This is a genomic window from Azospirillum oryzae (assembly GCF_008364795.1).
GTDB classification, from domain to species: Bacteria; Pseudomonadota; Alphaproteobacteria; order Azospirillales; family Azospirillaceae; genus Azospirillum; species Azospirillum oryzae.
In genome coordinates, this window is sequence record NZ_VTTM01000006.1 from 1 (window position 1) to 115,343 (window position 115,343).

General features: G+C 67.7%; 85 protein-coding genes, 7 pseudogenes and 2 other annotated features (1 of these 94 running past the window's edge). Of the genes and pseudogenes, 45 read left to right on the forward strand and 47 right to left on the reverse strand.

Annotated elements, in window-relative coordinates; genetic code table 11:
• Window positions 1–78 precede the first annotated feature (78 nt).
• A complete protein-coding gene (locus FZ938_RS17230; RefSeq protein WP_149199710.1) occupies window positions 79–1,563 on the reverse strand; it encodes an aminotransferase-like domain-containing protein in 1,485 nt (494 codons plus the stop codon).
• A 306-nt stretch (window positions 1,564–1,869) separates the two neighbouring features.
• Here FZ938_RS17230 and tauA point away from each other — a divergent pair, with 306 nt between their 5' ends.
• The 7 genes from tauA (at window position 1,870) to FZ938_RS17265 (ending at window position 8,668) form a co-directional block, all read left to right on the forward strand.
• Entirely contained in the window at window positions 1,870–2,877 is a 1,008-nt protein-coding gene (tauA, locus tag FZ938_RS17235) for a taurine ABC transporter substrate-binding protein (RefSeq protein WP_149199711.1), read from the forward strand.
• Between the two features lie 46 nt (window positions 2,878–2,923).
• Window positions 2,924–3,727 (forward strand): taurine ABC transporter ATP-binding subunit, encoded by an 804-nt coding sequence (tauB, locus tag FZ938_RS17240; protein ID WP_149199712.1) that lies wholly within the window; start codon window positions 2,924–2,926, stop codon window positions 3,725–3,727.
• Entirely contained in the window at window positions 3,724–4,593 is an 870-nt protein-coding gene (locus FZ938_RS17245; RefSeq protein WP_149199713.1) for an ABC transporter permease subunit, read from the forward strand. The genes tauB and FZ938_RS17245 overlap by 4 nt, the downstream gene beginning before the upstream one ends.
• Window positions 4,594–4,619: 26 nt before the next feature.
• Window positions 4,620–5,372 carry a sulfite exporter TauE/SafE family protein gene (locus FZ938_RS17250; RefSeq protein ID WP_149199714.1) on the forward strand — a complete coding sequence of 251 codons (753 nt, stop codon included), beginning with the start codon at window positions 4,620–4,622 and terminating at the stop codon, window positions 5,370–5,372.
• 14 nt (window positions 5,373–5,386) lie between these two features.
• On the forward strand, window positions 5,387–6,160 hold the full coding sequence (locus tag FZ938_RS17255; RefSeq protein WP_149199715.1) for an SDR family NAD(P)-dependent oxidoreductase: 774 nt from the start codon (window positions 5,387–5,389) through the stop codon (window positions 6,158–6,160).
• A gap of 44 nt (window positions 6,161–6,204) precedes the next feature.
• Window positions 6,205–7,602 carry an aminotransferase family protein gene (locus FZ938_RS17260; protein WP_149199716.1) on the forward strand — a complete coding sequence of 466 codons (1,398 nt, stop codon included), beginning with the start codon at window positions 6,205–6,207 and terminating at the stop codon, window positions 7,600–7,602.
• 223 nt (window positions 7,603–7,825) lie between these two features.
• Entirely contained in the window at window positions 7,826–8,668 is an 843-nt protein-coding gene (locus FZ938_RS17265; protein WP_149199717.1) for a ParB/RepB/Spo0J family partition protein, read from the forward strand.
• 50 nt (window positions 8,669–8,718) lie between these two features.
• Here FZ938_RS17265 and speB read toward each other — a convergent pair whose 3' ends face one another.
• The 5 genes from speB to FZ938_RS17290 all read right to left on the reverse strand — a co-directional run bounded on the left by speB (window position 8,719) and on the right by FZ938_RS17290 (window position 13,713).
• Window positions 8,719–9,771, reverse strand: a complete 1,053-nt coding sequence (gene speB, locus FZ938_RS17270; RefSeq protein ID WP_149199718.1) for an agmatinase — start codon at window positions 9,769–9,771, stop codon at window positions 8,719–8,721.
• A gap of 46 nt (window positions 9,772–9,817) precedes the next feature.
• Window positions 9,818–10,615 (reverse strand): ABC transporter permease, encoded by a 798-nt coding sequence (locus tag FZ938_RS17275; protein ID WP_149199719.1) that lies wholly within the window; start codon window positions 10,613–10,615, stop codon window positions 9,818–9,820.
• Window positions 10,615–11,466, reverse strand: coding sequence for an ABC transporter permease (locus FZ938_RS17280; protein ID WP_149199720.1), 852 nt, complete (start codon window positions 11,464–11,466; stop codon window positions 10,615–10,617). Before FZ938_RS17280 ends, FZ938_RS17275 begins: the two co-directional genes overlap by 1 nt.
• Window positions 11,463–12,554 carry an ABC transporter ATP-binding protein gene (locus FZ938_RS17285; RefSeq protein ID WP_149199721.1) on the reverse strand — a complete coding sequence of 364 codons (1,092 nt, stop codon included), beginning with the start codon at window positions 12,552–12,554 and terminating at the stop codon, window positions 11,463–11,465. Before FZ938_RS17285 ends, FZ938_RS17280 begins: the two co-directional genes overlap by 4 nt.
• Before the next feature lie 70 nt (window positions 12,555–12,624).
• Entirely contained in the window at window positions 12,625–13,713 is a 1,089-nt protein-coding gene (locus FZ938_RS17290; RefSeq protein WP_149199722.1) for an ABC transporter substrate-binding protein, read from the reverse strand.
• A 164-nt stretch (window positions 13,714–13,877) separates the two neighbouring features.
• On the opposite strand from FZ938_RS17290, the gene FZ938_RS17295 reads away from it, so the two are divergent.
• The 6 genes and pseudogenes from FZ938_RS17295 to FZ938_RS17320 all read left to right on the forward strand — a co-directional run bounded on the left by FZ938_RS17295 (window position 13,878) and on the right by FZ938_RS17320 (window position 22,231).
• Window positions 13,878–14,786: a LysR family transcriptional regulator gene (locus tag FZ938_RS17295; RefSeq protein ID WP_149199723.1), complete on the forward strand. Its 909-nt coding sequence runs from the start codon at window positions 13,878–13,880 to the stop codon at window positions 14,784–14,786.
• A gap of 135 nt (window positions 14,787–14,921) precedes the next feature.
• A complete protein-coding gene (locus FZ938_RS17300; protein WP_149199724.1) occupies window positions 14,922–16,517 on the forward strand; it encodes a gamma-glutamyltransferase family protein in 1,596 nt (531 codons plus the stop codon).
• Window positions 16,518–16,607: 90 nt separating this feature from the next.
• A complete protein-coding gene (locus FZ938_RS30620) occupies window positions 16,608–16,769 on the forward strand; it encodes a hypothetical protein (protein ID WP_174757114.1) in 162 nt (53 codons plus the stop codon).
• A 234-nt stretch (window positions 16,770–17,003) separates the two neighbouring features.
• Complete coding sequence (locus tag FZ938_RS17310; protein WP_246457374.1) at window positions 17,004–20,735, forward strand: ELWxxDGT repeat protein; 3,732 nt, start codon at window positions 17,004–17,006, stop codon at window positions 20,733–20,735.
• Between the two features lie 195 nt (window positions 20,736–20,930).
• Window positions 20,931–21,940 (forward strand): annotated as a pseudogene (locus tag FZ938_RS17315) (IS3 family transposase); the annotation flags it as partial.
• Window positions 20,951–21,067 (forward strand) — a sequence feature (AL1L pseudoknot). Its footprint overlaps the pseudogene before it by 117 nt.
• Window positions 21,941–21,979: 39 nt before the next feature.
• Window positions 21,980–22,231, forward strand: a complete 252-nt coding sequence (locus tag FZ938_RS17320; protein ID WP_211101090.1) for a hypothetical protein — start codon at window positions 21,980–21,982, stop codon at window positions 22,229–22,231.
• Window positions 22,232–22,653: 422 nt separating this feature from the next.
• Here FZ938_RS17320 and FZ938_RS17325 read toward each other — a convergent pair whose 3' ends face one another.
• From FZ938_RS17325 to pyk, 3 genes are all read right to left on the reverse strand, one after another.
• The gene (locus tag FZ938_RS17325) at window positions 22,654–23,427 is read right to left on the reverse strand and encodes an SDR family NAD(P)-dependent oxidoreductase (RefSeq protein WP_149199726.1); all 774 of its coding nucleotides are present in this window, start codon (window positions 23,425–23,427) and stop codon (window positions 22,654–22,656) included.
• 97 nt (window positions 23,428–23,524) lie between these two features.
• Complete coding sequence (locus FZ938_RS17330) at window positions 23,525–25,417, reverse strand: TRAP transporter large permease (RefSeq protein WP_149199727.1); 1,893 nt, start codon at window positions 25,415–25,417, stop codon at window positions 23,525–23,527.
• Window positions 25,418–25,623: 206 nt separating this feature from the next.
• Window positions 25,624–27,039, reverse strand: coding sequence for a pyruvate kinase (gene pyk, locus FZ938_RS17335; RefSeq protein WP_149199728.1), 1,416 nt, complete (start codon window positions 27,037–27,039; stop codon window positions 25,624–25,626).
• Between the two features lie 61 nt (window positions 27,040–27,100).
• Between pyk and FZ938_RS30625 the strand changes: the two genes are divergently transcribed.
• Window positions 27,101–27,268: a hypothetical protein gene (locus FZ938_RS30625; RefSeq protein WP_174757125.1), complete on the forward strand. Its 168-nt coding sequence runs from the start codon at window positions 27,101–27,103 to the stop codon at window positions 27,266–27,268.
• On the opposite strand, the gene FZ938_RS17340 is transcribed toward FZ938_RS30625, so the two are convergent.
• From FZ938_RS17340 to FZ938_RS17350, 3 genes are all read right to left on the reverse strand, one after another.
• Window positions 27,261–28,280, reverse strand: a complete 1,020-nt coding sequence (locus FZ938_RS17340; RefSeq protein WP_149199729.1) for a TRAP transporter substrate-binding protein — start codon at window positions 28,278–28,280, stop codon at window positions 27,261–27,263. The genes FZ938_RS30625 and FZ938_RS17340 overlap by 8 nt on opposite strands.
• 178 nt (window positions 28,281–28,458) lie before the next feature.
• Window positions 28,459–29,841, reverse strand: a complete 1,383-nt coding sequence (locus FZ938_RS17345; RefSeq protein ID WP_149199730.1) for a four-carbon acid sugar kinase family protein — start codon at window positions 29,839–29,841, stop codon at window positions 28,459–28,461.
• Window positions 29,838–31,121, reverse strand: coding sequence for a ribulose-bisphosphate carboxylase large subunit family protein (locus tag FZ938_RS17350; RefSeq protein WP_246457361.1), 1,284 nt, complete (start codon window positions 31,119–31,121; stop codon window positions 29,838–29,840). The genes FZ938_RS17345 and FZ938_RS17350 overlap by 4 nt, the downstream gene beginning before the upstream one ends.
• A gap of 342 nt (window positions 31,122–31,463) precedes the next feature.
• On the opposite strand from FZ938_RS17350, the gene FZ938_RS17355 reads away from it, so the two are divergent.
• Window positions 31,464–32,339 (forward strand): LysR substrate-binding domain-containing protein, encoded by an 876-nt coding sequence (locus tag FZ938_RS17355; RefSeq protein ID WP_149199731.1) that lies wholly within the window; start codon window positions 31,464–31,466, stop codon window positions 32,337–32,339.
• Window positions 32,340–32,568: 229 nt separating this feature from the next.
• Here FZ938_RS17355 and FZ938_RS17360 read toward each other — a convergent pair whose 3' ends face one another.
• The 4 genes from FZ938_RS17360 to FZ938_RS17375 form a co-directional block, all read right to left on the reverse strand.
• Complete coding sequence (locus FZ938_RS17360) at window positions 32,569–33,192, reverse strand: TetR/AcrR family transcriptional regulator (RefSeq protein WP_246457360.1); 624 nt, start codon at window positions 33,190–33,192, stop codon at window positions 32,569–32,571.
• 47 nt (window positions 33,193–33,239) lie between these two features.
• Window positions 33,240–33,818, reverse strand: a complete 579-nt coding sequence (locus tag FZ938_RS17365) for a TetR/AcrR family transcriptional regulator (RefSeq protein ID WP_149199733.1) — start codon at window positions 33,816–33,818, stop codon at window positions 33,240–33,242.
• 73 nt (window positions 33,819–33,891) lie between these two features.
• Entirely contained in the window at window positions 33,892–35,316 is a 1,425-nt protein-coding gene (locus FZ938_RS17370) for an MATE family efflux transporter (RefSeq protein ID WP_149199734.1), read from the reverse strand.
• Window positions 35,317–35,366: 50 nt separating this feature from the next.
• Window positions 35,367–36,182 (reverse strand): oxidoreductase, encoded by an 816-nt coding sequence (locus FZ938_RS17375; protein ID WP_149199735.1) that lies wholly within the window; start codon window positions 36,180–36,182, stop codon window positions 35,367–35,369.
• 155 nt (window positions 36,183–36,337) lie between these two features.
• Here FZ938_RS17375 and FZ938_RS17380 point away from each other — a divergent pair, with 155 nt between their 5' ends.
• Both FZ938_RS17380 and FZ938_RS17385 read left to right on the forward strand, forming a co-directional pair.
• Entirely contained in the window at window positions 36,338–37,483 is a 1,146-nt protein-coding gene (locus FZ938_RS17380; protein WP_149199736.1) for an efflux RND transporter periplasmic adaptor subunit, read from the forward strand.
• Window positions 37,483–40,575 (forward strand): efflux RND transporter permease subunit, encoded by a 3,093-nt coding sequence (locus FZ938_RS17385; protein ID WP_149199737.1) that lies wholly within the window; start codon window positions 37,483–37,485, stop codon window positions 40,573–40,575. Before FZ938_RS17380 ends, FZ938_RS17385 begins: the two co-directional genes overlap by 1 nt.
• A gap of 111 nt (window positions 40,576–40,686) precedes the next feature.
• Here FZ938_RS17385 and FZ938_RS17390 read toward each other — a convergent pair whose 3' ends face one another.
• Both FZ938_RS17390 and FZ938_RS17395 read right to left on the reverse strand, forming a co-directional pair.
• The gene (locus tag FZ938_RS17390; protein ID WP_149199738.1) at window positions 40,687–41,505 is read right to left on the reverse strand and encodes an IS6 family transposase; all 819 of its coding nucleotides are present in this window, start codon (window positions 41,503–41,505) and stop codon (window positions 40,687–40,689) included.
• A gap of 121 nt (window positions 41,506–41,626) precedes the next feature.
• A complete protein-coding gene (locus FZ938_RS17395; RefSeq protein WP_149199739.1) occupies window positions 41,627–42,853 on the reverse strand; it encodes a hypothetical protein in 1,227 nt (408 codons plus the stop codon).
• Window positions 42,854–43,632: 779 nt separating this feature from the next.
• Here FZ938_RS17395 and FZ938_RS17400 point away from each other — a divergent pair.
• The 4 genes from FZ938_RS17400 to FZ938_RS17415 all read left to right on the forward strand — a co-directional run bounded on the left by FZ938_RS17400 (window position 43,633) and on the right by FZ938_RS17415 (window position 47,160).
• A complete protein-coding gene (locus tag FZ938_RS17400; protein ID WP_149199740.1) occupies window positions 43,633–44,433 on the forward strand; it encodes a helix-turn-helix domain-containing protein in 801 nt (266 codons plus the stop codon).
• 11 nt (window positions 44,434–44,444) lie between these two features.
• Entirely contained in the window at window positions 44,445–45,071 is a 627-nt protein-coding gene (locus tag FZ938_RS17405; protein WP_174757123.1) for a hypothetical protein, read from the forward strand.
• Between the two features lie 141 nt (window positions 45,072–45,212).
• Window positions 45,213–46,223: an AAA family ATPase gene (locus FZ938_RS17410; RefSeq protein WP_246457359.1), complete on the forward strand. Its 1,011-nt coding sequence runs from the start codon at window positions 45,213–45,215 to the stop codon at window positions 46,221–46,223.
• On the forward strand, window positions 46,213–47,160 hold the full coding sequence (locus tag FZ938_RS17415) for a ParB/RepB/Spo0J family partition protein (RefSeq protein WP_149199741.1): 948 nt from the start codon (window positions 46,213–46,215) through the stop codon (window positions 47,158–47,160). The genes FZ938_RS17410 and FZ938_RS17415 overlap by 11 nt, the downstream gene beginning before the upstream one ends.
• Window positions 47,161–47,619: 459 nt before the next feature.
• Here the strand turns inward: FZ938_RS17415 and FZ938_RS17420 are convergent, their stop codons facing one another.
• Window positions 47,620–47,964, reverse strand: a complete 345-nt coding sequence (locus FZ938_RS17420) for a hypothetical protein (RefSeq protein WP_149199742.1) — start codon at window positions 47,962–47,964, stop codon at window positions 47,620–47,622.
• A gap of 176 nt (window positions 47,965–48,140) precedes the next feature.
• Window positions 48,141–48,293: a hypothetical protein gene (locus FZ938_RS30630; protein WP_174757121.1), complete on the reverse strand. Its 153-nt coding sequence runs from the start codon at window positions 48,291–48,293 to the stop codon at window positions 48,141–48,143.
• Window positions 48,294–48,524: 231 nt separating this feature from the next.
• Here FZ938_RS30630 and FZ938_RS30635 point away from each other — a divergent pair, with 231 nt between their 5' ends.
• Both FZ938_RS30635 and FZ938_RS17425 read left to right on the forward strand, forming a co-directional pair.
• A complete protein-coding gene (locus FZ938_RS30635) occupies window positions 48,525–48,671 on the forward strand; it encodes a hypothetical protein (protein WP_174757120.1) in 147 nt (48 codons plus the stop codon).
• A gap of 77 nt (window positions 48,672–48,748) precedes the next feature.
• Entirely contained in the window at window positions 48,749–49,447 is a 699-nt protein-coding gene (locus FZ938_RS17425) for a DsbA family protein (RefSeq protein WP_246457358.1), read from the forward strand.
• A gap of 419 nt (window positions 49,448–49,866) precedes the next feature.
• Here FZ938_RS17425 and FZ938_RS17430 read toward each other — a convergent pair whose 3' ends face one another.
• From FZ938_RS17430 to FZ938_RS17440, 4 genes and pseudogenes are all read right to left on the reverse strand, one after another.
• Window positions 49,867–50,637: an IS110 family RNA-guided transposase gene (locus FZ938_RS17430; RefSeq protein ID WP_246799046.1), complete on the reverse strand. Its 771-nt coding sequence runs from the start codon at window positions 50,635–50,637 to the stop codon at window positions 49,867–49,869.
• 62 nt (window positions 50,638–50,699) lie between these two features.
• A pseudogene (locus FZ938_RS31070) lies at window positions 50,700–50,897 on the reverse strand (IS110 family transposase); the annotation flags it as partial.
• Window positions 50,898–51,027: 130 nt separating this feature from the next.
• Window positions 51,028–52,263 (reverse strand): AraC family transcriptional regulator, encoded by a 1,236-nt coding sequence (locus FZ938_RS17435; RefSeq protein WP_246799048.1) that lies wholly within the window; start codon window positions 52,261–52,263, stop codon window positions 51,028–51,030.
• Between the two features lie 61 nt (window positions 52,264–52,324).
• Window positions 52,325–53,605, reverse strand: coding sequence for a DEAD/DEAH box helicase (locus FZ938_RS17440; RefSeq protein WP_246457357.1), 1,281 nt, complete (start codon window positions 53,603–53,605; stop codon window positions 52,325–52,327).
• Between the two features lie 497 nt (window positions 53,606–54,102).
• Here FZ938_RS17440 and FZ938_RS17445 point away from each other — a divergent pair.
• Window positions 54,103–54,216: pseudogene (locus FZ938_RS17445) on the forward strand (IS5/IS1182 family transposase); the annotation flags it as partial.
• Between the two features lie 226 nt (window positions 54,217–54,442).
• On the opposite strand, the gene FZ938_RS17450 reads toward FZ938_RS17445, so the two are convergent.
• The 4 genes from FZ938_RS17450 to FZ938_RS17465 form a co-directional block, all read right to left on the reverse strand.
• Window positions 54,443–54,865: a site-specific integrase gene (locus FZ938_RS17450; RefSeq protein ID WP_149199743.1), complete on the reverse strand. Its 423-nt coding sequence runs from the start codon at window positions 54,863–54,865 to the stop codon at window positions 54,443–54,445.
• Window positions 54,866–54,971: 106 nt separating this feature from the next.
• A complete protein-coding gene (locus tag FZ938_RS17455) occupies window positions 54,972–55,382 on the reverse strand; it encodes a nuclear transport factor 2 family protein (RefSeq protein WP_211101091.1) in 411 nt (136 codons plus the stop codon).
• Between the two features lie 128 nt (window positions 55,383–55,510).
• Window positions 55,511–58,708, reverse strand: coding sequence for an efflux RND transporter permease subunit (locus tag FZ938_RS17460; protein WP_149199744.1), 3,198 nt, complete (start codon window positions 58,706–58,708; stop codon window positions 55,511–55,513).
• A gap of 12 nt (window positions 58,709–58,720) precedes the next feature.
• Window positions 58,721–60,100: an efflux RND transporter periplasmic adaptor subunit gene (locus FZ938_RS17465; RefSeq protein ID WP_246799050.1), complete on the reverse strand. Its 1,380-nt coding sequence runs from the start codon at window positions 60,098–60,100 to the stop codon at window positions 58,721–58,723.
• 259 nt (window positions 60,101–60,359) lie between these two features.
• Between FZ938_RS17465 and FZ938_RS31575 the strand changes: the two are divergent.
• Window positions 60,360–60,623, forward strand: a pseudogene (locus FZ938_RS31575) (helix-turn-helix transcriptional regulator); the annotation flags it as partial.
• A gap of 288 nt (window positions 60,624–60,911) precedes the next feature.
• On the opposite strand, the gene FZ938_RS17475 reads toward FZ938_RS31575, so the two are convergent.
• On the reverse strand, window positions 60,912–61,664 hold the full coding sequence (locus FZ938_RS17475; RefSeq protein WP_149199745.1) for an SDR family NAD(P)-dependent oxidoreductase: 753 nt from the start codon (window positions 61,662–61,664) through the stop codon (window positions 60,912–60,914).
• Between the two features lie 38 nt (window positions 61,665–61,702).
• Complete coding sequence (locus tag FZ938_RS17480; protein ID WP_149199746.1) at window positions 61,703–62,464, reverse strand: SDR family oxidoreductase; 762 nt, start codon at window positions 62,462–62,464, stop codon at window positions 61,703–61,705.
• Between the two features lie 120 nt (window positions 62,465–62,584).
• Here FZ938_RS17480 and FZ938_RS17485 point away from each other — a divergent pair, with 120 nt between their 5' ends.
• Both FZ938_RS17485 and FZ938_RS17490 read left to right on the forward strand, forming a co-directional pair.
• Window positions 62,585–63,088: a LysR family transcriptional regulator gene (locus FZ938_RS17485; RefSeq protein ID WP_246799052.1), complete on the forward strand. Its 504-nt coding sequence runs from the start codon at window positions 62,585–62,587 to the stop codon at window positions 63,086–63,088.
• Window positions 63,054–64,109: pseudogene (locus FZ938_RS17490) on the forward strand (IS3 family transposase); the annotation flags it as partial. The gene FZ938_RS17485 and the pseudogene FZ938_RS17490, both read left to right, overlap by 35 nt.
• Window positions 63,338–63,454, forward strand: a sequence feature (AL1L pseudoknot). (Overlaps the previous pseudogene by 117 nt.)
• Window positions 64,110–64,139: 30 nt before the next feature.
• Here FZ938_RS17490 and FZ938_RS17495 read toward each other — a convergent pair.
• On the reverse strand, window positions 64,140–66,353 hold the full coding sequence (locus FZ938_RS17495; RefSeq protein WP_149199747.1) for a recombinase family protein: 2,214 nt from the start codon (window positions 66,351–66,353) through the stop codon (window positions 64,140–64,142).
• Window positions 66,354–66,774: 421 nt separating this feature from the next.
• On the opposite strand from FZ938_RS17495, the pseudogene FZ938_RS17500 reads away from it, so the two are divergent.
• A pseudogene (locus tag FZ938_RS17500) lies at window positions 66,775–67,014 on the forward strand (integrase core domain-containing protein); the annotation flags it as partial.
• A 1-nt stretch (window position 67,015) separates the two neighbouring features.
• On the opposite strand, the gene FZ938_RS17505 reads toward FZ938_RS17500, so the two are convergent.
• Complete coding sequence (locus tag FZ938_RS17505) at window positions 67,016–67,597, reverse strand: hypothetical protein (RefSeq protein WP_149199748.1); 582 nt, start codon at window positions 67,595–67,597, stop codon at window positions 67,016–67,018.
• A gap of 663 nt (window positions 67,598–68,260) precedes the next feature.
• Window positions 68,261–69,241: pseudogene (locus FZ938_RS17515) on the reverse strand (LysR family transcriptional regulator).
• A 102-nt stretch (window positions 69,242–69,343) separates the two neighbouring features.
• Between FZ938_RS17515 and FZ938_RS17520 the strand changes: the two are divergent.
• The 7 genes from FZ938_RS17520 to FZ938_RS17550 all read left to right on the forward strand — a co-directional run bounded on the left by FZ938_RS17520 (window position 69,344) and on the right by FZ938_RS17550 (window position 76,993).
• A complete protein-coding gene (locus tag FZ938_RS17520) occupies window positions 69,344–70,009 on the forward strand; it encodes a peroxiredoxin-like family protein (RefSeq protein ID WP_246457353.1) in 666 nt (221 codons plus the stop codon).
• 71 nt (window positions 70,010–70,080) lie between these two features.
• A complete protein-coding gene (locus FZ938_RS17525; RefSeq protein WP_149199752.1) occupies window positions 70,081–70,383 on the forward strand; it encodes a BufA1 family periplasmic bufferin-type metallophore in 303 nt (100 codons plus the stop codon).
• Between the two features lie 4 nt (window positions 70,384–70,387).
• Window positions 70,388–71,281 carry an MNIO family bufferin maturase gene (gene bufB / locus FZ938_RS17530; protein ID WP_149199753.1) on the forward strand — a complete coding sequence of 298 codons (894 nt, stop codon included), beginning with the start codon at window positions 70,388–70,390 and terminating at the stop codon, window positions 71,279–71,281.
• A complete protein-coding gene (locus FZ938_RS17535) occupies window positions 71,271–72,095 on the forward strand; it encodes an HvfC/BufC family peptide modification chaperone (RefSeq protein ID WP_149199754.1) in 825 nt (274 codons plus the stop codon). The genes bufB and FZ938_RS17535 overlap by 11 nt, the downstream gene beginning before the upstream one ends.
• Window positions 72,092–72,613, forward strand: a complete 522-nt coding sequence (locus tag FZ938_RS17540) for a DoxX family protein (RefSeq protein ID WP_149199755.1) — start codon at window positions 72,092–72,094, stop codon at window positions 72,611–72,613. The genes FZ938_RS17535 and FZ938_RS17540 overlap by 4 nt, the downstream gene beginning before the upstream one ends.
• Complete coding sequence (locus FZ938_RS17545) at window positions 72,610–74,328, forward strand: methyl-accepting chemotaxis protein (RefSeq protein WP_246457351.1); 1,719 nt, start codon at window positions 72,610–72,612, stop codon at window positions 74,326–74,328. Before FZ938_RS17540 ends, FZ938_RS17545 begins: the two co-directional genes overlap by 4 nt.
• A 34-nt stretch (window positions 74,329–74,362) precedes the next feature.
• Window positions 74,363–76,993, forward strand: a complete 2,631-nt coding sequence (locus FZ938_RS17550) for a putative bifunctional diguanylate cyclase/phosphodiesterase (protein WP_149199756.1) — start codon at window positions 74,363–74,365, stop codon at window positions 76,991–76,993.
• On the opposite strand, the gene FZ938_RS17555 is transcribed toward FZ938_RS17550, so the two are convergent.
• The 8 genes from FZ938_RS17555 to FZ938_RS17590 form a co-directional block, all read right to left on the reverse strand.
• Window positions 76,971–77,378 (reverse strand): type II toxin-antitoxin system VapC family toxin, encoded by a 408-nt coding sequence (locus FZ938_RS17555; RefSeq protein WP_149199757.1) that lies wholly within the window; start codon window positions 77,376–77,378, stop codon window positions 76,971–76,973. The genes FZ938_RS17550 and FZ938_RS17555 overlap by 23 nt on opposite strands.
• A 6-nt stretch (window positions 77,379–77,384) precedes the next feature.
• Window positions 77,385–77,621, reverse strand: a complete 237-nt coding sequence (locus FZ938_RS17560) for an AbrB/MazE/SpoVT family DNA-binding domain-containing protein (protein WP_109072883.1) — start codon at window positions 77,619–77,621, stop codon at window positions 77,385–77,387.
• 153 nt (window positions 77,622–77,774) lie between these two features.
• The gene (locus FZ938_RS17565) at window positions 77,775–78,203 is read right to left on the reverse strand and encodes a type II toxin-antitoxin system death-on-curing family toxin (protein WP_149199758.1); all 429 of its coding nucleotides are present in this window, start codon (window positions 78,201–78,203) and stop codon (window positions 77,775–77,777) included.
• A 6-nt stretch (window positions 78,204–78,209) separates the two neighbouring features.
• A complete protein-coding gene (locus tag FZ938_RS17570) occupies window positions 78,210–78,434 on the reverse strand; it encodes an AbrB/MazE/SpoVT family DNA-binding domain-containing protein (protein ID WP_109072885.1) in 225 nt (74 codons plus the stop codon).
• A gap of 112 nt (window positions 78,435–78,546) precedes the next feature.
• Entirely contained in the window at window positions 78,547–84,456 is a 5,910-nt protein-coding gene (locus tag FZ938_RS17575; protein ID WP_149199759.1) for a non-ribosomal peptide synthetase, read from the reverse strand.
• Window positions 84,457–84,493: 37 nt separating this feature from the next.
• Window positions 84,494–87,445 (reverse strand): non-ribosomal peptide synthetase family protein, encoded by a 2,952-nt coding sequence (locus tag FZ938_RS17580; protein ID WP_149199760.1) that lies wholly within the window; start codon window positions 87,443–87,445, stop codon window positions 84,494–84,496.
• The gene (locus FZ938_RS17585) at window positions 87,445–96,219 is read right to left on the reverse strand and encodes a non-ribosomal peptide synthetase (protein ID WP_149199761.1); all 8,775 of its coding nucleotides are present in this window, start codon (window positions 96,217–96,219) and stop codon (window positions 87,445–87,447) included. Before FZ938_RS17585 ends, FZ938_RS17580 begins: the two co-directional genes overlap by 1 nt.
• A 10-nt stretch (window positions 96,220–96,229) precedes the next feature.
• Window positions 96,230–97,261, reverse strand: coding sequence for a TauD/TfdA family dioxygenase (locus FZ938_RS17590; protein WP_149199762.1), 1,032 nt, complete (start codon window positions 97,259–97,261; stop codon window positions 96,230–96,232).
• 351 nt (window positions 97,262–97,612) lie between these two features.
• On the opposite strand from FZ938_RS17590, the gene FZ938_RS17595 reads away from it, so the two are divergent.
• From FZ938_RS17595 to FZ938_RS17640, 10 genes are all read left to right on the forward strand, one after another.
• On the forward strand, window positions 97,613–97,822 hold the full coding sequence (locus FZ938_RS17595) for an MbtH family protein (protein ID WP_149199763.1): 210 nt from the start codon (window positions 97,613–97,615) through the stop codon (window positions 97,820–97,822).
• Between the two features lie 44 nt (window positions 97,823–97,866).
• Complete coding sequence (locus FZ938_RS17600; protein WP_149199764.1) at window positions 97,867–99,315, forward strand: diaminobutyrate--2-oxoglutarate transaminase; 1,449 nt, start codon at window positions 97,867–97,869, stop codon at window positions 99,313–99,315.
• Window positions 99,316–99,327: 12 nt separating this feature from the next.
• Window positions 99,328–102,528 (forward strand): non-ribosomal peptide synthetase, encoded by a 3,201-nt coding sequence (locus FZ938_RS17605; RefSeq protein ID WP_149199765.1) that lies wholly within the window; start codon window positions 99,328–99,330, stop codon window positions 102,526–102,528.
• Window positions 102,525–104,174, forward strand: a complete 1,650-nt coding sequence (locus tag FZ938_RS17610) for a cyclic peptide export ABC transporter (protein WP_149199766.1) — start codon at window positions 102,525–102,527, stop codon at window positions 104,172–104,174. The genes FZ938_RS17605 and FZ938_RS17610 overlap by 4 nt, the downstream gene beginning before the upstream one ends.
• An 89-nt stretch (window positions 104,175–104,263) precedes the next feature.
• Window positions 104,264–105,355, forward strand: coding sequence for a GNAT family N-acetyltransferase (locus FZ938_RS17615; RefSeq protein WP_246457349.1), 1,092 nt, complete (start codon window positions 104,264–104,266; stop codon window positions 105,353–105,355).
• A 3-nt stretch (window positions 105,356–105,358) separates the two neighbouring features.
• Complete coding sequence (locus tag FZ938_RS17620; RefSeq protein WP_149199768.1) at window positions 105,359–106,702, forward strand: lysine N(6)-hydroxylase/L-ornithine N(5)-oxygenase family protein; 1,344 nt, start codon at window positions 105,359–105,361, stop codon at window positions 106,700–106,702.
• A 19-nt stretch (window positions 106,703–106,721) separates the two neighbouring features.
• Complete coding sequence (locus FZ938_RS17625) at window positions 106,722–108,944, forward strand: TonB-dependent siderophore receptor (protein WP_149199769.1); 2,223 nt, start codon at window positions 106,722–106,724, stop codon at window positions 108,942–108,944.
• The gene (locus tag FZ938_RS17630) at window positions 108,941–109,282 is read left to right on the forward strand and encodes an iron uptake protein (RefSeq protein WP_149199770.1); all 342 of its coding nucleotides are present in this window, start codon (window positions 108,941–108,943) and stop codon (window positions 109,280–109,282) included. Before FZ938_RS17625 ends, FZ938_RS17630 begins: the two co-directional genes overlap by 4 nt.
• Entirely contained in the window at window positions 109,279–110,853 is a 1,575-nt protein-coding gene (locus FZ938_RS17635) for a PepSY-associated TM helix domain-containing protein (protein WP_149199771.1), read from the forward strand. Before FZ938_RS17630 ends, FZ938_RS17635 begins: the two co-directional genes overlap by 4 nt.
• Complete coding sequence (locus FZ938_RS17640; RefSeq protein ID WP_149199772.1) at window positions 110,846–111,154, forward strand: DUF3325 domain-containing protein; 309 nt, start codon at window positions 110,846–110,848, stop codon at window positions 111,152–111,154. The genes FZ938_RS17635 and FZ938_RS17640 overlap by 8 nt, the downstream gene beginning before the upstream one ends.
• Here the strand turns inward: FZ938_RS17640 and FZ938_RS17645 are convergent.
• The 6 genes in view from FZ938_RS17645 to FZ938_RS17670 are tightly spaced (at most 4 nt apart) and all read right to left on the reverse strand, a layout consistent with a single transcriptional unit that may run on beyond the window.
• Complete coding sequence (locus FZ938_RS17645) at window positions 111,114–111,821, reverse strand: (5-formylfuran-3-yl)methyl phosphate synthase (protein WP_149199773.1); 708 nt, start codon at window positions 111,819–111,821, stop codon at window positions 111,114–111,116. The genes FZ938_RS17640 and FZ938_RS17645 overlap by 41 nt on opposite strands.
• Window positions 111,818–112,435: a DUF447 domain-containing protein gene (locus FZ938_RS17650; protein WP_149199774.1), complete on the reverse strand. Its 618-nt coding sequence runs from the start codon at window positions 112,433–112,435 to the stop codon at window positions 111,818–111,820. Before FZ938_RS17650 ends, FZ938_RS17645 begins: the two co-directional genes overlap by 4 nt.
• The gene (locus FZ938_RS17655) at window positions 112,432–113,850 is read right to left on the reverse strand and encodes a DUF6513 domain-containing protein (protein ID WP_149199775.1); all 1,419 of its coding nucleotides are present in this window, start codon (window positions 113,848–113,850) and stop codon (window positions 112,432–112,434) included. Before FZ938_RS17655 ends, FZ938_RS17650 begins: the two co-directional genes overlap by 4 nt.
• Window positions 113,843–114,409: a flavoprotein gene (locus FZ938_RS17660; RefSeq protein WP_149199776.1), complete on the reverse strand. Its 567-nt coding sequence runs from the start codon at window positions 114,407–114,409 to the stop codon at window positions 113,843–113,845. Before FZ938_RS17660 ends, FZ938_RS17655 begins: the two co-directional genes overlap by 8 nt.
• The gene (locus FZ938_RS17665; RefSeq protein ID WP_246457347.1) at window positions 114,406–115,122 is read right to left on the reverse strand and encodes an amino acid kinase family protein; all 717 of its coding nucleotides are present in this window, start codon (window positions 115,120–115,122) and stop codon (window positions 114,406–114,408) included. The genes FZ938_RS17660 and FZ938_RS17665 overlap by 4 nt, the downstream gene beginning before the upstream one ends.
• Window positions 115,123–115,126: 4 nt before the next feature.
• Window positions 115,127–115,343 carry the final stretch of a dihydroneopterin aldolase gene (locus FZ938_RS17670; protein WP_149199777.1) on the reverse strand. It continues 281 nt past the right edge of the window, so the window shows 217 of its 498 coding nt (coding positions 282–498); its start codon lies beyond the right edge, outside the window — the gene reads right to left on this strand; the stop codon is at window positions 115,127–115,129.

A 115,343-nucleotide genomic window follows, 5' to 3' on the forward strand; every position in this document is an offset into this window, starting at 1 on the left:
GTTCGTCTGCAGAGCTTGGCACAAAGACCCCTCAAGCTTCACCGAAAACCCGCACCATCAAATGCCGGGACTAAACACCTAGACGGCCTCCTTCCGCAATAGGGCGCCGAGCCGGCGCAATCCCGGCTCGATCCTGTGAGTGGCGATGGAGGTGAAGCCGAGGCGGAAATAACGGCGGCCCTCTGCCGGATCGAGGAAGAAGATGTCGCCAGCCTCGATCAGAACGCCCTGGTCGCGCGCCCTGCGGACCAGATCGCGGCTGTCCAGGACGGGCGGACCTTCGATCCAGAAGCTCTTGGCGCCGAAATCACGGCGGAAGCGGCAGCCGGGCAAAAGCTCCGGCAGCAGGTCGGCGATCCGCGCGGCCCGCTCCTCCAGCACGGTGGCGGTCCGGCGCAGATGCTGGCGGTAATGGCCGAGCTGGATGAAGGTGGCGAGGCTGCGCTGGTTGTTGGTCGGCGGGTGGCGCAGCATCAGGCGCCGCAGGACGCGCAGTTCGTCGATCACCGGTTTCGGCGCCACGACGTAGCCGATGCGCAGACCCGGTGCCAGAATCTTGGAGAAGCTGCCAGTGTAGATCACCCGGTCCGCCCGGTCGAGGCTCTTCAGGCAGGGCAGATCGGCATCCCCCTCCACCGACAGGTCGGATTCATAATCGTCCTCGACCAGGACGACATCTTGGCGGGCGGCGGCGTCCAGCAGGGCGCGCCGCCGCCCGATCGGCATCACGGCGGTGGTCGGACATTGGTGCCCCACCGTCACAAAGGCGACCCGGCTGCTTGCGAACACCGCATCCGGCACGACGCCGAAGCCGTCGCTGGTCAGCGGCCGCATGTCCGCCGTCGCGATACCGACCATGTGGCGCACATCGGGATAGCCCGGATTTTCGATGCCGACCGGCGTGTCGCGGCCGACCAGCAGCTGGACCAGCATCGACAGCGCATGCTGTGAGCCGATGGTGATGATGATCTCCCCCGGACCGGCGAAGATGCCGCGGCGGGGCAGCACCTTGTGGCGCAGCTGGTCCAGCAGGTCGGGGTCGTCGTCGTCGATCATGTCGCGGGCCCAGCGGGTGATCTCCTGCACGCTGGACGCCGCCTTCACGCTCTCCCGCCACGGGTTGGTCGGGAACAGGCTGGGATCGAACTGCCCAAACAGGAAGGGATAGGGATAATCCATCCAGTCGCGCGGCTTGGTGATCTGCGGCAGACGCGATGGCTGGATGGCGAAGCGCGCTGCCCAGCCGCCCGCCCTGTCCGCCGCGACGCTGGCGTTCGTGGGCTCCGACGCCCGCCGGTCGTCCGACGAGGCGACGAAGCATCCGCTGCGCTCCCGCGCGATCAGCAGACCGTCGTCGATCAGATGCTGATAGGCGGCGTTGACGGTGTTGCGCGAGATGCCCAGCGCCTCGGCAAGGCTGCGGCTGGAGGGCACCCGCAAGTCGGGCGCCAGCAGTCCGGTCTCGATGGCTTCCGCGATGATGCTGCGGACACGCGCGCTCAATCCCTGCGGGTCACGCTCCATTCCGCCGAAAAGAAGCCGCCAGGCGGTGTCGATCTGCATGGTGCAACCGTCCTTCTTCCCCCGAGACCATCACGTCGGCCATCACGTCGGGCTGCGTGCCCCGGTATGCGGAAAAGCAAGAAGAGTGCCGGCCGGCGAAGGGCCGAACGGCGTCGGTTGCGGCGGTCGGCATGGTTACCGGACGGGCGTCTGCCCAAACCGGCGCCACATGGCGCGGGATGGGGCAGCGGATCGGGCGCCGGACCAGTCACTGCCGCAAACCGGGAGGATCTGGACCTTTCGGCGGGGGCGGCGGCTGGGTCCTAATGGCGGCATCGGATTACCGGCATCGACGGAGACCCCGCCATGACCTTCAGCAAGACCCTGCTCGCCACCGCCTTCGTCGCAATCGGCGCGCTGTTCGGGGCCTCCGCCCCGGCCGTGGCCGCGGAGAAGACCGTCACCTTCGCCTACCAGGACATGATGACGCCCATCCGCGTCCTGATGGAAAGCGGCGAGCTGGAGAAGAAGACCGGCTATGCCGTGAAGTGGGTAAAGTTCGGCGGTGGCGGCGACGTGATCCGCGCCATGTCGTCGGGCAACGTCGACATCGGCGAAGCCGGCTCTTCCCCCATCGCCGCGGCGGCCTCGCAGGGGCTGCCCATCACGCTGTTCTGGATCCTGGACGACATCGCCAATGCCGAACAGCTGGTCGCCCGCAACGGCAGCGGCATCAAGTCCATCGCCGACCTGAAAGGCAAGACGGTGGCGGTTCCCTTCGTTTCGACCTCCCACTACCAGCTGATGTATGCGCTGCAGGAAGCCGGGCTGTCGGGCAAGGACGTCAAGCTGCTGAACATGCGCCCGCCGGAGATCGCCGCCGCCTGGGAGCGCGGCGACATCGACGCCACCTTCATCTGGGCGCCGGTCCTGACCGCCGCGAAGAAGAACGGCACCGTCATCGCCAGCGCGGGCGACTTCGCCAAGAAGGGCAAGGCGACCTTCGACGGCATCGTCGCCACCAAGGCCTTCATGGCCGCCAACCCCGACTTCATGACGACCTTCGTCAAGCTGCTGGCCGCCGCCGACGCCGATTACGCCAAGACCGGCGACGGATGGACCGCGGCCTCGCCGCAGGCGGCGGCCATCGCGAAATGGACGGGCGCCGCCCCGGCCGACGTGCCGGACGGGCTCGCCGCCTACCGCTTCCTGCCCCTGGAGGAGCAGGCGTCCAAGGAGTGGCTGGGCGGCGGTGCCGCCGAGGCGCTGAAATCGACCGCCGAGTTCCTGAAGAGCCAGGGCCGCGTCACCGAACTGGCTCCCGACTACGGCCCCTTCGTCACCGCCGACGTGGTGAAGGCGGCGGCGAAGTAACGGTCCGGTCCGCAGCGCCATTCCCCGCACGTCAGGAGGCCCAGCCATGCTCGAAGTCCGCAATGTCAGCGTCCAGTATGGCGGCGGGGAAGGCGCGACCGTCGCCCTGTCTTGGGTCGATCTGACCATCGAACCGGGGGAATTCGTGGTGGCGCTCGGCGCGTCGGGCTGCGGCAAGACCACCCTGCTGTCCTGCATCGCCGGCTTCCTGCCGCCGACGGACGGGGACATCCTGCTGGACGGCAAACCGGTCACCGGGCCGGGGGCCGACCGCGGCGTGGTGTTCCAGCGCCACGCCCTGATGCCCTGGCTGACCGTGGCCGACAATGTCGCCTTCGGCCTGAAGATGCAGGGCATGGGCAAGGCCGAACGCGGCCGGCGCGCCCGCAGCATGCTGGAGTTGGTCGGACTGGCGTCCTTCGCCGACAAGCGGATCTACGAGCTGTCGGGTGGCATGCAGCAGCGCGTCGGCATCGCCCGCGCGCTGGCCGCCGACCCGCGCATGCTGCTGATGGACGAACCATTGGGCGCGCTCGACGCCTTCACCCGCGAACAGATCCAGGAACTGATCCTGCGGGTGTGGGCGGAGACGCGGAAGATGGCCTTCTTCATCACCCACGAGGTGGAGGAGGCGATCTTCCTGGCCACCAAGCTGATCATCATGACCCCGCGCCCCGGCCGGATCGCCGAGACGATCCCGCTGGATTTCAGCCGGCGCTTCCTGGCCGGGCAGGATGCCCGGTCGGTCAAGTCCTCCCCCGATTTCATCGCGATGCGCGAACGGGTGCTGGGCTTCATCCACGACCGCACCGGAAGCCACGGCGACGCCGCCACAGGAGAGGCCGCATGAAACCCACCGCCACGGAGCAAGCAAAGTCCGCCGACGGTCTGGCCGGCATTCCGTCCGGGATGGTGCCGCTGAGCCGGCTGCGCCGCCGGATGCAGGGCTTTCGTTCCCAGCCGGCGCTGATCAGCATGGCGGCGATCCTGGCGGCGCTGGCGCTGTGGGCGGCGCTGACCGGCCAGGGCGTGGTCAAGCCGCTGTTCCTGCCGAAAATCGGGACGGTGTTCCAGACCTTCCTCGACGCGGTGGATGGGCGGATCGACGGTGCGCCGCTGGCCGAGCACATCGCCATGAGCCTGCTGCGCGTGGTCAGCGCCTTCCTGCTGGCGGCGCTGATCGGCATCCCTGTGGGGCTGGCGACGGGGCTCAGTCCGTCCTTGCGGGCCGCACTCGACCCCTTCATCGAATTCTACCGGCCGCTGCCGCCGCTGGCCTATCTGCCGCTGGTCATCATCTGGTTCGGCATCGGCGAGACCTCGAAGATCCTGCTGATCTTCTTCGCCTGCTTCGCCCCGGTGGCGCTTGCCGCCCGGGCCGGCGTGTCGGCCGCTGCGGCCGATCAGGTCAACGCCGCCCGCGCGCTGGGCGCCAGCCGCTGGCAGGTGGTGGTGCATGTGGTGCTGCCGGCGGCCCTGCCCGACATCCTGGTCGGTCTTCGGATCGGCATGGGGGTGGGCTGGACGACGCTGGTCGCCGCAGAGATGGTCGCCGCCTCCACCGGGATCGGACAGATGGTGCTGAACGCCTCTAACTTCCTGCGCACCGACATCGTGCTGATGGGGATCTTCGTCATCGGCGCCTTCGCCGCCCTGTTCGAATTCGGCATGCGCTGGCTGGAACGCCGTCTGGTGCCCTGGAAGGGCAAGGTCTGAATCACTGAGGGAAGGTCGCGAAACCGATGTCCATGCTCCTCTTCGGGGGCGTGACCTTCCTCGCCGCCGCCTTCCGCGGGGTGACGGGGTTCGGATACGCCCTGATCGCGGCGCTGGGGTTGCTGTTCCTGCCCTCGCCCGCCGCCGGCATCCCCTTCATCCTGGTCAGCGACCTGCTGCTGACCTGCTTTCTGCTGCTGGACCGCGAACAGGGGACGGTGGATTGGGCGGTGGCGTGGCTGATGCTGGCGATGGGGTTCGCCGGCGCGCTGTGCGGCAGCCTGATCGCCGCCAGCCTCGACGACGCAACCTCACGGCTGCTGGTCGCGGTGACGGTCTTCGGGGCAGCCTGCGTTGCCCTGGTGCGGGAGCCGCCGCACTGGCTGCGGCACCGGGCAGTCGGGGCCGGCATCGCCTTCATCGTCGGCGTCCTGCTGGCCGCCTTCGCCGTCGGCGGGCCGCTGATCGCGGCGTGGCTGCTGGCCGGTGGGCGCGACCGCCGGACCATCAAGGGCACCCTGGCGGTGTTCTTCGGTGCGGTCGACGCGCTCAGCTTGGCCGGGCGTGCTTTGGTGGGGGCCATCGACCCCGGCGTGGTCGGGCTGCTGGCGGCTTTTATCGGTCCCACGCTTGCCGGTTTCGCCGCCGGCCGGCTGCTGTCCGCCCGCCTCAGCTTCGATGGCTGGCGGCGGCTGGCCTCCGGGGCTCTGTTCGCCGTGGCAGTGGCGGGCCTGATCCAGACCGCCGTCACGTTGGGCCTGAGCTACACTCCGTCGTAAGGAAAAATCACGCAATGCAGAATATCGCCCCGAAGACCGCTCTCGTCACCGGCGCCACCTCCGGGTTCGGCGACGCCATCGCCCGGCGGCTGGTCGCGGAGGGCTGGCGGATCGTCGCCACCGGCCGGCGCCGGGACCGGCTTGAGGCGCTGGTCGAGGCGCTGGGCGGGCCGGCGGTGGTCCACCCGCTGTGCTTCGACATCCGTGATGAGGAGGCGACCCGCGCCGCGCTGGAGTCGCTGCCGCAGGAGTTCGCCGACATCTCCGTCCTGGTCAACAATGCCGGGCTGGCGCTCGGCACCGCGGCGGCGCAGGACTGCGACCTGGAGCAGTGGCGGACGATGATCGACACCAACGTCACCGGGCTGGTGACGATCACCCGGCTGCTGCTGGCCCGGCTGATCGCGCAGCGCGGGCTGATCGTCAACCTCGCCTCCGTCGCCTCCAACTGGCCCTATCCCGGCGGCAACGTCTATGGCGGCACCAAGGCGTTCGTGAAGCAGTTCTCGCTCGGCCTGCGCAGCGACCTGTCGGCACAGGGGTTGCGCGTGACCTCCATAGAGCCGGGCCTGTCGGAAAGCGAATTCACCCTGGTGCGCACCGGCGGCGACAAGGCCGCCTACGATGCGCTCTATGGCGGGGCCAACCCGCTGCAGCCGGAGGACATCGCCGAGACGGTGCGCTGGGTGGTGTCGCTGCCCCCGCACGTCAACATCAACAGCGTCGAGATCATGCCGGTGAGCCAGTCCTGGGCGCCGTTCAAGATCCACCGCGACACGCTTCCCTGATCCCGCCCTAACCGGCACCGCATTCCACCCCGAGGAGATGACCGATGGATGACGTCCTTCGGACCGATCTGTCACGCACCAACGATATCCGCCACGTCATTGAGGCCGACCGCGCCCATGTCTGGCACCATCTGACCCAGCACAAGGGCTTCGAGACGGCCGACCCGCGCATCTTCGTCGAAGGCAAGGGGATGCGGGTGTGGGATGCCACGGGGCGCGAATATCTCGATGCCGTGTCGGGCGGCGTGTGGACGGTCAATGTCGGCTATGGCCGGGCCAGCATCGCCGACGCGGTGCGCGACCAGCTGGTCAAGCTGAACTACTTCGCCAACTCCGCCGGGTCGACCGCCGGCGCCCGCTTCGCCGAAAAGCTGATCGGCAAGATGCCGGGGATGAGCCGGGTCTATTATTCGAATTCCGGCTCCGAGGCGAACGAGAAGGTGTTCAAGATGGTGCGCCAGATCGCGCACCGGCACCATGGCGGCCGCAAATCCAAGATCCTCTACCGCGAGCGCGACTATCACGGCACCACGCTCGGCACGCTGGCGGCGGCGGGGCAGGCGCAGCGGCGCGCCCAGTTCGGCCCCTTCCCCGACGGCTTCGTCGAGGTGCCGCATTGCCTGGAATACCGCAGCCAGTACGGCGCCGTGGAGAATTACGGCGAGTTGGCCGCCGACGCCATCGAGGCGGTGATCCTGCGCGAGGGGGCGGACACGGTCGGTGCGCTGTGCCTGGAGCCGATCACCGCCGGCGGCGGCGTCATCACCCCGCCCAAGGGCTATTGGGAGAAGGTGCAGGACATCTGCCGCCGCCACGAGGTGCTCCTGCATATCGACGAGGTGGTGTGCGGTCTCGGGCGCACCGGCATGTGGTTCGGCTACCAGCATTACGGCGTGCAGCCGGACTTCGTCACCATGGCGAAGGGGGTGGCCTCCGGATATGCCGCGATCTCCTGTACCGTGACGACCGAGCGGATCTTCGAACTGTTCAAGGACGATCCGGCCGACCCGATGTCCTTCTTCCGTGACATCTCGACCTTCGGTGGCTGCGTCGCCGGCCCGGCGGCGGCGCTGGAGAACATGCGGATCATCGAGGACGAGAATCTCCTCGCCAACACCCAGGCGATGGGAGAGCGGCTGCTGGCCGGCCTGTGGGACCTGTCGGAACGCCACCGCGCCGTGGGCGACGTGCGCGGCAAGGGGCTGTTCTGCGGCGTCGAACTGGTCCAGGACCGGGCGACGAAGGAGCCTGCGGAGGAGAGGCTGGTGCAGGCGGTCGTCGCCGACTGCATGGCGAACGGCGTCATCATCGGCGCCACCAACCGCTCGCTGCCCGGCTTGAACAACACGCTGTGCCTCAGCCCGGCGTTGATCGCCACCGCCGACGATATCGAGCGAATCGTCGCGGCCATCGACGGCGCTCTGTCGCGCGTTTTTCAATGACGGAGGCGTAGCACACTCAGCCAGCACACCCTGAGGCACGATCTGGCGGCGCTGCACGGGTCCGGATCAGCCGTGGTTGGGACCGGACCCGATGCCTTGACAATATTCCTATAATTGGGCAGGATCGCGGCTGCCAGCGCAACAGCTGCGTCCTTCCCGCCCCATCCCCTGCCCGACCCGCCGCGTGCCTGCCCAGGCCCGCGGCTCAAGGAGTTTGTGCGCCATGAGCCTTGCCACAATGGGCGACGTCGCGTGCATCGCCGTCGCCGCCATCACCGTGCCCGACAGCCACGCCCGCCGCCGCATCGACGACGAGGAGGTGGAGTCGCTCGCCCGCTCCATCGAAGAGATCGGGCTGCTGCAGCCCGTCGTCGTTCGTCCCCTGGGCAGTGGGCGTTACGAGCTGCTGGCCGGAGCTCGGCGGCTGCGCGCAGTGCAGGCGCTGGGCCGGGTGGGGGTGCCGGCCGTGGCGGTGTCCAACGAAAGCGCCGCGGTGCTGTCGCTGGTCGAGAACACGCAACGCCAGGGGCTGGACGCGCTGGAACTGGCCGAAGCGCTCCAGCGCCTCGTGGAGCGGGACTGGGGACGGGAGGCGCTGGCCCGGCTGGTCGGGCGCAGCACCAGCTGGGTCGGGGACCTGCTGAGCCTGAACCGGCTGCCGGACTGGATCAAGGCGGAGTACCCGAAAGTGCGGCGGGTGGTGTCGCGCTCGCTGCTGGTGGAGATCGCAAGAGTACGCGACGCGGAGGCACAGGCGGCGTTGTGGCGGGAGGCGAAGGGCGGAGCGCTCACCGTGCGGCAGGCGCGGCGGATGCGGCGCGAGGCTCTGCCGGCATTGCCCCGCGCCTTGTCGGCGGTGCGGCGCTGCGCCCGCCAGTTGGACCGGATCGACGCCGCACCGGATCTGGCGGAGACGGACCGGTCGGCGCTGCTGGCGCTGCGCGACAGGATCGATGCGCTGCTCGGCGCCGGACAAGCCGGCGTGGTCCAGGACGATGCGGCGCGTGATGCGCTGGTGAGCGGGAGAGCCGCCGAGGCACTGCCGTTCGTCGGCCAGACATCGTGACCCGACCGGCGGCCCGGTCACGATCCTCCCGGTCAGCCGGCCGGCGGGGATCAGCCCCGCCGCTGCTCCAGCGCCTTAACGGCGAGGCACAGGATCTCGAACAGCATCTGCGCGCCGGCCTGGGCGGTGGTGGTGTTGGTGTCATATTGCGGGGCCACCTCGACCACGTCGCCGCCGATGACGTCGAGCCCGACCAGACCGCGCAGAAGCTCGACCGCCTCCCGCGTGGTCAGCCCGCCGACTTCCGGCGTGCCGGTTCCCGGAGCAAACGCCGGATCGAGGCAGTCCACGTCGAAAGAGACATAGACCGGCCCGTCGCCGACCACTCGGCGGGTTTGTTCGATTACGGCGGGAATGCCGCGCTGCGCCATCTCCTCGGCATGGATCACCGTCATGCCGGACTCGTAGGAGAACTCCCAAAGGAACTCGGTGCTGCCGCGGATGCCGATCTGCACCGTGCGCTCGGGGTCGAGCACGCCGTCCAGCACCGCCTGACGGAACGGACCGCCATGGTGGAACTTGGACCCTTCGTAGGGGCCACCGGTGTCGCAATGGGCGTCGAAATGGATCATGCCGACCGGACGGTCCCGTCCCAATGCCTTCAGGATCGACTGGCTGATCGAATGGTCGCCGCCGACCGACAGCGGGATCACCCCGGCATCCATTACCTTGTTGTAGAAGCTCTCGATGTCGTGATGGCAGGCTTCCAGGCTGAAACGGCTGGACAGCGGCACATCCCCGACATCGGCCATGCGGCAGGCCGCCGACGGCACCATTTTCAGCACATATTCGTAAGGACCGATCCGCTCGATCGTCCGCACCGCCCGCGGACCGAAGCGGGCGCCGGCGCGGTTGGTCACCCCCAGATCCATCGGCACGCCGATCAGCGCGATCTCAAGCCCGCCGAAATCGGGCAGTTCGGGCGCATCCGGACGGTATGGCGCGTCGAGCAGGGTAGAAACCCCGGCGAAGGGCTGGGTCCGCCGCCCCCCGGCGGAGAATTGCAGGGCGGCGACACGCTGGAACTCCGGCGAGTGGATGTCGGCGCCGCCGCTGCCGCTGTATTTCTCGCGCAGACGGTTGAGCTTGTCCGGATCGATCATTTTGATTGGTCTCCTGTCGGAAAGTCGGTCGGGCCGGTCGGGCCGCTCAGTCGGCTCTGATCCAGGCGCCCAGCAGGCGCGGCAGGTCGCCGAAGCGGGCAATCAGCCCGAAGACGGCCGCGGTCAGCAGCACGAACAGAACGGTGACGGCGGCCATGGTCGGCGTGTAGCCGTAGCGCAAGGCGTTGAAGATCTTGATCGGCAGTGTTTCCAGCGTGAAGCCGGCGACCATGTAGGCGACGATGTATTCGTTGAGCGACAGCACGAAGGCGAATGCGAATCCCGAAATCATGTAGGGCCGCACCAGCGGCATCACCACCGTCCGCAGCACGGTGTGGTCGTCGGCCCCCATGGTCGAGGCGGCCTCGACATAGCTGCGGTCCACGGCGCCGAATCCCAGCGACAGCGTGACCAGCGGCAGCGTGACGAAGAAGATGGCGTGGCTGACCACCACCGTCCACGGCTCGCCATACTGGCCGAAGGTGGACCAGAAGCTGAGGAACCCCAGCGCGGTGATGACCGGCGGCAGGATGAAGGGGGTCATTCCCAGCATCTCGAACGCCCGCGCCCAGGGCGCCCGCCAGCGCCAGATGAACCACGCCAGTGGAAAGGCGATGGCGACGGCCAGCGCCGCCGACAGCGCCGCCACCACGAGGCTGGCGATCAGCGCCCCGCGCCAGCCGGGATCGGTGAAGATTTCGGCATACCATGCCAGCGACAGGCCCCTGGGCGGGAAGTCGAGCGAGCGTTTGGCGTTCAGCGAAACCCCCGCCACCACCAGGATCGGCGCGGCCAGGACGAGGCCGATCAGGCCGGCCATCAGGCTGTTGAGCCAGCGCAGCATCACGCCTCCTCCTTGCGTCCGATCAGCAGCGACAGCCCGACCAGCGCCAGACTGACCAGCACCAGGAAGACCGCCATCGCCGCCGCGAACGGCATGTTGGACTGGTAGATCGCCTGATCGGTGATCAGCACCGACAGGGTCCAATGCTGCGGCCGGCCCAGCAGCTGCGGCAGCAGGTAGCTGCCGAGCGCGAAGACGAAGGCCATGATCAGGGTCGCCACGATGGTGTTGCGTTGGGTCGGCACCACCACGGTGAAGAAGGCCTTGAGCGGCGAGGCCCCCAGCGTCCGCGACGCCTCCACCAGGGCCGGGTCGAGCCGGGCGAGCGCCGGATAGAGCACCAGCACGGTGTAGGGAAAGGCCTGATACACCATGCCGGCCAGCAGCGCGCCGAAGCTGGGCGACAGCGACTGCGGCTCCGCCATCAGACCGACCGCCACCAGCAGGTTGGTGATGCCGGCGGTGCGCGACAGCAGGGTCGACCAGGCGAAGCCGATGATCACCTCCGACAGCGACAGGATCGACAGCAGGAAGACCAGCCAGCGCACCTGGGCCGCCCGCGGCAGCCGCGCCAGCCGGTAGGTGAAGGGAAAGCCGATGCCGACCGCCACCACGGCCACCAGCGCCGCCAGCTCCAGCGAGAAGGAGAGGACCCCGCCGAAGAAGGCGCTGAGGAACCGTTCGTAATTGGCCAGCACCAGATCGGGCTCGTAGAAGCCGCCGGGAATCCGGCGGGCGACGCTGACCGCGATCATCAGGCCGAAGGGGATGACGAAGAAGACGACCAGCATCAGCGCCGGAAACAGGATCGGCGCATGTTCGCCGAGGCTGCGGGGGGCGCGGCGGATCATGACGGCCGCTCCCCGGCAGTTCCGCCGTCCGGCGCCCTACTCTCCGGTGGCAGGACGACGCAGGCTTCGGCCGGAATCTCGACGATGACGGCGGCGCCCGGTTCGACCGCCGGGCGGTCCTGCGGCCGGGTCAGCGCCACGATCTCCCGCCCGGCGACGTCGATGCGGAATTCGACGCTGGCGCCGAGATCGCGGATGAAGGACAGGGTTCCGGTCAGCCGGTTCGCTCCATTGGGCGTGGTCGCCGGATGCAGCAGCACCTCCTCCGGCCTGACCGACAGCAGGGCGCGGCCATGCGGCGGCAGCCCGCCGAGGACCAGTTCGCCTCCCGGTACGCTGGCGCGGCCGGGGGCCGTCACCTCGCCCTCCAGCAAGTTGGTCATGCCGATGAAATCGGCGACGAAGGCGTCGGCAGGCCGGCGGTAGACCTCCATCGGCGGGGCGGCCTGACGGATCCGCCCCTCCGACATCACCACCACCAGATCGGCCATGGTCATCGCCTCCCGCTGGTCGTGGGTGACGACGATGGTGGTGATGCCCAGCCGCCGCTGCAGCTGCTTCAGTTCGATCTGCATCGCTTCGCGCAGCTTGGCGTCGAGCGCCGACAACGGTTCGTCGAGCAGGAACAGTTTCGGTTCCAGCGCCAAGGCACGGGCGATGGCGACGCGCTGGCGCTGGCCGCCCGACAGCTGCGACACCGGCCGGTCGGCCATGCCGGGCAGGCGCACCAGTTCCAGCAAGCTTTCCGCCTTGCGGCGGCGCTCGTCGGCGGGAACGCCGCGGATGCGCAGGGGATAGGCGATGTTCTCCCCGGCGCTCAGATGGGGGAACAGGGCCAGCGACTGGAACACCATGCCGAAATCCCGCTTGTGGGCGGGGGTCGTGGTGATGTCGCGATCGTCGATCAGCAGCTGGCCGCCGGAGGGCTCCTCCAGCCCGGCGATCATCCGCAGAAGCGTGGTCTTGCCGCAGCCGGATGGGCCGAGCAGGCAGACGAACCGACCATGCGGGATGCGCAGGCTCGCCCCATGCACCGCGGTGAAGCTGCCGTAACGCTTGGTGAGACCGTCGAGAACGAGGGCGGACATGGCGGGCCTTCGGATCGTTCGGAAAGGACGGAGCCCTTCCCCCGCACCAGGGGAGAAGGGCATTCGCGGGTCAGCCCACGATCATTTCCGTCCATTTCTGGTTCAGCCAGTCGGCCTTGGACAGGTAGAGGTCATAGCGCGGGACGATCGGGGTCAGATCGGAGGAGACCGCGGCGAACTCCTTGTCCGTCAGGTCGGTGGCAGACCGGTCGATCGTCGGCGAGGTGCCGACCTTGCGCGACAGCAGCGCCTGGATTTGCGGCTGGCACATGTAATCGATGAAGACATGGGCCAGATCGCCGGCCTTGGATGCCTTGGACACCGCCCAGCTGCCGGAATCGAGGATGCCGCCCTCCTTGGGGAAGGTGGAGCGCACCGGATGGCCATCGGCGGCGGCGAGGCCGGTGACGTCGTGGTAATACTGCCCCATCGGGATCTCGCCGGACTTCAGCGCCGCCTCGAACTGCGCCTCGTCGCGGTACCACAGCTTCACGTTGCTTTTCAGCTCGGCCAGCTTCTTGAAACACTCCAGCTGGCCTTGCTCGCTGTCGAGATGCTTGGACCCGCCGAAGAAGGTGGCGGCGGTCACGTCCAGCAGGAAGGAGTTGGAGACCAGCGCCAGCAGGCCCAGCTTGTCCTTGTTGGCCGGGTCCCACAGCGCTGCCCAGCTCTCCGGCGCCTGGGGATAGGTCTTGGTGTTGGTCACCAGGGTTATGTACCAGGACACCGCGCCGACGCCCGACAGCCGGCCATCGGGGTATTTGTTGATCAGCGCCGGCTTGACCTTCGCGGCGTTCGGCAGCTTGGCGGGGTCGAGCGGCGCCCACAGCTCGGCGGCCATGCCCCTCAGCATCGCCACCTGGGACATCATCGACACGTCGGCCGGAGCCTGCTTCGCGCGGGCAGCCTGTTCAAGCTGGATCAGCCATGCCTCGCCCGTCGGTTCGGCCACAGCCTCGACCGCGATGCCGGTCGCCTTGGTGAATTCGGGGAAGACGTGCTTGTCGAAGCTTTCCTTGAAATAGCCGCCATACACCCCGACCTTCAGCGACTTCGATTGAGCCCGGACGATGGAGGGAAACCCCACCGCCGCGGCGGCGACCGCCACGCCCGCCCCCGCCAGCACCGCCCGTCTGTCCAGTCCTGCGCCGATCTTCATTGCGTGTCTCCCTCTCGTCGTTGGTCAGCCCCGATGGAAGTGCATGCAGGAATTAGACGGCGACTTTGCCGTCCCACACATCCCGAATTTTTTGTATCTTACTTCGACAGGAGCCGAAGTAAGGCCGGCCCACCCCCTGTCCAGGCCGGAGGATTGCCGATCGCATGAGCCGGATGACCATTGAGACCGCCGATCTACGGCTTTTTCGCCTGTTCATGACGGTGGTGGAGGCCGGAGGGTTTACTGCGGCGCAAAGCGAACTGAACCTGTCGCTCTCCACCATCTCCACCCATTTCGCCGAACTGGAAGGGCGGCTGGGGGTACGGCTGTGCCGGCGCGGCCGGTCCGGCTTCAAGCTGACGGAAGAGGGGCAGGCGGTCTATGACGAGTTGCGGCGGGTGTTCGACACGCTGGACCGGTTCGGCGCCCGGGTGCGGGGGTTGCGCGACCGCCTGACCGGCACCCTCAGCATCGGGCTGGTGGACAACACGCTGACCGACCCGAGTTTCCCGCTGGAGCGCGTGATCACCCGCTTCGCCGACGCCGCCCCCGAGGTCAACCTCTCCATCTCCACCCGGCCGCCCAACGAGTTGCTGCGCGACGTGATCGGTGGCGGGCTGCACCTCGCCATCGCCGGCTTCCCGCGGATCGTGCCTGGGCTCTCCTATATCGACCTCTACACGGAAACCAACCTGTTCTTCTGCGGGGCCGGCCATCCGCTGTTCGACCGTCCGGACGACATGGTCGATCTGGACGAGGTGCGCCGTCACCGGCTGGTGGCCCGCAGCTATTGGGGCGCGCGTGACATCAAGGTCTTCGCGATCAGCGCCCCGCATGCGACCGTCAGCGACATGGAGGGGGCTGCCCGGCTGATCCTGTCCGGCCGTTATCTCGGCTATCTGCCCGACCACTACGCCACCCCCTACGTGCGGGCCGGACGGCTGCGCGCCCTGCTGCCGCGGGTGCTGTCCTACCACGCGCCGTTCCAGATCGCGGTTCACAGCGACCGGGCCAGGACGCCGGTGGTCGATCTGTTCATGACCCTGACGCGGGAGGAGATCACCGGCCGCTGATGGCAGTACGGCGATCCCCCATCAGATCTGCTTGCTGTGGTGGGATTTGGTATACCATCATCGTGGCGCGGTGGATATGCCCTCGCATCCGGCCCTCCACCGTGAAAGACCAACATCGGGGAGCCGACGGAGACCATGCGCAACTTCGAAGAACCGGGCCGGTCGCTCGCCATGGGGCGCAACGGCATGGCCGCCACCTCGCACCCGGCGGCAACCCTGACGGCGGTCGAGATCCTCAAGGCCGGCGGCACGGCGATCGATGCCGCGGTGGCGGCCTGCGCGGTTCAGAGCGTGGTCGAAGCGGGCTCCACCGGGATCGGCGGCGATTGTTTCGCCATGGTCGCTCCGCAGGGTGGGACCGACATCCGCGCCTATAACGGCTCCGGCCGCACCCCGGCGGCGATGACGCTGGAGCGCCTGCGGGCGGCGGGCGTCACCGTGATCGACCGCCACTCCCCCCACGCGGTCACGGTACCGGGCGCGGTGGATGCCTGGACGCGGTTGGTCGCCGACCATGGCCGCCTGCCCTTGAGCGAGATCTTCGCTCCGGCCATCGCCATGGCGCGCGAAGGTTATGTCGTCACGCCGCGCGTCTCGCACGACCTCGTCCAGCAGACCGATCTGCTCCGCCGGGATCCGACCGCCGCCACCACCTTCCTGGTGGACGGAGAAGCCCCCGCGGCCGGCACCGTCCAGACCCAGCCGCTGCTGGCCGACACGCTCGAGGCCATCGGGCGCGAGGGGCCGGACGCCTTCTACCGCGGCGCCATCGCCCAGGACATGGTGGAGTCCCTGCGGGCGGCCGGCGGCTTCCACAGCCTGGAGGATTTCGCCGAGGCCAAGGGCGAGTATGTCATGCCGATCCGAACCGACTATCGCGGCCGCACCATCCATGAATGCCCGCCGAACGGACAGGGCATCATCGCCCTGATGATTCTGAACATCCTCAAGCGCTTCCGTCCGGCCGGCGATCCGCTCGACCCCGACAGCCTGCATGTGGAGATCGAAGCGACGCGGCTCGCCTATGCCGCTCGCGACGCCTTCCTGGCCGATCCGGCGCAGACCGGGCCGTCGATGGTGGAGCATCTGCTGTCCGATGCCCTGGCCGACCAGCTGGCCGCCCGCATCGATCCCGCCTACGCGCTGGAGATCGGCGGAGTGTTTGACAGCGTCGAGCACAAGGACACGGTCTATATCGCCGTGATTGACAAGGATCGCACGGCGGTCAGCTTCATCAGCTCGATCTTCCATCCCTATGGCAGCGGGATGATGGCGCCCCGCTCCGGCGTGCTGTTCCACAACCGGGGCCAGAGCTTCTCCCTGGTCGATGGGCATCCCAACATGGTGGCGCCGCGCAAGCGGCCGATGCACACCATCATTCCGGGCATGGTCACCGAAAACGGGCGCGTCAGCCTGACCTTCGGCGTCATGGGCGGACATTACCAGGCGATGGGCCATGCCCATTTCCTGTCGAAGCTGTTCGACCACGGGCTGGACATCCAAAGCGCCATCGACCTGCCGCGCCTGTTCCCCCTGCCCGGCACCCGTACCGTGGAAGCGGAAACGGCAATCCGCGCCAAGGCGGGGGCGGAGTTGGCCCGCCGCGGCTTCACCGTGACGGCGCCCGGCTGGGCGATCGGCGGTGCCCAGGCCATCGGCATCGATTGGGAGCATGGAACCCTGCTGGGCGGCTCCGACCACCGGAAGGATGGGTGCGCGCTGGGGTATTGACGCCGGGCTATGCCCACATCGCCGACCAATTCGGGGTCAGCCGCGGTCCCTTGCGCGAAGCCATGCGGCAGCTGATCGCCGTGCTGTGCCATGGGCGCGCTGGTCGCCGGCAATTCCTCCATCAAGAGCTGGTCGGACATCGACAAGCCGGGCCTGCGCATCGCGCGTGACGCTGGGCACCTCGCTCGACAAGGACGTGACGGCGATGGTGCAGCGCTTGGCGTAATGGGAAATGAGGAAGCTAATCGCTGAAAGAAGTTCTTTATCCGTTCCGCACTGACGCTGTTAAGCTGACGCCTGTCGCGCTGTCCTCAAGTATAACGGGAGGAAAGCTGACTATGCATAGCGTCGGACACTCTTTCGAATCGTTTTATGTTCATAACAACGTATCTAATATATTCTCCAGCGTTACGGGAAGTATGTTGATAAGTGGTAGAAATGTTCCCGGCGTTCCCAGCGTCAGCGGGACTGCAAGAGGTGATCGCCATGACAACAACCGTCGTTACCGATCTCAATCTTGTAAGTTCCACTGCCGCCAACGCCGGAGGAAATTTGGACTCAGACAGTCCAGTGCTTTCTGGTGACGGCACAAAGGCAGTATTTGTCAGCTATTCAAGCAACCTCATTGAAAATGATTTGGCGCCCCATGAACCCGATCTCTACCTGAAGGACATCAAGACCGGCCAGATTGAGCTGGTCAACCGGACACAAGCCGGAAAACAGGTGATCGGATGGCTAAGCGCGGCGACCATATCGGATGACGGAACAACGGTGGCCTTTTCCAGCTATACGGATGATCTCCCACCGACAAACAACAACGGGTTCTATGATCTTTACGTGAAGAACTTGACGACCGGAGCACTGACGTTGGTTTCTCGTGCGGAGGACGGCGGCGATGCGAATGGCTCGAGCTTTGCCGCTGCATTGTCCGCCGATGGAACGAAGATTGCGTTCCTCAGTCAGGCAAGCAACCTCGTCACCGGTGACACGAACGGACAGGGGGATATCTTCGTTAAGGACCTGAACACGGGCAAGACGACCCTCGTCAGTCAGGCAGTGGACGGTTCCGTTGGGAATGGGCCCAGTTCCAATCCCGCGATTTCGGCGGACGGAACGAAGATCGCCTTTTCCAGCAGTGCCGATAATCTGGTCCCAGGTGACGACAACGGCGGCGAAGACATATTCGTAAGGGACCTGAACACAGGGAAAACCATCCTGGCCAGTCGGACCATGGATGGAAGGCAGGCATCAGGGGTCTTGGGCATACCGTCCATTTCGGATGATGGAACCAAACTTGTCTTTTCCAGCAACGACGATGATCTGGCTCCAGACGACAGCAACGGAACCGATGATGTCTTTCTAAAGGACTTGGTGACAGGCAAGCTGACGCTGATTAGCCGTAACCAGGACGGCATGCCGGGAAACGGGCAATCCATACTTCCGACCATTTCAGGGGACGGAAGAAGAGTTGTCTTCACAAGCGTCGCCGCCCTCGTTCCAAAGGATGGTCCCGCCTCCGCATATGACATCTATGTCAAGGATTTGACCACCGGAGCGATGATACTGGCCAGCGAGACCGGTGACGGCGTCCAGGCAAACGGCTCCTCATTCGGAGGCGTCATCTCGGCCGACGGATCACATGTCGGCTTTCAGAGCTATGCCGACAACCTCTCACCCGACGATGCCAACGGGGGGCTGACCGACGTCTTCGTCGCGACCCTTGGCCCACTGGCAGGCCAGCGAATCAAAGGAACCAGTGGAGCGGATACACTGACGGGCGGACGGGGGAACGACACGATTTCCGGTCGCCGGGGCGACGATCTCCTCTTCGGCAAGGGTGGGCGTGACGAGTTGGAGGGGGATCAGGGCAACGACTCCCTATGGGGCGACAGCGGCAACGACACCGTGAAGGGCGGCCCCGGTGACGACCGTCTGGACGGTGGAGCCGGAGATGATCTGGTGAGTGGTGGTCCGGGAGCCGACAGTCTGCTTGGCGGCAGCGGCCGCGACACGCTCTATGCCGGCGTCGACGGCCAGACGGACACGATGGCCGGCGGCTCTGGTGACGATGTCTATTGGATCATCGGATCCGGCAGCGACCAGCGGTCCAGCGACATCATCCGCGAGAATCCCGGGGAAGGCACCGATACGGCCTTCGTCAAGGGCTCCTATCAACTGGCGGACAATCTTGAGAATGCCGTCCTGCTGGACAACTCCTCCCAGGTCCCATCCCAAGCCCGGACGTTCCTGAGCGGAAACAGCCAGTCCAACGACCTCCGCGGCAACGCCGGCGCAAACGATATCTTCGGCGCCACGGGGAACGATACGATCCGCGGCGGCGGCGGTGACGACAGTCTGGGCGGCTATGATGGCGATGACCGCCTGTTCGGTGGCTCCGGCAACGATCGCTTGAGTGGTGAAGCGGGCGACGACGTGTTGGCGGGTGGCCCGGGAAACGACAGGCTCGGCGGCGGACTGGGCAACGACCTGCTGATCGGCGGCGATGGCAATGACAGCATTGGCGTGCATGATCCTTATCAAGGGGCCCTTGCCGGACGCGACACCCTCGTCGGGGGCAGGGGCGACGACTGGATGGACGGCGGCGGGGCGCCCGGCCGGTGGGGCGCCGTCGATTTCAGCGACGCCGCCGACCTGTTCCTCTTCGGCCGCGGCGGCCAAGGCTTCGGCCATGACACGATCTCGGGCTTCAACGACGACAATGACCGGATCGAGTTCCACGGCTACAGCCACGCGGATCTTGCCGGTCCGGTGACGGTCAAGGACATCAAGCCGTACACCTATTACCCGGACGGCTATTCCTGGGCGGCTGACATCGCTTTCAAGGACGGCTCCACCCTCCATGTCACCGGGGTGTCGCGCGGCCTACCGACCTTCACCGAAGGAAGCGATTTCACGTTTCCCGACTTCAGGCCGTCAGGAACCAAAGCCCTGTTCTCGGCCGACGACCCCGCCCACGGCCGCGAACTCTGGGGCACCGACGGCAAGGCTGCATACCTCATCAAGGACATTGCGCCCGGGCCAACCTCTTCCCAGCCCACCGGCTCGGTGGCCATCGGCGACACGCTGTTCTTCACGGCCGACGATGCAACCCATGGCGCAGAATTGTGGAAAAGCGATGGAACCGCCAAGGGAACGGTTCTGGTGAGGGACATCCGCTCAGGTGGCGGCTCGTCCAGCCCGAGCGATTTGATGGAGATGGACGGCGAACTCTATTTCACCGCCGATGACGGGGTGCATGGTCGCGTGCTCTGGAAGAGTGATGGGACCAGCAGCGGAACCCAAATGGTCTCCAACGCAATGAGCTCCATCATCGGCCTCACGGACGTGGACGGCACCCTGTTTTTCGATGCGCGGGATGCCGCACATGGTGTCGCTCTCTGGAAAAGCGACGGTACCGCCTCCGGAACCATGGTGGTGAAGGATTTCCTCCCCGGCAACATCGACCCGGGAGGGCCGTTTGCCCACGATCCACGACACCTGACGGCGGTCGGCGACCGACTTTTCCTTACATCCGGGACGGGCGAGTTCGAAACGTATCTGTGGGTGACGGACGGCACGGAAGCCGGCACGATTCCATTGAAGGGCGGCATGGTCACCGACACGCGTGAGGGCTTCGACAACGACCTGGAGGCGATGGACGGCACGCTCTACTTCAACGCCGACTTCTCGTTGTGGAGGTCGGACGGTACAGTCGAAGGCACCAGGGAGATCAAGAGCTTCGCACCGATGCCGGGATGGAATCCCAACAGCCTTACTGCGGCTGGTGACACCCTGTTCTTTGCCGCTGATGACGGTCAACATGGCATGGAGCTGTGGGCCTCCGACGGAACCACACCGGGCACCCACTTGGTCATGGATATCAATCCGGGGACCCTCGGAGCGTCGATATCCGACATGACGGCTGTTGGCGAGGAACTGTTCTTCAACGCGGACGACGGCAAGAATGGGCGCCAGCTCTGGATGAGCGATGGCACCGCCGCGGGTACGCGCATGGTCAAGGAAGTCGCTTCAGGTCCTGATTGGACAGCGGCAGACGATTTCAGCGCCGTCGGCGGCCAACTTGTCTACAGCGCACTCGATCTTCAACAGAATCGGGTATTCTTCTCGTTCGATGCTGCCTCCCTGAGCGTTAATCGGATCGGCAGTACCGACCTCATAGACGCATCCTACGACCCGAAGGGGATCGTTTCAATTTGAGGTGGGCCCACGGGGATGCGTCCAGTCGACGGTGGACGGTTGTCGGAGGGGCTTGCTCTGTCGAAAGCCTCGCGCTCTGACGATGTGATGGACGTTATTGCAGGGAGGCGGCCATTGATCTTGCCCCGGTTGGGTGGACACCACAGCTAAGCTCGGAGTGGAGCGGGAAGGTGTCCACCCAACCGGGGCAAGATCAAGTTCCTACGCAAGGCGTCGGCGTATTTCGCTCAGGCGGAGCTCGACCGCCCGTTTCGGAAATGATCGCCTTCATCGACGCGCATCGCGCCGTTCACGGGGGCGAGCCGATCTGCCGAGTGCTGCCGATCGCCCCGTCCACCTACCATGCCCATGCCGCCCGGACGTCCGATCCGGCCAAGGCGCCGGCCCGCTCGCGAAGCGACGCGGAGGTGAGCTTGGCTATCCGGCGGGTCTGGGACGCGAACTTCCAGGTTTATGGGGTACGCAAGGTGTGGCGGCAGTTGCGGCAGGAGGGCCTCGACGTGGCGCGCTGCACAGTGGCCCGACTGATGAAGCAGATGGGCCTGAAGGGCGCGACACGCGGCAAAGCGGTACGCACCACGATCAGCGACCGGGCGGCGTCATGCCCCCCTTGCGGCGGCAGCGGTTCCGGAACGGAACCGCGAGAGCCGGCTGACCGGGTGAACCGGCAGTTCCAGGCGCCCCGCCCGAATGCCTTGTGGGTGGCGGATTTCACGTACGTGGCCACGTGGCAGAGCTTCGTCTGCGTGGCCTTCGTCATCGACGCCTTCGCGCGCCGCATCGTCGGCTGGCGGGTATCGCGCACGGCACACGCCGGCTTCGTCCTCGACGCCTTGGAACAGGCGCTCCACGACCGTCGGCCGGCCAAGGGCAGCGGCCTCATCCACCACTCCGACCGCGGCTCGCAATACCTTGCCATTCGCTACACCGATCGCCTCACCGAGGCCGGCGTCGAACCCTCCGTGGGCAGCGTCGGTGATTCATACGACAACGCTTTGGCCGAGACCATCAACGGCCTCTACAAGACCGAGGTGATCCGGCGCCGGGGACCATGGCGCACCCTGGAGGCCGTCGAGCTCGCCACTCTCGAATGGGTCGACTGGTTCAACCACCGGCGCTTGCTCGAACCCATCGGCAACATTCCTCCCGCCGAGGCCGAAGCGCGTTACGATGCCCAAACCGAGGACGTCGCCATGGCGGCGTGACTCAACACAAATGGCCTCCGGGAAACCCGGCGCGGTTCAGTGCTTGGGCAAGGGCCGTATTTCAGCGGCACCGCCTTCGGCATGGTGGATGCCGTGTTCGCTCCCCTCTTCCGCTATTTCGACATCATTGATCAAACGGTCTCGAAGCTGATGTTCGAGGATCTCACCCGCGTCTCGGCGTTGCGGGCGGCGTTGGCGGCGCGGGAGAGCGTCAAGGCCGCGGTGTCGGAAGACTACGCCGAGCGGTTCAGACACCACCTCCGTCAGCAGTCGGCGATCCTTGCGGGCTGAGGACTTCTTCCCAGTTCTGAGTCTCCTGGAGCCGTCTTTCGGGCGGACTCCGAGGCAATGGTGCCGCCGTCGGCTTGAACAGGCAGTTTGATCGAGTCCGCTGCTGTCGTCGCCGGCTCGGCTTTGAGACGACGCGGTCAAACGCTCGCCAGCTAAGCCTATAGCCAGAAATGCGACGGTGAAGCTGGGGTGAACTACAGAAACCCGATCGAGATCCAGGGGACCAGGATCATCAGAAGAAATTCCATGTAAAGAGGTGCCGTCATGCGGGCTGGCCTCCGTCGCCAGCCCGCGTCTTGAACCAGAACTCGACTTCGGTGGGGATCGCCCTTCGACTCCAACCGAGTGGAATGTTCTCTGGCTGACGCCTATCGCGTTGCCCCTCCGTTCTTTCCTCTCTCTTCTTGGGTATAGAAGATATATCAAATGCCTCTGGCGCCTGAGGCCAGGAAGCCGCCATCGACCGGCAGGGTGATGCCGGTCACGTAACCAGCGTCCTCGGACACCAAGTACATCACTGCCGCCGCAATCTCCCCGGTCGTTCCATAGCGGTTCATGGGAATTGCATTCTCGTACTCGCGGCGGAACTGGGCAGTGTGCAGTTCTCGCGTCATCGGCGTGTCAACCGGTCCGGGAGCGACGGCGTTTGCGGTTACCCCATGTTCGGCCAATTCAACCGCCATTTGCCGGGTCAGCGCGATCACCGCGCCCTTCGATGTGCCATAGGCCGTGCGTCCGCTGCCGACCGCACGCATGCCGGCCACTGAGGCGATGTTGACGATTCGCCCCCATTTGCGTCGTGCCATCAACCGTGCCGCCTGCTGGCAGCACAGGAAGGCGCCGGTGACGTTGACCGCCATCGTCGCGGCGAAATTATCCAACGGGAAATCGAGGAACGGAAAGACCTTGGCGATGCCGGCCGAGTTGACGAGCACATCACAGCGGCCATGGCGCCGATCGATATCGGCAAAGGCGTCAGCCACGGAATCGGGATCGCTGACATCGATTTTCTGTGCCTCGGCCGTACCTCCCATCGCGCGCAATTCGGCGGTGGTTGCGTGAGCTGCGGCCTCATCGCGATCCGCGACGATGACCATCATTCCGGCTGCGGACAGCCGCTGGCAGACCTCGGCGCCGATGCCCATCGCGCCACCGGTGACGACCGCAACACGCTGCTCTGAAGTGGACTGCTGCATGTTCTCGCTTCCTATCAAGTAAAAGTGTCGGATGCCGCCGACGGTCAGGCCATTGACCGGTCAGACCGTCGGCGCGCTGCCGCGTAGCGCGTGTGAATTACAGAAACCCGATCGAGATCCAGGGGGCCAGGATCACCACCAGCAGGCCGAGCAACAGGGCCAGGATGTAGCCGACGATCGGGCGGATGCCGGTATCGGGATGAATCCGGCTGATCGCGCAGGCAGCATAGTAGCCGACGCCAAAGGGCGGGGCGAACAGGCCTACGCCCATCGCGAGCACCACCACCATGGCGTAGTGCACCTCGTGCACCCCGACCGCGCGGGCGATGGGGAACAGCAGCGGCCCGAAAAGCACGATTGCCGGGATGCCTTCCAGCACCGAGCCGAGCACGATGAAGGCCACTGCGGAGACGAGAAGGAAGCCGATGGTTCCGCCCGGCAGGCTCTTCATCACCACCGCGAGGCTCTCCGAGAAGCCGGATTGCGTCAGCGCCCAGGCCATGCCGGTCGCTGCCCCGATGATCAGCAGGATCGCTCCGGACAGCGCCGCGGTCGTGACGAGCATCGGGAAAAGCCGCCGCCAGTCGAACTGCCTGTAAATGAGCAGGCCCGCCAGTGCGGCATAGACGATGCCGATGGTCGAGACCTCGGTGGCGGTCGCAATCCCCTCGACCACGGCGAAACGGACGACGAAGGGGAGCGCGATGGCGGGAATGGCGATCATGAAGGTCTTGCCGATTTCACCTGCCGATGCGCGACGCACGTGGGAGAGGTCCTCGCCACGATAACGCCACCAGACCAGCCCGCAGAGCGCCACCGCCAGCACGAGGCCGGGAAGCAATCCACCGGTGAACAGGGCGGTGATCGAAACACCCGTCACCGATCCGACGGTGATCAGCACGATCGAGGGCGGAATGGTCTCGGTCTGCGCGCCGGTGGCGGCGAGCAGCGCCACGAGGTCACCCTCTTTCGCCCCCCGGGCCTTCATCTCGGGAAACAGCACGGGGGCCACCGCCGCCATGTCGGCCGCCTTCGAACCTGAAATGCCGGAGACGAGATACATCGCCCCGACCAGCACATAGTGCAGTCCGCCGCGCACATGGCCCAGCAGCGTGGCGAGGAAGCCCACCATCGCCTTGGCCATTCCCGTCATTTCGATGAGGAGGCCGAGGAAGACGAAGAGCGGCACCGCGAGCAGGATCAGGTGGCTCATCCCCTCGTCCATGCGGCCGGCCACCACCATCGACGGCGCTTGGGTGGTGAGTGTCACGTAGGCGAAGGTGGACAGGCCGAAGGCGAAGGCGATCGGCACGCCGGAGAGCACCAATGCGCCGACGCCCAGAACGAAGAACAGCAGCAGATTGAGGTTTCCCAGCCCGGCCAGCACCGGATGCAGGGCTACCAGTCCGCCTGCGATCGCCAAACCCAGAATCAGCGCGCCCACTGTCAAGCGCCAGTCGGCCGTCTCGAGCAGACGGATCACGGCGATCAGCAGCATCAGGCCCAAGCCGATCGGCAAAGCGAAGGCGCGCCACGCATTGCTGATTTCCAGCGCGGGTGTCTGAACGAAAACTTCCTCGGCGGCGAACTCGTAGGCCGGATGCAGCATGAGGGCGACAAAGATCAGGCCGGCGACCAGTGCCACCGTTTCAAGGAAGGCACGCGTTCGCGGCCCGGTCATGGAAACGATGGCAGTCATGCGCATGTGCTCGGAGCGACGGAAGGCGACCACCGCGCCGAGCATGGCGAGCCAGAGAAATAGGAACGAGGCCAGTTCGTCCGACCAGACGAGCGGCTGATGGAGGACATAGCGGCTGATCACGCCGGTGAACAGCACCACGATCTCAGCGACCACAAGGAGAGCGGCTGGAATCTCGACAAGATACCCGATCGCAACATCGATCCGCCTCAGCCAGGATCTGTCGCTCAACGGCGGCCCTTGGAATTCGGTGCCGGGCGCAGTCTCTGCGGCCGCGCTATCGATATGCATAGTAGCTCCTCCCTTGCTTGACCTTATCAGAGCGACTGACAGTCGATCCTGACCGATTGTATTGAGGTGCGGACTTGAGAATTGAACGCCTGCCTGCGCGTCTCATCAATTGGGGTTAGTCGCTCTTCTCTTGCGTGAATCACAAAAATTGGGCGCTAAATTCATTGGGTAAAGCAATTAATTTCTTGTTGGCGACACTCTTTATTTTATTGGATCTGAATTACTCTTATGTTGTTGGTATTTCCGGCCATCTGGAAGGGGATGCCGGCAGTGGTGACGATGAGGTCGCTGCTTCTGGCGAACTCCTCCTGTACGGCACAGTCCGCAGCCTTGGTCGTCATCTCCTCGTAGGAGTCGACGTCATCCGTGTGGACACTGTGAGCACCCCACATCAGGCACAGCCGCCGTGCTGTCGCCAGATGCGGGGTCAGGGCCAGGATCGGCACTGCGGGCCGTTTGCGGGCGACGCGCGCGGTCGTGGTACCGCTCGTCGTATAGGTCACGATGGCACTGGCCTGCACCGCTTCGGCGAGCGTCGCGGTTGCCGAGGCGACCGCATGCGGCGGCGTCTCCTCCTCGCCGGGATCGGAGGTGGCGATGATCGAGCGGTAGAGCTTGTGTCCTTCCACGCTGCGGATGATGCGGTCCATCATCGTCACCGCTTCGACCGGATATTGCCCGGTTGCCGATTCCGCTGAGAGCATCACGGCATCGGCCCCGTCATAGATTGCGGTCGCCACATCCGACGCCTCCGCCCGGGTCGGGGCGGGTGCCGCAACCATCGAATCAAGCATCTGGGTCGCCACCACGACGGGCTTGGCCGCGAGCCGGCAGGCGCGGATCAACTCCTTCTGGCGCCCCGGCACATCCTCGTGCGGGATCTCGACGCCGAGATCGCCGCGGGCGACCATGACGGCGTCGGACAACCGGATGATATCCCCGATCCGCTCCAGCGCCTGCGGCTTCTCGATCTTCGACAGGATGCCGGCGCGGTTGCCGATCAGCGCGCGTGCCTCCACGACGTCCGAGGGCTTCTGCACGAAGGAGAGCGCAACCCAGTCCACCCCAAGCTCCAGCCCAAAGGCGAGGTCCGCGCGATCCTTGGGCGTCAAGGGCGAGAGATCGAGCAGAGTGCCGGGCAGGTTCACGCCCTTGCGGTTGGAGACCGGGCCGCCGGTGATCACCTCGGCGGTGAGTGTATCGGCGTCGAGCCCGACGACCCGTACCCGTATCCGGCCGTCGTCGATCAGCAAATCCTGGCCCGGAGCGGCCGCCGCGAAGATCTCCGGGTGGCATAGCGGGATCGCCTGCTTGTCGCCCTCGCTGCCGTCGAGGACGAAGCGAACCGTCTCACCCGCCGTGAGGTCGAGCCGGCCATCCTTGACGGTGCCGATCCGGATTTTGGGACCCTGGAGATCCTGCAGGATGCCGATTGGACGGCCGACCTCCTGCTCCAGTGCGCGGATCGCCGCATGGACCCTGGCGTGGTCCTCCTGCAGGCCGTGACTGAAGTTCAGCCGGAAGGTATCGACGCCCGCAAGGAAAAGGGCCCGCAGCTTGTCAGGCGCGGCACTCGCGGGACCTACGGTGGCGACGATCTTGGCGCGGCGGTGGCGGCGCATGGTTCTGTCGGCCTCTCAGCCGCCTCTGGTTCGGTTGCGGGCTGGCAAGCGGGATCGTGCGTTGGCGACCGCCCAGCCGCGGACGACGCTGTCGTCAGAAATTTCCAAGGATGAACGCGATGCTGCGGAGCAGGTCGGCATGCCGACAGGCATCCTCCCGCAGCCAGCCGACAGCGCCGGTCGAGGAGATGTCACGGGCGCCGTCGGCTTCGCAGCGGACCTCAGCTGAGCTCGCCGGTCGCCTCCTCGAGGATGCTCCAGGCCTCTGCCCCGAACTTCTCCTTCCAGTCCCGATAGAAGCCGGCTTTCGTCAGCGTCTCGCGGAATGGCGCGGGTTCGACGTTGTTGAAGGTCATTCCCGCGGCGGCGAGGTCGGCTTTCAGGTTTTCGTTCTGCTGTGCCACCTCCTGGCGCTCGGCCATGGCGGCACCGTTCACCACGCGCGCGAACGTCTCCTGCAGTTCAGGCGACAGGCGGGACCAGGCGCGGCGGTTCATCAGGAACCACCAGCCATCCCACATGTGGTTCGTCAGCGAGCAGTATTTCTGCACCTCGTACAGCTTCGCCGCGGAGATGATCGCCGGCGGGTTCTCCTGGCCGTCCACGATCCGGGTTTGCAGGGCGGAATACACCTCCGCGAAATTGATGCCGGCCGGCGTGGCACCCAGCGATTTGAACAGCGAGGTCCAGAGCGCGCTGACCGGGACGCGAATCTTCATGCCTTTGAGATCGTCGGGAGTGACGACCGGCTTCGTGCTCGTCGTCACCTGCCGGAAGCCGTTGTCCCAGATCTTTTCCATGGCAACGAGGCCGGCCTTCGAGATTTGGCCGCGCAGATGCTCACCGAGACGGCCGTCGAGGGCCTTCCACAGGGTCGGGTAGTCCTTGAAGGCGAAGCCCACACCCGAGATCGCCGTGGAGGGGATCAACGTCGAAAGCACGTTGACGCCGGAGAGGGTGAAGCACTCGAGCGCGCCGGAGCGCAGCTGCGAGAACATGTCGGCATCGCCGCCGAGCTGGTTGTTGGGGAAAAGCTTCAGCTCGACCCGGCCGCCCGTGGCTTCCAGAAGTGCCGCCGCGGCCTTTCGGGCGTGCACGTTGAGCGGATGCGTCTCGGGAACATTGGTTCCGAGCTTGAAGCTGAACTCGGCCGCGCGGGCATAACGCAGGGGCAGAGCCGCACCGATCGCCACCGTCGCGCCCAAGGTCGCGAAGCGCCGCCGTGAAAGGATCAGGGTCATGGTTTCCTCCGTCGGATCGTGTTCTTTTTGCTGGATTGCGACGCCACTCAGGCCATGGGCGGAGCGGCGCGCTCGAATATCAGAAGGCGCAAGCGGTCATGAGCCCGATGCCGCGCGCGCCGCCCGTGCCCCGGTGCGACATTCGCGGCCAATCTTCGGTGCATCACAGTTTCCCTCCTCATGATGAACGTCCGCCTTGCTTGACGGCCTGGAGGAAGTCGGGACGTCCGACCTGACCGCCCTTCAGAGCGATTTCCAGCCCGTCGACCGGGCACTCCTCGCCATAGGTGCGGCAGAGCGGCGAACCGGGATCGAGCGGACCGATCGCGGTCAGCGCGTCGATGCCAAGCTGTGCGGCGGCCCGCCCCGACGTATCACCGCCGGAGATCACCGCGCGGGTCAAGCCGCCGCCGATGATCGCGGCGCGCAGAACCTGTCCGAGCCCCGCTCCAAGCCGCTCGTTCACCAGTTCGACCGAAAGCCCGGCCGCCTGGGTCGCAGTCAGGAAATCCGAAACTGCCGGGTCGTCGGGGCCGGTGGCGCTGTAGACGAGCGGGTCGCGCCCCTCGCCGAGCGCCGCCAATGCCGCCTCGCCGACGCGGCCGATCTCGCGCTCCCACGCGGCCGGATCGACCACGCGCCGGGCGTCGATCCGGATACCGGCGAAGCCATTGTCGAGCGCGTGGGCGATCTGTGCAGCCGTCACCGGCGACACCGAGCCGGACACACAGGCGATCCGCCCGACGGGCTTGGGATGGGGAAGGTTCGGCTCCGTCGGGAGCAGACCGGCCGCCTGCCAGTAGGCCACAAGCGCGGCTTCGAAGCCTTGCGAGCCGATCCCAAAGGCGGGCGCTCCGGCCCGCTCCCAGATCAGGCGCCCGGCCTCGGTCAATGTCTCGCGGTCGAGCACATCGAGGGAGATGATCTCGGCGGCATTGTCCAAGGCACGGATGAGCTGGGCTTCGGCATGCCCACGCTTCATCGCCACGAAATCAACAAGACCGATGCGTTTTTCAGTCTGGCGGGCAAGGTGGCGACCGAGGTCCGCCTCGTCCATCGGCGTGACCGGATGGCGCGCCATCGTCGGATGCCGGTCCAGGCGATAGCCGATGCCGTCGGCAAGAGCGAACAGATGGCCGAAACTCTGGTAGCGGCCCATTCCCGGGTCGCCGACCACCATCGGCATCCAGGCGGGCTCGAAGACGGCCGCGCCGATGTCGGCAGCCCGCCCGATCGAACCGACATGGGGGGCAGAATCGAAGGTCGAGCAGACCTTGTAGTGCGCCACCGGCGTGTCGAGCCCGGCCAGCAGCCGGAAGATGTCCGGCAGATGTGCGTCCATCCAGGCTGGCGACTGTGCCCGCGCGGTCCCGGCGATGCCGATTGCCCGCATCGACGCGAAGTCCGCAAGCCGTTTCCGGGAGGGCGGTTGCAGGAAGAGGACGGTGGGCAGGCCGGCGAAGGCCAGCACCTCCATTGAGGCGGAGGAGCCGGTGAAGTCGTCGCCGTAGAAGGCGATGAGCGGCCCGTCGGGCAGCGCGCGCGGAGCAGAGGGGCTCATGCGGCGGCTCCCAGAGCCTGTTCGAGTTCCCTGTGCTCGCGGGCGTGCTGGCTGAGCGGGATGCCGGCGACCGCCGCCTCCCAGGCCTGGCGCAGGGCCGCGACACCCGCGGCAGGCCCGCCCGGATGGGCCACGATGCCGCCGCCCGCCGTGACGATAAGGTCGGTCGAGCCGAGCGCCCCGTAGGTGCCGGGCGCCTGCCGCACTCCCTGCCCCGAGGAGAAGACCGGCATGGCGAGGCAGGCCTTGTCCGGGAAGAGTGGTGTCAGACAGGTGCGCGCCGAGGCGATCACGCTGTCGTCGTCTTCGGAGAACTTGTTGGCGAGCCCGTTGACATGCATGTGGTCGGCACCCGCGAGGCGCCAGATCTTCTGCCACGCGACATAGGACCAGCCGAGCAGCGGATGGCGTGAAAGATAGCCCCAGCCATTGCGGTGCGCGTGGATCGGCAGAGTGCTGAAGCGGCCGAGCTCGATCATGCCGGTGAGACCGACTGAGTTCACGCTCGCCATCAGGCAGGTCGCGCCCTCCGCCACCAAGAGGTCGTGGCGGCGGCGCATCTGGTCGAGATCGCCCGTGAGGTTGAAGGCGACCATCACCTTGCGGCCGGAGCGGTCAGCATGGGCGTTGACGACCCGCATCACGGCGCGAACGCGCGCGTCGAAGGGGCAATGCGGCCCGTCCGCCTGCAATTCGTCGTCCTTGATGAAGTCGATGCCGCCTGCGCAGAGGCTGGCGACGAGATCCGCGGTCTGCTGCGGGTCGAAACCGACACTCGGTTTGATGATCGTCCCGATGATAGGGCCATCCTTGACCCCGGCGAGGCGACGGGTGCCCTCGATGCCGAAGCGCGGACCCGGATAGGCCTGTGCGAAGGCCGCCGGCAGACGAATGTCGAGGATGCGCAGGCCCGTGATGGACTTCAGCTCGAACAGGTTGCCGGCGACGGTGGCGAGCAGGTTTGGAAGGGAGGCACCGAAATTCTCGATTGGCCAGGACAGCGTCGCCCGTGCCCGACGGATCTCGACGCCGGAGGTCACCGCGGTGGTCGGCAGCGTCGGGGTTTCGATCCGCTCTTCCAGGATTTCCAAGCGTTCGACACGGGCTGCGGAGCGCGCCTTCAACTCGGGCGTCTCTCCGGGAACGGGCACGAAGGTCCCGCTCGACTGCTCCCCTGCCATGATCTCGACGGCGCGGCGCGGATCACCGATCGTTTCGACAAGATAGTCAGCCTCAATGCGCAGTGGGGGCGCAGGCACAGATGGAGCGGTGACAGGCACGATGTCCTCCCTTGGATCATGAGGCCGAACGCGCTTTATTGCATTGATGCGGCCGCATCCGTTCTCAAAGTTCGTTGGAAAATTTCGCTATCATCATCAAGATATTTCTCACGAACTCAAAGGTTATACTGATAATTTCATCGATTACAGAATGGATGACAATCGCTTATTGCAAATGAAATCATGGGATTTATCTCTTCTATATTTTATACAATCTTGGCGATTGACTTGCGATCTGCCTTGTTGGTTGGAAACATAATGCAGGGTACAAACATTGCACAGGCGAGATCGGCGCGCTCTGATGTGATAAAAACTCACACGAATGTCTCAAGGGAGGCTGCGATGCCCATAACCCACCTGCCATTGAATGCGCTGCGGGCTTTCGAGGCGGCAGCACGCCTCGGCAGCATGAACGCCGCGGCGACGGAACTCGGTGTGACGCATGGCGCTGTGAGCCGCCATGTAAAGGCATTGGAAGAAAGGTTTGGCCTACCATTGTTCGAGCGGCATCCAAGGGCCATCGTGCCGACCCGCGAGGGTGCCCAGCTTGCGTCGGAGCTCGCCGAAGCGTTCGACCGGATGCAGATCGCAGTCTCGCGCGTTCAGCCGGGTCCGCTGACGCTTTCATGTTCATCGACGGTGATGATGCGCTGGCTGATCCCACGGCTTGAGAAATTCAAACGTGCAAACCAGACGATCGAGCTTCGTCTCAACGTCAACTATGACAATGTCGACTTCATTCGCGAGGAGATCAGCCTCGCAATCCGTACAAGCATATATCGGGCACCGGCAGGCGCTGTCGCCGAGACTCTGATCCATGAGGAGATCGGCCCGGTCTGCCATCCCGACTATGCAGACCGGCTTGGACTTTCAAAGCCGGAAGACCTTTTGCGTGCGCGGATCCTTGGCAGTGCGACACGCCCGCAGGCTTGGACCGACTGGGCCGCTGCCTTAGGCCGCCCAGAGCTTCAGATGACCCCGAATGAAGTATACGCGCATTTTTATCTCGTCATACAAGCGGCCGCTTGCGGACTGGGCCTGGCACTGGCCCCAAGGCTGTTGGTCGATGACGAAATCCGATCGGGTCACCTTGTCGCGCCTCTCGGTTTCGTTGCCGGTCCCTATGAACTCCAGTTGTGGATCGCCGATCATTTGCGGGGACGCGTTGACGTGAGGACGACCGCCAACTGGATCAGGGCCGAGATGCGCGCAATGTGAGGGCAGCGCGATAGGTGTCAGCTAAACAACGTCGCCATTATCAACCAAAGACAGCTACGGCGGAGCGGATGCTGATCCCGCTATAGGCTGGCGAGGTTGACCATCATGCTCATGGTGATGGCGCCTCCTTTTCGCGACCTCCGATCCGACCGGATCAGAGTGTCCGCCAAACCACCCATTGACGGACATACGGGAAAATCCTATCCGCTTCTTCTCTTTATTTTGAAAATCAAAGATAAGTTTGCCCCTGACAGCCTCGCAGGAAGCGGGCGACCGCCTGCTGGGCAACGGTAGCAACATCTTCCCGCGAAACCGATTCGTATACACCCCATAGGCATCCCTCATGCAGTCCGGCTTCACAGAGAGCCCTGAAATGAGCGGCAGCGCCGGGGAATGCCAGAAAGTTCCAGCCGGGTACGTCGCTCCGCTCGGCCAAACGCTGCAATATGGCTGCGATCTGACTTTCCGCGCGCCGAATTCCGCGCTCGTAGAAGATGCGGCCAATCCCCGGAAAACGACCGGTTTCAGCCATCACGAGGCGGGTCACGGCAAGCGCTGAAGGGGACAGTATCAAGTCCAGATAGGCGCGCGCCGTGTCCTCCAGGACAGCCTCGGTTCCCTTTTCCTCCACCTGCACAGCGGCAAGGGCGGCCCAGGTCAAAGTCCCGACTTCCTCGACATAGGCTGCGAACAGCGCTGCTTTGGAAGGGAAATAACGATAGAGCGTGCTTTTGGAGCCGCCCACCTCGGCGGCGATACCATCCATCGAGGCCTCGGCATAGCCCTGTCGAAGAAAGGTCCGGCCGGCAATCGTCAGGATTGTGGTCCGCCGGACGGATGTACCTGCTGGCATGGTCAAACACCCTCCGATCGACCGGTTCCCATTGTGGTCACGTCCATTCAAGCAGCTGCAATATTTCGAACTTGTGCAGCGGCCGTATCCAGAAAGGCCTGAGCAAGGCCGGGATCGTTGACGACACGCGAGAGTGTCAGCGCACCGACCATCAATGAAAGAATCGCCATCGCCTTGCTTTTGAACTCTTCGCCCTGCGTTTCCGAAATCAGGCGTTCGAGGACGTCGAGATGCGTCCTGATCCCGGCTTCGAACGATGCTTTCACCGCGACGCCGTGTCTGGCGGCATCGGAACCGAGCGCGACGATCGGGCAACCGTCGGTCTTTTCCTCGCGGTGCCCGGCGCTGAGATAGAAGCCGATCACCGGGCCAAGCGGATCCTCCGGATTTGCGGCGGCTGCCGCCGTCCATCGGCAGTAGGCGCTTTCCAGCGCCCGCGTTGATGCCTGAGCCGCCAAATCCTCCTTCGACGCGAACTGCTTGTAGAAGGCGCCCTGGGTTAGGCCTGCCGCCTCCATCAAATCCTTGAGACCGATGCCGTCGAAACCGTGCTCCCGAAAAAGACGGCTCGCCACGTTGATCACAGTCTGCCGGTTCTCCTCAGCCTGAACGCGACTCACGCGCATGATATGCCCCTTTTTAGATTTCGATCAACCTCTATAGGAGATATGGATGACCGACACAATTCTCCACCTCGACCTACTCCGCAGGACGTCTCCGAGGTAGCGGATGGGAAGCGTGATGCCGACCCCAGGCACCACCCATCATCGCGGCGGCCGTCAGAAGTCCGTAAGAAACCGCCGCCAGGGCCGTGATCTGGAACAGGGTCGACAGCCCGGCATCGAACCAGATGACCGCCGCCCAGCCGATGAAGGCGGCGATGATCATGCGGACCGTGCCGGCCAGGACGGGGAACAGGACATGCTTGGCGCCCTGGCTGGCGAAATAGAGCGCCAGCCCCAGCCCGACCGCGCCGTAAACCGGCGCCACGGTCCGCAGATAGAGGGTGCCCATCGCCATCACCTCGGGCTCGTCGCTGAACAGGCCGATCCAGGCGTGCGGGAAGATCGCGGCGGCAAGGCCGATGGCCTCGGTCATGCCGAAGGCGATGGCGGCGCCGGTCCAGGCTATGCTGCGCGCCCGCGCCACCTGCCCTGCGCCGATGTTGTGGCCGACCATGGTGACCAAGGCGGTGCCGAGCCCGAAGATCAGCGGAATCTGGATGTAATCGAGCCGCGAGGCGATGCCGTACCCGGCGATGGCATCGGCGCCGAACCGGCCGACCGCAGCTGTGACGAAGGTAACGGTGAGATTGACCTGGACGGTGCCGATCGCCGACAGGAAACCGACCCCAAGGATGTCCTTGAACAGGCCGGCGCGCAGGGGAACAATCCTCAGCGTCAGGAGGCTCTTCGAAGAGCGCAGATACAGCATCAGCGCAAGCGCCGCGACCAGATAGTAGACGACCACCGCGGCCCCGCCGCCGGCAACGCCGAGACGGGGAAAGGGGCCCCAGCCGAAGATCAGGGCCGGCGACAGGAGGATGAGGAGCACGGTGCCGGCCGAGATCACGAGCGCCGGCACCCTCACATTCCCGGCGCCGCGCAGGGCCGACGACAGCAGGGCGGTGACCCAGACCGGGATGGAGCCGGCGAACACGACCCCGGAATAGGTGAGCGCCGCCGTCAGCGCCGGTCCGGTTCCCCCCATCGCCCGATAGAGGAGCGGTCCGGCGAGGAGAGCCGCCACCGTGAAGAGGATGCCGAATGCGCCGGCCAGGACGACCGCGTGCCAGACCAGCGCTTCGGCCTCCTCGCGGCGTTTCGCACCCAAGGCCCGCGCGATGGCCGAGGAGACGCCGCCGCCGATACCACCATTCGCCATCATCTGCATGAGCATGAGCACGGGAAAGACCAGGGCGACGCCGGCGAGCGCATCGGTCCCGAGAAAGCCGACGAACCAAGTCTCGGCCACCCCGACCAGCGTCTGGACGACCAGCACCAGAGTCGTCGGCACCGCGAGGCGGAGCATCGTCGGCGCCACCGGCCCGTCCAGAACGCCGGGCGGCACTTTGTAGGCTGGCGCCGGCGTCGCAGGACCCTCCCGACGGGACAGGGCGGTCATGGGATCTCCTTCCTTGCAGCGGATGTAACGGGTTTGCTCCCGAAACGGGCTCAGACCGGCAGCCGCAGCATCTTGCGCAGGCTCTTGTCGAAGGCGGCGGCCGGGACGAATCGGCGCAGGAGGCTGACCTGCCGGGCGAGTTTCCCCGCCGGGTAGCGCAGCTTCGGTTCGGACTCCGTCGCGGCCTTGACGATGGTTTCGGCCACGGCCTCGGGCGTGTCACCCTTCCTGATCGCGTCCTCGACGGCCACGGTCACGCCGGCAAGCGCGGACGCATAGGCGCCGAGCGAGCGGTCCGGCTTGATGAGGTTCCCGTCGAACGAGGTCCGGGTATAGGCGGGCTCGACCAGCGTGACGCGGATGCCGAGCGTGCGCAGTTCATGGTCAAGCGATTGGGAGTAGCCCTCCACCGCATGTTTCGTCGCGGCGTAGAGCGCGAAATAGGGGGCCGGAATGAAGCCGTGCGCCGAGCTGAGATTGATGATCCTGCCGCCTTTCTGGCGCCGCATGATCGGCAGCACGGCGTTGGTCATGCGGATGACGCCGAACATGTTCACGTCAAACAGCGCCCGTGCCTGGGCGAGCGAGGACTCCTCCGCTCCGCCGAAAAGCCCGACGCCGGCATTGTTGACCAGCAGATCGATGCGGCCGGCGTCGTCCAGCACCTCATCAACCAGGGCGGCCACGGAGGCGTCGTCGGTGACGTCGCAGGTCAGCATGGTGACGCCCTCGGGACCCTTGGCATCCGCGTGACGGCTGGTTCCGAACACATCGAACCCTGCGGCTTGCAGGGACTTGGCCGCCGCGTAGCCGATGCCGGATGACGCACCCGTCACCAAGGCGATGCCGCGATCGATCTTTGCCATCGAACTCTCTCTTTCTTCCTTGTGTTGGGATCGGCCCCGGAAGCACCGCCGATAGCGGTGCCGCCATGTGAGAGCGCCCTGTCATTTAGATTGCGTTCAAACTCTATAATAGATATAGATGTCGTACGCAATCTAAATTGATCGGGGCGGCGGGCATGAAAAAGAAACCCATTGTCGTGGCGGGTGGCGTTCTGACGGCGGCGCTGAGCGCCGCCGCGGTCGTGACGCTGTCCATGCACACACAAGAGGCGTCGGCGGTGAGCGACCCCCGGCAGGAAGCGCCGATCGTCCGGCTTGCCGCGGCGGTTCCGGTCGCCGGATCGGAGCGCGGCTTTACCGGAGTGGTCGGGGCGCGGGTGCAGAGCAATCTCGGCTTCCGCGTCCCCGGCAAGATCATCGAGCGGCTGGCGACGGTCGGGCAGCCGGTCAAGGCCGGCCAGCCGCTGATGCGCATCGACGAGACCGACCTGCGCCTCGCCCTCACGGCAAAGCACAACGCGGTCGCCGCGGCGCGTGCAACGGCCGTGCAGACCCAGGCGGACGAGCGGCGCTACGCCAGTCTGGTCAATGACGGCTGGGCCACCCGGCAGCGTCATGAACAGGCGAAGGCCGCGCTGGACACCGCCAAGGCGCAGCTCGCCAGTGCGGAAGCTGATGCGCGGGTCGCCGAGAACGAGGCGACCTACTCGGTCCTGGTGGCCGACAGCGACGGAACGGTGGTCGAAACGCTTGGCGAGCCGGGACAGGTCGTCGCCGCCGGCCAGACCGTCGTCCGGATTGCCCAGGCCGGCCCACGCGAGGCGGTGGTGGCATTGCCGGAAACCATCCGGCCGCAGATCGGCTCTTCGGCCGAAGCCAGCCTCTATGGTGCCGCCGGGCAGCGCTACGGCGCGCATCTGCGCCAGCTGTCGGACGCCGCCGATGCCCAGACCCGCACCTACGAGGCGCGCTACGTGCTCGACGGTGACGCCGCCTCGGCACCGCTCGGCGCGACTGTCACCATCAGGCTGACCGGATGGACGGCGGGCCGGGCCGTGGATCGGGCAGTGGATCGGACGGGTCAGGCGGACATGCAGGTGCCGCTGGGAGCCGTACTGGACGACGGCCGGAAAACCGGTGTCTGGACCCTGGACCGCGCCAGTTCGACGGTGCGCTTCCAGCCGGTCCGGCTGGTCCGGGTGAGCGGCGACACCGCTGTGATCTCCGGGCTTGGCCTCGGCGACCCGGTGGTATCGCTCGGCGCCCATCTTCTCCAGGACGGGGTCCGCGTCAGGACCGCCGCCGAGAGCGGGGGCCAGTGATGAGCCTCAATCTTTCCGCCATCGCCGTCCGTGAACGGGCCGTCACCCTGTTCTTCATCCTCCTGCTGGCGGCGGGAGGCGCCTTCGCCTTCGTCATGCTCGGCCGGGCGGAGGATCCCTCCTTCACCATCAAGACCCTGACGGTCACCAGCGTGTGGCCGGGCGCCACCGCGCGCGAGATGCAGGATCTCGTCGCCGAACCGCTGGAGAAGCGCCTTCAGGAACTGAGCTGGTACGACCGGGTGGAGACGACGACGCGGCCCGGCTACGCCTATATGACCCTGACGCTGAAGGACAGCACGCCGCCGGCCAAGGTGCAGGAGGAGTTCTATCAAGCCCGGAAGAAGATGGGCGACGAGACGCGCAACCTGCCGCCCGGCGTGCTTGGCCCCTTCGTCAATGACGAGTATTCCGACGTCAGCTTCGCCCTATATGCGCTGAATGCCAAGGGCCTGCCGATGCGCGAGCTGGCACGGCAGGCGGAGACGATCCGCCAGGACCTGCTGCATGTGCCCGGCGTCAAGAAGGTCAACATCCTGGACGAACGTCCGGAACGGATCTTTGTTGAGTTCTCCTATACCAAGCTGGCGACCCTCGGCGTGTCGGCCCAGGACATCATCGCCGCCTTGCAGCGGCAGAACACCGTCACGCCGTCCGGCTCGATCGACACCCAGGGGCCGCAGGTCTTCATCCGGATCGACGGTGCCTATGACGGGGTGCAGGCGATCGCCGACACGCCAATCGTCGCCGCCGGGCGGACGCTGAAGCTGTCGGACATCGCGGAGGTCCGCCGCGGCTACGAGGATCCGCCGACCTACATCATCCGCCACCAGGGCGAATCCACCGTCATGCTGGCGACCGTCATGCAGGAGGGCTGGGACGGCCTCGCGCTCGGCAAGGCGCTGGAGGAGCGGGCGGCCGGCATCGCGCGGTCGCTGCCGCTCGGGATGACGCTCGACAAGGTGACCGATCAGGCGGTCAACATCACCTCGGCGGTCGACGAATTCATGATCAAATTCGCCATGGCGCTGGGCGTGGTGCTGCTGGTCAGCCTGCTCAGCCTCGGCTGGCGCGTTGGCATCGTCGTGGCGGCGGCCGTGCCGCTGACGCTCGCCGTCGTCTTCCTGATCATGCTGGAAACCGGCCGCTTCTTCGACCGCATCACGCTCGGCGCGCTGATCCTGTCGCTCGGCCTGCTGGTGGACGACGCCATCATCGCCATCGAGGTGATGGTGGTGAAGATGGAAGAGGGCGTCGACCGCATCAGGGCAGCGGCCTATGCCTGGAGCCACACGGCGGCGCCGATGCTGTCTGGCACGCTGGTGACCATCGCCGGCTTCCTGCCGGTGGGGTTCGCGCGCTCGACCGCCGGCGAATATGCCGGCAACATCTTCTGGGTCGTGGGGTTCTCCCTCATCGTCTCCTGGATCGTGGCGGTGATCTTCACCCCCTATCTGGGCGTCAAGATGCTGCCGGCGATCAAACCGGTCCCCGGAGGTCACGAGGCGATCTACGGCACTCCAAACTACCAGCGCCTGCGGCGGGTCATCAGCTTCGCCGTGCGCCATAAGATCGTGACCTGCGGGGTCGTCGGCCTCGCCTTCGCCGCCGCCATCGTCGGCATGGGCGGCGTGAAGCAGCAATTCTTCCCGACCTCCGACCGTCCCGAGGTGCTGGTGGAGGTCCGCCTGCCGGAAGGCACCAGCATCGAGACGACGACGGCCTCGGTCCAGAAGATCGAACGCTGGCTGGCCGAGCAGCCGGAGGCGAAGATCGTCACCAGCTATATCGGCCAGGGCGCTCCCCGCTTCTTCATCGCCCTGTCGCCCGAACTGCCCGATCCCGCCTTCGCCAAGATCGTCGTGCTGACGCCGGACGCCGAGGCGCGCGAAACCTTGAAGCACCGGCTGCGGCAGAGTGTGGCGCAGGGATTGGTACCCGAGGCCTATGTCCGCGTCACCCAGCTGGTGTTCGGCCCATACACGCCGTTCCCGGTCGAATTCCGGGTGATGGGCCCCGATCCGGCAAAGCTCTACGACATTTCGGAAAAGGCCCTCGCCATCATGCGGAGCGTGCCGGATGTCCGGCAGGCCAACCGGGATTGGGGCAACCGCACGCCGGTGCTCCGCTTCACGCCCGACCAGGATCGCCTGAACCTCATCGGCCTCTCACCGGCGGAGGTCGGGCAGCAGCTCCAATTCCTTCTGACCGGGATTGCCGTCACCCAGGTGCGCGAGAACATCCGCAACGTCCCGATCGTGGCGCGCAGCGCCGGCGGCGAACGCCTGGACCCGGCGCGTCTGGCCGATTTCTCGCTGACGAGCCGGACCGGCCAGCAGATCCCGCTCGACCAGATCGGCCATGCCGATATCCGCCTGGAGGAGCCGATGATGAAGCGCCGGGACCGGACATCCGTCATCACGATCCGTTCGGACTACAACGAGGCGACCCAGCCGCCGGAGGTCTCCAAGCAGATCATGACGGCCCTTCAGCCGCTGATTGCTTCGCTTCCGGCCGGCTATCGCATCGAAGCGGGCGGGTCGATCGAGGAGGCCAACAAGGCCAACACGGCGCTCGGCAAGGTCTTCCCGGTCATGATCGCCGCCATGCTGGTCTTCATCATGCTGCAGGTTCGGTCCTTCTCGATGATGGCCATGGTCCTGCTGACCGCACCGCTCGGCGTCGTCGGCGTCGTGCCGATGCTGCTCGCCTTCAACCAGCCCTTCGGCTTCAACGCCATCCTCGGGCTGATCGGTCTGGCCGGCATCCTGATGCGCAACACGCTGATCCTGACCGAACAGATCAAGGAGAACCAAGCGGCCGGCCTCGACGACTATCACGCCGTCATCGAAGCCACGGTGCAGCGGACGCGGCCGGTGATCCTGACCGCCCTTGCCGCGGTGCTGGCCTTCATCCCCCTCACGCATTCCGTCTTCTGGGGGTCTATGGCCTACACGCTGATCGGCGGCACGGCGGTTGGCACCGTACTGATCCTGCTGTTCCTCCCCGCTCTTTATGCGGCATGGTTCCGCATCAAGCCGGCGACCGTCAGCGACACGTCAAGCTCCCATGCCCGTCTGGGAGTAATCTGACGGGCTTGCGAGGTGGTCGCTCGACAAGAGGGGCCACCTCATGGTTTCGTCAGGTCTCGCGCTAACGTTGGAGCGTGAGCGCGGGGAGCCCACCCGCAGGGGCGGAATGTTTTACGCGACGGCGATCATATCGCGCAGAGCCGCGACTCTCTGGACATGGATCGCCCGTCGGCGCGCCGCTGGGACGTGCTGCTTGCGCCGGGTCGCCGGGCGCAAGAAGTTGCGCACCTCGTCGTGAGTCCGGCAGAAGCGGGAGGCGCTGACCGGGGACTTGAAGCTGCGCATCGGGCGCGTGCGGCCTTTGACCCCGCGGTGATCTTGCTCCAAATGGTTGTTTTTGTACTTAGATGTTCGATGCTCGACGGCGTCTCCGAACACCTCGTCGATGGCGGGCGGGTAACCGGCGTGTTTGTCGGTGGTGATGGTCTCGGGGATGATGCCAGTCACCGCCACGGCCGAGTGGAAGAACGCCTCTGCGGCGGCTTGGTCGCGGGTGGCGCTGAGGAAGACATCGACCAGATTACCGTCGCTGTCGATGGCGCGGTACAGGTACTGCCACTGGCCAGCGACCTTGAGGTAGGTCTCGTCCACATACCAACTCCGGCCGATCTTGCCACGCCGGCGCTGGCGCAGAGCCTCGGTGAGCAATGGCGCCAGCTTGGCTTCCCAGTCGCGGATCGCCTCGTGCGAGAAGACCAACCCGCGCAACAGCAGGATTTCGGCCAGATCACGCAAGCTCAGCTTGAGCCGCAGCCGCCACAGCACGACGAGAAAGACCACGTCGGAAGGCAGCTGCAGCCGGTTCAGCGCCGAGCTGGTGCGCTCATTGAAACCGCGCCCACAGTCCCGGCAGCGGAAGCGCCGATACCCGTGTGCCGTCCGGTCCGAACGCTCGCTCGTCCTCGCGGACTGGCAGTGCGGGCAACGCATCCGTCTCCTCCTCCTCGCTGGGAGAGGAGATCTGGGAAATGGCCAAGCTCTCGGCAACTTGGCGCGAGCCCTGACATAACCGTTTTATCTGCTTCTGTTAGGAGGCGGAGCCTCAAACTTGTTATCTAAACAATGGCAGTTTGTTGTCGGGCTCAGCCGTCGCCTGGGAGGCAACGGCGGTATGCATCTGCTGGCGGCGGCGGCGAATGGCGGCGGCGCCATCGTCAGTGACCGGCAAAAGCCGGTCCGGCAGCGGTTTGTCTTCCAGCATGCGCGCCATCAACTCCGCGTCCGCCTGCGCCTTGCGCCGGGCTTCTGCGATGTGCGCCAGGAAGGTGTCCGAGAGCATCATCCGGTAGTTGACGTCGACGTAGCGCAGGCCGTCCTTGATGACCTCCTCCTCGACGCCGGACAGAGCGCCCACCTCGATCAGGCCGCCGATCACCGTCGAGCGGATCCAGCGGTACATGTTGGCGGTCCGCGACCACGGCGTCGCCCCGCTGTCTCGGATGATTTCGTTGGCCGTCATCGTGATCGTCGTCGGCGTCACCTCACCGTGACGCTGCGCGGCGAAGGCGATGCGCTTATAGAGCCAGCGGGCGATGGGGCTGAGCGCCATCAGCCAGTCGTAGCGGATCGACTGACTCTCGACGCGGCGGATGGCCTGCTCCACCCAGGGCGAAAACTGCACGTAGGTGTCAGCGTCTCCGGTGCTGGTGGCGTTGGCCGCACCGCGGCGGCGCTTGCGCATGCCGAGCGCGGTGAAAATGTTCGACTCCACCCCGTCCTCGCCATCGATGGGCGATTCGATCCTGAGCGAGGTCCGGCGCAGAATGTAGAGGGCCGTCTTGACCTCCTCGATCGACAGGGTGTGTTTCACAGCCGCGAGTTCCTTCATGACCTCGTAGAGGGTGAAGGTCATGGCCGGCCGTTGATTTTCCGCGGTGTGAAGACGAGCCCGCTTCGAGGCCAGGCTGCGGATCACCTCCTCGACGATCTGCTCGCGCTCGCCCGGATAGCACTCGTACTCCTCGATCGTCGTCGAACCGTCGGGCTGCTTGCGGGATTTGGTCATGCGGGCCGGCGTCACCACCGAGACGAAGGGCTGTCCGTCGAAGAAGAACTCGCGGCGCACCAAGGGAAGCCGCGTCATCGTTCCCGCGCCCTTCGATTTGCTCTCGGGCGACGAAAAGACGTACTTCGGCGCGCAGTCGTATAGGCCGACGAGGTTGGTCGCCTTCGCCGACGGCGCCAGGAAGCCCGCCTGCTCGAACAGGACATACTGCGCGGCCGATTCCCCTGCCCGTCGCCGCGCCACCGACTTGCCGTCGCCCCGATCCGTGCTCATGCCACACCTTGCTTCAGCCGTCACTGACGGTAAGCGCCCGAGCGCCGCATGGCAATCGACCCCAGGGTCCGTCGCCATCTTGGCTGGAGGAATCCCGTGCATCTCTGTAGGTCTGAAGTGCCGGTATGGAGGTTTGCGGTGCAGGAAAGGCGGAGAATCCGACCTTGAGGCTCTGTGAGGTGCCGGGAGCCATACGACTCGCACCGGTGCGCACAGAATCGCCCGCCCGGATGGTCACGCCGTCCGTCTGCGGGCTGCGCCGGGTCAGAAAACCTGCACCGCAAACCTCCACACCGGGGTGGATGGAGGCCGTTGTGCCAGGACCTGCACCGCAAACCTCTAAGTCATCCCCCGCCGGTGTGCCTCCTCTGCATCGCAAACCTTCAAGGTTCCCCCGAGTCGGGGCGCCGGACCGCGCCTTCTGCACCGGAAACCTCCAGGCCGACGCGGCCGTTGCCGAAATAACGCAAACAAGTCAACGGATTCGTGCGCCGTCAGGTGCAGACCGGTGTTCCGGCCGGCATCATCATGAAGGTTTGCGGTGCAGGTCGGCCGATTCGCGCGAAGCACCCGAGTCGCGGTCCAGACCCAGTCCATCTGCACCACAAACCTTTTGATCTGCACAGGAAACCTCCATACCTGCATCGTCCGCCTACATACCCGCACCAGTGGCCTCCATAGAGGTTTCCGGTGCGGCTTGGAGTCCCGAAGTGCCTCGGTGAATCCTGCCCGCAAGACCCCCGGCCCATGCCGGCCCCATGCCTGTGCAGGAGCGCCCAATGACCAGCACATCGACCGACACCACCAGCCGCTGGGGCAAGATCCCCGCCTGGTGGCTCGACCACCCCGACCTCGACGCCGATGGCTTCGCCGTCCTGGCAGCGCTCGCCACCTTCGCCGACGAACAGGGCGTCTGCTGGCCGTCGCAGTCGACGCTGGCCTCGAAACTCAAGCGATCACGCCCGACGATCAACCGTATCCTACAGCGCCTGGATAACATCGGTTTGGTCGCCATTGAGCACCGCCGCGGCCGCGACGGCTCCCGGCTGTCCTGCCTGTACCGGCTGCGAGTCGAGCGGGACGGGGATGGGACCAAGGAGGGTGCGGTCCGCCCTGTTCCGGCCGAGGACAGGGATGACTCGGTGGTGAACGTCCCCTGTCCGCCAGCGAGTCAGGAACACCTCCATTCCGAACAGATTCCAGAATCGCTCGCTCCGGGCGGGCGCGGGCTGGCGCAGGACGTGCCGGCGGATTGGATGCCGACCACCGACGACCTCGCTTGGGCCCGCAGCCGCTTCGGCGCGGTCGACCTCGGCCAGCACGTCGAGGGCTTCGTCCTGCGCTGCCAGGCGCACGGCTACCGGTACCGCAACGTCTCCGCCGCCTGGCGCTCCTGGCTGGTCCAGGACATGGCGGCCGGTAAGGCTCCAGCGGTGAAGACCACAGCGACCGCCGGAACGACGGTGCCGACGTTCGGCCGTGCCCGGGAGAGCGCCGCCGAACAGCGCGTCAACGCCTGGATGACGGTCGCCTCGCGCCTCAAGGATACCGAAAAGTCCACTACCCGTTCCTGGACCTGAGGAGACCCGCCATGTCCGCCGCCGTGATGCCGTTGCCGGAGCGCTCTCTGCTGCCATTCGACCCCGCGATGCCGCCCTCAGACCGATGCCGTTTGCTCGTTGTCGCCTTTCCGGAAGCGCTGCGCGATGTACTGTCCGCCGGGTACCTGGAGCACCGCCCGCGCTTCGGCGAGAACGGATTCGAAGGGCTCGCGGAGATCTGGTCGCCGCCGGCGACCGTCACGCCCCGGCAGGCCGCCATGGCGCAGCGCGTGCTGGCCGATCTGGAAGATTCAGTCCTGGCGCCGGCGGAGCCCGACCGGCTGCTCGGCCGCGTCCTGGCGCTTCTGTCGCATTACCCAGCGAAGGGATTGACGGCAGACGTGGAACAGTTGGTCGCGATGGACTGGGTCGAGGATCTCGGCGAGTTCCCTGCCTGGGCCATCGACGAGGCGGCGCGTACCTGGCGCCGGTCAAAGAAGTTTAGGCCCAGCATCGCGGAAATGCGGGCGTTGTGCGAGGCGGCGTGCGCCAAGGAGCGCGTGCTTGTCGACCGGCTTCGGATGATCATCCGGACGGCGAATGTTGCGGCAACATCGGGCGCTCCGCAGGGTGCCGTTCAGGCTATGGGCAGGACCACTCTTCGACGGATGCCTTGATTTTGCTGGAGTTCCAGAGAGAGGTGTGACCGATTGAACAACAAGGAAGGAGGGGATCGTTGCCGCACCCCCTGGCACCTTGACCGGAGCCGCACCCCCTCATAGAGTGCGAAATGAATGTGCGCTGGAAGGGGGACATCCATGCGTGGCGAGGACATGCGCAGTTACCGAGAGGGCCGCGGGCTCAGCCAGCCCGACTTTGCGGTTTTCCTCAATGAGGGCCTTGGCCGTAGGTATGGCCGCCAGCAGATCTCCCGCTGGGAAAACGGCGCCGAGCGAATTCCGGAAGCCGTGGCCGGGCTCCTGCGGAAGGAAATGCTGGGGCCGGAGGCCGATCACGGCCCGGCGCTGGTCACCGTTCTGACCAACCAGAAGGGCGGTGTTGGCAAGACGACAACGGCCGTGAACGTCGCGACGATCATCGCGCAGAGCGGCTCGAAGACCCTGCTGATCGACGCGGACGCGCAGGCGAACGCTACTCTGCATCTCGGCGTCAACGCCATGGAACGTGAGGAGCAAGCCAGGACTCTCTATGACGCCCTGCTGGGCAAGACGAACATCCGGGACTGCGTCGTGACGATGGAGCGATCCGGCCTGGACCTGCTGCCCTCCAGCATCCGGCTGTCGCAGGGTGAGGTCGAGTTGGCGGCGAAGCCGGCTCCAAACTTCACTCTGCGCGGCTGTCTCGCAGAGATTCGGAAGCGTTACGATCACATCATCATCGACTGCCCCCCCAATCTGGGGCAGATGACCCTCAACGGGCTGACGGCCGCTGACCTCGTCCTCATCCCCTGCCAGGCTGAATTGATGGCTATATCGGGTGTCGATTACTTGCTCAAGACGATCGACGAATTGCAGCGGCTGTGCCACCCGACGCTGAACATTCTTGGCCTGCTGCCGACCATGTATACCCAGCGCAACACGCAGGACCGCGAAAGCCTTACCCTCATCCATGAACGCTACGGCAAGGCCATGCGCGTCTTCGAGCCGGTTCCGCGCTCGACCACCTATGCGCAGGCAGTTGCTGCCGGTCGCGCGACCATCGAGGTGGCTCCGGACGTTGCCGGCGCCCCCGCCTTCCAAACCATCGCAAGCGCTCTGATGACCGAGCGCACGAAGCGCTTCGGCGCGGAGGTCTCCCATGCCGCCTAAGATCCAGCGTTCCAACCCCGCCTTTTTCGGGGCGAAGACGGAAATCGTGGAGTCAGGCGAACCCGAGCGGCGCACCTCGACGGTAGGAGCCCTTGTCGGTGCTCCTGAAAACGCGACCCGGATAGTCCACCTGCCGGTGGACCTCGTCGACAATAATCCCAATCAGACGCGAACCCATTTCGACCCGTCGGAACTCGCTGCCTTACAGCAGTCCATTTCCACCCACGGCCTACAGCAGCCGATCGGGGTGAGGCAGAGAGACGACGGACGCTACCAACTGGTGTTCGGCGAACGCCGGCTGCGCTGCGTTCGGACCCTGGGCCAGCGCACCATCGCGTGCGTGCTCGTTGGCGCCGAACTCGACGATGCCGAGATCACCGTCGTCGAGAACATGCTGCGGACTGACCTCAACCCGTTCGAGCAGGCCGACGCGATGGCGCTCCTAAAGGAGCGTCGTGGCTGCACGAACGTTGATGTCGGGCGCATCGTCGGCATGGACCGGAGCGACGTCTCGCGGACGTTGTTGCTCCGCAACCTCCCGGCCCAAATCCGTGACGAGTACGAGCAACAGGTCGACAAGCCCGCCCGTTACAAGTTGTGGAAGATCGCTGCGTTGGCCTCGCCTGATGAGCAGATCGCTGCCTGGCAGGCACTGATCGGCGGTTCCGACGCCGCTACATCGGCGGCGGACAGTCTGGGAGCGGATAAAAACCTCGTGGCTGATGATGGGAGCCGGCGCGACACTCGTCGGGATTCGTCCGCCGTTACTCTCAGCGCGTTCAGCCTGCGCGTGGCGCGTCACTTCCAGCGTTCGCGGGATGCCCTCCTGGCCTTCCAAGACAAGCCGAAGCGGCTTGAGGACAGCGATCGCCAAATGCTGAATGACATGAAGGCTGCGATTGAGAGGATCCTGGCCGGGGATACCGATCCGGCGTGACAGTCGGAGGCGTGGAAATTTCCACGCGCATAATTCCCCCTGCGTGGGAGACTACGGTTTTCCAGGCCGTGGTCGGCCCTATGTGCTCCGCACCAGCCATCCCCGTCCACCCTTCACCCAGCCCCGCACCCTGGGATGGGACGCCTCGATCTAGCGCATCCTGTCCTGGACGCCGGGTGGGTGTGACGGGAAGAGCGTGGAAATTTCCACGCGCATATTTTTGCCGGCGTGGAAGAGCGCGCCGTCTCAGACAGGCCTGGCCTGGACCAGCCCCTGCATCTCCGTGCGCAACATCCCCGCTCCCCTTCTCATGCCCGCTGGACCTGACACCAGCGGCTTTGGTCGGGCAGATCCTGACCGCCGAGACGGGCAAAAGCGACGGCGGCAGCGTGGAAATTTCCACGCGCACTTCTCTCCCCGCCTGGGGGACCGGGGTGACCCTATAGAGGGCTTCGCTCCTTAGGCCGCCATCCGGAAGCCGTTGAATCGGCCGTAGACCACTGACCGCAGCACCTGCTCCACCTTTCCTCTGGTGCCAGCATCCCGCTTCCAGGCCACGGTGACTATGCCGGCGCGACCGTCGACGTGATCGACCGGCCCCGCCATGCAGACGCCGTCCAGACGCGCGAAGACCATCTTCCCCACCCGGCACTCGACGGCCCCCTCCACCTCGAAGGTGGCGTGGTCCATGCCGATACAGCGGCTGCGGGCCGGTGCACCGTTCAGGGAGCCGGCCAGCGGCGCACGGACGCAGCGGTTGTGCGGTTCAGCGGCGCCGGAGATGATGCGGATGATGCTGGCCATGGTTGGTGTCTCCCTGTGCGATCGCTCCTGGGGCCAAATGCGAAAATCCGCGGCGGTCACAAGGGCCCGCGCCGCCCGATGATCCACGACGGGCAGGGCCTTGGCCTCGGAACAGGGAGAGGCCGGGTTCTGCGGCCTGGTGCGTGCGGCACCGTTGGGCTCCGCGCCGTGGGCGGTCAGGGCGCTGGCATCGCCTTCAACGCTGCGGCCGCGACGGCTTCCCTCGCCCGCCTTTCCTGGGTCGGCGCCCCTTCGCGCACGGTGATCTCCGCCCAAGAGCACGCCTGCAGCGTAATCGTGGCCACCAAAAGGACGAACATCTTCTTCATGAGGCGGTTCTCCGGATGCGATGGTTTCTCCCGGCCAGATAGCCCCACGACCGCCCACAATGTGGCCGGCGTCGCGTCGTCCTCCACCCTCGCCTCGACCAGGCACCGTCCAGACCGAAAAACGAGATCCTTCAAGCCGCGTGTGATCCGGCGCACCTACGCCGCGGTAATGGTAAAGGCCGTGGGAACGAGGAGCTGGTCATAGACGACGAGCAGCAGGAGATCCTGGCGATGCTTGAGAGCGCGTGGGCGCACGCCGCGCGCCGGCTGCAGGAGCAGGGCATCGCACCCGAGATGGCCGATCCGTCTTACGTGCGGCTGCTCCTGGTAGAGGCTGGCGGTACGATGGGCGGCACCTTCTTCAGTGACCCCTTCTGACCGTCGCCAGAACCGGAGCAGATGCTCTGCAATTTGGGCGCGGCAGATCCTCGGCAGCGTTACCATGAAACCGGCTGTTGCTGGACAGCGTCCTCGTTCCTCAAGCGCGGGAGAAACCCATGGCTGGGCCTCACCTATTCTACATCGCCGATCCCATGTGTTCCTGGTGCTGGGGTTTCTCGCCAGTGATCCGGGCGATTCGGCAGCGATATGCCGGTACCTTGCCGATCCGCTTGATGATGGGCGGGCTGCGGCCGCAGACCACCAAGTCGATGGACGAGGCTGCGAAGCAGAAAACGCGGTCACACTGGGAGCATGTTCAAGCAGCGTCGGGCCAGCCGTTCGATTTCGCGTTCTTCGAACGCGAGGACTTCGTCTACGACACCGATCCTGCCGCTCGGGCCGTGGTCATGGTCCGTCGCAGCGGCATGGAGAGAGCACTCGATTACCTTGCGCTGACCCAGGCCGCCTTCTACGCCGATGGGCGGGATGTGACCGATGAGGCCGTCCTGGCCGATCTCGCGGTGCAGGTAGGCCTCGATCGCGGCGGCTTCATCGAGGCATTCCGCAGCGAGGATGCGAAACAAGAGACGTGGCGGGATTACGGCATCAGCCAGCAGGCCGGGATTACCGGCTTTCCGACCCTTATTGCCGGCGACGGGAAGAGCAACCAGTACGTCGCGGTGTCACAAGGCTACCAGCCGGCGGATCGCGTTCTTCCGCTCATCGGTATGTGGCTGTCGAAAATGATTGGGAGCGACGAGGCGGCGGGCTGAGACCGACACCGACTTTCGAAGGAGGATGGCTGATTACGGGACTGTCCGCGGCTTGAAGAGCGCTTCCGCAGCGGCGCGGGGGTCCGACGCATTGGCGGTCACGTTGCTCTGGCGGGCGCGGCCGCCGGTCAGAGCGGCCAAAGAGGACGTTGGTTCTTTGATTGCGGGCACGAGAGGCAAGCCCTCAAAGGAGGGATTATCGACAACGGCGTTGATGAGGTGCTCTGCCGGCTCTGTGGTTCTTTCCGGGGTCGGGACGGGCCCGCCTCACCATGGTGTGTGAAAGTTCTGGTCTTCCAAGGTGCAAAGCGAGCTCACCCGCAGGGCGGCGCCAAGCAACGTCGCGAAATGACCAGGGCTTCGTCCCGGCAGGGACACCTCTCCGCCGCTGGGGCGGATTCCGAGGAACGATCAGGTGCTCATGCTTGCGCCTCCTTGGTCGACCGGCGGAACTCGCTGCCGGTCACCCAGAGCCGATGCATCAACACCGCCAACTTCCTGGCCAGCGCGACCTTCGCCTTCTTGACGCCGACACGTTTGGCCAGGCGTTGGCCCCAGGCGCGCAACGCGCACCAGCGTGTACAGCGCATCAGCAGCGCGTTGGCCGCTTCGAACAGGTAGGTCCGCAGCAGCCGGTCGCCGCACTTGGAGATGCGTCCTGTGCTGTCCATCTCGCCGGACTGGTAGCGCCGCGGTGTCAGGCCCAGGTAGGCGCCGACACTGCGGGACTTGGCGAACCGGCTTGGCGTGTCGATGGCCGTGGTGAAGGTCACTGCCGTCAGTGCGCCCACCCCGGGGATTGTCATCAGCCGCCGGCTCACCTCGCTATGGCGAGCTTGTTCAATCAGGCGCCGCTCGATCACGCTGATCTGCTCACCGAGCGTCTTCCAGACGGTCAGCAGCGCTTCGATCAATGGCCAGAGGGTGGGCTGGTCGCCAGCCAACTCGCGCACGTTTGCCTCGAACACGCTGCCGCGCCTTTTGTCGAGGACCAGTCCGAAGGTCTTGAGCGTGCCGCGGATCAGGTTGCTGGTTTCGGTACGCATTCCGACCAGCTGCGCTCGGGCTCCGACCAGGGCGCGCGTTTCGTGGCTGGGTAGGCTCTTGACGTCAACCTGCTTGTACCAGCCGGTGCGGACCACCTGGGCAAGCCCCAGGGCATCATTGCGGTCGGCTTTGTTGAGCTGCATGGAGACGCCGCCTTGGCATGGCGGGCGTCCAGGCAGAGAACCGGCAGGCCGCGCTCGTGCAGCCCGTGCCAGAGCCAGGGCGTCAGCGGCCCCGTCTCCAAGCCGATGCGCACCGCGTGCGGCGCCTTGGCACGCCGTGTCGCGGCGATCGTCTCTGGTGTCGTGGGGCACTTGCCCTGCCAGAGCACCTTGCCCGCCCCATCGACCACACAAATGGATGTCTGGGCCTGCGACACGTCCAACCCCACGTACTGTTCCATGGCTGCCCTCGTCGGCGTTGTGGTTGCTGCTCAGCTGTAAACGCCAAGCTCCGGCTTCGAGGGCAGCCGCCCGCAATCACCCCATGTGCAGAAATCGGCTTTGTTGCAAACGCCAGGACGGACGGGAGCGCTACTTCAGCGGCAAAAATAGTTCCGCGACCGCCTCATGCTCCGGCACTTCCGGGAAGAAGCTAATTCGCTGGCAATAGATCGGGAAGTCGCGTGCTTCCTCGCCGCTGGCTGGAAGCCAGTCGCGATAAAGGTAGAGAGCGGCCGGCTCCAGATTGTCGGTGTTGCCGACGACGCGCAGCACCGCGCAACGTCCGCCAGGAATCTCACCGGCTTTGATCTGCTCGCCGTTCGCCTTGATCGGTTGGTCGGTCCCGACACAAAGGTCCACGCTATAATCGGCGGCCGACGCAGGACACCGCTCGGAACGCCAGACATTGAAGGTCGGACTTGTCTTGGGGTGTAGGCCAGCGGCCTTACGCCACGCGATGAACCGCTGGATGGTGGCCCCGAGCGTCGTCGGATCGCCCCGATGTTCCATGATCGCCACCCGCGTCGGGGGCACATCACGAATGGTCACGTCGTCAGTGGTAAAAGTCCTCTGCATGAGCTTGCTCCTCGCGGTGTCGAGAGGCCCAAAGGCCGCAAGCCACGGCTCCCAGTCGGGAGACTTCCGGAACGACGACGGTGATTGCCCGAACCGTTGTCGGAAGGCGCGGGCGAAGGCGTCTGGTGCATCGTAACCGGCATCCATCGCTATGTCCGTGATGCTTTGGGCATCCCTGTAGGCTAACCGGTATGAAGCACGCTTCATGCGCGCGAGTTGGATATAGCGATGTACGGACAGCCCGAAGGTCGCCGTAAACTGTCGGTGGAAATGATATTTCGAGTAGGCTGCGACGCTGCTTAGCGCGTCCAGGTCCAGATCGTCGTCCAAATGCCGGTCTATGTGGTCCAGCACCCGCTGCATCCGGGCATGGTAGTTTTGAAGCGCCGCCTTCATCGTTCTGTCCTCCGTGGCAGCACCAGCTAAGCGCACGTAGATTTGACGTGCTCGTTCAATCTTGCGGTTCTGTAACGGGTCGCAGAACATCGCAACGACGATCAGCAGCACCAGCAGCGCGGCCCGGCCAACTGCTTGATCCCCTTCAGGTCCTGCACTTGGCGCGCGGCGTTCGCCGCAAACCTGGGTGCCGTCGACGCCGATCAGCAGCAGCTCCAGCACGCCGGCGGCGATCAAAATTTCCGCGCATCGGATGATACGCGCGGTGAAATCCATCCGCCGAAAGGGTGTCGCGAAAAGGAGCGGCCGGCCCCATTTTTCCGTGACATTGCCCGGCGTCGGCTTCAGGCCCACAAGAATTCAGGCGCGGTCCCGGGGGACCGCGCCTGATTTGGTCATCCTGCCTGCACGGCGCTTACCAGCGTCCGGCGCGGGCCTGTGACGGCCTGCCCTGGCCGCCGTCGCGCTGCCACGGCCTCGCTCCTCCGCGGCCACCGGCCGGGCGCCCCGCCGGCCGTCCTCCACCGCCGGAGAAGGCGCGTTGCGGCTCGATGCCCGAAATCGTGTGGATCGCCAGCGTCGCGCCGGTGAAGCGTTCGATCCGGGACAGCGTTTCGCGATCGGATCGCGAAGCGAAGGACACCGCGATACCCGATGCGCCCGCCCGGCCGGTGCGGCCGATGCGGTGGACATAGTCTTCGGCCGAGCGCGGCAGGTCGAAGTTGATGACGTGGGTGATGTCGCGCACGTCGATGCCACGTGCCGCTACGTCGGTCGCCACCAGCAGACGGACCTGGCCGGTGCGCAAGCGCTGAAGCGTGCGGTTGCGCTTGGACTGGTCCATGTCGCCATGCAGGGCGGCGGCGGCATGGCCGGCGGCGCTCAGCTCCTCGGCCAGCGCGTCGGCATCGCGCTTGGTCGCGGCGAAGATGATCGCCTTGCCGACCTCTTCCTGGCCGGCGAAGTGCATCAGCAGGCGGCGCTTGTGGTCCATGTCGTCGGCATGGTGCAGGCGCTGTTCCACGTTGATCGCGGTGGCCTGGCTTTCGACGGCAACGCGCTCCGGGTTGCGCAGCAGTTTGCCGGCAAGCTGGCTCATGCGGCGGTCAAGCGTGGCCGTGAACAGCAACGTCTGGCGGTCGGCCTTGCAGGCATCGGCGATCCGCTCGACGTCGTCGAGGAAGCCCATGTCCAGCATGCGGTCCGCTTCATCGAGGATCAGCACCTCGACGGCGCTGAGATCGATCCGCTGACGGTCGATGTGGTCGATCAGACGCCCGGGGGTCGCCACCACGACATGCACCGGGCGCGACAGCATGCGAAGCTGCTCGCCATACGGCATGCCGCCGACCACATCGATGATGTTCATGCGCAGCGGCTTGGCGTATTTGCGCGCCGCCTGGGTGACCTGGCTCGCCAGTTCACGCGTCGGGGCAAGGACGAGGATACGCGGCGCGGCAATACCCGGAACGGGCAATTCGGCCACGCGGGTCAGGGCCGGCAGCATGAAGGCCGCGGTCTTGCCGGTACCGGTTTCGGCGGTGGCCAGGATGTCGCGGCCGGCCAGCGCCGGCGGGATGGCCGCCGCCTGGACCGGCGTCGGCGTGGTATAGCCATGCTCACCGAGAGCCTGGGCGATTTTGAAATGAATGCCGAGTTCGGCGAAAGTCTGGTCGGAAACAATCTGTTCGGACAAGGAGTGGAACCTTCTACAAGCATGACGGCGCAAAGCGGACCATGCCCCCGATTGGGGAACGGTCAAGCGCCGACGATCTCGCCAGGAGGGGGGTCGAACGAGGGAGTTGCGACTTGCTGAAGAGCGCAGCAGAGTGCCACGCCATGAAACCTACCGCGTCTCTCTCAAGAGACGTTCAAGCCTCCAGCGATCAATATGCGTATAGTAGGGTATCGCGTCGCAATATCAAGATTATTCGGCGTTCAGGAAGAAAACCGGATGCTTGCCAGCCATGCGCAAGATTTATCGCATGGCCTGTGGGGACTTGAAGCGGAATGGCAGAGGTTTCCCAATCTTCCGCTTCTCATCTTCTGCCGCCCAACTCAGGGCTGTCCAGCGTCCAGGTTTGGCAGCCTCCCAAGGCCTTATCGACTCCGGGCCTTGCGGGCTGCATAGCGGGCGTCGCGGGCGGTTTCCTGCGCCTCCAATGCCTCTTGCGCAGCGGCCTCACCGCAGCCACCGGCTTGCGCAAAACGCATCATTGCGGCACGGCCTGCGTCGGTTGGGTGTTCACCCTGACCACCACCGCTTACAACCTGATCCGCCTGCCCAAGCTGCTGGCGGCGGCATAATCACGCCCGGAGTCAGCCTGAACGGCGGCTCCGGGAGCCTCAGAGCGAGAAAAAGCGCCCCATCTCGACCAAAACGCACACCGCAGACCGCATTTCTAAGCCTCAGCGGACGAAAGATCGTCATACAGGTCCGTTTTCCCGCGGCCTGCTAAACTGTTTGGTTGCGGCCTTTTTCTTGACCGTGATCTTTGGCAATCTGCGCCGCAGTCGTTGAGTTCCCCTCGACCTACAGCAGGTCGGCGGCCGGGTTCTGGTGCACGGCGCCGGTCTGGAAGTAGCGGGCGGCGATGCGGTGGCTCTTGTGGCCGGAGAGCTGCATCAGCAGGTCGAGCGGGATACCGTCGCGTCCGCCGGTGGTGAGGAAACCCGAACGCAACGAATGCGCGGCGTAGGCGGCCGGAACCGGAACAGCGGACCGTCGGTGATGTTCTGGTCGGCGAGCAGCCGGAGCCAGCGGCGCAGCGCGTCGGCGGCCGCCGCTGGCGAAGGCAACGGCGAGGAGGGCGCGGTCGCGCACACCGCGAGTGTCTTCCGGCAGCGCATCGAGCATCGGCCCAAGCACGTCGTCGCGGGTGTCGGCCCGCTTGGCCCGGGGGGTGATGCGGCGGGCGGCCGGGGCGCGGCGGGCTTGGCGCAGCAGGTCGCGCACCCCGGGATGCAGGGAGGGGCTGGGCAGGCCGCGGGCGCGGTGCAGGGCGGCCAGGGTGACCAGCCGCCGTTCGGTGGTGGTCAGGCCGAGCGGTCAACCTGAGACCTCAGCGTTCCGCCGGATTGAGCAGCACCCAGAGCTTGGCGATCTTTCCGTCGACCACTTCAGCCACATCGCTCCCCGTGACGGCAACCGGACCATTTGCCGGACCGGCCTTCCATGTCAGCACCCCGAGGCCGTGATGCCCCACGGCGTCGCCCTCCGGTTGGAAACGAAACGCAGGCCCGAACTGCTCCAGGAGAGTGCCCGCGACCTCCGAGATGGCCGCACGCCCTCTTACGATATTGGTCGGTTCGTACATGATCGGCTCAGCCACGAAGAGTTCCGCAATGGCTTTCGCGCGCTTCCCGGCATCACGTTCATTGAAGACACGCTCCAGATTCGAGCGCAGAAGGTGACTGTAGTCCGGTTCTTCGGACAAATGCATGTTGTGATCCGCATTGGACATGTTGTTCATCCTCTCCTGCGCGGCATGGCAGCCACCATGACGCCGTTGTAAATTTCACCAGATTTGGCGTGGAAGGCGGCCACCAGGGCATCGGCGCCGCGGGGCCTCCCTAAGCCCTGCGGCGCCCTGATACGCTGTCATTCTCCAGGCTGATGCCGCGTTTGCAGACCGACTTCTTCCGCTGCGACGGGATGCTGGTTGACCGCCAGCGGTCCACTGAAGAGACGGCGGACGACCGTGTAGAACACCGGCGTGAAGATTAGGCCGAAGATGGTCACGCCCAACATCCCCATGAACACCGCCGTGCCCAGGGTCTGTCGCATCTCCGATCCGGCCCCCTGCGCGATCATCAGCGGCACGACGCCGAGAATGAAGGCGAGAGAGGTCATCAGGATCGGACGAAGGCGTGTGCGTGCCGCCTCCACCGCCGCCTCGAAACGGTTCTTTCCCTCGAAAAGTTCGTTCTGGCGGGCGAATTCGACGATGAGGATGGCGTTCTTGGCGGCAAGACCGACCAGGACGACGAAGCCGACCTGGGCCAGGATGTCGACGGCCATGCCGCGGATCATCAAGCCGGTCACCGCCGCCAACAGGCACATGGGGACGATCAGGATGACCGACAGCGGCATGGTCCAGCTCTCATACTGGGCCGCAAGCACCAGAAAGACGAACAGCACCGACAACCCGAAGACCATCAAACCGCTGTTTCCAGCAGCTTTTTCCTGATAGGCCAATTCCGTCCACTCGAAACCGAAGCCGTCCGGCAGCACCTCGGCAGCCGCCTTCTCCATGGCGGCCAGGGCGTAGCCGGTGGAGAAGCCGGGCAGTGTGTTGCCCTGCAGTTCCGCTGCCGGATAGAGGTTGTAGCGGGCGGCGCGGTAGGGGCCGGTGATGTCGGTCAGTGCAGCCACCGCACCAATCGGAACCATCTCGCCGCGCTCATTGCGCGTCTTCAGGTTGGCGAGGTCGTGCGGGTCCTGGCGGAATCGGCCGTCGGCCTGCGCGGTGACCCGGTAGGTGCGGCCCAGCAGGTTGAATTCGTTCACAAAGGCCGAACCGACATAGATCTGCAGCGCCTCGAACACCTGATCGGCGGTCACCCCCAGCATCTCCGCCCTCTGGCGGTCGATATCGGCGTAGATCTTGGGGGTCTTGGTGTTGAACAGCGTGAACACGCCGACCAGCCCCGGGATTTTGTTGGCCGCGGCGGACAGCTCCGTCACCGCCGCATCGAGTGCCGGCAGGCCGCGACCCCGCTTGTCCTCCACCATCATCTTGAAGCCGCCGGCATTGCCGATGCCACGAACCGGCGGTGGCGGGATGGTGATGATGAAGGCGTCCTCGATGGAGGCCAGCCGCTGCCTCAGATCGGCCAGGACCGCGTCGGCGGAATGGCCGTCCCTGATGCGATCCTCGAAGGGGGCGAGGGTCACGAAGATCGCCCCGGCGTTCGGCGCGTTGGTGAAGGTGGCGCCATCGAAGCCGGCGAAGGGAACGGCATGGATGACACCGGGCGCCTTCAGCAGCACGTCCACCGACTTGCGCACCACCTCGTCGGTTCGGGCGAGCGAAGACCCCGGCGGCAACTGCACCACGGTGATCAGGTAACCCTGGTCCTGGTTGGGAATGAAGCCGGTCGGTGCCCGGTTGAACTGCCAGCCGGTCACGCCGAGCAGCAGCAGATAGACCGGCAGGACGATGAAGGGCAGCCGCACCAGCCGCCGCGTCAGCCCGGCATAGCCGTTGGACAGCCGCTCGAACCCGGCGTTGAAACCGCGGAAGAAGGCGGCGATCGGCCGCATCGGCAGCGACGGCTTGGGCGGGTTCTCCTGGTGGGGCTTGAACAGCAGGGCGCAGAGCGCCGGGCTGAGTGTCAACGACACAAGGCAGGAGATCACCGTGGCGCTCGCAATGGTCACCGCGAACTGCCGGAAGAACTGGCCGGAAATGCCGCTGACCAGGGCGGCGGGAACGAACACGGCGGTCAGGACCAGGGCGATGGCGATCAGCGCCCCGCCAACCTCGTTCATCGTCTCGTGCGCGGCATCCTTGGGCTTCATGCCGCGGCGGATGAAGCGCTCCACATTCTCCACCACGACGATGGCGTCATCGACCACGATGCCGATCGCCAGCACCAGACCGAACAGCGACAGCGTATTCAACGAATAGCCCAGCCCCGCCAGCACCGCGAAAGTGCCGACCAGCGACACCGGAATGGCCAGAATGGGAACGATCGAGGCGCGCCAGGATTGGAGGAACAGGATGACGACGACGACGACCAACACGACGGCCTCGTAGATCGTCTTGTAAACCTCCTCGACCGACTGGGCGATGAACTCCGTGGGGTTGTAGACGACATCGTAGCGCATGCCGGCGGGGAAGCTCTTGGAGAGATCCTCCATCGTCGTCAGGATGCGGTTGGCCGTCTCCAGAGCGTTGGAGCCGGGCCGTTGAAAGACCACCAGCGGCACCGCGGACTGGCGATCAAGGTAGGCGTTCAAATTGTAGTCCTGGGCGCCAAGCTCGATGCGGGCCACATCGCGCAGGCGGGTGACGGCGGTGCCGTCGGTCTTCACGATGATGTTGCCGAAGTCGCGCGCATCGGTGAGGCGGCCCAGCGTCTCGACATTCAGCTGGAACGCGCCGGGGGTCGGAACCGGCGGCTGGTTGATGACACCGCCCGACACCTGGACGTTCTGCGCCTGGATGGCGCGGACGACGTCTCCCGCGGTGAGCCCGCGTGCCGCCACCTTGTCGGGGTCGAGCCAGACGCGCATGGCATAATCGCGGGCACCGAACACCTGTACGTCGCCGACGCCGTCCAGGCGTGCCAGCACGTCCTTGATCTGCAACAGCGCGTAATTCGACATGTAGAGCTGGTCGCGCTCCCCGCCCGGCGAATTCAGGTGGATCACCATCAGCATGTCGGGCGAGTTCTTGCGCACGGTCACGCCGATGCGCCGCACCTCTTCCGGTAACCTTGGCTCGGCGACGGAAAGACGATTCTGCACGAGCACCTGGGCGGTGTCGAGATCGGTGCCGAGCTTGAAGGTGATGGTCAATTGCAGACGGCCGTCGCTGGTCGCCTGCGAGGTCATGTAGAGCATGTTCTCGACGCCGTTGATCTCCTGCTCCATCGGAGCGGAAACGGTGTCGGCAACCACCTGCGCCGAGGCGCCGGGATATGTCGTGTTCACCACGATGGTCGGCGGTGCGATCTCGGGATACTGCGCGACGGGCAGGGTCAGGTAGGCGAAGACGCCGACGAGCGTGATGACGATGGACAGGACGGCCGCGAAGATCGGCCGGTTGATGAAGAAGTGCGAGATGTTCATGACGGTCGCCCCTCACCCGGCCGGCTGTTTCGGCGGTTCGATTTTTGGAGGCTCGATCGATCCTTCCTGCGGCGTCACCTTGGCGCCGGGGCGGGCACGGACCAGACCGTTGATGATCACCCGGTCGGTGTCCGCCAGTCCGGATCGAACGATGCGCAGACCGTTTTCCATCGGGCCGAGCCGCACCGGCTTGGGCACCACAGTGCCGTCGTCGGATACCGTCAGCACGATCTTGTTGGCCTGGTCGCTGACCACCGCCTGATCCGGGATCAGGGTCGCGGTGTAGCGGTCGGACCCCGGCAGGCGCAGCCGCCCGAACTGACCGGGCGTCAGGACATTGTTAGGGTTGCGGAAGACGGCGCGCGCCCGGATGGTGCCGGACCCGGCATTCACCTGATTGTCAACGAAATCGAGCGTGCCTTTCAGCGTCCAATCACGCTCATCGAACAGGCGGGCCTCGACCTCGATGCCGCCGTCGCGCTGCGAGCGCAGGGTACCTTTCTGGGCGGCACGGACATAGGCGAGGAAGTCGGCCTCGCTCATGTCGAAGGTGAAGTAGATCGGGTCGAGGGAAACGATGGTGGTCAGCAGTGTCGCCGCACCGCCCTCACCGCCGGCGATCAGATTGCCCACGCTGACCTCGCGGCGGCTGATGCGACCGGCAAGCGGCGCCAGGATACGCGTGAAGCTGAGATTCAGTTCGGCGGTGCGGATGGCGGCCTTCGCCACTTCGACCCCTGCAGCATCGACGCGGACCTGCTGCTGTCGCTCATCAAAGACGCTGACAGCGACATTATCGCTGCGCCGCAATTCGGCCGCACGGCCCAACTGACGGGTCGACAGGTCCAGCTTGGCTTCGGCCTGCTGCAATTCGGCCTTTACTGAGGCGAGCGTCGCCTCGAAGGGGCGTGGATCGATGACGAACAGCAGGTCGCCGGCCTTGACCATCTGGCCGTCCCGGAAGTTGACGCTGTCGAGATAGCCACTCACTCGAGCGCGGATTGCCACCGAATCCACGGCCTGGAACTGGCCGGTGAATTCATCCCACTCGACGATGTCCTTGCGCAGCGGCCGGCTGACCGTCACCGGCGGTGCGCCAGCCCCGGCCGCCTGGGCAAGGGCCAGGCTCGGCCCCCAGGCATGTGCACCGGCCAGCCACAGGCAGGCAACCGCAATGATGGTCAGAAGAAGTCTGCCGATCCCGGCCGCCCGCAGCCTTACCAGGGCGGCATCGGCAGCCATTGCTGCAATCATGGCGCTCCCCCGTCCATCGGGAGGCTGATCCTGAGGTCGTAATGACAGTGATTTGCCGCGAGAGAAAAGAATTGGACGGCCCTTGCCCCAACCACGGTCCGCAATCTTTGTCCCATCCTTGGTGGTGATGACGTTCATCATCATGAATCCTTTCCAGTTGGACGTGCTCTGTTTGCTGGTACCGTCCCTCCCTCGAGGAACCAGGCACGCAAGAACTGCAATTTGTTCCATAACGGCACTACTGAAACGAATCTAGATGATCTGTCCGGCTATATGTTGAAAGCGTATTTTGTGTGCGGTGGGAAACACGCCAGACATGCATAAACGAATATTTGTTCAGGTCATGCCAGACATAGATGAACCGCTTAATGAGCATGTGTGCATGGCGGTTGAAATGATGAACGCTGACATCGCGCATAACTTTAAGATTAAGGATTTGTCATCGTCCATCGGAATCTCGCGTTCCCATCTTACGTCTTTGTTCAATGCGGCGTTCGGATTACCCCCATACCAGTGGCTTCTGCAAAGGAGGCTCGACGCTGCGCGGACGCAATTAATGGAGGGGCCTCGCAGCATCACCGATATTGCGCTTTCCTGCGGATTTAATTCCTCCCAGCACTTTGCAACCGCCTTCCGTACCCGCTTTGGGCTGTCTCCCTCGGCATATCGACGAAAATGGGGCCGCACCTCCGACGAAAGCGGCGTGACGGGTTTGTCGCAGGAGCGCCGCAGGTGTGGCAGGTGTCATGCGCGATGGCGCTCCGCGATGTGGGATTTTATCGGCTGTCTGACTGGTGAGCAGGGCCGTCGCGAAACCCTGCACTTGCCAGTTCATAGCCGGACCTTGGATTGGCCGCGTTCAAAAAAAGACCGATGCACGGATGCCGGTGCACAATTTCACGTCCAATCGGACAAGATCCCTCGCCTTGGGGCTGGCGAACGGCTTGGGTCACAGAGACAGGCCACCATCGACGGTCAGCGATGCGCCGGTGATGTAGCCGGCCTCCGGACCGACGAGGAAGGCAACCGCCGCGGCGACCTCCTCCGGCTCGCCATAGCGGCCGAGCGCCGACATGCCTTTCAACAGGTCCGCAACAGCCCCTTCCTTGGGGGCCATGTCGGTGTTGATGGGACCGGGCTGGACAACGTTCACGGTGATCCGGCGGGCGCCCAGGTCACGCGCCCAGCCACGGCTGTAGGCGGCGACAGCCGCCTTGGAGGCGACATAGTCCGCGATCCCGGGAAAGGCTGCGCGATGGCTGGCGCCGGCCGTGCCGATGGACACGATGCGGCCGCCGTCGCTGAGCAGCGGAATGGCCGTCCGGACGGCACTGACCACAGCCTTCACGTTGATGTCCAGCTGGCGGTCGAAGGCCACCGGGTCCGCCGCGGGATCGCCGGCGACCCCTGTTATGAAAACACCGGCCGAGTTGACCAGGATGTCGAGCCGGTTAAAGGCATTGTGCGCAGCCTTCACCAGGGCTTCGACCTCCGGGCCGATTGCCTGATCGGCCTTGATTGCGACGGCCCGCCGGCCCAGAGCCTCGAGGTCCTCGACCATCTGCCCGGCCTGCTCCTTCGACGAGCCGTAGCTGAAAACGATGTCCGCGCCTTCGCTGGCGAGCCGGCGGACGATGGCGGCGCCAATGCCCCGCGACCCACCGGTAACGAGGGCGACCTTGCCCAGAAGGGTCTGTGTCATGATCATCTCCGTGTGTAAGCCGTCCCGTTGTGGGCGGGTCAGACGAGGCGCGCGCCGCCGTCGATGTGCAGCGTCTCGCCATTCATGAAGCCGTTGCTCATCAGGAAGACCACCGCCGCTCCGGCTTCTTCCGGCGTTCCAAGGCGGTGAAGTGGCAGTTTCTCCTTCAGGCCCGCGACATAGGCGTCGCGCCCGTCCCCCAGGGTCCGTTGCAGAAGCGGGGTGTCGGTGGTGCCGGGAGACAGCGTATTCACGCGGCGCGGCGCCAGTTCGAGCGCCAGCCCGCGGGCGAATGCCTCCATGGCAGCCGACGCCGCAGCCAGGATGGCGGTGCCGTAGGCGTTCGGGCGGTCGGCGAGCATACCGGAAATGAGGGTGATGGAGGCGTCCGACGCGAGACGGTCACCGAGCGCCCGGATCGTCGTCACCGCAGCCCAGATGCGTTCTTCGAACGCCCGGCGCAGGTAAGCGACGTCGGCATCCATGACCTTGCCGGCGACGAAGGTGCCGGCCAGCAGCACGAGATGGTCGACGTGGGGAATGTCGGCCAATGCCGCTTCGATGGCCTGACCGTTCGTCACGTCCGCGGCACGCCAGCCGTCGAACCCATGCTCGGTCGCCGCCTGGGCAGCGCGGTCCCGGTTGATACCGACGACGATCACCTTGGCGCCGGCAGCCTTCGCCTGGATTGCGGTGGACAGGCCGATGCCGGAGGTCCCACCGAGGACGACGACAGTGCGATCGCGAAGAGCCGCAAGGCCGAACGGCAGGGATTGGGCGGTGGAAGACATCTGAGACATGGTGTGCTCCGGTGTGGCGAGCGCCCCAGCGGCGCTGTTGACAGAACCCTAGACCAAGGAGTTTCTATTGATAATCAGGTGCAGTTTCGTTTTACTCATGCCATAATGGAACATATCGGTTTGGAGAGGCTGACCGGCCTCATTGCCTTCGCCCGCGTCGCGTCGCTGGGCAGCTACACGGCCGCAGCCCGTACGCTGTCGGTGTCGCCGTCGGCCATCAGCAAAAGCGTGCAGCGGCTGGAGCAGCAGCTGGGGCTGTCGCTGTTCACCCGCACCACGCGGTCCCTGTCCCTGACGGCCGAAGAGCGGGACTTGCATGAGCGTGCGTTGCGCCTGCTGCAGTATGCCGAGGAAATCGAGCAGGCCGCGATGGCAGCCCGTGCCGAACCGGCAGGCACGTTGAGAATCACGGCTCCCCTGCCGATCGGCGTGCACATCCTGGCACCTGCGTTGCCGCGCTTTCAGGCGCGCCATCCCAATCTGACGATCGACCTGCGGCTCGGGGACCAAGTCTTCGACATCATTGAGACGGGAATTGAACCGCCCCAGGTTTGCTGGAGGCCCCGTTTCCTGAGAGACTGGGGTCAACATGACGAAGCAAGCATCACCCAAATACGCCCCTGAAGTGCGCGAGCGCGCGGTTCGGATGGTGTTCGAGCACGAAGGCGAGCATGCCTCGCAGTGGGCGGCGATCAGCTCGATTGCGGCGAAGATCGGCTGCAATCCCGAGACGCTGCGGAACTGGGTCCGGCAGGCCGAACGTGACCAGGGCAAGCGACCCGGTCCGACAACGGACGAGCAGGAGCGGATCAAGGCGCTGGAGCGTGAGGTTCGGGAGTTGCGCCAGGCGAACGAGATCCTACGCAAGGCGTCGGCGTATTTCGCCCAGGCGGAGCTCGACCGCCCGTTTCGGAAATGATCGCCTTCATCGACGCACACCGCGCCGTCCACGGGGGCGAGCCGATCTGCCGAGTGCTGCCGATCGCCCCATCGACTTACCACGCCCATGCCGCCCGGACGGCCGATCCGGCCAAGGCGCCGGCCCGCTCGCGAAGTGACGCGGAGCTGAGTTTGGCTATCCGGCGGGTCTGGGATGAAAACTTCCAGGTCTATGGGGTACGGAAGGTCTGGCGGCAGTTGCGGCGGGAAGGCCTCGACGTGGCGCGCTGCACAAGTGGCCCGACTGATGAATCAGATGGGCCTGAAGGGAGCTATGCGTGGCAAGACGGTGCGCACCACGATCAGCGACCGGGCGGCGTCATGCCCCCCTTGCGGCGGCAGCGGTTCCGGAACGGAACCGCGAGAGCTGGCCGACCGGGTGAACCGCCAGTTCCAGGCGCCACGCCCAAACGCCTTGTGGTTGGCCGATTTCACCTACGTATCGACATGGCAGGGCTTCGTCTCCGTGGCCTTCGTCATCGACGCCTTCGCGCGCCGCATCGTGGGCTGGCGGGTGTCCAGAACAGGCCACGCTGATTTTGTGCTGGACGCCTTGGAGCAAGCGCTCCACGACCGCCGACCGGCAAAGGGCAGCGGCCTCATCCATCACTCCGACCGCGGCTCGCAATACGTTGCCATCAAGTATACCGAGCGCCTGACCGACGCCGGTGTCGAGCCCTCCGTCGGTAGCGTCGGGAAGCGTTATCCATACTGCTCTCCTTCCTACCGGTTTCCGTCAACGGCTCAAGCCGGATTGGCTTGATTGGGGGGCGATCTTCAGGCGCCACTCCCACTGGCCTTGGCCGCGCGGCGTTCGGAAGGCGACATAGTCACCCTGCCGGACGCGCGCCCACACCGCCTCGCGCTGCAATTTTGTCGCCTGTGCCACCTCTGTGAGTGTCGGCAAGCCGCTCACGTCCGCAGAGCCGTCGAGCCGCGTCACGTCCGCCTCCGTCAACCGAACCCAAAGCTTGGAGCACGAGCAGCGCTGGTCGCACGGGATAATCCCATGCTGGATCCACAGATGCACCAAAGACCGTGAAACACCCAAGCGTTGCGCCGCTGCTTTGGCGGACACTCGCCCATCTGCCCGTGGGTCTGGCGATCCGGTCTGGATCGGGCAGCCGGTGGCGATGCGATACCGCTTGCGCATGGATTGGACCCGCTCATAGGTCCACTCCTTTCCGGTTTGTGTGCGCATGCCTGCCGCATTGAGGGCCTGGGCGACGGCGTGATCGGGCCGGTCTCTGGACAACTCCCGAATGCGAGCAATGACCGTAGCATCGGTTGTCGCGTGAAGGCAGCCTGGCGCCAAGGACGCTGTATGGGTCGAGGTGGCGCCGCCGGTCCACAAGACCACCACGTCGACGCGGCGGGTCGTGCGGTCGGCCGTCACAGTCACGGCAGCAATGGCGAGCCGCAGCAATCTTTTGCGATCGACGGCCGTGGTCGTCTCCGCCTGCCATAGCCCGGGCAGGTCAGCGGCGACCCGGCGGATTTCTTCGCGCTCGGCGGCATTCAGGGGCAGCAAATCGGTGCGCCGCATCAGCGCATAGTCGCTTTCCAGCGTCTCCAGCGTGCTCAGCGCTGCGTTCCAACGGCGTTCCAGTTCGCGGGCTACCAAGCGGTTGTCCGGATCGACGGCATCGTACTGGCGCTGTGCCAAAACCACTTCGTAGCGGGCACGTTCCAGGCGGAACTGCCATTGCCGGTCGGTGGCCGCTCGTTCGCCCTCCAATGTCTCCAGCGCGGCCAGGGTGGCCTCAAGGCTGACCGGCGCCACCGCTTCCAGGAAGGCGGAGGTCACAAGAGCGTCGAGCGCACCCGTCGGGCAGGACTGACATTGCGGCTCGCCGTATTCGGCCTGGGCGCGACGGCAATGATAACTGTGGTAAGCCGAGCCGTAGCTTACGGCCATTCGGCGGCCGCACCGGCCACAGACAACCAGTCCGGCCAGAAGGGCAAGGCCCTCGCGCGGAGCCCCATCGCCTTTCCGGGCGAAGTTGTAGAGGTTGCCCCGCAATGCCCTGCGGTTGGCCTGGTAGACGTCGTAGGTCAGGCACGCCGGATAGACGTCGGGCACCACAATATCCCACTCCGCCAAAGCGACCCTCCGGTTGACCGTCGTCGGCGGCTCCCCAGGCACCACTTCCCATTTTCGCCGACCGTAGACGAAGACGCCGGCGTAGGCTGGATTGGTCAGAATCTGCAGGATCATCTGGTAGGTTGGTCGTGCCCAGCTGATGCTGCCGGCCGTAGCCCCGGTTTGCGCACACCGGGGCAGAAGCAGCTGGTTCTCCAAGAAGTGCCTCTGCACAGCCCGAGCGTTGCGCAACACGGCGAAGCGCTCGAACACTGTAGCGATGGCCAGACGCACGGCATCGTCCGGATCTTGGACGGCAACGCCGTCGTGCCGCCGTCGGAAGCCAACCGGCAGACGTTGGGCGAGTTCACCGCGGCGCGCCTTGTTCAGAAGGTTGCCACGCATGCGGCCTCGCAGAATGTGCAGTTCGGCCGCGAACAGAGTGCCCTTGACGCCGAGCAGAAGCAGGTCGTTCGGGTCGCGGGCATCGTAAACACCGTCCTCATCGGCGATGAGGGTACGGAAAACGCCGCACAGCTCGATGACGCGGTGCCAGTCGCTGTTGCATCGGGACAGGCGCGACACCTCGGTGACGAGAATGATGCCGACCTCACCCAAACCGATGGCGGCGACCAGTTTCTGAAAGCCGGTCCGCTGGCGGCTGCTCGCTCCGGACAGGCCGAGATCCTCGTCAATGACCCGGATTTGGGAGGCTGGCCAACCCATCTGTCGCGCGCGTTCGGCCAACTGGTACTGACGGCGGGTGCTCTCCTGGTTGCTCTGCACCTGCTTGGGTGTGGACTGCCGGATGTAGACAACCGCCTGCAACCGCTGATGACGGGCTTCGATCTTGGGCGAGAGGATCATGGGACGTCTCCTTGCGGGCCATCCGGCCCGTCAGCCGGCGCCACAGCAGATCGCTCCACAACCCCACCATCGGCCTCTGGGCCTCCGGTGGCAGAATGCTCCATAGCATCGGGATCGGGGTTGGCATGGGGGGCCTCCGCGGACGAGGTTGTGCGGCAGGCATTGACCAGCCGGACGAGGGCGCGCAGGCTTCCGGGCGTAAAGCGTAGGGCCGGCATGACAGGCTCCTCGGCACCGGCGGCTTCGGTCCAGGCCAGCGGGATCTCTCGCCGCTGGCCGTCCTCCCCTTCAACGAGCAGATCCGTTCCCTCGTCACGTCGCAGCCGCCGCATCACTCGAACAACCCGTCCCAGCCACGGATGATGCGGCGCGGTCACCCGAATCCATTGATCCTGAGCGGAATGGTTAGACGTAGTATGATGGCCAATGTGGCGATTCCTACGACAACGCCTTGGCAGAGACGATCAACGGCCTCTACAAGACCGAGGTGATCCGGCGTTGCGGGCCATGGCGCACCGTAGAGGCTGTCGAATTCGCCACCCTCGAATGGGTTGACTGGTTCAACCACCGGCGCCTCCTCGAGCCCATCGGCAACATTCCTCCCGCCGAGGCCGAAGCGCGCTACGATGCCCAAACCGAGGACGTCGCCATGGCGGCGTGACTCAACACAAATGGCCGCCGACAAACCCGGCGCGGTTCAGAATGCCGTACTTCTCCACCGCGAGATGGACCTTCACGCCGCGGATCTTCTTACCGCCGTCCACGCCCCGCGCAAAGCAACTCGGGGCCGAAGGGCAGGTGCGGCTGTCGATCACGATGGCACTCGGCTCCGCAGTATCGCCGCAGGCCAAGCGCCATGTGCGGCGCAGCCGATCGAGCAAACGGCGCCAGAGTCCCAGTCGGGTCCAGCGGGCGAACAGAGTGTACAGCGTGCTGAAGGGAATATCGGAGAGCTGACCGATGGCACGCCACTGCATGCTGCAGAAGCGCACGCGCCACACCGCCATGATTGCCTTGCGCAACGCTGCTCCGGTGAGCGCCGGCTTGGGCCCGGACCGGGTTGGGCGGGAGCCGTCCACCGCCATGGCTGTCAACTCGGTCAGCACCGCGTCCACGAAAGCATCAACGTTCGAGAATGCGTCCCAGGACGCTGGGATGGTGCTTGCGGGACGAACGGCGGTGCCCTTTGAGTGCTGGTCCAGTGGCTGGTGAAAGACGCCCACAGCCCTATCACGCAGCCCCACCGCGCGACACTCCTCTTCAGCTTAAAGTAGCATCCCGACCAAAGCTGGATGGGACGCCACCGCTGCAAACAAGTTCTACAGCGACAGCCGGTGTCAGCTTTTCGGGATCTGTCGATGTCGGTGTCGGTTTTCCGGGATGGCTGGACTTGAAGCCTGAAATCGCGGGAAATGGCCGGATTTCGGCCCGGGACCGCTGGATATACCTGCCAGGATCGCTGGAATCGAACCGGGATCGGAGGACAGGTCGCGCCTTTCAGACTCTTCCGGCATCGGGGGCACGGGGCGTCGTCATGGCAACCCTATACCCGCACCCCTGCGGCTCTCCGCGCTTCTCGACAAAGCGGTATCGTTCAGCAGGCATGCCACGCCTCCACTCTTAGTGTTTGTAATATGGGAAACGCTAGGGAAAGCCTGCGGTTTCACGCGGACTCACGGCTACTCAGCCGTGGGTGTATTTGCTACCGAATACCGGATCGACGAACTGGAGGACGCCATCGTCGCCCTCCGTGCGGGGGCGTGGATTGAAACACGCCCTTCAGCAGGTCGAGCGCGGCCTGTTCACGGAGATTGGCCAATCTCCGCGTCGGCTTGCCGTCGCTTGTGTCAGGCCTCGGGGCAGGCGAATACCAAGCACAGGCAAGATCGGTTCAACGGTCGTCCGCTTCATGACCCTGTGCCTGCGGGCGCCGAAGGGCCGGTCGGGGTCGTGGATCCCGGTCCGCCCAGCCCGGTCAGCAGATGTTCGATGAAGCTGCGCACCTTCGGCGAGACATGACGGGTCGCCGGGTAAACGGCATGGATGGCCTCGTCCGTCACCTCCAGGTCCGTCAGGACCGGGATCAGGCGGCCGGCGCGGATGTCGTCCTCCACGATGAAGTCGGCCAGCCGTGCCAGCCCCAGCCCGCCCACCGCGGCATGGCGCAGCAGCCACAGGCTGTCGGTCTAGAAGCCGCCGGCCGGACGCAGGATTTCGCGCCGGTCGCCGACCAGGAACTCCCACTCCGTCCGTCCGGAGCCCGACAGCAGCGTCAGGCAATCGTGGCGGGAGAGGTCGGACGGCGACTGCGGCACGCCTCGGCGCTCCAGATAGTCCGGGCTGGCCACCACATGGCGGCGCAGCGGTCGCAGGCGGCGGGCGATCAGGGTGGAATCGGCCAGCCGCCCGGCGCGGATCGCCAGATCGAACCCGTCGTCGATCAGCCGCTGCACGCGGTCGCTCAGGCTGGCCTCCAGCGACACGCCGGGGTAGCGGCGCAGGTATGAGGGCAGTAGCGGCGCCACCCGCATCTGCCCGAACATCACCGGCATCGTGACGCGCAGGGTGCCGCGCGGCTCCTCGCCCATTTCGGTCAGCGACTGTTCGGCCTCGTCCAGCGCCGCCAGGATGGCGCGGGCCCGCAGGCAGAAAGTGGCGCCGGCATCGGTCAGCGCGATCCGCCGCGTCGTGCGCGCCAGCAGACGGGTGCCCAGCCTGTTCTCCATCTGGGCGATCCGCCGGCTGATCGCCGACGCGGACAGCCCGAGGCTCTCCGCCGCCGCCGACAGGCTGCCGCAATCCACCACCTCCACCAGCACCGTCAGATCGTCCAGCCGATCCATGCCGTCCTCCCCATATCCCGATCGGCCCGATCGGATCGGGCGCATTCTTGCGTTTCGTGCAAAGATATTGTGCGTGTCCCCCTATGTTTCACAAGTCCGGCTTTTGCCAGGATCGGCTCAACGGACACGCCGACATGGAATTGCCCGATGCGTCTTCAACGCCAACTCCGCACCATCCGGGCGCAGGCCGGAAAGTCCCTGCCGCCGGGGGTGCTGGCGATGATGGACCGGGTGATCGCCGACCTGAAGGCGCGCGGGGTCGAATTGGGGGCGTTGCGCCCCGGACTCCAGGCTCCCGACTTCGCCTTGCCCAACCAGCTCGGCCGGACCGTATCGTTGTACGAGACGCTGGAGCGGGGGCCGGTCGTCCTGCTGTTCTACCGCGGCGAATGGTGTCCTTATTGTTGCGCCCAGCTCAGGGCCATGCAGATGGCGCTGCCGCAGCTGACCGCCGGCGGCGCCCGGCTGGTCGCGGTGTCGCCCGAACTGCCAGACCACAGCCTGACGCTGGCGGAGCGCAACGCGCTCGACTTCGACATCCTGTCCGACAGCGGAGCGGTGGTGGCGCGCAGCTATGGCCTCGTCTTCCGCGTGCCGGACGAGCTGCGCGACCTCTACCGCGACCGCGGCCTCGACCTCAACGCCCGCCAGGGCCGCCCGCCCGGGGAGCCCTGGCAGCTGCCCATCCCTGCGACCTACCTGCTGTCGCCCAGCGGCGTCGTCCGCTTTGCTGCCATCGACGCCGACTTCACCCAACGCCCGGAGCCGCAGGCGCTCGTCGACCTGCTGCACGACCGCGTGCCGGCGTCCTGACCGACGCCGGCCATTCCACGCAACCGGCCATCCCCCACAGCCGGCCCATCCATGCAGAGAGGAATCCGTCCATGACCGCCACCAAGACCGCCACCAAGACCCTGGCCCTGCTCCCCATCGCCGGCGCGCTGGCCGGGGCGCTGACCCTGATGGCCGGCCCGGCCGCGGCGCAGTCCAACATGGAAAAATGCTATGGCATCGCCAAGCCGGGCGAGAATGGCTGCGCCCACGCCAAGGGCCTGCATTCCTGCGCCGGCAACACCAGCCTGACCTATGACGGCGGCGACTGGAAGCTGGTCAAGGCCGGTACCTGTGCGACGGAAATGGGATCGCTGAAGCCGTTCGACGGCGCCAACCCGAAGAAGAAGGGCTGAGGCGATGGCCGCGGCGGTGTCCTCCACGCTCCCCCGGCTGGTGCCGGTCGCCGCCGGCATCGGCCTGCGCGAGCCGCACCGGGAGGCGTTCGTCGCGGCCGGTTCTCCGGTCCCCTGGGTCGAGATCCATCCGGAAAATTATCTGGTTCCGGGCGGGCCGCGTCTGGCCGGCATCCTGCGGGTCCGACGCGACCGGCCGGTCAGCTGCCACGGCGTCGGCCTGTCGCTGGGCAGCGCCGGCGGTCTCGATCCCGACCACCTGATGCGGCTGCGCGCGCTCTACGACCGGCTGGAACCGGGGTTGATCTCCGAACATCTGTCCTGGAGCGTCACGGACGCCACCTACCTCAACGATCTGCTGCCGCTGCCCTATACCGAGGACAGCCTGGACCGGGTTCGCCGCAACGTCGACCATGCCCAGGACGTTTTCGGCCGGCGCATCCTGGTCGAGAATCCGGCGGCCTGCATCGCCTTCGCCGACAGCACCATTCCCGAAGCCGAATTCCTGGCGGAACTGGCCGCCCGTACCGGCTGCGGCCTGCTGCTGGACGTCAACAACCTCTACGTCTCGTCGGTCAATCTCGGCTTCGACCGGTCGGCGTGGCTCGACGCCATCCCGGCGGACGCGGTCGGCGAACTGCATCTGGCCGGTCACGCCCGCATGACCATCGGCGGCGAGGAATTGCTGGTCGATGACCATGGCAGCGCCGTCGGCGAGGCCGTGATGGCTCTCTATGCCGACGTGTTGGACCGCATCGGCCCGCGGCCGGTGCTGATCGAATGGGACAACGACCTGCCGCCGCTCGACGGCCTGCTGGACGAGGCGGGCAGGGCGCAAAGGCTGCTCGATGCGACGATGCAAAAACAGCGTGTGCCGGAGGCCCATTGTGCCGGCTGACGCGAAACTGGCGGGTCTCCAGCGCGACTTCGCCGCCTTCCTGCTGCGTGGCGATCCGGCGGTTGCCGGGGCGCTACGGCCGGACCTGCCGGCCGGGCGGCTGGCGGTCTACCGCAATACGGTGATGGGATCGCTGGCCGCCGTCCTTGGCCATGCCCATCCCACCCTGTGCCGCGCCCTGGGGGAGGAGCGTTTCACCGCGCTCGCCTGCCGGTTCGCGGCGGAGGCGCCGCCCCGCCTGCCGATGTTGTGGAGCTATGGCGCCGGCTTCGCCGACTGGCTGGACGGCCTGGACGCGGCTGACGGCGGTCATCCTTGGGCGCCCGACCTCGCCCGACTCGACTGGGCGATGCACGAGGCGCTGTTCGCCGCCGATGCCGAACCGCTCGATCTCGCCCGGCTCGCCGCCATCCCGCCGGAACAGGCGGGATCCCTGCGTCTGGTTCCGCACCCTTCGCTGCGGCTGGTGCGGTCGGCCTGGAACATCCATGCGCTGTGGAAGGACGGCGGCGCCGTCCCGGTGCCGGAGCCGGAAGCGGTTCTGGTCGGCCGCAGTCCTGTGGACGAGGACGTCGACGCCACGGGCTGTGCCCCGGGCGGCGAGGTGCGCTGCGCCCGCCTGACCGCGGCCGACGGAGCGCTCGCGTGCCGGCTGCTGGCCGGCGCCACCCTGGATGAGGCGGCCGGGGACGAGGCCTCTGCCGACGCCGACCTGCAATCCCTGCTGGCGCTTCTGCTGCAAAACCGCTTGCTGGCCGGCTTCGCGCTGGACCGGCCGCCTTCCTCCACCCGACCTGAAGGGATCGACCCATGACGTCGTCGCCGTTGCCGCGGTCATCGTCCGCAAGGTTCGGGCAGCCCCCCATCCGGTTCGGCCGCTTGCCGGAGATCCGCGACCACATCGCCGGATGGCTCGATCGTAATGCCGTACCGCTGCTCGACCTCGCGGTCCGGCTGACGATGGCGCCGATCTTCTTCCGCTCCGGCCTGCAGAAGATCGGCGACTGGCAGGCGACGCTCTTCCTGTTCAAGGAGGAATACCGGGTGCCGCTGCTGCCGGCGGACGTGGCCGCGCTGCTGGCCGCCGCCACCGAGCTGACCATGCCGGTCCTGCTGGTTCTGGGTCTGGCGACGCGGCTGGCGGCGGTGCCGCTGCTGGCAATGGCGTTGGTGATCCAGTTCGTGCTGGGCGCCGAAAGCCCGGCCTTCAACAACCCGCAGCATTACTTCTGGATGCTGTTGCTCACCGGTCTGATCCTGCGTGGCGGCGGACGGCTGTCGCTCGACCACTGGTTCCTACGCTTCAGCCGCCGGAATGGAGACCGCCCATGACCATCACGCATCCCGTCACTCCCGAGACCCACGGACATCGGAGGATCGCCCAGCTCGGCTGGCTTCTTTCGTCCGGGCTGGTCGCCGTGCTGCTGCTGGTCCTGGCGGTCAGCATCGTCACCGTGCAGGGCATCCGGCAGGTGGACGAGCGCTGGAACGCCTACGACCTGGGGGCCGCGGCCAAGGCCGACGCCCTGTCCGACCTGCGCGGGGCGTTGGGATTCGGCGGGGTGATCCACCGGTTCGGCGACTATCTGCTGACCGCCGATCCGGTCCGTGCCGCCGAGATGCGCCAGAGCCTGAAATCCGCCGCCGCCAATCTGGAGGTCTACCGCTATGCCGGCGAACTGACCACGGCCGAGGGGGCGGCGCTCGACACCATCGTCGCGGCGCTGGCGCAGCTGGACGCCAAGCTGACGGAGGCGGAAGCCGCGGTGGCGGCTCACACCCAGCTCGACCGGCTGGCCCGCACCGCCGCACTCGACACCGCGCCGGCGGTGGCCGCCATGCGGACGCTGAACGGCGAACTGACGCGGGCGCGTGCCGCTCTCGGTGAAGCCAACCGCCAGGGCATCGCCGCCCTGAACGGCACGGTGCTGACCGGCGGCGGCGTGGCGCTGGTGCTGTTGGTCGCCATCGCCGGGTTGTTCCTGTGGTTCACCCATCGCCGCATCGTTCATCCCCTGGCCCGGCTGGCGGCCTATATGGAACGGCTGGCTGGAGGCGATCTGGAGAGTGCCGTGCCGTCGGTCGGCCACCGCGACGAGATCGGCGCCATGGCCAGCACGGTCGGGGTGTTCCGCGACGGGCTGGTCCGGCTGCGTGCGGCGGGCGAACGTGAACGCGCCGAAGCCGAACAGGCGCGCAAGCGCCAGGAGGAACTGGAACGCAACCTCCGCTCCTTCGAAGCGGAGATCGGCGCGCTGGCCGCCGCACTTGCCGGCCGGGCCGGCACGCTGCACCACACCGGGCAGGAGCTGGCTCAATCCTCCAGCCGGACCATCGGCGGCACGCAGGAGGTCTCGGCCGCCGCCGCCCGCACCGCCGGGACCGTCCAGGCGGTCGCCGCCGCCACCGAGGAACTGTCGGCCTCCATCGCCGAGATCGGGCAGCGGGTGCGCGGTTCGGTCGCCATGACCACGGCGGCGGTCGAACAGGCCGACCGCTCGTCGGCCACCGTCGCCAGCCTGGCGGAGGCGGTACAGCGCATCGGCGAGGTGGTCGGGCTGATCAACGCCATCGCCAGCCAGACCAACCTGCTGGCGCTGAACGCCACCATCGAGGCCGCCCGCGCCGGCGAGGCGGGGAAGGGCTTTGCCGTGGTGGCGCAGGAGGTCAAGAACCTCGCCAACCAGACCGCGCGGGCGACCGAGGACATCACCCAGCAGATCGCGACCATCCGCAGCGCCACCGACGGCGCGGTCGGCGCCATCCAGGGAATCGGCGGCAGCCTGGAGCAGGTCTGCCGCATGGCGCAGGAGATCGCCGACGCCGTCACCCAGCAGGACGAGGCGACGCGCGAGATCGCCCGCAACATCCAGGAGACCGCCGGCACCGCCGGCGCGGTCAGCGCAGCGATTTCCGAGGTTGCACAGGCCGCCGAACAGGCCGGCGCGGTTGCGGAAAGCATGTTCTCCGCCGCACAATCGCTCGGCAGCGAGACCAGGCGGCTGGAAGGCGCGGCGCACAGCTTCTCGAAAGCGTTGCGCGCGTGATTTCCGCGGGGTCGGGGGAAGAGGGAAGGGCGGCGTGAGCGACATCGTCAGCGAGGACACCGGGACCAGCGCCGGCACGTTATCCCAAGCCGCATCCGGTTCAGTCGCCGGCTCTGGGCGCCGGACTCTGACCATCGCGCGTTCGGCGCTGCTTCTGGCGGCGGCGCTGGTCGTCTGTCTGGCCGTGATGCTGGCGGTCGGGCTGCAATTGATGCAGGGCATGGGGGCGGTCGCCGAGGGCTGGCGCGACTACGACCTGCAGGCTGCCACCAAATCCGACGCGCTTTCGGAACTGCGCGGGCATCTCGGCCTCGGCGGCGTCATCGACCGTTACCGCGAGGGGGCGGAGAGCGGCGCCGCCGACCATGCGGCACTGGACCGGGCGCTCGGCCTGTCGCGGGCCAATCTGGAGATCTACCGCGACATCGTCACCCCCAGCGAGAACGAGGCGCGGGCCATCGCCGCCATCGCCGCCTTCCTCGACGCCATCCAGGTGCAGATGGAGGACCCGGCGGCGGCTATCCCGGCGGACGCCTTCGACACCTGCCGCCGCGACGCGGTGAAGGGGCTGGCGGCGCTGAACAGCCATCTGAGCGCGCAGCGCGCCCGTCTGACCGCCGCCACACTGGACGACATCGAAGCCCTGCAGCGGCTGATGGCGGTCGGCGGCGGCGTCATCGCCATTCTGGTTCTGGGGCTGGCCGGCGCCGCGGTTTGGTTCACCCGCAGCCGCATCGTCGGTCCGCTCGGCCGTCTGGTGGAGGATGCCCGCCGGCTGGCCCGCCGCGACCTCGACCGGCCGTTCCAAGGCTGGGGCAAGGCGGGGAGGGTGGATGGCGGTTTCCGCCACGACGAGTTGGGCCTGCTCGGCCGCAGCCTGGAGGACAGCCGGGTCGCCCTGCGCGGCCTGTTCGCAGCCATCGAGGAGAAGGGCCGCCGGCTGGGCGAGAGCGAGCGCCGCTATGCCATGGCCGCCGCCGCCACCAACGACGGCCTGTGGGACTGGGATCTGGACAGCGGAGACCTGTTCCTGTCGCCCCGGCTGCGTCAGATGCTCCATCTTCCGGCCGCCGCCGGCGAACCCGGCCTTGCCGCCCTGCTGTCCCACATCCATCCCGACGACCGGCACGCCGTGCTCTCGGCGATCCGCCAGGGGGAGCAGGGGGCCGATGGCGCCAGTTTCGACGTGGAGTTCCGCGTCCTGCCGCCAGGCACCGGGGAGGAGGGCGGGGGACCGCAGCCTGGCACCGGTTGGCTCCATCTGCACGGAATCGTCGCCGCGGGTCCGGACGGCCGGGTGGCGCGGCTGGCCGGTTCCGCAGCGGACATCAGCGACCGCAAATCCTACGAGGCGCGGCTGGTCCATCAGGCCACCCACGATTTCCTGACCGGGCTGCCCAACCGCGCGTATCTGGTCCGCTGGCTGCACGACCGGCAGGCGGCGCAGGACGGCGAGCGGAGCGACCTGGCGCTGCTGTTCCTCGATCTCGACGGCTTCAAGCTGATCAACGACAGCCTCGGCCATGCCGTCGGCGACCGCGTGCTGGTGGCGACGGCGGAGCGGATCGCCGCCCTGCTGGAACCGGGGGAGTTCGTCGCCCGGCTGGGCGGCGACGAATTCGTCGTGACGGTCCCCGCCGGCCGCGAGGCGGCGATGGCCCGCGCCCAGGCGCTGGAATCCGCGTTCAAAGGCCCGCTCTCTGCCGGCGGCATGGAATTGCGGGTCGGGCTCAGCATCGGTCTGGCGGTCGACGACGGCACCAGCGACGATCCGGACAGCCTGTTGCGTGACGCCGACATCGCGCTCTACCGCGCCAAGGAACATGGCAAGGGGCGCACCGTGCTGTTCGACGCCTCCCTGCGCGAGGCGATCCTGATCCGCAGCCGCCTGGAACGCGATCTGAACCCGGCGCTGGAGGCCGGCGACATCTTCCTGGTCTACCAGCCCATCCTGTCGCTGCCGGACGGACGGCTTGCCGGTTTCGAAGCCCTGGTGCGCTGGCGCCACCCCGACCTCGGCTTCGTCAGCCCGGCGCAATTCATCCCCATCGCCGAGGAGACGGGCCAGATCCTGCCGCTCGGTCGCCACGTTCTGGAACGGGCCGTGGACCAGCTCGCCGGCTGGCGCCGGCTGGCGGGAGGGGATGCCCTGACCGTCAACGTCAACCTGTCGGCGCGCCAGATGCTGGACGAGCGCCATGTCGACGACATGCTCGCCTTCCTGGCCGATGGCCGCGCCGAAGGGCTGAAGATCGAGGTGACGGAGAGCATGATCGTCACCGATCACGATCAGGCCCGTGCCATTCTGGAACGTTTCCATGCGCTGGGGGTGGCGTTGTGCATGGACGATTTCGGCACCGGCTATTCCTCGCTGTCGCAGCTCAGCCGCCTGCCCTTCGACGTGCTGAAGATCGACAAGAGCTTCATCAGCGCGCTCGGCACCGATCCCAGGCAGGAATCGCTGCTGCGCGGCATCGTCGAACTGGCCCACCGCATCGGGCTGGAGGTCGTCGCCGAAGGGATCGAGACCGAGGCGGAGCGGGAGGTCGTCACCCGGGTCGGCTGCGACTATGCCCAGGGCTATCTGTTCGCCCGGCCGCTGTCCGTAGCCGATGCCGAGGCGCTGCTGTCGGCCGCCGGCCCTATTGTGCTTCCGGCGCCATGAGAACGACGGACGGGAAATACGAACGGTAGCGTTTGGCATCGCGGGTCAGCAGCGGCAGCCCGAGCACGGCAGCATGGGCGCCGATGAAGAAATCCGGCAGCACCCCCGAGCGGGCGCCGCCTGCGGTGCGATAGCGGCGAAACGCCTTGCCGGCCAGGAACAATGCTTCGCGCGGGATCTCCTCCATGGCTATCCCGGCCTCGTCGAGCAGATCGTCGAGGTCTTCGATCCGCTCAAAGCCAACCGACAGTTCGGCATAGACCACGTCGTTGATGATCAGCGGTCCCTTGACGGCGGCACCGTCCAATTGCCGGATGGACCAGTCCGCCCATACCGGATCGTTCGTCACCAGATCGAGGAGGACATTGGTGTCGACCAGGGTCATCGGCGGTCAGTCCTCGCCGCGCGTCAACGCCATGATCTGATCGGTGCTCAGGCCCGCGGTGGCGCGGCCCCGCAGGCGTTCGAACCGGCTCTTCGCCGGAAGCGTTCGGTCCGCCGGTCTCAGAATGACGCGCCCGTCCTCCGCAATCTCGAATTCCACGGCACTGCCGGGCCCGAGGCCCAGCCGATCGCGGATGGGTTTGGGAATGGTGACTTGCCCCTTGGTGGTGAGCGTCGTGGCCATGGCCGCCTCGGTAATACCAGTGCGATGCTGAGTATTACTTAGCGCGTTCCAAGGCATTCCGCAAGTGAACCGCGCCGGGCTGCCAATACATCCCGGACGTCGTCGAAGGGGCCGAGGCGCTGCTGTCGGCCGCCGCCTCGGATTGGCGGTGGTTTAAAAATCCGGGGTTCCGATGTCGTAGGCGTGGTCAGCCACCCAGTCACGGAACAAATCCTCGGTCATCGTGCCGGCGGCAAGCGCAAGAATAATGTCTGCAGCCTCACGTTCTAAGGCATCCAGTTCGAACCCATTGAGACCGAGTACGAGGCCGAGAGTGATGAAAGCGGCACGCTTGTTGCCGTCCACGAAGGGATGATTGCGGCAGACGCTGGCGCAGACCGCGGCGGCGAGATCGAAGATGGTCAGCCGCCCGTCGCCGTAGGCCATGAGCTGGTACGGCCGTGCCAAGGAGGCCTCCAGTGCTCCCAGGTCGCGGATGCCGGGTGCTCCGCCGTGCTCTGCCAGAAGCTCGCCATGCAGGTCGAGCACGGCCTGGAGCGGCGGGTTGACGTAAGGACGGCCCTGGATGGTGGGTTCGTCCATGGGAGATTACTTGGACAGAATGTCCATGGTGCGGCGGTAGCGCGCAGCAAAGCGTCGGCCGACATCCATGGCGTGGTTGTAAGTATCGTCAGCCTTGGCGATTTCGATCCGCCCGTCGCGCACTTCCACGGCCACCTCATCGCCACGGTCGAGGCCAGCCGCCGCCAGCACCTCCCGCGGTAGCGTGAGACCCGTGGAGTTGCCGATCCTGGTGAGCTTTGTGGTGTGCATGGACGCCTCCTCACAGTCAGCGCGCATAATGTAATTACGCCCGTCATTACGTCAAGAGCATGGCTTGCCGTCACATTGGATCCGACCTACCCCCGATAGGCCTCCTGCGCCGTCATCCCCGGCATGGAGCGACATCCGATAGAGCCAAAGTCCCCACCTCGCGGACCAACCCGTCGACCAATGCCGCCGCATCACGCGGGTGGAACAGGGCGCCGGCATATTCCAGCCGCAGCACCAGCGTGTCGCGCGGAACCACCACCAGGGTCAGCGGATAGCTCATCCGACCGCGGTTGCCGACCTCACGGAAGGACAGGGTTGCACGTTCGCTCTGCCGCAGGGCGTCGTCGACCGGATAATTCTCGAAGATCATGATGCTGTCGAAGGGAGCGGAGGCCGGATCGGTCCAGCATTGAAGGGCTGGCGGCGGCGCATGCTCGTACTGTCGGGCGGCGATGTTGGCGGCCAGCAGCCCGCGAAGCCAGTCGTCTTCCCGGTTGTCTTCGTGGGTGCCGGCTTCGACCACCTCGTGGACCAGCGGCAGGACGCCCACCAGCAGGCCGGTCACGTGGTCGATCCCCGGCATCTCGACGGATCGGCCGGACATGACGGCGCCGAAGGCGACCGTGTCCTGTCCGCACAGCCGGGCCAGAAGCCGCAGCCAGCCGGCCTGGATCAGCGTGTTCAGCGTCACCTTCCGGGCGCTGGCGAAGCGCTGGAGTTGCCGCACCGCCGCCTCGTCGATGATGCGCTCCTCGGCCCCGTCGGGTCCCGGTTCGTCGGGGGGCGGCAGGATGGCGGTCAGGCGGGTGGGCGCCGGCAGGGCGGCGAGACAGGACCGCCAGTGCGCTTGCGCGGCGGCGCGATCCTGCACCCGGCTGCGCGCCTGAGTCCAGGCGACTAGGTCGCGGACCCGCGCTGCCGGCGACGGCACCGTTTCCCCGTCGTAAAGCCGCAGGATCTCGCCCAGCAGGCGTGACATGCTCCAGCCGTCGAGCAGCGCATGGTGCCAGGTCCACAGGAAGCGGTGGGTGGAAGGGCCGGTGCGCGCCAGCACGACCCGCATCAGCGGCGCCTCGGCGAAGTCGAAGCCACGGTGGTACTCGTCGTCGCACAGGTGCTGCCAGGATGCATCTGGATCGGGTTCGTCTTGCCAATCCAGAAGGGTGAAGGGCATCTCCGCGGTCTTGCGCACGACCATGACCGGCTCGTCGACGCCGTCGCGCACCAAAGCGCCGCGCAGCACGTCGTGACGGGCGATCACCGTGCGCCACACCGCCGCCAACCGATCGACGTCCAGCCCGTCGATGACCGCCCAGACCTGGACGGTGTAGGCTTGGGACTGTGGGTTGGCGAGGCCGTGATGCAGCATCGCCGCCTGCATGGGGGTCAGAGGCAGGATGTCGGCGATGGCGGGGGCGGGCACCGGCAGGGCATCGATCTGCGCCTGGCTCAGCCGGACGAGCGGGAAATCGGACGGGGTCGCCTGTCCCGCCTCGACGCCGGCGCAGTGGGCGGCCAACTCCGCCAATCTGGCCCGGACATCGTCCATCAGGCCGCCGATCATCCCATCGGGGAAGAGGGCACGGCTGGCACGGGCGTGCAGGACCAGTTCGCCGCCCATCACCTGTCCGTCGATGGAGATCATGGCGCCCAGCGGCGCATCGGGATCGGTGCCGGCGCCGCACTCCTCCGGAGCCGGGCGCCAGGGAGCGTCATCCGCGGCATCGAACCGGCCCAGATAGTTGAAGGAGATCGCCGTCGGCGTGCCGGACAGGGCGGCGCGGGCCTCCGGCGGTCCCAGATGACGCAGCAGGTTGAAGCCGATGCCGCCATCGGGCACCGCGCGCAGCGCTTCCTTGACGTGGCGGATGGCGCCGTCGCAGGAGGCGGGCAGTGCAAGACGGACGGGATAGACGCTGGTGAACCAGCCGACGGTCCGGCCGATGTCGATGTCCGGGAACAGTGCGTCGCGCCCGTGCCCTTCGACATGGACGGTCAGGGCGTCGCGTCCGAAGCGGCGGGTGGCCGCAAGGGCGACGGCGGTGAGAAGAAGGGTGTCGATGCGGGTGCGGTAGGCGGCCGACGCCTCGGTCAGCAGCCGACGGGTCGCTTTTCCGTCAAGCCGCAGGCTGTGGGTGACGGCATGGCGCCGCGTATTGAGTGAAAGCTCGCCGATGGTCGGCAGGGGCGGCGTGTCCAGCGCGGCGCGCCAATGGTCCAATTGGTCGAGGAAGTCGGGAACCGCGTCGGTCAGCCGCCGCGTCCAGAGGGTGAAGGGCGTGCCGGCGGCGGGCAGCCGGTCCAGCAAGCAGGGGCCCTGCAGGGCCGCCGCCAATTCGTCCAGCAGGATGCGCCAGGAAACGCCGTCCACCACCAGATGATGGGCGACCAGGAACAGCCGCTGCCCGCCGTCGGCCTTGCGGATCAGCAGCGCCCGCAACAGCGGCCCCTGTGCGAGGTCGAGGGCGCCTTGCAGTTCGTCGCACAGCCGCGTGACGGCGGCATCGTCCGCGGCCGTCGCCTTCTCCAGCGGGATGGCGGCCGGCCCGTCGGCATGGGTCTGCGTCCAGCCGCCATCCGGCTGCCGGGTGAAGCGCAGGCGCAAGGCGGCATGCCGGCCCGCGACCATGGCGAGCGCCGCCGCCAGCCGTTCGGGGTCCACCGGCGTCGTCGCGGCAAGCAGGACCGACTGGTTCCAGCGGTTGCGGTTGGGGATCGGCTGGTCGAAGAACCAGGACTGGATCGGCGCCAGCGGCGAGGGGCCGATAGGAGGTTCGGCGACGGCCACGGTCGGTGCCGCTTCCTCCGCCACCACGGCCAGGGCCGCGATGGTCTGGCGCTCCAGCAACTGCTTGGGAGTGATGCGCAGGCCGGCGGCGCGGGCGCGGGCGACGATCTGCAGGGCGATGATGGAATCGCCGCCGATCTCGAAGAAATTGTCGGTGACGCCGACGCTTTCGACATTCAGCGCGTCCCGCCACAGCTGGGCCAGCAGGTCCTCCACCGGCGTCGAGGGGGCGGCCTGCACGTCCGTTTCCCAACGCGGCGCCGGCAGGGCGGCGCGGTCGAGCTTGCCGGTCGGCGTGACCGGGATCGCGTCCAGCACCATCAGCCGCGCCGGCACCATATGGGCGGGCAGGCGCCCGGCCAGCGCTGTGGCCACCGCCGCCGGATCGGGGCGATGGCCCGCAGCCGGCACCAGATAGCCGACGAGCCGGGTGACGCCGCCGGTTTCCTGGGCGATCACAACCGCCTCGCGCACACCGGGTTCGGCGGCCAGATGGGCCTCGACCTCGCCCAGCTCGATGCGGAAGCCGCGCAGCTTGACCTGATGGTCACGCCGGCCGAGGAACTCGACGGTTCCATCCTCGCGCCAGCGGGCGAGGTCGCCGGTGCGGTAGAGACGGGCGCCGGCACCGCCGAACGGGTCGGGGACGAAGCGCTCGGCCGTCGCCGCCGGACGATCGAGATAGCCGCGGGCAAGCCCGCCGCCGCCGATCCACAGCTCGCCGGTGACGCCGATCGGCAGCGGGTTCAGGTCGTCGTCGAGAATGTGGGCGCTGCGGTCGCCGACCGGCCTACCGATCGGCACATAGGGGCAATCGGGAAGGCTGCTACCGTCACCCTTCCACACCAGCGGCGTCACCACCGTCTCGGTCGGGCCATAGCCGTTGATGGCATGGCGGGGCCGCAGGCTGCGGAACAGCCGCTCCAACCCGGCGCGCGGCATCGCCTCCCCGCCGAAGGAATAGAGCTGGACGGGCGGTGGTTCGCCGCCCTGCTGCTCGGCCCAGGATGCCAGTTGCTGCAGGTATTTGGGCGGGAAGCCGGCATGGGTCAGGCGATGGCGGCGGATGGCGTCATAGGTCTGCTCGGCGGTCCACAGACTGTCGTCGCGCAGCAGGATGGCGCCGCCGGCCGCCAGGGCGGTCATCCAGCGCTCGTGCGCGCCGTCGAAGGTGAAGGACAGGAAATGCAGCTCCCGGCTGTCCGGCCCCATGTCGTAGACGGCGGCGGTGGCGACGCAATGCATGGCGAGCGGGCCGTGCTCCACCGCCACGCCTTTCGGTGTCCCGGTGGAACCGGAGGTGTGAATGACATAGGCGAGGCTGCGCGGGTGGATCGCCACGTTTGGCGCGTGATCGGGTTCGTCGGCGGCGTCCTGCGGGGTGAGTGTCGTCACGCCGTCCAGCGGGGTGGCGGCGATCAGCAATGACAGGCCGGCGGCGTCGCGGATGGCGTGCTGCCGGTCGGCCGGGTGGGCGGGGTCGAGCGGCACGAAGGCGGCGCCGGACTTCAGCACCGCCAGGAAGGCGACGATCAGCTCGGGCGAGCGGGGCAGGCAGACGCCGATGCGCCGCTCCGGACCGGCGCCCAGCGCGATCAGCCGGTGGGCGAGACGGTTGGCACGGCGGTCCAGCTCGCCCCGGCTCAGCACGCCGTCGCCGAACAGGATGGCGGGGGCGTCCGGCCGTTCGGCGGCGAGGCGGGCGAGCAGGACCGGCACCGGATCGGGCGCCGTTCCGGACCAGCCAGGGTCGCGCGACCAGCAGGATACCGCGTGGATCTCCTCCTCGCTGCGCGGGTCGAGGGCGCGCAGCGGACGGTCGGGATCGGCGGCGACCTGGACCAGCAGGCGCTGCCAGCGCCGCAGGATGCGCGCCGCGGGACCGGCCGAGCCACGATGGGCAAGGCGGACGAGGATCGACCCGTCGGGCCGCCCGCTGCCCGCGAGGGCGAGGTCGAATTTGGCGGTGCGGACCGGCAGCTCCAGCGGCTCCACCTCCAGCCCATCGAGTCCGTCGAAGGTCGTTGGATCCGGGCGGTGGTCGAACATGACCTGAACCGCCGGGCTTGCGCCCTGCTCCGGCCGACCGGCTTCGAGGATGGCGTCCAGGGGAAGATCCTGGTTGTCCTGGGCGTCGGCCACCAGCCGGGCGACCTCGTGCAGCCAATCGCGGAAGGATCGGGACGGCGCGAGGCGCAGGCGCAACGGCAGGGTGTTGACGAAGCAGCCGATCGGCCGCTCCGCCTCCGGTTGCCGGCGGCCGGCGACAGGGATGCCGACGATCAGGTCGTCCTGTCCGCTCATCCGGCTCAGCAGCAGGGTATAGGCGGCCAGCAACAACACGAAGGGCGTGCAGCCTTCGCCGGCGGCCAGCCCCTTCAGCCGGTCGGAAAGCTCAGGCGAAAGGACGGCGGTCTGTTCGCCGCCTTCATTGCCGCCTTCACTGCCGTTACCACTCTCGCTGCCGGGCAGGCCCAGACGGGCCGGTGCGCCGGACAGGGTGTCACGCCAGAAGGCGGATTGGCGGTCCGCCTCGCCGGCGTCGAGCCACGCCGCCTGCCAGGCAGCGATGTCGGCATACTGGACCGGCAGGCCGGGAAGATCGGGGAGGCGGCCCTGGCGGGTCGCGCGGTAAGCTGCCGCCACGTCGGCCATCAGCAGCCCGATGCTGGCGCCATCGGCGGCGATATGGTGCAGCGTGACCACCAGCCAATGGTCGTCGGGCGCGATCCGCAGCAGGTCGGCGCGCCAGGGTTCCGCCTGTTCCAGGTCGAAGGGGGCGGCGGCAAGCCGTTCGGCGAGGCTTTGCGCGTCGGCCGGACGGTCGGACAGGTCGTACCGACCCAAACGGAACGGCCGGGGTGGCCGCGTGACCGTCCACAGCCGGCCGTCGCCGTCTTCCCGGTAGACGGTGCGCAGGATATCGTGCCGCTCGGCGACGGCGTTCAGCGCGGCCTCCAGCGTCGCCGCATCGAGGGCGCCGCGCAGCCGGAACACCCCCGGCATATGGTAGGCGGCCGATGCGGGGTCGAGCCGGTGCAGGGTCCACAGCCGGCGTTGCGCTTGGGAGGCCGGCGCCGGTGCGGACGGATCGTCGCGGCGGGGCACCGGCAGCCGGGAAAAGGCGATGCCGCGTGCCCGCAGCGCGTCGAGAAAGGCGCGACGCCGTTCCTTCGGCAGGCGGGCGAAGCCCAGCGCGATGTCGTGCAGGGTGGGGGCGAGCGTGTCGGCCATGAACCGGAACCGTCCGTATCGTAAGAGGGAAGAGCCGTCAGGCGGCGGCCCGGTCGAGCTGTCCCGGCTCGGTCTCTCCCGCGCGGAGCGCACGGGCGAGACCGGCGGGGGTCGGGTGGTCGAAGACGATGCCCGGCGGCACCTCCACGCCCAGCCGCTTGCGCAGGCGCGACACCAGCTTGATCACCAGCAGCGAATGGCCGCCGAGGTCGAACAGGTTTTCGGCCACGCCGACCCGGTCGCGTTCCAGCAGGCCGGCGAACAGCCCGGCGATCAGCGTTTCCAGCGGTGCCGCCGCCTCATCCGCCCCGGCGGTGGAGCGCGCCGTCTCCGGCAGGGCGGCCCGGTCGATCTTGCCGTTGCCGAGCCGTGGCAGGCAATCGAGCGGCAGCAGCTCCGCCGGGACCATGGCGTCGGGAAGCCGGCGCCGCAACTCCTCCCGCAAGGCGGCCAAGTCGAGGGCGGCCCCGGCGGACGGAACGGCATAGCCGACCAGCCGCCCTTCGCCCCAAATCTTCACCGCCGCCTGGGCGACGCCGGGCAGGGCGAGGATCGCGGCCTCGATCTCGGCCGGTTCGACGCGGAAGCCGCGGATCTTGACTTGATCGTCCGCGCGGCCGACCAGCTGGAGACCACCCTCCGGCAGCAGCCGGGCAAGGTCGCCGGTGCGGTACAGCCGCCCTCCGTCGCGTTCCGGATCGGCGCGGAAGGCGGGATCGTCCGGGCGGCCGAGATAGCCGCGGGCGACCTGGGCACCGCCGATGACGAGTTCGCCGACGGCGCCGATCGGCACCGGCCGTCCCGCCGGGTCGAGCAGCAGCACCCGGCTTCCCGCCAGGACGCGGTCGAGCGGCAGCCGCTCCGGCAGCGGGCTTTCCGGCGGCATTGCGTGGACCATCACGCCGACGGTGGTCTCGGTCGGGCCGTAATGGTTGAAGACGCGGCAGCGGGGGGCCGCGGCGCGGATGGCCTGCAGCAGTGGCCGGCCGGTGGACTCTCCGCCGAGAATGAGCGTGCCGGGAAGCACCGGAGCCGGCGTGTCGATCAGGGCCGCCAGATGGGACGGCACGATCTTCACGCAATCGATGGCCTCGTCGGCAATGAAGCGGGCGAAGGCGGCGCCGTCGGTCATCGTCGCCTCGTCGGCCACCACGAGGCAGCCGCCGGCGGCCAGCACCCCGAACAGCGTGGTGTTGCCGAGATCGGCGGCGACGGTCGAGGTCAGGGCGAAGCGGCGGCAGGCGCCGAGGTCGAGCGCCGCGCCGGACGCCGCCACATAGGCGGCGAGCTGCCCGTGTTCGATCACCACGCCTTTCGGCGTGCCGGTGGAACCGGAGGTGAACAGCACGTAAGCGGCATCCCGCAGGGCCACGACGGGCAACGCGGCGTCCGGCGCCGGCTGTGCCAGGAGGGCGGCCAAATTCGTGGCATCCACCACCCGGCAGGGATCGGCCGCCGCGATCACCGCAGCCCGCCGCGCCTCGGGCCAGTCCGGATCGACCGGCACATAGGCGCCGCCGGCCCGCATCACCGCATGCAGGGCGATGACCAGTTCGGCGGAGCGGGGCAGGGCCAGCACCACACGCCGCCCAGGTCCGACCCCGTCGCGGTGCAGATGGCGGGCCAGACGCCCGACCAGTTCGTCGAGTTCGCGATAGGTCCACCGGCGTGTGCTGTCCTGCAGCGCCGGGGCGTCGGGATGGCTGGCGGCGAGGTCCGACAGCAGGGCGGGGATGGACGGCGCGGCGGCGGGTTCGGGGCCGGCGAGAGCCGCATGGCAACGGCGGTCGCGCTCCGCCAGCAGCGGCAGGTCGGCGATGCGGCCGGCGCGATGGCCGGGAAGGGACGCCAGCGCGGCGAGATACTGGTCGGCCAGCGCCTCGACGGCGGCGGGCGCCATGCGGGCGGGGTCGGCGTGCAGGGTGATGCCCACCGGCAGGTCGCCGGCCATCGTCACCTCCAGGGTGAGGGCGCCGGCCGGTCGCGGCGCCGGCCGGCCGCGCGACTTCCAGCGCAGGCTCCCGACGGTGATGGCTTCCAGGGCTTCCGTCAGGGCGAAGGCCACCGCACCGGGCGACAGGACGCCGTCGAGGCGCTGTTCCTGCGCGTCGCGGTGAGCGTCCATCATCGACGCAATGCGGGCGAGCAGCCTGTCGATGGCTTCGTCGCCGGGCAGGCTCAGGGCCAGCGGCAGCGTGTCTTCGAAGGCGCCGATGCCGTCGGCGAGCATGTCGTAGTCGCGGCGCGGGTCGTTGATCCACAGGCCGCGGAACGCTTCTTCGCCGGTGATTCGCGCGATCAGCAGCCACCATGCGGCCTGCAGCACGGCATCGACCGGCTGGCGCAAGCTGCCGAGCCCGGTGGCGGTCTGCGGCGGGATGCTGCGGGTGGCGGTGCCGGCCCCCGGCATGACCGGAGCCGGGCCGGGGAGCCGCGGGTCGGTCAGGGCTTCCAGCCCCAGGCCGGACCAATAGGCGCGTCCGTGCGCCGCATCGTCCGATGCGTCCAGCTCCTCCCGCCATGCGGAGAAGCGGGCAAGGCCGATCCCGACGGCGGGCGTCCTGCCGGCATAAAGGTCGGAGATGGCGGCGGCGAGCCGGGTCAGTCCACCGCGGTCGCAGACCAGTGGTGAGACGGCCAGCGTCAGGGTGGCGCTTTCGGCCCCGTGCCGCGACAGCTGCGCGCGGAAGACCCGGCCGGCGGCAGGGTCGAGCGGCATGGCCGCCTCGGCATCGGTGTCCGTCCATGCGACGAAAGGCTTGGCGCCGACGACCTGCCGCGGGGTCCGGAAGCCCGGCACCGGCAGCAGAGCCGTGCGCAACGCGTCGAAGGTCGCGGCGGCCTCCTCCACCGCCCGGTGCATCCGGTCGGGATCGAGCGGGCCGTCCAGGTCGATGACCATCTCCAGAGGCGAACCGTCGGGGGCGCCGTTGGCGATTGCGTCGAGGATGTCGCGCTGGCGCGGCGTCAGGGCGGTCGACTCGTCCATCACAGCACCTCCATGGTCCGGCGTTCGACGATGGCGCCCATGGCCACCACGATGCGGCGCGGCCCCTCGAACGGATCGCGGGCGTGGGCGGTCAGCATGTTGTCCACCATCACCACATCGCCGCGCAGCCACTGGAAACGCACCGCACAGGCCTCATACGCTTCGCCGATCAGGGCCATGGTCTCGTCCGGGATGGCCCCGCCGTCGCCGAACAGGACGTTGCGGGGGAAACGTTCGATGCCGGCCATCTCCATCAGGTCGGCCCGCACCTCCGCTTCCAGGCAGGCGGGGTGGTGGAGCTGCATCTGGTTGAAGAAGCTGCGCTCGCCGCTCAGCGGATGGCGGATCACCGCCGGGCTGCGGGTCCGGGTCTGCGGCGTGTCTGGGTCGAGCCAGCGCAGGTCGATCCCGCCGGCGGCGCAGTGGGCTTCCACCGCCGCGCGGTCGTCGGTCTTGAAGAAATCGCGCCAATCGACGTCGAGACGCGGCGTGAAGGTGCGGACATAGAGCAGCCCGCGCGTCTCCAGCATCGTCACCAGATCGGCCGGCAGGAGCGTCAGCATCCGGCGGCAGTCGACGATGGGGGTGCAGCCGCCGACCGGCGCCACCTGCTCGGCGAAGAACCACTGCTTGCGCGGCCAGCGGTCCAGATGGCTGCTTTCGTTGTGGTAGAGGATCATCTGCCGCTCAGGATACGGCGTGGAACGGTAGGTATTGCGCCCGCCCTCCTTCTTCGGCAGGTCGCCGTAGGAACCGAACAGCCCGGTCGGCTCCATCGCCTCGGCGAAGCATTCGAAGGCTTGCGGATCGGGCAGGGCAAAGCCACGGAACAGGATGGCGCCGTGGCGCAGCAGCAGATCGTCGATCAACCCACGGTTGCCCTGCGCCCAGGCGACCGGGTCGAGGTCGGGCGTCGCCGGCTCCAGCATGATGGGAAAATCCGAGCCCGGCGTCAGGAACGAGCGGCGGATGGGATCGGCGGCTTGCAGCCGGGCCGGACGGCAGGGGGCCGCCGGCCCGCCGAGACGGGAGAGCTTGGCGCTGGCGCGCCGGGTCTGGTCCATGGGGGAGAACTCCTGACCGGCAGAAGGGGCGGGGAAGGGGGGAAGGACGGGCTGGGACGGGTCGGCGACCGCGCGTTCCAGCAGCGCGACCCAGGCGTCGTGGAACCGGCGCACGGTCGCGGGATCGAACAGGGAACTGGCGAACACCCAGTCGGCGGCCAGGGCCGGGCCGCGGGGGCCGTCGCCGTTGCCGTTGCCGCCGCCTACCGGCTCCAGGAACAGGGCCATGTCGAACTTCGACTGGCGTTCGGCGGGCGGGGCTTCGGCGATGACGAGGTCCGGCAGCTCCAGCGGCCCGCCGGGCACGTTCTGCAGCACGAAAAGGACCTGGAGCAGCGGATTGCGCCCGCGGTCGCGCGGCACCCCGACCGCCTCCACGATGCGGTCGAAGGGCAGGGCGTCATGATCGAAGGCGTCGAGTGCCGTCTGCCGGGTGCGGTCGAGCAGCGCGTCGAAGCTGACCCCCGGCTCCAGGCGGGAGCGCAGCGGCACGACATTGACGAAGAAGCCGATCAGACCCTCCAGGGCGCGATCCGGACGGCCGGCGGTGTCGGTGCCGACCAGCAGGTCGTTGGCGCCGGTTTCCCGATGCAGCATGGCATTGAAGGCGGCGAGCAGGGCCATGAAGGGCGTGGCGCCGCGGCGGCGCGCCCAATCCTCCACTCGGGTCATCAGGCCCGCATCCAGGCGCAGGCGCAGGGAGTCGCCGCGCGTGGAGGCAATGGCCGGTCGCGGCCGGTCGGTCGGCAGGGCAAGCGCGGTCGGCGCCCCGGCAAGGCCGTCGCGCCAGAATGCGATCTCGCGCGCCAGCCGCTCGCCCGACAACAGGGTGCGTTGCCAGACCGCGTAATCCGCATATTGCACCGGCAGCGGCGGCCAGTCGGGAGCCCCGCCGGCCCGTGCCGCGCGGTAAGCGGTGGCGAGGTCGCGGCACAGGACGCCGACCGACCAGCCGTCGGCGATCATGTGATGCATGGCGAACAGCAGCCGATGGGTGTCGGCGTCCATCCGCAGGAGACGGGCGCGCAGCAGCGGGCCGGTTGCGAGGTCGAAGGGGGTGCGCGCGTGCTCCTCCTCCCGCGCCCGGGCGCAGGACTCCCGCTCCTCCGGCGGCAGCCCGGACAGATCCTCCAGCGGCAGCGGTATCGACAGGGCGGGGGCGGCGACGGCGGCAGGCTCCTCGTCGCGCTCCGGATAGGCGGTGCGCAGGATCTCGTGGCGGGCGACGACGGCGTTGAGGGCCGTTTCCAGCGCCGCGACGTCGAGATCGCCGGCGAGGTCCAGCCGGGCCGCCATCAGATAGGCGGTGCCGCCGCCAGACAGCCGGTCGACCAGCCACAAGCGTTGCTGGGCAGGGGACAGCGGCATCGCCTCCCGCCGTTCCACCGGACGCAGCGGCGGGGTGTCGTCGTCTCCTGCGCCGGCCAAGGCGTCGAGCCGGGCGGCGAGGGCGCGGAGTTCCGAAGCCTCGAACACCGTGCGCAGGGGCAGGCCGGGCCAGCCGTCCCGGCGCAGCCGGGCGATCAGGCGGGCGGCGAGCAGCGAATGGCCGCCGAGGGCGAAGAAGTCGGCGTTGCGGCCGACGGCGCTTCCCGGCATCAACTCTTGCCAGAGCTGCGCGAGCCGGCGTTCGGTTTCGGTGGCCGGCGGCTCGTCCGCCGTGGCGGACGATGCGGTTTCGGCATCGGGCAGCGCCTTGCGGTCGAGCTTGCCGTTGGCGTTGCGCGGCCAAGCGATCATCCGGACCCAGCGGGTCGGCACCATGTAGGACGGCAGCGTTTCGGCGGCATGGGCGGCTAGGGTTTCAGCAAGGACTTCGGGATGGGGCTCTGCCGGTTCCCACCATGCGGTCAGATGGTCGGCGCGGACCTGGACGACCGCACGGTGGACGGCCGGATGGCGTTCCAGCGTGGCCTCGACCTCGCCGGCCTCGATGCGGAAGCCGCGCAGCTTCATCTGGAAGTCGCCGCGCCCGGCCCATTCGATGACGCCCTGAGCCGACCAGCGGCCGAGATCGCCGGTGCGGTAGAGCCGGGCGCCCGGAGCGCCGTCCGGGTCGGGGATGAAGGACAGGGCGGTCCGGCGCGGGTCGCCCAGATAGCCGCGGCCGACCCCGATGCCGCCGACGGCGATCTCGCCGACGGTTCCCATCGGGACCGCGGCGAGGTCGCCGTCTACGATGCGCAGTTCGGCACCGGCGGTCGGACGGCCGATGGGGATGGTGTTGCCGGGGGCCGGTGCCGCGTGCAGCGGATGGAAGGCGACGTCGTCGGCGCACTCGGCCGGGCCGTAGGCGTTCATCAACGGGATGGCGGGATAGGCGTCGAACCACGCTCCGGCATCGGCGGCGGACAGCGCCTCTCCCGTCGGCAGGACCCAGCGCAGCGCCGGCAGCGGCCGTGGGCGCCAGCCGGCATCGCGTGTTTCCGCCAGGGTGCGCATCAGCGACGGCACCGGCTCGAACAGGGTGACGCCCGCCTGCCCCAGACGGTCGAGCAGTGCGTCGGGATCGCGCACAACGCTGTCCGGGATGATCTCCACCACCGCACCCAGGAGGGGAGCGGTCAGGGTCTGCCAGACCGAGATGTCGAAGCAGGAGGGGGCGGTCTGGGCGATGACGTCCTGTTCCCCGAGCTGCAGCGGATCGAGTTTCGCCAGCATGTTGTTCAGCATGCCGTCGCGGGTGACCATCGCTCCTTTAGGCGTTCCGGTGGAGCCGGAGGTGAACAGCACATAGGCGCGTTGGTCGCCGCGGGGCGGCACCGTCGGCAGGCGGCCCTGCCCGGCACGGGCCAGCAGATCGGCCGTGGTGAGGGCGGGCAGGACGCAGGCAACCGCTTCGTCACGGATCAGCAGCGGATGCCCGGCCTGCTCCATCACCTGGGCCCAGCGGGCGGGCGGATGGGCGGGGTCGAGCGGCAGCCATGCCCCCCCGGCCCGCAGCACCGCCACCATCAGGCACAGCAAGTCCAGTCCACGGGGAGCGAGCAGGGCCACCAGTTCATCGGGGCGGAGGCCAGCCGCATCGAGGCCGCGGGCCAGCCGTTCCGAACGCTGCCAAAGCTCGCCATAGCTCAGGCTGGCCCCCTCGCACCGGGCGGCGATGCGGTCGGGATGGGCCTCGACGTGGGCGGCGACCCGCTCCACCCAGTCCGGTGACAGGCGGCTGGAGGCCGGGCCGGCGCTCCAGCCGCGCAAGGTTTGCGCCTCGGCCTCGCCCATCCGCGGCAGCGCCGCCAACGGGGTTCCGGCACCACGGGTCAGCGACAGCAGGGCGGCGCGGAAGCCGTCGGCGATCCGGGCGAGGGTGGCGGCGTCGATCCGGCGGCCATCGGCGTCGATGGCGACCGCAAGCCGGTCACCGGGGAATACCTCCACCGTCAAGGCGTAGTGCGTGCGCTCCACATTGTCGCGTTGGCGCAGGTCGAGCGCACCGACGCGGCGGCGCCGTCCCTCCAGCATCGGCAGATTCTGGAAGACCAGCAGCGTGTCGAACAGCGGCCCGACGCCGGCCTGGGCTTGGATGTCGGCAAGCGCGCTGTGCTCATGCTCGCGCATCGCGGCATTGTCGGCCTGGATTCCGCGGAGGTAATCGCCGAGGCGGCGCTGGCCGGGCGCCCGAACCCGCAGGGGCAGCGTGTTGATGAAGACGCCCAGCATGTGCTCCGCCCCGTCCAGTTCGGCCGGCCGGCCGGAGGAGGTGACGCCGAACAGCACGTCGTCGCGTCCTGATCGGGCGGCCAGCACGAGGCCCCAGGCACCCTGGACCAGCGTGTTCAAGGTGACGCCCAGCCCACGGGCCGTGGCGGTCAGACGGGCGGTTTCCGCCTCGTCCAGCAGGAGGGACTGGCTGAGCGGAACCACGCTTCCTGATTCGGGCGCCGGGGACAGCATCGGCAGCGGAGTGGCGCCCTCCACGCCGGCCAGGAAGGTCCGCCAGAAGCCGGCGGCGGTGCGGTCGTCCTGGCGAAGGACCCAGGCGATGTGGTCGCGGAACGGACGGCGGGCGGGCAGGGCCGGGGACTCGTCCGCCAGACGGGCGCGGTAGCGTTCCAGCACCTCGTCCACCAGCAGGATCGAACACCAGCCGTCGACCACCAGATGATGGCGGCTCCACAGCAGCCACCAGCGGCCGTCGCCGCAGCGGATCAGCGCGAGCCGCATCAGCGGAGCCCGGTCCAGCGCGAAGCCGCGCGCCCGGTCCTCCGCCAGGAGGGCGGCAAGCGCCGCCTCGCGGCCGTCGTCGGACAAGTCGCTCCAGTCGCGGCGGGCGACGGGTAGCGTGGCCGTACGCTCCACCAGTTGCAGGGGACGGTCCATCCCGTCCCAGCGGAAGGCGGTCCGCAGGATGGGGTTGGCGGCGACGGCGTCCTGCCAGGCGGCGGTGAAGGCGTCGGAATCGAAGGGGCCTTCCGCCTCGATCACCAGCTGGTTGACGTAGGCGCCGCCGGCCGGGTCGATCAGGCCGTGGAACAGCAGGCCCTGCTGCAGCGACGACAGCGGGTAGGCGTCCTCCAGTCCCGGACGTTCGGCGGGCAGCGCCGCCACCGCGTTGGCGTCGAGGCCGCAGAGGTCGAAGGGAGCGCGCTCCACCGGGGCGGGCTTGCTCGCGGCCGGCGCCTGCGGCCGTGGGGTGGCGGCAGTGATGGCGGAGGCAATGGCGCCAATGGTGCGCTTCTGGAAGAACAGCTTAGGCTTCAGGGCAAGACCCTTCGGCCGCGCCTTGGCGATGACCTGAAGCGCCAGGATCGAATCGCCGCCGATGGTGAAGAAATCCTCATCGACCCCGACCGACGGGCGTCCCAGCACCTCCGCCCAGATGTCGGCGAGCGTCTGCTCGGCATCCGTCAGGGGCCGGCCGGCCGAGGGGGCAGGCGGGGCGGCCGCTTCGTCGTCCGGCAGTGACTTGCGGTCGATCTTGCCGTTCGGCAGCCGGGGCAGCGCGGGCAGGGCATACAGTGCCGATGGCACCATCGCGTCCGGCAGGGTGGCGGCCATGGCGGTTCGCAGGGCGTCGGCGTCGAGCGTCACCGGGGCGACGAATGCCGTCAGCCGCAAGCCGGACCCGCCGCCGGCGGTCACCGGACGGGCGAGGACGGCCGCCTCAACCACCCCGGGCTGGCGGCGCAGCCAGGATTCGACCTCGCCCAGTTCGACGCGGAAGCCCCGGATCTTCACCTGATCGTCGGCGCGGCCAAGGAATTCCAGGAGGCCGGCGGGGGTGAGGCGCACGCGGTCGCCGGTGCGGTACAGCCGGCCACCGCTGTGCCACGGATCGGGCACGAAGCGCTCGGCGGTCAGGGCCGGCCGGCCGAGATAGCCGGCGGCGACACCGCAGCCGCCGATGGCGAGTTCGCCGACCACGCCAAGCGGCACCGGGTCGCCGTGGCGGTCGAGCACCGCCGCATGTACGCCGGCCAGCGGGGCGCCGATGGGAACCGGAATGCTCGGGTCTTGAGGGGCGGCGGCGGTCAGGCAGCCGACGGTGGTCTCGGTCGGTCCGTAATGGTTCAGCACCCGGCAGCCGGGGGCGAGCGCCCGGAGCCGGGCGACGAAGCCGCCCTCCAGCGCCTCGCCGCCGAGGACGAGGCAGCGGCGCGGCAGCAGCCGGGCCGGATCGGCCACCGCCATCAGCGCGGCGAGATGCGAGGGCACGATCTTCAACGCGTCGACCGGCCGGCCGGCGAAATGGCGGGCCAGCGCGTCGGGGTCGTCGGCCAGCGCCGGCGGGATTACCCGCAGGGTGCGCCCGCCGAGCAGTGCCCCGAACCAAGCGGTGTAGCCGAGGTCAGCGGTCACCGACGCCAGCGTGGCAAGGGTGGCGTCCTCCGGCAAATCCATCGCCGCAAGCACGCCTTGCGCATACCGGGCGAGGTTGCCCTGGGTGACCGCCACCCCCTTGGGCGTGCCGGTCGAGCCGGAGGTATAGATCAGGTAGGCCGGCAAGTCGGGGCTGGCCGGGATGGCGGCGGGTGCGGATTCATCCGACCGGCCGTCGAACTCCAGCCACGCCGCCCCGCCAAGCCAGCCGGGTGCCGCGCGGTGGCCGATGACGGCGCGTGCGCCGCTGTCCGTCGCCAGGAAGGCGAGGCGCGCGTCGGGCAGCGCCGGATCCAGGCAGAGATAGGCCGCCCCCGCCTTCCAGGCCGCGATCATGCCGACGGCCAGCGCCGCGCCGCGCGGCAGCCACAGTCCGACGCGGTCGCCCGGCCGCACACCGGCGGCAGCCAGCCGCCGCGCCAGCCGGCCGGCCGCGGCGTCGAGGTCGGCGTAGGTCAGGGTCCGGTCGCCGTCCTCCACGGCCGCGCGGCCGGGATGACGGGCGACGGCGGCCTCGAACAGCGCAAGGGCGGGGGTCGGCGTGCCGGCGGCGGGTCCCCGGCGCTGCGAACGGTCGGCATCGTCCGCGGTCGCCTCCAGCATGGCGATTGGAGCATCGGGATCGGTGATCGCGCGGTCGAGCAGGGCAAGGAAGCCGCGCCGCATACGGGCCGAGGTCTCCGGTGCGAACACCGCCGGGTCGGCGCGCCATTGGCCGGTCAGCCGCTCGCCGTCGTCGACCCAGCGCAGGTTCAGCTCGTTGGCGGCGCCGCGCTGCTGGGCGAACAGCTCCCGCCGGACGGCGCGGTTGATGGCGGCGCGCTCGCCCACCGGGACGTAGGTGGTCATGTGGCGGAACAGCGGCCCGTTGCCGCCAGCCAGCGCGGTGATGCGGGCGAGCGGCAGGCGGCGGTGACGCAGCAGCGCCATCAGCGTCCGTTGTGCGGTGCGCGCGAGGTCGGAGACGGTGGGGTTGCCGGACAGGTCGGCGGGCCAGGGCAGGGCATTCAAGGTGTAGCCGATCATCGCGCGGTCGGCGGCGCCCTGCCGTCCGGACACCGGCGTTCCGACCATGAAGCGGTCCTGGCCGCTCCAGCGATGCAGGAAAATCTGGAAGACCGCGGTCAGCAGCGGGAAGACGCCGACGCCGGCCCGGTCGGCCGCCGCGCGCAGGCGCGCCGTCATGGCGGCATCGAGCCGAAGGTCGGTCTCATTCGGCGGGCCCGGTCGGTCGATGCGGTCGGCCGGAAGTTCCGGCAGCGATGCCGCGTCCGTCACGAGCTTGCGCCAGAAGGCCTCCAGCCGCGCGGACTCGGGTCCCGATTGCAGCACTCGCTGCCGTTCCAGCCAGTCGAAGTAGCGGGTGCCGGTCGCTGAACCCGCGACCGGCGGTTCCTCGTAAGCGGTGAAGGCCTGTTCGCAGAAGATCTCGAAGGACATGTAATCGCCGGCGATGTGGTGCAGGACGACCAGCAGGTGCACCAGCCCGCCCGGCTCGGCCAGCAGCCGCACGCGGCAGGCGACGGCGCGGTCGAGCGGCAACGGCAGGTCGGCCTCGTGCTCGAGCCAGCGCAGGCGGTCGGTATCGGTCATCGCCACGGTGGTGTGGACGGCGACATCGGCAGTGAATCCGGGCCGCCGTTCCATGACGAGGCGGCCATCGGCATCCTCGCGGTAGTGGCAGGACAGCGCCTCGTGCCCGGCGATGACCTGGGCGAAGGCGGCGGCCAGCCGTTGCGGGTCGATGCCGGGCGCAAGCTCCACCGCATAGGTCATGTTGTAGGCCGGATCCTCCGGTGCCAGACGCCAGGCGGTCCACAGGGCGCGCTGTTCCTCGCCGGCCGGAATGGCAGCGGACGTTGGGGCGGGTGCGGTCGTGATGCTGTCCATGGCCGGATCCTCAGGCGGCGGGAAGGTCGGGGGAGCGCACCGGGTCGGCCATGGCGACCACGACCTTGCGCTTGCCGGTGAAGGGCTCCCGCCCATGGGCCGCCAGCATGTTGTCGAGCATCATCACGTCCCCTTCCTGCCAGGGGAAACTGCGGGTGCAGTCGTCCAGGACGGCGCGGATATGGTCCAGCGCCTCGTCCTCGATCGGCGTGCCGTCGCCGTAGAAGACATGGCGTGGAAGCTCGGACTCGTCCTCCACCACCGCCAGCAGGCTGTCGCGCACCGCGGGTGGCAGGTTGGAGACGTGGAACAGGTGGGCCTGATTGAACCAGACCTCATCGCCGGTCACGGGATGGCGGGCCACCGCCTGGCAGATCTGGCGGGTGCGCAGTTCGCCGTCCTCGGTCCATTCCCAGGCGATGGCGTTGGCGCGGCAGAAGCGCTCGACCTCCGCCGGATCGTCGGTGTTGAAGGCGCGCTGCCAGGGAAGGTCGAGCCCGTTCCCGTAATTGCGCACATACATCAGGCGCTTGGCGGCGAAGCGGGCGCGGATCGCAGGATCGATGCGCCGGGCGACCAGCCGGCTGTCGGCGATCGGCGTCGCCCCGCCGGTGGTGGCGGCGGTCACGCAGTGGAACCAGATCGTCTGCGGCCACTGCAGGGTATAGGCCTGCTCGTTGTGCAGCGGGATCGACTGGTGGGCCGGATATTCGGTGGAGGTGTAGACGCCCTTGTCCACCGCGGAGCGCGGGGTGGAGCCGAAATCATAGTCGAGCAGCGGCCGGCCGAAGCTCTCGGCAAAGGCGCGGAAGGGGGCGTCGCCATGCAGCCCGAAGCCGCGGAACAGCAATCCGCCGGCAATCGGCAGCCGACCGCGCACCACCGCGTGGATGTCCGGCAGCAATTTCCGCCATCCACCGTCGTCCAGCGCGCCGTCCTTCGGCGTCACCAGCAGCGGCAGGTCGGCGCCGGGAAGCAGCGGCTGCACGGCCAGCGTTTCGGGGCTTGCGGCCGGGCTCGGATCGAAAATGCGCTGGTCCATGGGGTGATCGGTCCGTCCAATTGCGGGCAGGTCGACAGAAACGTCTTTACTGCGAGTGAGAATCGTTCTCATAGTGGGACAGAGCGTTGCTCCTGCCGGCAGGTGGGGCAGCAATCGCAGCTGGTTTTGAGCCGTGCGTGGAACGGCTTCGGCGCAGGGATCGGATAAACAACACATATCCTGCGGGTAATCCCGCCGGACCCTGCAGCCGGGACGAACGTTAGCGCACTGCAAATCGACTTGCAAACGAGAATCATTCGCATTATGCAAGAAGATATGACGCGATCTTCCGAACGCGCATTCCCCGAACACGATCATCTCTTCCGCGTCCTGACCTGAAGGAGCTTCGGCATGAGCTGGGACAGCCCGGACACGCGATTCCACGTCGTGGTGAATGACGAGGAGCAGTACTCGATCTGGCCCGACCACAAGCCGGTTCCGGCCGGATGGCGCACGGTCGGCGTCAGCGGGCCCAAGGAGGACTGCCTCGCCCACATCGAGCGGGTGTGGACCGACATGCGTCCGCTCAGCCTGCGCCGCGCCCTGGGCGATGCGGCCTGACCGGCCGTGCCCGATCCCGTTTTCCCGACGAGGGAGATGTGCCCATGACCGCAACCATCACGGTGCCAACCATCGCAGCGCCATTGGGCCTGGACGGTTTCCGTTCCCAGCCGGCTATCCGCCTCGGTGACGATCCGATGCTTCGCCGACAGGAGGCGCGCGAATCGAACGCGCGCTCCTATCCGCGGCGCATTCCGCTGGTGCTGACCGAAGGCCGTGGCATCTATCTGCGCGACAGTGCGGGTCAGCTGTTCATCGATTGCCTCGCCGGTGCCGGAACGCTGGCTTTGGGGCACAACCACCCGGACGTCGTAGCGGCGCTCCGCGCGACGCTGGACAGCGGGTTGCCGTTGCACACGCTGGATCTGACCACCCCGGTCAAGGACCGGTTCGTCGAGGATCTGTTCGCGGCCCTGCCGCCGGCCTTCGCCCGCGATGCCCGGATCCAGTTCTGCGGCCCCACCGGCGCGGACGGGATCGAGGCGGCGATGAAGTTGGCCCGCACCGCCACCGGGCGGCGCACCATCGTCGGCTTCTCCGGCGGCTATCATGGCATGACCCATGGCACGCTGGCGATCATGGGCAATCTGGGGCCGAAGCGGCCGTTGGGCGGCGGCACCGGCGACGCCCACATGCTGCCCTATCCCTACGACTACCGCTGCCCCTTCGGGCTTGGCGGCGAGGCCGGGGTGGATGCCGGCCTGTCGATGATCGAGCAGCTGCTGAGCGATCCGGAATCGGGCGTCGTGACGCCCGCGGCCGTGGTGGTGGAGGTGGTGCAGGGCGAAGGCGGCGTGGTGCCGGCGCCGGTGCGCTGGCTGCATGGGCTGCGGCGGCTGACCCGTGCCCATGGCGTCCCGCTGGTCATCGACGAGGTGCAGACCGGGCTGGGCCGCACCGGCCGGCTGTTCGCCTTCGAGCATGCCGGGATCGAGCCCGACATCCTGGTGCTGTCCAAGGCGATCGGCGGCAGCCTGCCGTTGTCGGTGGTGGTCTACAACGCCGGCCTCGACTGCTGGGCGCCGGGTGCCCACGCCGGGACCTTCCGCGGCAACCAGCTGGCGATGGCGGCGGGGTCGGCGACCCTGCACCGGATCCGCGCCGACCGCCTGGACGAGCATGCCGCCGCCATGGGCGCGCGGCTGACCGGCCACCTGCGGGCGATCCAGGCCGACCATCCCTGCCTGGGCGACGTGCGGGGACCGGGCCTGATGATCGGCGTCGAGATCGTGGACGAGCGCCGGCCGCCCCTGCGGCTGGGCGCCCGGCCGGCCGACGGCGAGCTTGCCCGGTCGCTTCAGCGCCGTTGCCTGGAACAGGGCCTGATCCTGGAGCTGGGCGGGCGCCATGGCGCGGTGGTGCGGTTCCTGCCGCCGCTGGTCGTCAGCGCCGCCGAGATCGACGAAATCGCCGACCGCTTCCGGACCGCCCTGCGGGCCGCATTGGCCGACCGGGCGGCGGGCGCGGCCTCCACCAGCCTCGCGGCGGAATAGGCGGGCCAATAGATGCAAGTAGCTATTAATCGCACGGATTGGTTGGCACCGCTGTCGCTTGCACAGGAGCGCTTGTGGCTGCTCCACCGCCTGAACCCGACAGACGCCGCCTACAACCTGACTCGCGCCTTCCGTCTGGACGGGGCGCTGGACACGGCGGCCCTGGAGCGGGCGCTGGGGGCGCTGGCCTGGAGGCACGCCATCCTGCGGACGTGGTTCGAGGAGCGGGACGGGACGCCGCAGCAGGTCGTGCTGTCCCACCCGTCCCTGCGCTTGACGCGGGAAGACGTCCAGCCCGACGAGGCGGCGCTGGCGGCGCGCATCCGCGAGGAGACGCAGCGGCCATTCGACCTGTCCGCCGGCCCGCCGATCCGTGCGACGCTGCTGCCGCTGGCCGGCGGAGGGGCGGTGCTGCTGCTGGCGATGCACCATATCCTGTCGGACGGTCCGTCCAACCCGATCCTGGCGCGCGACCTGATGACCGCCTATGTCGCCGCCCTGGCCGATCCGGGGGTCGACCCGGCGGTTCTGCTGCCTCCGCTGGCCCTGCAATATGCCGATCACGCGCGGGCACAGCGCGGCCAGGCGGCGCAGGCGCGCATCGAACGGGCGGTCGAGCGGGCCGTCGAGCGGCTCGGCACCGGTATCCCGGTCCTGGAACTGCCCACCGACCGGCCGCGCCCGAGCGTTCGCGGCGGCGCCGGGGCGCGGGTCGAGTTCGCCCTGGCGGATGAGACGGTTTCCGCGTTGCGCGGTCTGGCGCGGGCGGAAGCCTGCACCCCCTTTATCCCGCTGCTGGCGGCGTGGCAGGTCCTGCTCGGCCGCTGGTCCGGGCAGGATGATTTCGCCGTCGGCGTGCCGGACGCCGGACGGAACGACGAGGATCTGGAACCGCTGGTCGGATTCTTCGTCGAGACCCAGGTATTCCGGGCCCGCCTGACCCCCGGCCTGACCGGCCGCGCCCTCTGCCGGCGGCTGCGTACGGAGGCGCTGGCGGCGCTGAGCGACGGCGCCGCCCCCATCGAGCGCCTGCTGGAGCGGCTCGATCCGGTGCGGGACGGCAGCCGGACTCCGCTGTTCCAGACCCTGCTGAACCTGCGGATGGATGCCCCTGCTGCCTTGCGGCTGCCGGGGCTGACCGTGACTGCGCTCCCGGTGCCGGAGACCACGGCAAAGCTGGATCTGGCACTCGACGTTGCGGTGGGGGAGGCGGGGGCGGTCTGCGCGATCGACTATGCCACCGACCTGTTCGATGCCGCGACGGCAGCGCGTCTGGCTGACGGCTTCCGCGCCCTGCTGGCCGGAATGCTGGCCGATCCGGAGGCTGAACTGGCCGACCTGCCGCTGATGACGCCGGCGGCGCGGGCGGAGGAGCTGACGCGCTGGAACGACACCGCCCTGGCGCTGGATCCGGCGGAAGACCTCGTGGCGATGGTGGAACGCGCCGCCGCCAACCTGCCGGACTGCGTCGCCCTGGTCTGCGGCGAAACCGCGCTGACCTACCGCGCGCTGAACGAACGGGCCAACCGCCTCGCCCGCTGGCTCGCCGCCCGCGGGGTCGGTGCCGACAGTCTGGTGGCGGTGGCGCTGCCGCGCGGGGTCGATCTGCCGGTCGCGCTGCTGGCGATCCAGAAGGCGGGCGGCGCCTATCTGCCGCTCGACCCCGACCAGCCGGCGGCGCGCAATGCCCACATCCTGGCCCATGCCCGGCCGGTGCTGGTGATCGACGCGCCGCTGGCGGAGTTCGCCGCCGGATACGAGGAATTGGCGGACGGGAATCTCGGCCGCCCGGTGCATCCGCGCCAGCTCGCCTACACGCTCTACACCTCGGGTTCGACCGGCGTGCCGAAGGGCGTGCAGATCGACCGGCAAGCCTTCGCCAGCTTCCTCTACGCCATGCAGGCGCAGATCGGCCTCGTCGCCGACGACCGGCTGCTGGCGGTGACGACGCTGGGCTTCGACATCGCCGGGCTGGAGCTGTTCCTGCCGCTGGTCGCCGGTGCCCGCGTGATCCTCGCCACCCGTGAGCAGGCCCAGGATCCGCAAGCGCTCGCCGGGCTGATCGAACGCCAGGGCATCACCGTCCTGCAGGCGACGCCGGCGACCTGGCGCATGCTGCTGGACGCCACCGAACAGTCGTGGCCGGGCTTGCGCGCGGTGTGCGGCGGCGAGGCGCTGGGCGTCGAACTGGCCCGTCGCCTGCTGGAGCGCGGCGTGCGGCTGCTGAACGTCTACGGCCCGACCGAAACAACTGTCTGGTCCGCCGCTTGGCCGGTGGAGCGGGCCGGGGATGGCGACGGCACGGTTCCCATCGGCCATGCCGTCGCCAACAACCGCCTTCACATCCTGGACGACCGGCTGGAACCGGTACCAAGCGGCGTTGCCGGCGATCTGTGGATCGGCGGGCTGGGGTTGGCGCGCGGCTATGGTGGACAACCGGCCCTGACCGCGGCCTGCTTCCTGCCGAACCCGTTCCCCGAGGACGGCGCACTCGGCGCCGGTTCCGGCAGCCGCCTCTACCGCACCGGCGACCGCGCCCGGCGGCGCACCGACGGGGCCATCGAATTCCTGGGCCGCCGCGACCATCAGATGAAGATCCGCGGCTTCCGCATCGAGGCGGCGGAGGTGGAGGCGGCGCTCGACAGCCATCCGCAGGTGCGCCACTCCGTTGTCGCCGCCCATATGCCGACCGCCGGCGATGCGCTGCTCTGCGCCTATCTGGTGACGGACGACGGTACGGAGCCGCCGGACCTGCATGCCCATCTCGCCGCCCGCCTGCCGGCCTACATGCTGCCGTCGGTTCGCGTGGTGCTGGACCGGCTGCCGCTGAACGCCAACGGCAAGATCGACCGCAAGGCGCTGCCGCCGCCCGACGCGCCGGCCGCGTCCGACGGGTTCGAGCCGCCGGCCACCGACACCGAGGCACGGCTGGCCGCGCTGTGGGAGGAGGTGCTGGAACGGCCGGGGCTCGGCGTCGCCGACGACTTCTTCCGGCTGGGCGGGCATTCGCTGCGGCTGGTCCGGCTGCAGACGCGCATCCGCGCTGCCTTCGGGCTCGACCTGCCGCTGGCCGAGCTTTTCCGCGCCCCGACCGTCCGCGCCATGGCTGGCGTGATCGATTCCCGCGGCAGCCGGGACGAGGCGGACGACCTCGCCTTCATGGCCGGCCTGCTGGCCGGCGAAGGGACGGCCGAACCGGGCGGTGCGCCATGAGCCTGCTGCTCTCCCTCCTGCACCGCTTCCGCTGGCGCATGCCGCTGGCGCTGGGTCTCGGCGCCGCCGGGGCGTTGGCCGGTCTGTGGGTGATCGCGCTGGTCAACCGGCTGATTGCCGGCAGTGCGGAGCCCGACGCGCTGACCTTCGCGCTGATCGCCGTGCTGCTGGCGGCGGTGTTCGGCTTCGGTTTCGGCGCGCAGGCGATCCTGACGGCGCTCGGCCACCGGGTGGTGTGCGAGATGCGCACGGCGACGGTGAAGCGGCTGCTCGACACCGATGTGGAAAGGCTGGAGACCATCGGCGCCCCGGCGCTCTACGCCACCCTCACCAAGGACATCGCCACGGTCGGCCAGGCATTCAACCGGCTGCCCTTCGTCTTCTGCAACGGCGTGCTGGTGCTGGGCGGCTTTCTCTATCTCGCCTGGCTGTCCTGGCAACTCTTCCTGCTCAGCGCCGCGGTGATCGGGCTGGGAGTGGGGGTGGCCTACGGCTGGGTGTCGGCGATGCGCCGGCTGATGGTCGAGGTGCGCGAAACCGACGACCGCCTGCTGGCCGGCTATCGCGGCGCGATCGAAGGCCGCAACGAGCTGGCGCTGAACACGGTGCGCAAGCGCGTGTTCCACCGCCACGACGTGGCGGCGGCGGCGGAGCATGCCCGCGACACCGAGATCCGCGCCGACCGTTATTGGGTGCTGAGCCTGAGCTGGACCGCCCTTGTCATCCTCGGCCTGATCGCCGGCATCTTCGCCGCCGGCGAGGCGCTGGATCTGCCGCGACCGCACACCGCCGGCTTCGTGCTGGTGCTGATGTTCCTGCGGATGCCGTTGAACGATCTGGTCGGCACGCTGCCCATCCTGCTGTCCGGCAAGGTGGCGCTGGCGAAGGTCGAGGCGCTGCGCCTGGAAGCGCACCGCCCGGCCTTCGACCGCCCGGAGCCGGCCTGCGCGGCGCTTCCCGTCAAGGGGCCGCTGCTCAGCCTGTCCGGCGTCGTCTACGACCATCCCGCCCAGGGCGACGAGCCCGGCTTCCACCTCGGCCCCGTCGAACTGACGGTCGAGGCGGGGGAGACTCTGTTCATCGTCGGCGGCAACGGCGGCGGCAAGTCGACGCTGCTGACCCTGCTGGCCGGCCTGCGCCGGCCGGCCGCCGGCACCATCCGGCTGGGCGGGCTGGAGGTGACCGAGGAGCGTCGCGGCTGGCATCGCGAACAGATCAGCGCCGTCTTCTCCACCCCCCACCTGTTCGACCGGCTGGTCGGTCCCGACGGCCGGCTGGACGAGGAGCTTGCCCAGGCGTTCCTGCGCCGGCTGCGGATGGACCGCAAGGTGGCGCTGGCCGGCGACCGCCTCTCCGACATCCGGCTGTCGCAGGGACAGCGCAAGCGCATCGCCCTGCTGGCCGCGGTGGTGGAGGAACGGCCGATCCTGCTGCTCGACGAATGGGCGGCCGACCAGGACCCGCTGTTCCGCCGCTTCTTCTACGAGGAGCTGCTGCCGGAACTCAAACGCGGCGGCCGCACCATCATCGCCGTCAGTCACGACGACCGCTTCTTCCATCTCGCCGACCGGGTGCTGCGCTGCGATGCCGGGGTGCTGTCGCCCTGGAGCGAGGTGCCGGTCCAGCCGGCGCATGCGGCGCAATGACCGCCGGGCGGCTTTCGGCCGAACCCCCATCCCTTTCCCAAACGCCTGTCGCCGCGCGTCGCGCGGCCGGACATGAGGAGGCGCCTTCGATGACCGCCGATTCCGACACCCTGACCGCGTCCGGCGGTGTTCCGGTGCCCTGCCGCGCGCTCGGCCGCTCGCTCCGCACCCTGTGGGACGGAGCCGACCTGACCGTCCGGCTGGACGGCGAGGTCCGGCAGCGCTGGCGGCTGTCCGGCGGTGCCGGGGCGGCCGACCTGACCCTGATGGAGGATGCGGTGCCGGCGGCGGACGGCGACGACCTCCGCCGTCTGGCGGCATTCGCCGCGCTCGACGCGGCCTTCATCCGCGCCCACGACCCCGCGACCCTGCGGCTGACCGCCCCCGACCGCCTCGCCGAGGCGCTGCGCCTGGACGGCGTCGTGGTGGAGGATGCCGGCGGCACCCAACTGGCGACAGCCGGGACCCTGTACCAGCGGCCCGACCTGTGGCTACTGGGGCCGGGTTCCGGCGGATATCCCCAGGCGCACATCGTCTCGGACGGCCGCTACCACCCGCGCCGGCCGCCCAAGCCGCAGGGCATGCTCTACGCCCGCCACATTCCCTGGCTGGAGCAGACGCTGTCCTTCCGGGTCGCCGACATCGGCATGGATCTGGAGCGTTTCCATCGCTGGCAGAACGACCCGCGCGTCGCCTTCTTCTGGCAGGAGGAGGGCGATCTGGCCAAGCACCGCGCCTATCTGGAGGCGCAGCTCGCCGATCCCCACACCATGCCGCTGATCGCCAGCCTGGACGGTGCGCCCTTCGGCTATTTCGAAGTCTATTGGGCCAAGGAGAACCGGATCGGCGCCTTCTACGACGCGCAGGATTACGACCGCGGCTGGCATGTGCTGATCGGCGAGGAGCATGTGCGCGGGCGGGCCTATGTCAGCGCGTGGCTGCCGTCACTGGTGCATTTCATGTTCCTGGACGACGCGCGCACCCAGCGCATCGTCGGCGAACCGCGGGCGGATCATCACCAGCAGATCCGCAACCTCGACCGCTCCGGCTTCGCCAAGGTCAAGGAGTTCGACTTCCCGCACAAGCGGGCGATGCTGGTCATGCTGCTGCGCGAGCGCTATTTCGCCGACCGCCTGTGGGTGCCTTGCGCCGACCCGGCCACGACGAAGCAGGGGGGCTGAGCGATGCATGGCATCCCTTCCCTCATCGGTGACGGCGGACGCGTCCAGGACCTCGTCGGCATCGGCTTCGGGCCCTCGAACCTTGCCCTGGCGGTGGCGTTGCGCGAGGCGGGGGCCGGTCTGGCCTGCCGCTTCCTGGAAAAGCGCGAAACCTTCGTCTGGCACGGCAACATGCTGCTGGACGGCAGCCGGATGCAGATCTCGTTCCTGAAGGATCTGGTCTCGCTGCGCGACCCGACCAGCCGCTACAGCTTCCTCAGCTATCTGCACGGCCAAGGCCGGCTGCAGGACTTCATCAACCTGCGGACCTTCTATCCCAGCCGGCGCGAGTTCAACGACTATCTCGCCTGGGTCGCCGCCGACTTCGACGATCTATGCGACTACGGGCTGGAAGCGACGGCCATCGAGCCGGCGCGGGTGGGGGAGGCGGTGCCGCATGTCCGCGTCCATGCCCGTGACCGGGCCGGCCGCGAACGGAGCTGGCTTGCCCGCAACGTGGTGATCGGGGCCGGGGCGACGCCGCGGATCCCCGACGCCTTCGACGGCCTCGTGCGCCGGGGTGGCGGGACAGGTCCGCTGGTGGTCCATTCCAACGATTATCTGGCCGTGGCCGAGGAGCTGGCACGGGCCGGCCGGGTCGCGGTGGTCGGGCTGGGGCAGAGCGCCGCCGAGATTTTCCTCGACCTGCATGGACGCGGCGTCGCGGTGGACATCATCGGGCGCGGACCGGCGATGCGGCCGGCCGACAGCAGCCCCTTCGCCAATCAGGTCTTCGACGCCGGCTACACCAATTACCTTTACGGCCTTCCCCCGGCCGAACGTGCCGACCTGCTGCGCGCCTTCCACAACACCAATTATGCCGTCGTCGACCCCGATCTCATCGATGCCGTCTACGGCATCTTCTATCAGCAGAAGGTCGAGGGGACGGCGCGCCACGCGATGCTGACCCGGCACGAGGTGGTGGCGGCCCGTAGCGGCAGTAACGGCGGCGATCGCGGCGGCCCGGTGCTCGACCTCGCCAGCCTGGACGGCGGCGGGCGTCACGAGCGGCGCTATGGCGCCGTGGTGCTGGCCACCGGCTATCGCCGCCGCATCCACGAGGAGTTGCTGCAGCCGATGGAGCGCTGGCTGGCCGGCGGGGAGGTCGGGCGCGACTACCGCCTGCCGACCGTCCCCGGCTGCACCGTCGGCCTGTATCTGCAGGGATGCTGCGAGGCGACGCACGGCCTCAGCGACACCCTGCTCTCGATCCTGCCGATCCGCGCGCAGGAAATCGCCGCGGCCCTGACGGCGGACGCCGACCGGGGCCGGGGCCAACAAATCCGCAAAACGACATCAGCACAGTGACGAATGGGGGACTTTAAGAATGAAGACCATCGGGCAGCCCGGACGCCGTTGGGGAAATGACAGGGGGCGCGTCCGCCTGCTGGGGTCGGTCGCGGCGGCAGCCCTGCTGCTGCCGGCCGTCGCACTGGCCCAGAATGCGGTCCAGAATGGGGCGCAAAACACCGGCAATGCCTCGTCCGAGACGATGACGCTGCCGACGATCGACGTCAGCGCCGACCGCCAGCGCGACGCCAACCCGCCGACCACCGTCGGCTCCAAGCTGCCGTCGGCGCCGCGCGAGGTGCCGCAGACCGTCACCACGGTGCCGCGCGAGCGCATCGAGGAACAGAAGCTCATCACGCTGGAAGACGCCATGCGGCAGACGCCCGGCGTCACGGTGGAGCCGATCGACGGCAACCGCCTGAACTTCTATTCGCGCGGCTTCGAGATCACCAACCTGCAGTACGACGGCGTGCCGACGACGCTGGACGACCGCATCTTCGCATCGCCCGATCTGGCGATGTACGAGAGGGTCGAGGTGCTGAAGGGTCCGGCCGGCCTGCTGAACGGCATGGGCGGACCGGGCGGTGCGGTCAATCTGGTCCGCAAGACTCCGAAGAAGACGCTGGAAGGCTATGGCGAGCTGACCGCCGGCTCCTATGCCAACTATCGCGGCGAAGGGGACATCACCGGTCCGCTGAACGAGTCCGGCAGCCTGCGCGGGCGCTTCGTCGGCGCCTATCAGGACCGCAACGCCTTCCAGGACTGGACGGAGCAGCGCCGCGGCCTCGCCTATGGCAGCATCGCCGCCGACCTGACGCCGGACACCACCCTGACGGCAGGCGCCTGGTACCAGCGCATGAGCTACCAGGGCGCCTGGAACCTGCCGGCCTATGCGTCGGTGGTGGGCGGGCGGCCGCAGCTGCGCCTGCTCGACGTCGACCGCTCGACCTCGCTGGGCGAGAAGTGGAACGAGGACGTCTTCACCACCAAGGGCGGCTTCGCCGACCTGGAGCACCGGTTCGACAATGGCTGGGCGGTGAAGCTGGCCACCCATTACATCGACAACGAGATGGACCGGAAGATGGCGTATGCCTACGCGCCGGTCACGCCGGGAGTGAACCGGACGACACTGTTCGCCCAGAAGGTCCGCTACGACCAGGAGCAAATGGGGGCCGACCTGTCGACCACCGGCAATTTCGGGCTGTTCGGCCTGACCCACGAGGTGGCCGTCGGCGCGAATTACGAGCGGACGACCTTCCGCCACCGCGCGGCCAATCCGGTCGGCAGCTGGTCGGTGACGCAGAACATCTTCTCGCCCGACGCCTCGGCGGCCGAGCCGGCCTGGCGGGACTGGCAGAAGGACACCAAGACCACCACCGACAGCTGGGGCACCTACGGCGTCCTGCGCCTGAAGCTGGCCGAGCCGCTGAAGCTGATCGTCGGCGGGCGGATGAACTGGTGGCAGACCAAGGTCGATGCCGATGCGCTGGCCGGGACCGCGGAAAGCAGCGCGTCCGTCCGCGGCAAGGTCACGCCCTATGCCGGCCTCGTCTACGACGTCAACTCCACCTACGCCCTCTACACCAGCATCTCCCAGGTGTACGAGCCGCAATCCTACGTCGATGCGTCCGGCAAGGTGCTGGAACCGTTGAAGGGGCGGCAGTATGAGGCCGGCATCAAGGCCGATTACTTCGGGGGCCGCCTGCACGCAACCGCCTCCGTCTTCCACATTGAGGAGGAGAACCGGCCGCAGTCCGACCCGCGCTTCCCCAACCAGTCCATCTACGTCTCCGGCGGCAAGGCGCAGAGCCGCGGCTTCGAACTGGATGTCTCAGGCGAGATCCTGCCGGGCTGGGACGTCTATGCCGGCTACACCTTCACCCGTGCCAAGAGCCTGGACAGCAGCGCCAACGCGGCGAGCGCCTTCACCGCCATCGCGCCGATGCATCAGGTGAAGCTGTGGACCAACTACCGCCTGCCCGAGACCATCGACGACCGGCTGAGCGTCGGCGGCGGCGTCACCGCCCAGACCTCGATGTACAACGAGTTCCCGTCGCTGAACTACGCCCGCCTGACCCAGGGCGGCTATGCGACGGTGGACGCCCGCATCGCCTATGACGTGACGGAGAAGGTGACGGCGGCCGTCAACGTCAAGAACCTGTTCGACCGCACCTATTACCAGCGCGTCGGCACGCCGCAGTCGGGCAACATCTACGGTGAGCCGCGCACCGTGCTGCTGACCCTGCGGGCGAAGCTGTGACGGAGGCGAAGGCCCAGCGGCAGCGGACCGTTGCCGGCAACGGTCCGAAGCGGAGGCCATCGCGCCTCCGCACCGCTGTGCGGGTGACGGCGGCGGTCTTCGGCGCCTATGGCTTCGCCTGGGGCATCGCCGCCTTCGGGGCGGAACTCGGGACGCTGGCCGGCATGGCCCCGGCCGAGGCGGTGACCGCGGCCAGCCTGCTCGCCCTCCTGGTCCTGCCGGCGGTGTCGCTGTGGGCCTTCGCGGTGCCGAGGGCCGGCGTCGGCTGGGCGGTTCTGGGCGGCGGTGCGGTCCTGATGATCGCAGCGTCGCGTCTTGTCGGGATCACGGCGCCATGACGGCGGGTAAGCGCAAGCTGATCGGCCCGGCGCTGCGCGCCGCGATGCTGTGGCCGCACACCTGGGCGGGGGTGACGCTCGGCGGGCTGCTGATGCTGGTCTTCTTCATGGGCTCGCTGGCGGTCTTCGCCTCCGAGATCGACCGCTGGATGATGCCGGACACCCGGATCGGCGCGGTGGAGGCGCCGGATGCGGCGGTTTCGCTGGATCGGACGGTGGTGCCGCTGGTGGAGCGGCTCGCCGCCGGACGGGAGGTCCGCGACTGGTATGTGCAGCTGCCGGACGAGCGGCGTCCGGTGATGGCCCTGCGGGTGCGCACGGAAGGCGGCAATGCCGGCGGCATGGCGACCGCCGGCGGCACTCTGCTGCCGCCGGTGGGAACGCTGGGCGCCAGCTCCTTCTTCTATCCGCTCCATTACAGCCTGCACCTGCGGGCGGGCTTCGTCGGCTATTGGATCGTGTCCTTCGCGTCGGTGGCGATGCTGGCCGGGCTGATCTCCGGCGTCATCATCCATGCGCGGATCTTCAAGGACTTCTTCACCTTCCGCAGTTGGGGCCAGCTTCGCCGTTCGCTCCTCGACCTGCACAACCTGACCGGGGTGCTGGTGCTGCCCTTCCACCTGATGATCACCTTCACCGGGATCGTCATCATCCTGCCGATCGTTCTGCCGGCGGGCGTCCAGGCGCTCTATGGCGGGGACGTGCAGCGCTTCTACGATGACGCGCTCGGCAACTACAGCCGGCCGCGCGCCGGCATCGCTGCGGCGGCGGCACCGCTCGATCCGATGCTGGCCGAGGCGAGGCGCCTGTGGGGCGGCGGCGAGCCCGCGGTGGTCTTCGTCTACAATGCGGGCGATGCCGCATCGGTGGTCCGCATCAACCGTGACACCGGCGACCGCATCAGCCTGGATGTCCAGCCGGTCTTCTTCGACGGCGTGACCGGCGCGCTGCTGAAGTACCAGCCGCCGGGACCGATGGTGGCGGCGCACCGGGTGATGTCGGGGCTGCACTTCGCCGCCTTCGAGCATTGGCCGCTGCGCTGGCTCTATTTCCTGTTCGGCTTGGCCGGCTGCGTGCTGATCGGCACCGGCATGCTGCACTGGATGGAGAAGCGGCGCGTCGTCCATGGCCTGCCCGGCGTGGGCTGGCGCAGCGTCGCCGCCCTGACCTGCGGTACCACCACCGGGCTGCTGATCGCCACGCTGGCGATGATGGCGGCCAACCGCCTGCTGCCGTCGGGGGTGCCGTCACGCGAGCTGGTCGAGGTGGGCGTCTTCTTCCTGACCTGGATCGCCAGCGCCGTTCATGCCGCGGTCCGCACCAAAATCGATCCGCCCTGGAGCAGCCAGTGCACGGCCGTCGCCCTGCTGGCCGCGGCGTGTGTGCTGATGAACTGGATCACCACCGGGGAGCATCCGGTTCGGGCGGCGGCGGCCGGCGACTGGGCGGTGGTCGGCGTCGACGCCGTGCTGGTGCTGACGGCGGCCGGTGCGTGGCGCGTCTCCAGGCGTCTGGCCCGGCGCGCGCGGCCGGAGGCGTCCACTCTGTCGAGGCTGACCGACCATGCCTGATATCCTGTCCTTCCCCGCGATCTTCGGCCTCTGCTACCTCGCCTTCGGGGCGCTTGCCCTGACGGTAGAGCGGCATTGGCGCGATCTGGTCGATTCCCGGCGGGCCCTGCCGCGGCGGACGGTCCTCCGTCTGCGCTGTGCTGCGGTGCTGTGCATGGCGGCAGCACTGTCAGCGGCGGTGCACCGGGACGGCGCCGGCTTCGGCATCCTGCTTTGGGTGCTGGCGCTGACCGCTGGTGCGCTCGCCGTCAGCGCCACGGTCACATGGCTGTGCAGGCCGGCGCGCGGCCGGACGCGGTGACGCTTCGGACGACGCCGGCAACCCTGTCCGGGTCGATCACGTCGCCCCGTGCGCCGCCCCGGCACAGGGCGCCGCGAAAGCCGAGGATCGACGGGCCCAGCGTCGCCAGCGGAGCGATGTCGGCAAGCCTCAGGGATCCCGCCAACCCCGCCCACAGCCCGGCGTCGCGCGCCAGTCCGATGAAGTCCGCCAGCGCGGCGGCCGACAGGTGATCGCGGAGCGTGCGGCCATCCTTAAGGCCGGTGTCCAGCATCACACCGATGAAGCCGGCATCGGCCATGGCGTCGACCAGATCCGGGGTGGGGCTTGTCATGTCGGCCAGGATGACGCCGACCAGCGCCGCGGTGCCGCGCGCCTTCGCCGCCGCGGCGATGCAGGCATGCGGATCGCCCCCGGCGCCGATCCCTATTTTCACGATGTCCACGCCGGTGGTCGCCGTCCCGGCGACGGCGGTCGCCACGCCGTCGGGTTTCATCGGCAGGTCGCCGATGGTGGCGCTTACCGGTCTCCGCCCGGCAACGGCCGCAAGACAGGCGCGGATCGTGCCGGCCGGCAAGGCGCCCAGGGCGCCGTCCTTCGGGTTCTTCAGGTCGATCAGGTCCGCCCCGGCCCTTACCGCGATTTCGGCTTCCTCGGGATTGGTCACGCTGGCGAGCATGCGGATCATGGGCGAACCTGTGGCTTGGTCTTGTCGGAAGCGTCCGTTCCAACCGGTTCCGGCGCGGGCATCTCGGCGCGGAAGGCGGCCACGCGGTCGCACAGCCAGCCCCAGGCCTCCCGCTCCCGCGTGCCGGCGGTCTTCTCCACGGCGATGGCAAGGTAGGCCATCTCGCGCTCCACCTTTTCCCACGGCAGCAAATCGAGGCGGCTGCACAGGATCGCCGCCTCGATCACGGCGGCGGCGGCGCGGTTGTGGCCAGCGAAGGGCCGATGCGCCTCTTCGTGGACGCTCCGGCAATGGAAGCGCGGGCGTACCGGGTCGGTCTCCATCCGGACCACCTCCACCTCCCAGTGAGCGAGGCTGTCGGCCAGACGCACGCCGGCGATGGCGGTCGCCGGAACCAGCGGCCAGTCCCGCCGTCCGGTCAGGCAGCCGGCGAACAGCCGCGCGTCGTCGGTGAGGTTGATCACGGCCCGTCCTGTGGCCTCCAGCGCGGCGAGCGTGACGGAGGGGCGGAAGGGGGCGATCACCAGATCCTCCCCGTTGCGGGTAACGCCGAAGGGGGCGATGTGCGGGGTGCCGCCGGCGCCCAGCGTGGTGACGATGGTTTCCAGAATCATGATGCCTTTCCGCAGGCCCGGCGGCGCTCCTGCAGGGTTGTGCCCGCCGACTTGAAGCCGTGGGCGTCGCTGTCCGGATCGGCCGTCGCCTCGACGGCACAGCCCCAGGAGAGGTCTTCGTCCTGGACATAGCGCTTGCCAAGCTGCCAGGCGAGGAAGGCCTTGTGCAGTTCCACCCCCATGTAGAAGGCATGACCGCCATCCTCCGCCAACCCGAGCAGAGGGTAGAGGTGGTAGGGATCGGTCGCCACATGGTGGCCGTCGCGGTTGTAGACATGAACGCCGTCCTCCGCCACCTCCACCCGGAAGGAGGGATCGCGGATGCTGCGGGCGGTCTCGGCGATCTCGGCCGGGGTGCCGGCGAAGGGGCGGCGGTCGCGCAGAGCCATCAGCCCGTCGTCGATGCCCTTGGGCAGGCTGCCGCTTTCCGAGGCGGCATGCATGATCCGCCGCGCCCGGTCGGCCTCGCGCACCGCGGTGCGGGCGTGCGGGCTGACCTGAAGGGTGAGAACGGCACCGATCGACAGTTCCGACACCATGCCCATCAGCAGGGCGGTCGTGCCGGTGGTGTCGGCATCGGTCAATTCAGTCAGGTTGCCGATGCCCATCAGAATCTCGATGTCGGGATAGCGCCGCCGCAGATCGTGATAGCGCACCACCGAGTCCGTGAAGCCGTAGTGGATGGGGTCCAGCACTGGATCGGCGAGGAAACGCCGGCCGGCGGCCCGCAGCCGGTCGACGGCGCGGCACAGGGAATCGAGGTCGCGCGCCTTTCCCGGAATCAGGATCGGTGTGGCCGCCGTCTGGTCCAGCACCCACAGCGTGTCCTCGCTGAGGCTCAGCATATAGGAGGCGCCGGCCGCCGCGCCGCGCAGCAGTTCCTCCGGGTCGGCGCTGTCGACGCTGACGGCGTGGCCGGCGGCGACCAGGGCGGCGACCGCATGCTCCAGCCCGTCGAACCGTTCGCCGGGATGGCAGCCGAGGTCGATGACGTCGGCACCGTCGCGGCGCAGCCTTGCGGCGGTCTCCAGCAGATTGTCGATCGAGCGGTGGGGAGCGTCGATGATCTCGGCGAAGATCGTCACCCCGTGACGGGACAGGTCGGCCCGCGCCGCCCGCCCGCCGAGATAGGCGGGGATGTCGCGCAGCTCTTCCGGCCCGCGTTCGAAGGTGACGCCGAAATGCCCCGACAACGCTGTCAGGTCGCAACGGGTCCGGCCGGGCAGGATCACCCGGGCACCGGGTGGCGGGGGCGGAAGGCGTCGCCTGATCAGTTCCTCCGTCATCAGGGCGGCGACGCTGACGCCGATCTGCACCACGTCGAAGCTGAAGGGGGAGGACCCCATCCCGTCGAGCACCGCCCGCAGGCGCGGCTCCGCCAGCTTTCCGGTCACGAAGACGAGGTGCTCAGACATTCACGAGACGCTTTCCCAGACGCAGCATCAGCGCCGCTTCCAGTTCGGGAACGGTTTCGACGACGCTGGTCGCCTCGAACCCGCGCAGCCGTTCGACATTCTCCAGGTCGATGCGCCGCGGATAGACCGGCACCATCCCGTGCGGCGCCTCGGTCATCATTTCCGGCGCGGTGTCGCAGGCGAAGACGATGCAGGGCACCCGGCATTTGCCGGCCTGGGCGAAGGCGTTGGTCGGCAAGGTGTCGGAGATTCCCTGCACGCATTTGGCGACCGTGTTCGAGGTGGCCGGTCCCACCACCAGCGTGTGGTATTCGCCGAAATAGAACCGGCCGATCTGCGGCGCGCTGGCGGCACGGTCGCGGAACAGGCGGGTGCCCGGCGGGAAGTTGCCGTCGCGGCGGCGGTACATGCGCATGACCTCCTCCGCCGCCTTGCTGAGGAAGACGTCGAGCGGCGCCAGCCGCGCCATCAGGTCGAGCGTCTCCTTGATGTAGTGGCCGGATCCGGTCAGCGCCCAGGCCAGCCTCGGCGGAGCGGGTGGGGGCGACATCTCGTTCATGCCCGCACGCCCGGCAGAAGCTCCGCGTCCGGACTGCGCAGCAGGGGGCAGCCGGGAGACGCGCGGCCGGCAAGCGCCTCTTCCATCAGGATGTGGTTGTCGCGATGGATGCACCAGCTCTCGCCGGAAAAGCGCGCGCGCCAGTGCGGGAAGGCCGCGTCGACAAGTCCGTCGCGCGCCAGTGCCGCCGCATCGGTCGCCGCGCAGGGGCAGGGCCCCGACTTGACCAGCACCAGCGCCGCCGCGTCCAGTTCCACCGCCAGCCATGCCGCGAGGCTGTCGGAGGTGACCTCCCAGCTTTCGGCGATCTCGGGATGGTCCAGCACCATGGCGGACGGCAGCCACACCGCCGGCATCCGTGCCCGGATCAGCGACCGCAGCCGCTCGTGCGTCGCCGCCGTCTGCAGGGCCGGGCAGATGCCGTGCAGCATCAGCCCGAACTGCTCCATCGCCAGCAGGGCCATGCGATGGGCGAGGCGGTCGTCGAAACGCCAATTGTCCTGGGCGTCGCGCACGGCATCGGCGAAGGGGCCGCCGCCCGGCACGATGACCAGAGGGTGGAGATGGCCGGGACGGGCGATCAGGTCCAACCACGTCCCCAGCCGGTGCCAGTCCGACAGGCTGCCGCCGATCTTGATCACCCAGGGCCGCGCTGCGGCGTCTGTCGATCTGTCGGCTGCCGATCCGTCTTCCGGCGATGCGTTGGCCGTCATCGGATCAGATCCGCCGGTCGGCCATGACCATCAGGCGGTGTGACGCCGGCAGGGAGGAACCCGGCATCTGGTCGCGCGTCCGCTCCAGCCGGATGCCCGGAACCGCGACCCCGTCGTAAATGTCCAGCTTCGCCACCGACACGCGGGCCGACTGCACCTGTTCGTGGGCCAGACACATGCGGGCGATCTTTTCCGCCAGCATCTCGACCAGATTGGTGTGC

Bases quoted from the DNA above. Each gene is read 5' to 3' on its own strand.
- FZ938_RS17265 (WP_149199717.1), top strand. From the start codon at position 7,826: ATGAGCCTTGCCACAATGGGCGACGTCGCGTGCATCGCCGTCGCCGCC.
- FZ938_RS17330 (WP_149199727.1), bottom strand. From the start codon at position 25,417: ATGCATATCGATAGCGCGGCCGCAGAGACTGCGCCCGGCACCGAATTC.
- FZ938_RS17250 (WP_149199714.1), top strand. From the start codon at position 4,620: ATGTCCATGCTCCTCTTCGGGGGCGTGACCTTCCTCGCCGCCGCCTTC.
- FZ938_RS17375 (WP_149199735.1), bottom strand. From the start codon at position 36,182: ATGGCAAAGATCGATCGCGGCATCGCCTTGGTGACGGGTGCGTCATCC.
- speB (WP_149199718.1), bottom strand. From the start codon at position 9,771: ATGATCGATCCGGACAAGCTCAACCGTCTGCGCGAGAAATACAGCGGC.
- FZ938_RS17585 (WP_149199761.1), bottom strand. From the start codon at position 96,219: ATGGACAGCATCACGACCGCACCCGCCCCAACGTCCGCTGCCATTCCG.
- FZ938_RS17380 (WP_149199736.1), top strand. From the start codon at position 36,338: ATGAAAAAGAAACCCATTGTCGTGGCGGGTGGCGTTCTGACGGCGGCG.
- bufB (WP_149199753.1), top strand. From the start codon at position 70,388: ATGGCCGCGGCGGTGTCCTCCACGCTCCCCCGGCTGGTGCCGGTCGCC.
- FZ938_RS17620 (WP_149199768.1), top strand. From the start codon at position 105,359: ATGCATGGCATCCCTTCCCTCATCGGTGACGGCGGACGCGTCCAGGAC.
- FZ938_RS17495 (WP_149199747.1), bottom strand. From the start codon at position 66,353: ATGATCCTCTCGCCCAAGATCGAAGCCCGTCATCAGCGGTTGCAGGCG.
- FZ938_RS17325 (WP_149199726.1), bottom strand. From the start codon at position 23,427: ATGCAGCAGTCCACTTCAGAGCAGCGTGTTGCGGTCGTCACCGGTGGC.
- pyk (WP_149199728.1), bottom strand. From the start codon at position 27,039: ATGCGCCGCCACCGCCGCGCCAAGATCGTCGCCACCGTAGGTCCCGCG.
- FZ938_RS17420 (WP_149199742.1), bottom strand. From the start codon at position 47,964: ATGGCCAGCATCATCCGCATCATCTCCGGCGCCGCTGAACCGCACAAC.
- FZ938_RS17595 (WP_149199763.1), top strand. From the start codon at position 97,613: ATGAGCTGGGACAGCCCGGACACGCGATTCCACGTCGTGGTGAATGAC.
- FZ938_RS17245 (WP_149199713.1), top strand. From the start codon at position 3,724: ATGAAACCCACCGCCACGGAGCAAGCAAAGTCCGCCGACGGTCTGGCC.
- FZ938_RS17370 (WP_149199734.1), bottom strand. From the start codon at position 35,316: ATGACCGCCCTGTCCCGTCGGGAGGGTCCTGCGACGCCGGCGCCAGCC.
- FZ938_RS17460 (WP_149199744.1), bottom strand. From the start codon at position 58,708: ATGAACATCTCGCACTTCTTCATCAACCGGCCGATCTTCGCGGCCGTC.
- FZ938_RS17465 (WP_246799050.1), bottom strand. From the start codon at position 60,100: ATGAACGTCATCACCACCAAGGATGGGACAAAGATTGCGGACCGTGGT.
- FZ938_RS17545 (WP_246457351.1), top strand. From the start codon at position 72,610: ATGACCATCACGCATCCCGTCACTCCCGAGACCCACGGACATCGGAGG.
- FZ938_RS17475 (WP_149199745.1), bottom strand. From the start codon at position 61,664: ATGACACAGACCCTTCTGGGCAAGGTCGCCCTCGTTACCGGTGGGTCG.
- FZ938_RS17365 (WP_149199733.1), bottom strand. From the start codon at position 33,818: ATGCGCGTGAGTCGCGTTCAGGCTGAGGAGAACCGGCAGACTGTGATC.
- FZ938_RS17605 (WP_149199765.1), top strand. From the start codon at position 99,328: ATGCAAGTAGCTATTAATCGCACGGATTGGTTGGCACCGCTGTCGCTT.
- FZ938_RS17255 (WP_149199715.1), top strand. From the start codon at position 5,387: ATGCAGAATATCGCCCCGAAGACCGCTCTCGTCACCGGCGCCACCTCC.
- FZ938_RS17400 (WP_149199740.1), top strand. From the start codon at position 43,633: ATGACCAGCACATCGACCGACACCACCAGCCGCTGGGGCAAGATCCCC.
- FZ938_RS17410 (WP_246457359.1), top strand. From the start codon at position 45,213: ATGCGTGGCGAGGACATGCGCAGTTACCGAGAGGGCCGCGGGCTCAGC.
- tauA (WP_149199711.1), top strand. From the start codon at position 1,870: ATGACCTTCAGCAAGACCCTGCTCGCCACCGCCTTCGTCGCAATCGGC.
- FZ938_RS17285 (WP_149199721.1), bottom strand. From the start codon at position 12,554: ATGTCCGCCCTCGTTCTCGACGGTCTCACCAAGCGTTACGGCAGCTTC.
- FZ938_RS17355 (WP_149199731.1), top strand. From the start codon at position 31,464: ATGCCCATAACCCACCTGCCATTGAATGCGCTGCGGGCTTTCGAGGCG.
- FZ938_RS17290 (WP_149199722.1), bottom strand. From the start codon at position 13,713: ATGAAGATCGGCGCAGGACTGGACAGACGGGCGGTGCTGGCGGGGGCG.
- FZ938_RS17645 (WP_149199773.1), bottom strand. From the start codon at position 111,821: ATGATCCGCATGCTCGCCAGCGTGACCAATCCCGAGGAAGCCGAAATC.
- FZ938_RS17575 (WP_149199759.1), bottom strand. From the start codon at position 84,456: ATGGCCGACACGCTCGCCCCCACCCTGCACGACATCGCGCTGGGCTTC.
- FZ938_RS17565 (WP_149199758.1), bottom strand. From the start codon at position 78,203: ATGGACGAACCCACCATCCAGGGCCGTCCTTACGTCAACCCGCCGCTC.
- FZ938_RS17560 (WP_109072883.1), bottom strand. From the start codon at position 77,621: ATGGCCACGACGCTCACCACCAAGGGGCAAGTCACCATTCCCAAACCC.
- FZ938_RS30620 (WP_174757114.1), top strand. From the start codon at position 16,608: ATGGGCGCGCTGGTCGCCGGCAATTCCTCCATCAAGAGCTGGTCGGAC.
- FZ938_RS17580 (WP_149199760.1), bottom strand. From the start codon at position 87,445: ATGGACGAGTCGACCGCCCTGACGCCGCGCCAGCGCGACATCCTCGAC.
- FZ938_RS17650 (WP_149199774.1), bottom strand. From the start codon at position 112,435: ATGATTCTGGAAACCATCGTCACCACGCTGGGCGCCGGCGGCACCCCG.
- FZ938_RS17385 (WP_149199737.1), top strand. From the start codon at position 37,483: ATGAGCCTCAATCTTTCCGCCATCGCCGTCCGTGAACGGGCCGTCACC.
- FZ938_RS17570 (WP_109072885.1), bottom strand. From the start codon at position 78,434: ATGCACACCACAAAGCTCACCAGGATCGGCAACTCCACGGGTCTCACG.
- FZ938_RS17260 (WP_149199716.1), top strand. From the start codon at position 6,205: ATGGATGACGTCCTTCGGACCGATCTGTCACGCACCAACGATATCCGC.
- FZ938_RS17615 (WP_246457349.1), top strand. From the start codon at position 104,264: ATGACCGCCGATTCCGACACCCTGACCGCGTCCGGCGGTGTTCCGGTG.
- FZ938_RS17340 (WP_149199729.1), bottom strand. From the start codon at position 28,280: ATGACCCTGATCCTTTCACGGCGGCGCTTCGCGACCTTGGGCGCGACG.
- FZ938_RS17415 (WP_149199741.1), top strand. From the start codon at position 46,213: ATGCCGCCTAAGATCCAGCGTTCCAACCCCGCCTTTTTCGGGGCGAAG.
- FZ938_RS17275 (WP_149199719.1), bottom strand. From the start codon at position 10,615: ATGCTGCGCTGGCTCAACAGCCTGATGGCCGGCCTGATCGGCCTCGTC.
- FZ938_RS17405 (WP_174757123.1), top strand. From the start codon at position 44,445: ATGTCCGCCGCCGTGATGCCGTTGCCGGAGCGCTCTCTGCTGCCATTC.
- tauB (WP_149199712.1), top strand. From the start codon at position 2,924: ATGCTCGAAGTCCGCAATGTCAGCGTCCAGTATGGCGGCGGGGAAGGC.
- FZ938_RS17455 (WP_211101091.1), bottom strand. From the start codon at position 55,382: ATGAACAACATGTCCAATGCGGATCACAACATGCATTTGTCCGAAGAA.
- FZ938_RS17635 (WP_149199771.1), top strand. From the start codon at position 109,279: ATGACGGCGGGTAAGCGCAAGCTGATCGGCCCGGCGCTGCGCGCCGCG.
- FZ938_RS17520 (WP_246457353.1), top strand. From the start codon at position 69,344: ATGCGTCTTCAACGCCAACTCCGCACCATCCGGGCGCAGGCCGGAAAG.
- FZ938_RS17540 (WP_149199755.1), top strand. From the start codon at position 72,092: ATGACGTCGTCGCCGTTGCCGCGGTCATCGTCCGCAAGGTTCGGGCAG.
- FZ938_RS17345 (WP_149199730.1), bottom strand. From the start codon at position 29,841: ATGAGCCCCTCTGCTCCGCGCGCGCTGCCCGACGGGCCGCTCATCGCC.
- FZ938_RS17600 (WP_149199764.1), top strand. From the start codon at position 97,867: ATGACCGCAACCATCACGGTGCCAACCATCGCAGCGCCATTGGGCCTG.
- FZ938_RS17390 (WP_149199738.1), bottom strand. From the start codon at position 41,505: ATGCGTTGCCCGCACTGCCAGTCCGCGAGGACGAGCGAGCGTTCGGAC.
- FZ938_RS17625 (WP_149199769.1), top strand. From the start codon at position 106,722: ATGAAGACCATCGGGCAGCCCGGACGCCGTTGGGGAAATGACAGGGGG.
- FZ938_RS17610 (WP_149199766.1), top strand. From the start codon at position 102,525: ATGAGCCTGCTGCTCTCCCTCCTGCACCGCTTCCGCTGGCGCATGCCG.
- FZ938_RS17395 (WP_149199739.1), bottom strand. From the start codon at position 42,853: ATGAGCACGGATCGGGGCGACGGCAAGTCGGTGGCGCGGCGACGGGCA.
- FZ938_RS17555 (WP_149199757.1), bottom strand. From the start codon at position 77,378: ATGACCCTGGTCGACACCAATGTCCTCCTCGATCTGGTGACGAACGAT.
- FZ938_RS17430 (WP_246799046.1), bottom strand. From the start codon at position 50,637: ATGCAGCTCAACAAAGCCGACCGCAATGATGCCCTGGGGCTTGCCCAG.
- FZ938_RS17360 (WP_246457360.1), bottom strand. From the start codon at position 33,192: ATGCCAGCAGGTACATCCGTCCGGCGGACCACAATCCTGACGATTGCC.
- FZ938_RS30635 (WP_174757120.1), top strand. From the start codon at position 48,525: ATGCTTGAGAGCGCGTGGGCGCACGCCGCGCGCCGGCTGCAGGAGCAG.
- FZ938_RS17655 (WP_149199775.1), bottom strand. From the start codon at position 113,850: ATGTCTGAGCACCTCGTCTTCGTGACCGGAAAGCTGGCGGAGCCGCGC.
- FZ938_RS17230 (WP_149199710.1), bottom strand. From the start codon at position 1,563: ATGCAGATCGACACCGCCTGGCGGCTTCTTTTCGGCGGAATGGAGCGT.
- FZ938_RS17295 (WP_149199723.1), top strand. From the start codon at position 13,878: ATGAGCCGGATGACCATTGAGACCGCCGATCTACGGCTTTTTCGCCTG.
- FZ938_RS17280 (WP_149199720.1), bottom strand. From the start codon at position 11,466: ATGATCCGCCGCGCCCCCCGCAGCCTCGGCGAACATGCGCCGATCCTG.
- FZ938_RS17480 (WP_149199746.1), bottom strand. From the start codon at position 62,464: ATGTCTCAGATGTCTTCCACCGCCCAATCCCTGCCGTTCGGCCTTGCG.
- FZ938_RS17525 (WP_149199752.1), top strand. From the start codon at position 70,081: ATGACCGCCACCAAGACCGCCACCAAGACCCTGGCCCTGCTCCCCATC.
- FZ938_RS17310 (WP_246457374.1), top strand. From the start codon at position 17,004: ATGACAACAACCGTCGTTACCGATCTCAATCTTGTAAGTTCCACTGCC.
- FZ938_RS17660 (WP_149199776.1), bottom strand. From the start codon at position 114,409: ATGAACGAGATGTCGCCCCCACCCGCTCCGCCGAGGCTGGCCTGGGCG.
- FZ938_RS17640 (WP_149199772.1), top strand. From the start codon at position 110,846: ATGCCTGATATCCTGTCCTTCCCCGCGATCTTCGGCCTCTGCTACCTC.
- FZ938_RS17590 (WP_149199762.1), bottom strand. From the start codon at position 97,261: ATGGACCAGCGCATTTTCGATCCGAGCCCGGCCGCAAGCCCCGAAACG.
- FZ938_RS30630 (WP_174757121.1), bottom strand. From the start codon at position 48,293: ATGAAGAAGATGTTCGTCCTTTTGGTGGCCACGATTACGCTGCAGGCG.
- FZ938_RS17300 (WP_149199724.1), top strand. From the start codon at position 14,922: ATGCGCAACTTCGAAGAACCGGGCCGGTCGCTCGCCATGGGGCGCAAC.
- FZ938_RS17665 (WP_246457347.1), bottom strand. From the start codon at position 115,122: ATGACGGCCAACGCATCGCCGGAAGACGGATCGGCAGCCGACAGATCG.